Consider the following 92,021-nt stretch of genomic DNA (forward strand, 5'->3'; position numbering starts at 1 on the left):
CAGACATATTTGTCTTCCTAAGCCCGCTTGGCCTCCGACTTGGCGCCCGTCGGGCCGGCGGAGCCGCCAGGTGCGTCCCTCGGCGTCCACCAGCCGGCCGTCGTGACCGCCGGGGCCGGGCGCCGCGAGGCCCGCCATGGCCGCCTCGACGCCGTGCGCGGCGCCCAGCCCGGCCGGCGCGGGCGAGGTCGCGCTCGTCCACACCAGGGTGAGCGTGGCGGCGTCGGCCCGCACGAAGTTCGTGCCCGCGGCACCGTGGCGCGGCGGGAACACGGCCCAGAACGCCCCGTTCCACCACGGGCGTTCGGGGGAGAGCGCGGTCTCCGGCAGCCGACCCCGGTCGGCGAGCCCCAGGGCGCGTAACTCGGCGACGGTCGCCGCCGCAGGTGCCCGCAGCGCGCCCACGGCGCGGCCGGCCAGCGCGGCCACCCTAGCCCGGAGGGCGCCGGTCACCGCGCCGTCCAACACGGGGAACGCGGTCCGCACCCGGTCGCCGTCCCGCGCCAGGAGCCCGAAGGCCACCAACTCGTCGACCCCGTCGATCCCGTCGGCCGCGAGGCCCAGCCCCGCCCGGCGCAGCGCGGCGAGCGAGGCACCGGCGCGGGCGGCGTGCGGCAGCCGGCCGTTCTCGCCGCGGGCCACCAGCCCGTGCGAGGTCAGGAGCGCGGTCGGCGCGTAGCAGTGCGGCCCCCACCGCGCCAGGTCGACGGGGGCGGCGGTGGGCTCGGGCCGCCGGGCGGCGTCGGCGGTCATCCGGTGCACGGTAACCGACCGGCCCGCCGAGCGGTGCGTAGTAACCGGTATCTTTCCCGGCGCCAGCCGGGCCCGGCTTCTCCGCCCTGGGCATTGACGCCGGCGGATCCGGCGCCTAACGTGCCGATGCATCGGGGCGTAGTAAACGTTTTCTGGTAACCGATTTCTTTCCCCTCGACATCCCCACCCTTCCGACCACACGCATGACCCGGGAAGACTCGAAGGAGCGGAACATGAGCAGCGCGAAGAGGCGTTGGTTGCTCGGCGGCGCGGCGTTCGGCCTGGTGGCCACGCTCGCCGCCTGCGGCGGCGGAGACGGCGGGGACGACGGCGGCTCGGGCGCCGGCGCGGGCGGCGGCCCCGTCACGCTGCGGCTGTGGAGCGACAAGGGCGGCGCCGAGACCGCGGTCGCCGCCTTCAACGCGGCCCACGAGGACGTCCGGATCGAGCTGGTGAACGTGCCGGCGGCCGAGCTGGCCAACACCCTCAACAACGCGCACGCCGCCGGCGATCCGTCCGGCGCCCCCTGCCTGGCGCAGAGCGACAACCGGCAGGGCGGCATGCTGCTCGCCCAGGGTGTGATCGCCGACATCGGCGAGTATCTGGAGCCGCACGCCGACCGGTTCGCGGCCGGCGCGATCGACGCGCTGTCCATCGCCGACGTCGTCTACGGGGTGCCCAACCAGCGGCAGCCGATCTTCACCATGTTCCACGCCCCGACCTTCGAGGAGCGCGACCTGGCTTATCCCACCTCCTGGGAGGAGGCCATCGAGGTCGGCGAGCGGCTGAACGAGGACGGGATCCACATCTTCAACCTGGCCGGCGAGGACCCCTCGACCTGGATGAACATGGCCTGGCAGGCCGGCGCCCGCTGGTACTCGATCGAGGGCGACGCCTGGCGGATCGACTTCACCGACGAGGCGTCCCGCACCGCCTCCGGGATCATGCAGCGGCTGCTCGACGAGGACCTGGTCGAGCGGATCTCCTACGCCGAGTACCCGGCGATGATGCAGGAGTACGACAACGGCAGGATCGCCATGCGCCAGCTGTCCACCTGGCAGCTCAGCGGCCACCAGAGCAACGCCGACCAGACCCTGGGCGAGTGGGAGCCGGCCACCAACCTCACCGTCGGCGGCCAGTCGGCCCCGCTCTCCGCGGCCGACACCGCGGGCCTCTTCGTGCCCACCCTGTGCGAGGACCAGGAGGCCGCGGTGGAGGCCGCCGTCTGGCTGGCCACCGAGGCGGAGCCGGTCACCGCGATGGCCGATCCGGCCGAGGGCGCCGGCTGGTACCCGGCCGTGGCCGACCCCGAGCCGTTCCTCGACGCGCTGGTGCCGAACGAGCTGTTCGGCGAGTACGCGGCCGAGACCGTCCCGGTGGTCCAGGAGTCGGACGACTACGCGGAGGGCTGGATCTACGGCCCCAACTCCCGGGCCATGTACGAGGAGTTGGCCGACCAGTGGGGCAAGGCGATGAACGGTGAGATCACCGTCGAGTCGATCCTCGACCACATGCAGGAGTGGACGGTGAACGACCTCAGGCAGCAGGGCGTGAACGTCGTCGAGTAGCCGCCGGCTCAGCTCACCCCACCCCACGCAACGTCAGGAACCCTCCAGATGTCCCTCACCGCCACCAGGGCGGAGCCGACCGGGGCCGCGGCCACCCGCCGCGGCCCGGGCCGCGGCCTCCGCCGGACGTCACGCTGGCACACGCTCCGCGCGCTCAAGGGCGCCGCCTTCGCCGCCCCCTTCGTCGTCGGCTTCCTCTTCGTCTTCGTGGTCCCGGTCGGCTACGCGGTCTACGAGAGCCTGTTCAGCGAACGCAGCTCCGGCCTCGGCATCGGCGGCCAGGAACGGGTCTTCGTCGGCTTCGACAACTTCAGCCGGGGCCTCCAGGACGGCGCCTTCTGGGCCTCGGTCGGCCGGGTGCTGGTCTTCGCCTGCTTCCAGATCCCGCTGATGCTCTCCCTCGCCCTCGGCATGGCGCTGCTCCTCGACCAGATCGCCACCAGGACGGCGCACCGCTTCCGGCTGGCGTTCCTGGTGCCGTACATGATCCCCGGCATCGTGGCCGCGCTGATGTGGATGTATCTCTACAGCCCCCGGCTGGGACCGCTCACCGGCGCCCTCGAACTCGTCGGCGTCGACGCCGACTTCTACGCCTCCGAGATGCTCTGGGTCTCCATGGGCAATCTGCTGACCTGGCACGGCGTCGGCTACAACATGCTGATCATCTACGGCGCCCTGCGCGCCGTGCCCCGCGAGGTGTTCGACGCCGCCCGCGTCGACGGCGCGGGCGAGCTGCGCATCGCCTGGTCGATCAAGGTGCCCTTCGTGCGCGGCGCCCTGGTGCTCACCGGGATGCTCGCCATCATCGGCATGCTGCAGATCTTCAACGAGCCGCTGCTCTTCCGGCAGGTCGCCCCCGAGACGGTCACCAAGAGCTACACGCCGATCATGCTCATCTACTACCAGGCGTTCGACAGCAACGACTACGGCTACGCGGCCGCGCTCTCGGTGATCCTCGCGCTGATCGTCGGCGCGATCTCCTTCCTCTTCTACCGCTTCACGAACAGGCCTCCGTCATGACCGCGATCCGCCGCCGGCCCGAGCCGGGCGAAGAACTCCCCGTCGGCAGCCGGCAGTCCAGGCTCTCCCGGATCCTGGTGCTGGTCGGCCTCGGCGCCCTGGTGCTCTACTCGATCGCCCCCGTGTGGTGGCTGGTGGTCTCCGCCACCAAGGACCAGCGCGACCTGCTCTACACCAACGGCCTCTGGTTCGGGGACTTCAACCTGTTCCAGAACATCGAGCAGGTGCTGGAGTACAACGACGGCATCTACCTGCGCTGGCTGTTCAACTCGCTGCTGTACGCCACCGTCGGCGGCCTGGTGGGCACCCTGATCGCCCTGGCCGCCGGCTACGCGATCTCCCGCTTCCAGTTCCCCGGGCGCGGCCTGCTGCTCGGCGCGGTGATCGGCTCGTTCCTGATCCCGTACGCCATGCTGACCATGCCGCTCTACCTGCTCTTCTCGCGGATCGGCCTGGTCGACTCGGTCTGGGCGGTGCTGATCCCGTCGTTCATCAGCCCGTTCTCCGTCTACCTGGCCAAGGTCTACACGGACGGCGCGGTGCCGGAGGAGATCATCGAGGCGGCCCGCATCGACGGGGCCGGCGAGCTGCGGATCTTCTTCCAGATCGTGGTCCGGCTGATGTCGACCGGCGGCGCGACCGTGTTCCTGCTCTCCTTCGTGCAGAACTGGAACCAGTTCTTCCTGCCCCTCACCATGCTGCGCGGCGAGGACAAGTGGAGCCTCAACCTGGGCCTCTACTTCTGGAACAGCAAGCGCGTCGAGGCCGGCGTCGACCTCACCGCGCTGGTGCTGACCGGGGCCCTGCTCTCGGTGATCCCGCTGGTGATCTTCATGGTCGCGATGCAGCGCTACTGGCGCACCGGCGTCACCCTCGGCGCCCTCAAGTGACCGCCCGCCAGGCGGCCCAGGGGTCAGCGCGGCCCGGGCGACGGGGGAGCGGTGGAGCCGCGGACCACCACGTGGGTGCTCAGCCGCGTGCGGTCCTCGGCGCCGCCCACCCCGTCCCGCCGGTCGAGCACCAGCCGGGCCGCGGTGCGCCCGAGCTCCTGGTAGGGCACGTGCACCGTGGTCAGCCTCGGCGTCAGCTCGTTGGCCATCGGGATGTCGTCGTAGCCCACCAGGGACACGTCGTCCGGCACCCGGAGACCGGCCTCCCGCAGCGCCTCCAGCGCGCCGAACGCCACCATGTCGGTGGCCGCGAACACGGCGGTGAACGCCACCTGTTCGCGCAGCGCCTCGCGCACCGCGCGCAGCCCGGCGTCCCGCTGGAACAGGCCCTCGCGCTCCAGCGCGGGATCGGCCGCCACCCGGTAGTCGGCCAGCGCCCTGCGGTAGCCGGCGAGCCGGCCGTCCGCGGTGGACTGGCCGTCCTGGGCCCCGACGAAGAGGATCCGGCGGTGGCCGAGCGACAGCAGGTGCGCGGTGGCCCCGTAGGCGCCGCCCTCGTTGTCGTACTCGACGACGGTCGCCGGCAGGTCGTCGGCGAGCGGCGGCCGGCCGCAGAGCACGAGTCGCGAGCCGACGCTGTCCAGCGAGCGGGCGAACCGGCTCATCCGCTCGCGGTACTCGGCGGTGTACTGGATGCCGCCCACCAGGATGACGGCGGCCGCGTGCTGCTCCCGCATCAGGTTGACCACCGCGAGCTCCCGCTGCCGGTCGCCCTGCGTGGTGCACACCAGGCACAGCCGGCCCCGGCGCGCCGCCTCCTGCTCGACGCCGGCGCCGATCTGCGCGAAGGCGCTCCAGGTGATGTCGTCGAGCACCAGCGCGATGGTCTCCACGCCCGTGCCGGCCAGCGCCTTGGCGTGCGCGTTGGCCACGTAGTCGAGTTGCCGCACGGCGCGCAGCACCTTGGCCCGGGTCGTGTGCGTCACCGGGTAGTTGTCGGCGAGCACCCGGGAGACGGTCGCCACCGAGACCCCGGCCTGCCTGGCCACGTCCCGGATGGTGCTGCGGCGGGCGGGGGCGCCGGCGCCCGATCCGCCGTGTCCTTCGTGCACGCCGCGCGCGGTCGACGCAGAAACCGGCTTCCCCGGTCCAGTGGTTGCCACGCGCCCACGTTACCTTGACTTGCCCTTTCCCAGCCGCCGACGATGCGCAGGTCTTCAGTAAACGGTTACTGCCATTCCAACTCTCACCACGGAGGACTTGTGGAGCACCCACAGCCGAAGGCCGCCCTCGCCATGGCGGCCGACCTGCCGGGGCGCCTGTTCAGCCCCGCGCAGTGGGCCCGGCTGCGGAAGCTGGCCGAGCTGGGCGAGGGCACGGTGCTCACCGAGTTCCACTCGCCGGCCGCCCGCGCCGCGCTGGCCGAGACCGAGGTGCTGATCACCGGCTGGGGCAGCCCGGTGCTGGACGCGGCGGCGCTGGACGCGGCGCCCCGGCTGCGCGCCGTGCTGCACGCGGCGGGCTCGGTGAAGAGCCATGTGTCGCCCGAGTGCTGGCGGCGCGGGATTCCGGTCACCACGGCGGCCGGCGCCAACGCCGAGCCGGTGGCCGAGTACACCCTGGCCATGATCCTGCTGGCGCTCAAGCGGATCAGGGCGGCCACCGCCCGCTACCGCGAGCGGCGCCGCTACGTGGACGTGCTGCGGGAGTTCCCCGGCGTCGGCAACCACGGGCGGCGGGTCGGCCTGGTCGGCGCCTCCAGGATCGGCCGCCGGGTCGTGGAGCTGCTGCGCCCGTTCTCCCTGGACGTGGCGCTCGCCGACCCCTACCTGACGGAGGCCGAGGCGCGCGCGCTCGGCGTGCGGCTGCTGCCGCTCGACGCGCTGCTCGGTGAGTGCGACCTGGTGAGCCTGCACGCGCCGGCCATCCCGGAGACCCGGGAGATGATCGACCGGCGCCGGCTCGCCCTGCTCCGGGACGGCGCGGTCCTGGTGAACACGGCGCGCGGCTCGCTGGTCGAACAGGACGCGCTGGTGGCCGAGTTGGTCTCCGGGCGGATCGAGGCCGTGCTGGACGTCACGGAACCCGAGGTGCTGTCGCCCGACTCGCCGCTGTACACCCTGGAGAACGTCTGGCTCACTCCGCACCTCGCCGGGGCCCAGGGCGGTGAGGTGCACCGGCTCGCGGAGGTGGTGTTGGACGAACTGGCGCGGCTCAACGAGGGGGCGCCGCTGCTCAACGTGGTCCTGGCGGCCGATCTGGACCGGATGGCCTGACGGCGCCGCCACGCGCGCGGCGGACGCCACATGACGAAGGCAAGGAGTTCGCCACTCCTTGCCACTCTCAACGTATAGCGCACCGGGGGCCTTGCGGCAAGACCCCGTCCGTGCCGCAGAATCTCCGGCCGAAGCCACACCACGGCACCGAACGGGGGATTCCTGATGATCGACGTGATCGACGTGATCGTCGTAGGCGGCGGACCGACCGGCCTGATGCTGGCCGCCGAGTTGCGGCTGCACGGCGTGCGGGTGGTCGTGCTGGAGCGGGAGACGGAGCCGACCGGGTACGTCCGCTCGCTCGGCCTGCACGTGCGCAGCATCGAGGTGATGGACCAGCGAGGTCTGTTGGAGCGGTTCCTCGCGTACGGCGGGCGGTACCCGGCCGGCGGTTTCTTCGCCGGCATCGAGAAGCCCAGTCCCGTGCGGCTGGACACCGCCCATCCCTACGTCCTCGCGATCCGGCAGCCCGCCACGGACCGCCTGTTGGAGGAGCGCGCCGTCGAGCTGGGCGCCGAGATCCGGCGCGGCCACGAGCTGGTCGGGCTGAGCCAGGACGAGCACGGAGTGACCGTCGAACTGGCCAATGGGGGTCCCCCCGACAATGAGGGCGTAGCCGTCGGGGGAGGGGGCAGCCGGCTGCGCGCGCGGTACGTCGTCGGCTGTGACGGCGGCCGCAGCACGGTGCGCAGGCTGCTCGGCGTCGGCTTCCCCGGCGAGCCCACCAGGGTGGACACGCTGCTGGGCGAGATGGAGGTGGGCGTGGCGCCGGAGACGGTGGCCGCCGTGGTGGCCGAGGTCCGAAAGACCAACAAGCGGTTCGGCGTCGGCCCCTTCGGGGACGACGTGTACCGCGTCGTCGTGCCCGCCGAGGCGGTGGCCGAGGACCGTTCGGTCCCACCCACCATCGAGGAGTTCAGGCGGCAGCTGCGGGTCTTCGCCGGCACCGACTTCGGCGTGCACTCGCCGCGCTGGCTGTCCCGGTTCGGGGACGCCACCCGGCTGGCCGAGCGCTACCGGGTCGGGCGGGTGCTGCTCGCCGGCGACGCGGCGCACATCCACCCACCGACGGGTGGGCAGGGCCTCAACCTCGGCATCCAGGACGCGTTCAACCTCGGCTGGAAACTGGCCGCCGAGGTCGGCGGCTGGGCGCCGGCGGGGCTGCTGGACAGCTACCACACCGAACGGCACCCGGTGGCCGCAGACGTGCTGGACATCACCCGCGCGCAGCTCGAGCTGTTGTCCCCCGAGCCGGGGCCCCGGTCGGTGCGTCGGCTGCTGTCGGAGCTGATGGACTTCGAGGACGTCCACCGGTACCTGATCGAGAAGGTCACCGCGATCGGGGTCCGCTACGACTTCGGCGAGGGGCACGAGCTGCTCGGCCGGCGGATGCGGGACGTGCGGCTGGGGCGTGGGCGCCTCTACGAACTGACGTGCGGCGGCCGGGGGTTGCTGCTCGACCAGACCGGCCGGCTCTCCGTGGCGGGCTGGGCCGGCCGGGTCGACCACGTGGTGGACGTCGGCGAGGACCTGGACGTCCCCGCGGTACTGCTGCGGCCGGACGGGCACGTGGCGTGGGTCGGCGACGACCAACGGGAACTGCTCGACCGGCTGCCGAGATGGTTCGGCGCCCGCGACGCCGCCGGGCACCGTCAGCCGGCGAGCGGGTTCGGGAGGGCGAACCCGGCGTAGTTCGCGGCGAGTTCGGCCGCCGCGTGGCGCGAGTCGGCGATCCTGTGCAGCTGGGCGAGTTGCAGGCGAGTGGCGAACGGGTCCTGGTCCGGGGCCAGATGGAGCGTCGAGGTCATGAAGTTCGAGAAGTGCTGGGCCCGCCACACCGCCGCGAGCCGGGTGGCCGAGTAGGCGTCGAGCGGCTCGGTCGAGCCGTCGTCGTGCAACCGGCCGAAGGCCCTGGCGAGTTCGACGACGTCGGCGACGGCGAGGTTGAGGCCCTTGGCGCCGGTCGGGGGCACGATGTGCGCGGCGTCGCCGGCCAGGAAGAGCCGGCCGTGGCGCATCGGCTCGGTGACCGAACTCCGCATCGGCAGCACCGATCTGGCGGTGATCGGGCCGGTGCGCAGCCGCCAGTCGCCGACCGTCTCGAAGCGGCTGGCGAGCTCGGCCCAGATCTCCGCGTCCGACCAGTCGGCGGGGTCGGTCCCGTTGGGCACCTGGAGGTAGAGCCGACTAACGCGGGGGGAACGCATGCTGGCCAGCGCGAAGCCACGCGGCGAGTGGGCGTAGATCAGCTCGTCGGAGGACGGCGGCACGTCGGCCAGTATTCCGAACCACGAGTAGGGGTACCCGCGTTCGACGACGCGCCGGGCGTCGGGCGGCGGAACGGTCCTGGTGACGCCGTGGAAGCCGTCGCAGCCCACCACGTAGTCGCAGGCGAGCCGGGCGTCGACGCCGTCGTGCCGGTAGTGGACGACCGGCCGGGCGGTGTCGGCGCCCTCGACCGCGGTGACCGTGGCCTCGAACAACAGCGGTGGCCCCTCGGTGAGTTGCAGGGATATCAGGTCCCTGACGACCTCGGTCTGGGCGTAGACCGTCACCCGCCGACCGCCGGTGAGCGTCGGGAGGTCGACGCGGTACGCCCGGCCGTCGAAGCGCAGCTCTATCCCGTCGTGGACCAGGCCCTCGCGGTCCATCCGCTCGCCCGCCCCGCAGGCGCGCAGCACGTCGACCGTGCCCTGTTCCAGGATTCCGGCGCGCTGCCGCCGCTCCACATAGCCGCGGTCCCGGCTCTCCAGGACCACGCAGGCGACGCCCCGCGCGTGCAGCAGCCGCGCCAGCAGCAGCCCGGCGGGGCCGCCGCCCACGATGCCGACCGTCGTCTCCGTGGCTCTCACTCCTCGCCCCTTCCGACGTCCCGCAGCACCCGGTCGGCGACGGCGAACGCGGCGTTCGCCGCGGGCACTCCGCAGTAGATCGCCGACTGGAGCAGCACCTCCCCGATCTCCTCGGGGGTCAGCCCGTTGCGCAGTGCCGCGCGCACGTGCAGGGCCAGCTCCTCGAGGTGGCCGCCGGCCACCAGCGCGGTGAGCGTGACGCAGCTGCGGGTGTGGCGGCTGAGCCCGGGCCTGGTCCAGATCTCGCCCCACGCGTAGCGGGTGATCAGGTCCTGGAACGGGGCGGTCAGGGGCGTGGCGCGGGCCAGCGCCCGGTCGACGTGGGCGTCGCCGAGCACCGCGCGCCGCACGGCGAGCCCGGCGGCGTGCCGCCCGGCGTCGTCGGCGGCTCCCAGGTGGTCGAGGAGCGCGGCGAGCACGGCGGCCGGTCGTTCGAGGTGGGCGAGGTGGGCGGCGCCGGCGAGCTCGGTGAGGCTCGCGCCCGGGATGCCGTCGGCGAGTTCCCTGGCGTGCGCGGGCGGGGTGGCCGGGTCGTCGCGGCCGGCGATCACGAGGGTGGGCGCGGTGACGGAGGACAGCCGGTCGCGCAGGTCGAGGTCGGCGAGGGCGGCGCAGCAGGCCGCGTAGCCGGCGGGGTCGACCGCGCGCAGGTCGGTGAGGAGCGCGGCCAGGCGCGGCGGGTCGGCGGAGTCTGGCGAGAACCAGGTGTCCCGGCGGCTCGGCACCAGGGCCTCGGTGCCTGCGGCCCGCACCGTGGCCGCCCTGGCGTGCCAGGCGTCGGGCGGGCCGAAGTGGGCGGAGGTGCAGAGCAGCGTGAGCGAGGCGACGCGCTCGGGGTGGTCGGCGGCGAGCTGGAGGCCGATGGCGCCGCCGAGCGAGACGCCGGCGTAGCGGAAGGAGTCCCAGCCCTGGGCGTCGGCCAGCGCCAGCACCAGGTCGGCGAGGCCGGCGACGGTCTCCGGCGCCCGGCCGGGGTCGGCGGGCCGGCCGTGGCCAGGCAGGTCGAAGCGGAGCACCCGGTGGTCGCGGGCCAGCGCGGGGAGTTGGGGGGCCCAGACGGCGAGCGAGGTGCCGAGCGCGGGGCCCAGGATCAGCGGTCGGCCGTCGGGCGGCCCGTCAAGCCGGTGGTGGAGCGGCACTGTCGTCCTTCCGGTGGTCGCGCAGCGCGCGGTCGGTCAACGCGCCGGCCGAGCCGGTGTAGCGGGTGGGGTCGGTGAGTTCGTGCAGCCGCGCCTCGGTGAGGGGCGTGGTGGCGCGCAGCGCCTCGGCCAGCGTGGTGCCCTCCTCGGTGACCCGGCGGGTCGCGTCGCGCAGCAGCCGCCGCGCCGCGTCCCGGCCGAGCTCCGGGGTGAGCGCGAGGGCCAGCCGCTCGCTGACCAGCAGGCCGCCGGTCAGGCGGAGGTTCTCCCGCATCCGGTCGGGGCGCACGGTCAGCCGCTCGACGAGCTCGGCGGCGTTGGCCGCGGCGCCGCCGGCCAGCCGCAACAGCTCGCGCAGCGGCTGCCATTCGGCGTGCCAGGCGCCGGCCGGGCGTTCGTCCTCGGCGGCCAGCGCGCCGAGCAGCACGGCGGCGAGCGCCGGCGCCTGCCGGGCGGCGGCGGCGATCAGCGTGGCCAGCACGGGGTTGCTCTTGTGCGGCATGGCGGACGAGCCGCCCCCCGCCCTCTCGACCAGTTCGCCGATCTCGGTCCTGGCGAGGACCAGCACGTCGGCGGCGATCTTGCCGAGGGCGCCGGTCACCAGGGCGAGCGCGGCGCCGAGTTCGGCGACCGGGGCGCGCAACGCGTGCCAGGGCAGGGCGGGTTCGGCCAGGCCGAGCTCCCGGGCGTAGTCGTGGAGCAGCGGAAGGCCGGCGTCGGCCTCGGCCGGGGACAGCTCGGTGAAGGAGGCCAGCGTGCCGGCCGCGCCCCCGAGTTGGGCCGGCAGCGGGAGGCCGGCCAGCCGGCCGCGGGCGCCGGTCAGCTGGCCGAGCCAGCCGGCCGCCTTGAGCCCGAAGGTGGTCGGTACCGCGTGCTGGGTGAGGGTGCGTGCCGCCATCGGGGTGTCCCGGTGGGCGGCGGCCAGCGCGGCCAGGCCGGCGGCGGCCCGGTCCAGGTCGGCGAGGATCGACCGCCGGGCGCGCGCGGCGACCAGCATCGCCGCGGTGTCCAGGATGTCCTGGCTGGTCGCGCCCCGGTGCACGGCGTCGGTGCCGGCCCGCCTGGTCAGCTCGGCGACCAGCGGGATCACCGGGTTGCCGCTGGCGCGGGCGCGGAGCGCCAGCTCCCGGACGTCGAACGACCCGACGCGGGCCGCGGCCGTGATCGCCTCGGCCGCCTCGGCGGGGATCAGCCCGCGGGCGGCCTGTGCCCTGGCGAGCGCGGCCTCGGCGTCCAGCATGGCCGCCAGGAACGCCACGTCCCCGGTGGCCGCCTCGGCGGGCGAGCCGACGCTGCCGGGGGTGAGCAGGCCGAACTCGCCCACGAAACCGGGAAGTTCGGGGGATGCCGAGGCGGAGGGGGTGTCAGCGGAACTCAAGGAAGACCGTCTCCTCCTCGCCCTGCAACCGGATGTCGAGGCGGTACGTGGCGTGCGCCCCGGACGTCGCGATCAGCGTCCGCCGCCGCTCGGCGGGCAGCGCGGCCAGCAGCGGGTCGTCGGCGTGCGCCGCGGCGTCCTCCGGGAAGTAGAGGCGGGTGAACAGGTGGTGCGTCAGGCCGCGGGCGAAGACGCAGAGGCTGAGATAGGGCGCGTGTCGGGGCCGCGCGCCGGGGCGCAGGGTGCGCGCGGACCAGCGTCCTTCGGCGTCGGTCGGGACCCGGCCCCAGCCGGTGAAGTCGGCCGCGTGCCGGCCGAGGAAGCCGCCGGTGACCTCGTCCCGGCGCAACGACCCGGGGGTGGACGGCAGTTCGCCGCGCTCGTCGGGGCCCCACAGCTCCAGCAGGGCGTCCGGCACCGGCGCGCCCGCGCCGTCCAGCACCCGGCCGTGCACGGTGACGGCGGCCGGGTGGCCGGGCGGTGCGAGGTCGCCGCCGCCGGGGAACGGCAGGGCGTAGCCGAAGAACGGGCCGACGGTGTGCGAGGGGGTGCGGGAGGGGGAGTGCGACATCAGCGGCCCTCCTCGATCCAGGTGGCGGACGGCCCGTCGAGCACGACGTCCCAGCGGTAGCCGAGCGACCACTCGGGCTTGGACAGCTCGTGGTCGTAGGCGGCGACCAGGCGCTGCCGCGCCGACTCGTCGGTGACGGACCGCAGGATCGGGTCGTGCCGGAAGAGCGGGTCGCCTGGGAAGTACATCTGGGTGACCAGGCGTTGGGTGAACGCCGTGCCGAAGACGGAGAAGTGCAGGTGCGCCGGGCGCCAGGCGTTGTCGTGGTTGCGCCAGGGGTAGGCGCCTGGCTTGACGGTGGTGAAGTGGTAGCGGCCCTCGTCGTCGGTGAGGGTGCGGCCCACGCCGGTGAAGTGGGGGTCGAGCGGCGCCGGATGCTGGTCGCGCTGGTGGGCGTAGCGGCCGGAGGCGTTGGCCTGCCAGAGCTCGATCAGCTGGCCGCGCACCGGGTGCCCCGCGCCGTCGAGCAGCCGTCCCGAGACGGTGATCCGCTCGCCGAGCGGCTCGCCGCCGTGCTGCCTGGTCAGGTCGTTGTCGAGGTCGGTGACGTCGGTGTGCCCGAACACCGGGCCGTGCAGCTCGACCAGCTCCGGGTCGCCGCCCTCGACGGCGACCAGTGGCCTGGTGGGGTGCCGGAACGTGCTGCTGCGGTAGGGGCGGTAGTCGCGCGGCGGGTGGTCGGCGGCCGGGGCGCCGGCCGCCCTGGCCCGCAGGTAGGCCGCCTCCTGGTCGGCCATCTCGCGGTCGATGTCCCGTTGGGTGAGGACCATGCGAAGCTCCAGTGAGTGGGGGTCAGCGCTCCAGGACCAGGGCGAGGCCCTGGCCGACGCCCACACAGAGCGCGGCGACGCCGGTGCCGGAGCCGTGGGCGGCGAGCTGGTGGGCGACCGCGCCGGCGATGCGGGCGCCCGAGGCGCCCAGCGGGTGCCCGATGGCGAGGGCGCCGCCGCGCGGGTTGACGATGTCGGGGTCGAGGTCGGGGAGTTCGGCCAGGCAGCCGAGGGCCTGGGCGGCGAACGCCTCGTTCAGCTCGACGACGCGGAGGTCGGCGAGCCGCCGCTCGGCGCGCGCCAGGGCGCGGCCGATCGCGGCCACCGGGCCGAGGCCGTAGTACGGCGGGTCGATGCCGGTGACGGCGGAGGCGCGGATCCTGGCCAGCGGCTCCCGGCCGGTCGCGGCGAGGCCGGCCGCGTCGGCGATCAGCAGCGCCGCCGCGCCGTCGTTGAGCGGCGACGAGTTGGCCGCGGTCACCGTGCCGCCGTCCCGGAAGGCGGGCTTCAGCCGGGCCAGCGCCTCCGGCGTCGAACCGTCCCTGATCGACTCGTCCCTGGCGAGCTCGGCGCCCGGGTAGGGGACGGTCTCGGCGGCGTAGCCGCCGCCGCGCCACGCCGCGGCGGCCTTGGCGTGGCTGGCCAGCGCGAACGCGTCCTGCGCGGCCCTGCCGATGCCGTGCTTGTCGGCGATCAGCTCGGCGCCCTCGCCGAGCGGCACCGTCCACTCGGGCCGCATCCGGCTGTTGACCATCCGCCAGCCCAGCGTGGTGGAGTGGAGCTCCTGGTGGCCGGCCGGGAAGGGGCGGTCCGGCTTGGGCAGCACCCAGGGGGCGCGGCTCATCGACTCCACGCCGCCGGCGATCACCACCGAGGCGTCGCCCGCCGCGACCGCCCTGGCCGCCTGGATCACCGCCTCGAGACCCGAGCCGCAGAGCCGGTTGACCGTGGCCCCCGGCACGCTGGTGGGCAGCCCGGCGAGCAGCGCCGCCATCCGGCCGACGTTCCGGTTCTCCTCGCCGGCTCCGTTGGCGTTGCCCAGCACCACGTCGCCCACCAGCTCGGGGTCGAGCGCGGGGCTGCGGTCGAGCAGCGCCCGGACGACGTGCGCGGCCAGGTCGTCGGGGCGCACCGCGGCGTAGCCGCCGCCGTACCGGCCGACGGGGGTGCGGACGGCGTCCACCACGTAGACCTCGTGGCTGTTCAACGGGCCTCCTCGGGGCGGGACTTCAGGGCGCGCAGGGTGGCCAGCTCGGCGGCCGTGGGTGGCGCGGTGGTGGTGACGTGCGCGGCGCCGCGCAGCGGCCAGCCGGTGGCGGCGCGCACCCGCTCCTCGGTGACGCCCGGGTGCAGCTCGGCGAGCACCAGCTCGGCCGTCGCCGGGTCGGGCCGCAGCACGCCGAGGTCGGTGATGACGGCGACCGGGCCCCGGCCGGGCAGGCCGAGCCTGGCGCGGTCGCCGGGGCCAGAGCCGTGGCCGAGGGTGGTGACGAAGTCGAGGCGGTCCACCAGTTGGCGCGGCGAGTGGCGGACCACGAGCAGCACCCGGCCGCAGCTGGCGGCGATCTCGGGGGCGCCGCCCGCGCCGGGCAGCCGGCCGGCCGGGCGCCCGGAACCCCGGTCGATCAGCGTGGTGTTGACGTTGCCGAACCGGTCGAGCTGGGCGGCGCCGAGGAAGCCGACGTCGATCCGGCCGCCCTGGAGCCAGTAGTTGAACATCTCGGGCACCGACACCACCGCGTCGGCGGTGTCGGCCAGCTCGCCGTCCCCGATGGAGAGCGGCAGCCTGGTGGGCTTGGCGCCGATCGCCCCCGACTCGTAGATCAGCACCAGCCCCGGCTCGGTGGTGCGGCGGGCGAGGTTGGCGGCGGTGCTCGGCAGCCCGATGCCGACGAAGCAGGTGCGGGCCCCGGCCAGCGCCCGGGCGGCGTTGACCTCCATCAGCTCGTCGGGGGTGGCCTCGGCGGCCTGGGTGGCGGGGTCGGCGAGGCTCATCGGCGCACCGCCCCCGCCCGGCCGAGAACCTCCGCGTCGAGCCAGGCGGTGAACGCGGCTCGGTCCCGGGAGACGGCGTCCCAGGCGCGGTAGTACGCGTTGTCCCGGGTCGAGTAGCCGGCGGCGTAGGACGGGTGGGCCCCGCCTGGCACCTCGGCCACCGCGTCCACCACCCAGGTCGGCAGCGTCAACCCGCCGGGGACCGGGGTGAGTTCGTCCACGATCTCCTCGACGGTGACCAGCACCCGGCGGGCCGCGAGCGCGGCCTCCTTCTGCACCCCGGTGAGCCCCCAGAGCTGCACGTTGCCCTCCCGGTCGGCGCGTTGGGCGTGGATCACGGCGACGTCCGGGTTGAGCGCGGCGACCGCCGCCAGCTCCTCGCCGGTGAACGGGCAGCGCACGGTGGTGATGGTGTCGCTCCTGGACGGCATGTCGCTGCCCAGATAGCCGCGGAGCACCGCGAACGGCAGCCCGGCGGCCCCGGCGACGTAGCGGTTCGCCATCCCGGCGTGGCTGTGCTCGTCCAGCGCGAGGGGGCGGGGCCAGCCGTGCTCCACCGCGTCCCGGAAGCGGTGCAGCGAGCCGACGCCCGGGTTGCCGCCCCAGGAGAAGACCAGCTTCGCCACCAGGCCGGCGCCGATCAGCTGGTCGTAGATCACGTCCGGCGTCATCCGGGCGAGCGTCAGGTCGGTGATCCCCTGCCGGATCACCTCGTGTGCGGCGGCGAAGGGGATCAGATGGGTGAAGCCCTCCATCGCCACGGTGTCGCCGTCGTGGATCAACTCCCCGACGGCCTCCCGGAGGTCACGGATGTCAGCCATGTCGTTGACGGCCTCCCGGCTGCGCGCATACTGTGTTCGTGTAGTGAACTTAAGTTCATCGACGTCCTCGGTCCGAGTCTGCGTCCGGGCCCGACGCGCTGTCAATGGCCGGTACGAGTACGGTTTCGCCCGAACGTCCGCACATCGCGCGGCTCAGCGCACGCGCGTGGGAGAGCACATGACCCGTCCGGCCGCCCCGCCCGCCCCCGCCGCGCCCGTCCCCGGCGACCCACCGCCCGAGGCGGTGGCCCCGCTGATCCGCGGGCTCGCCGTCCTGCGCCGGCTGGCCGAGGCCCACGGCCGGCTGAGCGTCGGCGACCTGGTGCGCGCCACCGGTCTCGCCCGCTCCACGGTGGACCGCACCCTCAGCACCCTGGCCCGGCTCGGCCACGTGCGGCTCGAGGACCGGTCCGCGGTGCTCGCGCCCCCGCTGATGGAGCTGGGCAACGCCTACCTCGCCGCGATCCGGCTGCCAGGCGAACTCGGCCCGCTGGTCGACCGACTCGCGGACGAGCTCGACGAGTCGGTCTCGCTCGCCGTGCCCGACCGGGACGGGGTGCGCTTCGTCTACCAGGCCACCAGGCGGCGCACCATGTCCCTCGCCTTCCGCATCGGCGACCTGCTGCCCGCCGAGAGCGGCGCGCCCGGCGCGCTGTTCGCCGCCGACTGGGGCCAGGACGACTGGGCGCGCTGGCACGCCCGCCGCGAACGCGACCCGGCCGGCGACGGCTTCCCCGCCGTGCCGCCCGAGGCGGCGCGCGCCGCCGGCTCGTTCGAGCGGCGGATCGCCGAGGCCGGGCGGCGCGGCTGGTCGGAGGACGACCAGCTGATCGAGCCGGGGCTGATCGCCGTCGCGATCCCGGTGCGGGACGGCGCGGGCCGCACGGTGTGCGCGGCCAGCGTCGTCAGCCACACCAGCCGCCACGACATCGGTTCGCTCACCGGCGACCTGCTGCCCAGGCTGCGGGCGGCCGTCGCCGAGATGGAGGCGGCGCTCGCCGCCCCGCCCCCGACCCCGGCGCCCGCCCCCGAGCCGGCCGGCCGGCATTCCGAGCCGACCAGGGCCGCGAAGCTCGAACTCGGCCCGGAGTTCGTGGAGTCACTGGCCCGCGGCCTCGGCGTGCTGGCCGCCTTCGACCGCCCGGCCGACGGCGACGAGGGCGTCACGCTCTCCGCGCTCGCCGACGCCACCGGGCTCGCCAGGGCCACCGTCCGCCGCTCGCTGATCACGCTCGAACACCTGGGCTACGTCAGGAGCGACGGGCGCCGGTTCGCCCCCCGGCCGCGCGTCCTCGAACTCGGCTACGCCCACCTGTCCGGGCTGCCGCTCTCCCGGATCGCACAGCCCCACCTGGTGCGCCTGGTGGCCGCCGCGCACGACTCGGCCTCCCTCTCGGTGCTGGTCGGCGACGAGATCCAGTACGCGGCCCGGGTGCCGACCATCCGCATCATGAGCGTCGACATCACCGTCGGCACCCGGTTCCCGGCCCACGCCACCTCCATGGGCCGGGTGTTGCTCGCCGGGCTGCCGGCCGCCGAGCGCGCCGCCCGCCTCGACCGGCTCGAACTCACCCCGCTGACCCGGCACACCATCACCTCGCGGGACCTGCTGCGCGCCGAGCTCGACCGGGTGGCCGAGGCCGGACACGCGCTGGTCGACGAGGAGTTGGAGGAGGGGCTGCGGGCGCTCGCCGTCCCGGTGCGGGACCTGACGGGCCGGGTGGTGGCGGCCGTCAACGTCTCGATGCACGCCAGCCGCCGCACCACGGAGCGGGCCGTGGCCGAACTGCTGCCCGCGCTCCACGAGGCGGCGACCGGCATCGAGCACGACCTGCGCCTCGCCGGCCGGTTCACCCGGGTCCGGATCCCGTGACCGCTTCCGCCCCGCCGGCCGGCGCCCACCGCCGCCCCAACCTGGCGCCCACCGGCACCAGGGCGATCATCGCCGCGCCGGTCAGCCCGGCGGCCGCGAACATCAGGAAGCCCACGTCCTCCGCGCCGTTGGCGACCAGCGCCCCGCCGAGCCAGGGCCCGACCACCGCGCCGGTACGCCCGATCCCCGTCACCCAGCCGAGGCCGGTGGCCCGTTCGGACGCCTGGTACACGGAGTTGGTCGCCGCGTAGACCATCACCTGGGCGCTGAACAGGAAGACCCCGGTCACGAACACCACCACATAGGTGACGCCGAGCGCCAGGTGCTCGCGCAGCAGCAGCGCGCCGAGCGCCGTCAGCACGAACCACAGCGCCGAGACCCGGACCGCGCCGTAGCGGTCCGCCGTCCGGCCGGCGATCAGCATGCCGAGGATTCCGCCCGCGTTGATCACCATCAGGAAGCTGACCGAGGAGCTGAGCCCGTAGCCGGAGGCCCGCATCAGCTGGGGCAGCCAGGTCGAGACGCCGTAGACCAGCAGCAGCCCGCAGAAGGACGCCACCCACAACAGCGGGGTGGCGAGCCGCGACTCGGGACGGAACAGCGCGCGCACCGCCTCGACCCGACCCCGCGCGCCGCCAGGCGGCGCCTCGGCCGGCCGCGGCCTGGCCATGCCGTACCGGTCGGCGACCGCCTCGGCCTCGGCCCGCCTGCCGTGCGCCAGCAGCACCGCGGGGGACTCGGGGAACCAGCGCAGCAGCAGCGGCACCGCGATCACCGCGGGCAGCACTCCGGCCCAGAAGACCCAGCGCCAGCCGTGGTCGGGGGCCACCCAGAGCCCGAGCCCGGTGGCCGCCATGCCGCCGCCGTGGTACGAGGTCATCAGCAGCCCGGTGGCCAGCGCCACCCGCCGCGGCGGCGCGAACTCCATGACCACGGCGAGGCAGATCGGCATCAGGCCGCCGAGGCCGAGGCCGGCCAGGAAGCGCCCGGCGCCGAACGAACCGGTGCCGGCGGCCAGCGCGCAGACCGCCGAGCCGGCCGAGAACAGCGTGACGCTGGCGATGATCGTCGCCCGGCGGCCGATCCAGTCGGTGACGTTGCCGGCCACCAGGGCGCCGACCAGCATGCCGGAGGTGGTCCAGCTGCCGATGGTGCCGGCGATGGCCGGGGTCAGGCCCAGGCCCTCGTCGTCGAGCATGTGCGGCATCACGGCGCCGTAGATGTTGACGTCCATGCCGTCGAAGAAGACCGCGAGCCAGCAGAGGGCGAGCACCGGGGCCACGGAGCGGAAGCCGTGGGAGGGGGACGTGGGGGATGGCGAGGTCATGGCGGTCCTTGGGGAGTCGGGGAGTCGGGGACGGACCTCTGGATCTCGGGTGGTGCCTGGTCGGAACGGGCTGTGCTCGAAAAGGGCTGTGCTCAGAAAGGGCTGTGCTTAAAAAGGGAAGTGCGCGTGCCGGCCCGCCAGGGTGATCCAGCGGGTGGTGGTGAACGCCTCGACGCCCCACCGGCCGCCGAACCGGCCGTAGCCGCTCGCGCCCACACCGCCGAACGGCGCCTGCGGCTCGTCGGCCACCGTCTGGTCGTTGACGTGCACGATGCCGGTGCGCACCCGCCGGGCCACGGCGAGCCCGTGGCCCGCGTTCTCGGTGAGGATGCCGCAGGTCAGCCCGTGGGGCGTGTCGTTGGCCAGGGCCACGGCCGCGTCGTCGTCGGGGAACGACCGCAGCGCGCAGACCGGCCCGAACGCCTCGCCGTGGTGCAGCGCCATCTCCGGCGTGACCCCGGAGAGCACCGTCGCCCGGTGCAGCGCGCCCTCGGGCTCGCCGCCGCCGGTGAGCACCGTGGCACCGCGTTTCGCCGCGTCCGCCACCAGGGCCGCCACCCGGCGGGCGGCGTGCGCGCTGACCAGCGGGCCGATCACGGTGCCGGGGTCGGCCGGGTCGCCGTGGGGGAGGGCCGCGACCCGCGCCGTGAAGCGCTCGGTGAACTCGGCCGCCAGCGACTCGTGGACCAGCACCCGGTCGCCCGACATGCAGATCTGGCCCGCGTTGTTGAAGACGCCGAACACGGCGGCGTCCACCGCGTAGTCGAGATCGGCGTCGGCCAGCACCACGATCGCGTTCTTGCCGCCCAACTCCAGTACTGCCGGCTTGAGATGGCGGGCGGCGTGGGCGCCGATCAGCCGGCCGACGGGCGTGGAGCCGGTGAAGTTCACGGCCCGCACCGCCGGTTCCGCGATCAGCGCCTCGGCCACCTCGGCGGCGTCCGCCGGGTCGTTGCTGACGACGTTGAGCACGCCGTCAGGCAGGCCGGCCGCCCGCAGCACGTCGGCGATCAGGTAGCCGCAGGCGAGCGGCGCCTCCTCGCTCGGCTTCAACACCACCGTGTTGCCGGCCGCGAGCGCCGCGGCGACCGCGCGGACGCCGAGGATCACCGGCGCGTTCCAGGGCACGAACGCGGCCACCACGCCCACCGGTTCGCGCACCGCGAGCCCCAACGCGCCCGGCTCCTGCGCGGCCAGCACCTCGCCGCGCGGCGCGGCGACTGCGGCGGCCGCCTCGCGCAGGTTCTCGGCGCCCAGCCACACGTTGAACCCGGCCCAGCCGGCCGTGCCGCCGACCTCGTCGGCCATCAGCGCGACCACCTCGGCCTCCCGCTCTCGCAGCACGTCGGCTGCCCGCAGCAGCAGCGCCCGCCGCTCGGCCGGCGGGACCGCGGCCCAGGCGGGGAAGGCGGCGTCCGCCGCCGCGACGGCCCTGGCCACGTCCGCCGGCCCGCCGGCCGCCACGGTGGCGAAGAGCTCGCCGGTGAACGGGCTGACGTCCTCGGTGACGCGGCCACCTGCGGCCGGCACGTCCGCGCCGCCGATGAACAGCTCGCGATGTCTGGTCATGGAGAGCTCCCTTGCTCCGTGCGCCGGCGCACCCACGCGCCCCGCACCATCCGACCGTTCGCCTGGTGAACTTTTCTTCGTAGTTCGCGGCGGGGGGAGTGTGCGAGCGGGCGTCGGCCCTGTCAAGGCATCGCACGACCCCGTTCGACGGTGTTACCGTGGAGACGGCATGTGAGCGCGCCGCACTCGGCGCCCGTGCCCTCTCCCCTCAGCCGCACCCGTCGGCGCCCGCCCCTCAGGGCCGGCGAGACCCGCGGCCGATTCCTCCCGACGCGAAGAGCGCGCCGCGCCCCGCGTCCCGATCAGCCGTGTTCACGGCGCATCCCCGCATCCCGTACCGCGACGCTCTTCCGATCCCGAAGGACCCCGCATGACGACCACCATCCCCCGCACCCCGAGCCCAACCGAGCCCTCCGGCCGAGCGGATCAGGCCGCCGCCGAGGCCGTCACCGGCGTCGTCGACACGGCGAACGGCGGCCACCACCTCCGCGTCGACGGCTGGCTGCCCGGCCCCGCCGACGCCCGGATCCCCACCGCCCTGGCCCGCGGGCACGGGCTGCGCCCCGGCGACGCCGTCACCGGCGGCGCCACCGGACGCGACCGACAACGCCGACTGGTCAGGCTGGACACCGTCAACGGCCTGCCGCCCGAACTCCTCGCCGACCGCCCCGACTTCACCGACCTGGTGCCCGTGTTCCCCAACGAGCGGCTGCGTCTGGAGACCACCAGGGGCCAACTCGTCACCCGCGTCATGGACCTGCTCACCCCGATCGGCAAGGGGCAGCGCGGGCTGATCGTCGCCCCGCCCAAGGCCGGCAAGACCCTCGTGCTCAAGGCCATCGCCGACGGCATCGCCCGCAACCACCCCGAGTGCCGGCTGATGCTCCTGCTCCTCGACGAACGCCCCGAGGAGGTCACCGAGTTGAGCCGGTCCGTGGCCGCCGAGGTGATCTCCTCGCACTTCGACCGGCCGGCCCGCGACCACATCGCCGTGGCCGCCCTCGCCGTCGAACGCGCCAAGCGCCTGGTGGAACTCGGCGAGCACGTCGTCCTCCTCCTCGACTCCCTCACCCGGCTCTGCCGGGCCCACAACAACGGCGGCAAGGCCAGCGGACGCATCCTCACCGGCGGCGTCGACGCCGCCGCGCTGCACCAGCCCAAGCGGCTGTTCGGCGCCGCCCGCGCCATCGAGAACGGCGGCTCCCTGACCATCCTGGCCACCGCCCTGGTGGACACCGGCTCCCGCGGCGACGACTTCTACTTCGAGGAGCTCAAGAGCACCGGCAACATGGAGCTGCGCCTCGACCGCACCCTCGCCGAGCGCCGCGTCTTCCCCGCCCTCGACATCGAGCCCTCGGGCACCCGCCGCGAGGAGCTGCTGCTGCCGCCCACCGAGTTGGCCGTCGTCCGGCGGCTGCGCCGCGCCCTGGGCGAACGCGACCCGCGGCAGGCCGTGGAGCAACTGCTCGACCGGCTCCGCGACACCGCGGACAACGCCGAGTTCCTCGTCCGGGTCAGTCGGACGACTCCGGTCTAGCCGCCTCGGGCCCGGTCGCCTCGGGGCCGGCGGCCCGCCGCCGGTCCCGATCCCGGCTCGGCTGGACCCGCTTGGGCTCGCCCGCGACCTTCGGATGGTCCGGCGGATAGGGCAGGTCGCCGAGCCCGTGCTCGCGCTCGTCCCGCGCCGCGAGGTCGAGCACCGCCTCGAGGCGGAACGCCTGGTCGACCATGTCCGCGTGCACGTCCCCCAGTTCCGCGTACCGGTCAGGCATCGTCGCCAGGTCGAAGTCCGCCGGCCTGGCGTCTACCACCTCGTCCCAGCGCAGCGGCGCCGAGACCGTGGCCCGTGGCGTCGGCCGCACCGAGTAGGCGCTGGCGATGGTGCGGTCCCTGGCCATCTGGTTGTAGTCCACGAAGATCCGCGCCCCCCGCTCCTCCTTCCACCAGGCCGTGGTGATCCGGTCGGGGGCCCGCCGCTCCAACTCCCGCCCCACCGCGATCGCCGCCCGCCGCACCTGCGGGAACGTCCACTCCGGCACGATCGGCACGAACACGTGCAGACCCCGGCCGCCCGAGGTCTTGGGCCAGCCCCGCAGCCCGAGCTCGTCGAGCAGCTCCCGCAGCTCTCCGGCGGCCCTCACCGCGTCCTCGTACGAGGTGCCCGGCTGCGGGTCCAGATCGATCCGCAGCTCGTCCGGATGGTCCGTGTCGCCGCGCCGCACCGGCCACGGGTGGAACGTCAGCGAACCCAGGTTCGCCGCCCACACCACGGCGGCCGGCTCGGTGGGGCAGATCTCGTCCGCGTGCCGGCCGCTGGGGAAGGAGATCCGGCCGGTCGGGATCCACTCCGGCAGGTTCTTCGGCGCCCGCTTCTGGAAGAACGACTCGCCCGTCACCCCCTCCGGATACCGCTCCAGGGTGGTCGGCCGGTCCCGCAGCGCGCGCAGCGCCCCCTCGCCCACCGTGACGTAGTAGCGGATCACGTCCAGCTTGGTGAAGCCGCGCTCCGGGAAGTAGACCTTGCCGGGATTGGACACCCGGACCGTGCGGTCACCCACCGTGATTTCCGTCGCCTCGGCCATAACGTCACGGTAGGCGGCGCTACCCGGACGCGCCCGCCGGCGGGCGGGCGCCGCGCCCCGGCCGCAGAATCCGGACCATGGACCTTCCGGTGATGCCGCCCGTCAAACCCATGCTGGCCAGGAGCGCGGCCCGGATCCCGCCCGGCATGCACTACGAGGCCAAGTGGGACGGCTTCCGGGCCATCGTCTTCCGGGACGGCCCCGAGCTGGAGATCGGCTCCCGCACCACCAAGCCGCTCACCCGCTACTTCCCCGAGCTGGTGGAGGGGCTGCTCGCCCTGCTGCCCGAGCGCTGTGTCCTCGACGGCGAGATCGTCATCGTGCGCGGGCCCCAGCTGGACTTCGACGCGCTGCTCGAACGGATCCACCCCGCGGACTCCCGGGTGCGGATGCTCGCCGAGCGCACCCCGGCCAGCTTCGTCGCCTTCGACGTGCTGGCCCTCGACGACGCCTCGCTGCTCGACGCGCCGCTCACCGAGCGCCGCGCCGCCCTCACCGAGGCGCTGCGCGGCACCCACCAGCCGGTCTTCGTCATCCCCGCCACCGACGACCTCGCGACCGCCAAGCGGTGGTACGAGCAGTACGAGGGCGCCGGGCTCGACGGCATCGTCGCCAAGCCGCTCGACCTGACCTACCGCCCCGACGAGCGGGCCATGGTCAAGGTCAAGCACGAGCGCACCGCCGACTGCGTGGTGGCCGGCCTCCGCTACCACAAGAGCGGCCCCGTGGTCGGCTCGCTGCTGCTCGGCCTGCACGACGGGGCCGGCCGGCTCCAGCACGTCGGCGTCAGCGCGGCCTTCCCGATGAAGCGCCGCCAGGAGCTGATCGACGAGCTCACGCCGCTGATCATGGACTCCGCGGACGACCACCCCTGGGCCGAGTGGGCCCGCGCCGAGGCGCACGCCGGCCGCCGGATGCCCGGCGCGCCGAGCCGCTGGACCGGCGGCAAGGACCTCTCCTGGGTGCCGCTCCGTCCCGAGCGGGTGTGCGAGGTGGCCTACGACCACATGCAGGGCGACCGCTTCCGGCACACCGCGAGGTTCCGCCGCTGGCGCCCCGACCGCGACCCCGCGTCCTGCGGCTACGACCAGCTGGTCGAGCCGGTCCGCTACGACCTGGGCCAGGTTCTCACCCCGCACCGGCCGCACTGACCACCGTCCGGTCAGTCGCGGAGCGCGTCCCGCAGCAAGGCGGCGACGCGGGCCGCCTCCTCGGCGCTCTCGTAGCGGTGGCGCGGCCAGAAGAAGCCGCGGAGGCCGTCCCTGCGGCGGCGGGGGACCACGTGGACGTGGACGTGCGGGACGGACTGGCTGACGCGGTTGTTGGCCGCGACGAACGAGCCCTCGGCGTCCATCGTCCGCTCCACCGCGGCCGCCACCCGCCGCACCCGGGTGAAGAACGGCCCGGTCTCGGCGTCCGTGAGGTCGGTCAGCGTCGGCACGTGGCGCCGCGGCACCACCAGCGTGTGGCCGGGGAACAGCGGCCTGGCGTCCAGGAACGCCACCGCCGTCCCGTCGTCGAGGACGACGTGGGCGGCCGTCTCGCCGGCCACGATCGAGCAGAACGCGCACTCCACACCCTCAAGGAAACCGGTCGGGAAGCCTCCGCGCCGGTCGGCGGTTGAAGAGGACATGAACTCCGTGGACGTCGTGGTCATCGGGGCCGGCCAGGCCGGCCTCTCCGCCGCCTACCATCTGCGCAGGCTGGGCCTGGTGCCCGGCCGGGACCTCGTCGTCCTCGACCAGGCGCCGCGGCCCGGCGGCGCCTGGCAGTTCCGCTGGCCCACGCTGACCTACGGCAGGGTGCACGGCATGCACGCGCTCCCCGGGATGGAGCTGACCGGCGCCGATCCCGACCGGCCGTCGTCCGAGGTGATCGGCGACTACTTCGCCGCCTACGAGCACGCCTTCGACCTCGCGGTGCGCCGCCCGGTGCACGTCGAGGCGGTGCGGGAGGCGGGGGACGGCCGGCTGCTGGTCGTGACGTCGGCGGGGGAGTGGCACACCCGGGCGCTGGTCAACGCCACCGGCACCTGGGACCGGCCGTTCTGGCCGAGGGTGCGGGGCCAGGACGTCTTCCGCGGGCGCCAGTCGCACACCGTCCAGTACCCAGGGCCCGCCGCGTTCGCCGGGGAGAAGGTGATCGTGGTGGGCGGCGGCACCTCGGCCGTGCAGCACCTGCTGGAGATCGCCGAGGTGGCGGCCGCCACCACCTGGGTGACGCGGCGCCCGCCGGTGTTCCGCACCGACGGCTTCGGCGAGGTCGAGGGCCGGGCGGCGGTCGCCATGGTCGACGAGCGGGTGCGGCGCGGGCTGCCGCCGCGGAGCGTGGTCTCGGTGACGGGGCTGCCGATGACCGAGGCGATGCGGCGGGCCAGGGAGGACGGCGTCCTGGTGCGCCACCCCATGTTCGAGGCGCTGACGCCCGAGGGCGCCCGCTGGCCCGACGGCCACACCGTGCCGGCCGACACCGTGCTGTGGGCCACCGGCTTCCGGGCCGCGATCGAGCACCTCGCCCCGCTGCGGCTGCGCGAACCCGGCGGCGGCATCCGGCTCGACGGCACCAGGGTGGCGCGCGACCACCGCGTCCACCTGGTCGGCTATGGGCCGTCCGCCAGCACCATCGGCGCCAACCGGGCGGGGCGGGCGGCGGCGCGCGAGATCACGACGCTGCTCGAAGGACCGACACCGGTCTCCCCCGACGAGGCAGTCATTTTGTCGACTCGGCGATAGAGATCGAACTAGGATCCACGGCAGGCACGAGAAAGGCGGATCGACCCGTGGCCTACACCTACGGCCGAACCATCACCCACTGCCCCTACTGCGGCGGCGCCTATCTGGCCGGCGCCACGTGGCCGCGGGACTGTCCGGGCTGCGGTGAGACCAGCTGGGCCAACCCGGTTCCGGTGGCCGTGACGCTGCTGCCGGTGCGGGACGCCGGGCGGACCGGCCTCGTGGTGGTGCGGCGCGACATCGAGCCCTGCCGCGGCGAACTCGCCCTGCCCGGCGGCTACATGGAGGTCGGCGAGAGCTGGCAGCAGGCCGCCGTCCGCGAACTGCGCGAGGAGACCGGGCTGATCGCCGGGGCCGAGGACGTCACCCTGTTCGACGTGCTCGGTGCCGAGCGCACCCTCAACCTCTTCGCCCTCCTGCCGCCCAGGGACGTCGGCGTGCTGCCCACGCCCGTGGCCACCCCGGAGTCCAGCGAGTGGCTGGTCGTCCACGAGCCGGTGCCGCTCGCCTTCCCCACCCACACCGAGGTGGTCAAGGCGTTCTTCACCGGCGAGCACGCGCTTCGCTGACCCCCGCGGGGTGCCGCCCGATGGCCCGGGCGACACCCCGCTTCCATGGGCGGCGCGTCGTCAGGCGACGCCCGCCTCGGCCCGGCGGCCCTGGCCGCCGACGGTCCTCCGGGCCGTGGTCCACCTCCCCAGCGCGATCTCGGCCGTGATGCCGGGGCCGAAGCCGGCGATCACCCCGCGGGCCGACTCGGTCGCCCCGCCGTCCGCGAACAGCCGGTCCAGCGCGTCGAAGACCACGCAGCTCGCGATGTTGCCCCGCTCGGTGAGGGTGGCCCGGCTGTACCGGTACATGTCGGGCGCGACCCCCAGGTAGTGGCAGAGGTCGTCCAGGATGCGCGGGCCGCCGGCGTGCACGATGTGGAAGTCGAAGCCGGAGACCTCCCCCCAGTTGTGCAGCGTCGCCAGCTCGCGCAGCGCCGGGGCCAGCATCTGCATCGTCTTGGGCACCCGCTTGTCGAGCAGGAAGTGGAAGCCGGTGGCCTTGACCGCGTAGCTGATCCAGTCCTCGGTGTCCGGCACCAGGTGCGAGCCGTTGCGCTCGAGACGGACGCCGGTGCCGCCGCGGCCGCGGACCACGGCGGCGGCCACCGCGTCCCCGAACAGGCCGTTGGAGAGCAGGGATCCGACGCCCACGTCGACCGGCTGGTAGCAGAGCGAGCAGAACTCGCAGGCCACGATGAGGACGTTGGAGTTCGGGTAGGCCAGACAGAAGTCGTGGGCCCGGTTGATCGCCGACCCGCCGGCCGCGCAGCCGAGTTGGGCGATGGGCAGCTGCCGGGTGTCGCTCCTGAAGCCCAGCGCGTTGATCAGCCAGGCCGTCAACGAGGGCATCATGAACCCGGTGCAGGAGACGTAGACGATCAGGTCGATGTCCCGCGCGCCGACGCCGGCGTTGTCGAGCGCCTGGTAGACGACCTGCGGCACCCGCCGCTTGGCCTCCGCCTCGTAGATCTTGTTCCGGTGCTCGAAGCCCGGATGGTCGAGCGTCTCCTCGATCGGCTGCACGATGTGCCGCTTGCGCACCCCCGTGTTCTCGATCAGCCGCAACACCAGGGGGAGTTGCGGATGGTCGGGATGCAGGGTGCGGGCCAGTTCGAGGGTCTGCTCCTGGGTGAGCACGTGTTCAGGAACGGCGATGGACGGTCTGCACAGAGTAGCCATGATTCCCCTCCCCGAGCCGCGGTCGCGCGCCGGGCGCGTGCCGCGGGATCGCTTTCTTCTGTGGTGGTTGATCCGGTCACCAGGTGACCGGAAGCTCGTACGGGTAGCGCCAGATCGACTCGTCGTTCCAGCGCACCTCCTCGGCCGGCACGGCCAGCGCCAGCCGCGGGTAGCGGCTGAGCATGGTGCTGATGGCGAGCTCCAGCTCCATCAGCGCGAGCGGGGCGCCGATGCAGTGGTGCGCTCCCCAGCCGAAGGTCATGTGTGGCGCCGGCGACCTGTCGAGGTCGAGTTCGTCCGGGCATGTGAAGCGCGCCGGGTCCCGGTTGGCCGCCAGGTAGGAGACGTGCACCGTGTCGTTGGCCCTGATCAGCACGCCGCCGACCTCGACGTCCTCGGTGGCGATCCGCGGGATGCCGACGCCCTTGCGGAACGGGATGAACCGCAGCAGCTCCTCGAGCGCCTGCGGCATCCGCTCCGGCCGCGCCCGCAGCTTCGCCAGCTGCTCCGGGTTGCGCAGCAGGGTGTAGGTGATGTTGCTGAGCTGGTAGGTGCTGGTGTCGTGGCCGGTCATCAGCAGCACCATGGCCATCACCATGAGCTCGTCGGGCCCCAGGATGTCGTCGCCGTCCCGCGCGGTGGCCAGCGAGCTGATCAGGTCGTCCCCGGGGTCTGCCCGCCGGGCCTGGGTCAACTCGCGGAAGTAGGAACGCAGTTCGGCCTTCGCCTGGACCGCGTTCTCCTTGTTGGCCGCGGTGACGTTCATCATCGTCACGGCCCGGCGGCGCAGTTCCGGGCGGTCGTCGAGCGGGACGTCGAGGACCTCGCAGATGGTGGTGAGCGGCAGCTCCATCGAGACGTGCTTCACGAGGTCGGCCGGCGGCCCGTGCTCCTCCATCTCGTCGAGCAACCGGTCCACGATGGCCTGTGTCTTGGGCCGCATCGCGTCCACCTTGGGCGCGGTGAAAGCCTGGGCCACCAGCTTGCGCAGCCGGTTGCTCGCCGGCGGGTCGAGCAGGTTGATCGACTCGGACTGCACGATCGGCTCCGGCGTCATCCGCGGGAAGTCCCGGCCGGCGACGGCGGCCCGGCTGAACCTCCGGTCCGTGGTGACGATGCGTACATCCTCATAGCGGGTAACCAGCCACGCCTCACCCTCGCCGTAGGACATCTTGATCCGGGCGATGGGCGCCTCGGTCATCAGTTGCCGCAGCAACGGGTCGAACTCGAGGCCGTCGGCGAAGTCGAACGGACAAGACCATACGGTGTCGGAGGTATCCACTCCGGGGCTCCCATCGGGTTCACGGCGCCATTCGCGTCAGCCATTCGGCTGGACGACCGATGGTGTCCCCCCGTGCCAGCCCGGTCATGTGCCGAAGGGCGGAAATTAACCCTTGAGTGGGACGGATCCGGAGTAGATCCTTACGGAAATCCTACGCTGCGTAGTGTGCTCACCGGGGCTTGGCGGGGCCCGGGAACCAACCGGGGCCGTGGCGCGTGCAGTGGCGTGGAGCCCGTCCAGGGGCGCGAGTTGTGGGGAGCGCACAGTGCGAGTGATCGAATCCCGAGTCCGCCGGAGCGTCGCGGCCCTGGCCGGGGCGGCGCTGCTCGCGGCCTGCGGAGGGGGCGGCGGTGCGGGCAGCGGCGCGGGTGGCGGGCCGGCCGCCGAACGCTCGGCCGACTGGCTGGTCACGGTCTACTACACGGCCGTCGAGTCCTACCACGACGGCGAGTCGGTGCCGGTGACCGGCTGCCCGCGGCTCGACTGCGCGCACGGCACCGAGGATCTGGGCGATCACCCGACGGACTTCGTGGCGGCGGTCCGCGACGAGGGCACCGGCCGCCTCACCACCGGGCCGTACGCCGGCCGTTACCTCAACTGGTCGCACGACACCGGCTACTGGCTGGACGTGGCACCCAGGGACAGTTACGGCCGCCCGCTCGAGCCCTTCGTCTCGGCGGCGGCCGACGGGGAGGTCCTGCCGCGCGGCCGGACCCTGCGGGTCGCCGACTGCGGCACCGCCGAGGACGGTTCGGCGATCGAACCCGACGTCTGCGCCCGACTGACCGCGGCGACCTGGGAGATCCGCGACGAGTTCACGCCAGGTCTCGGCGGCGAACGCCACCTGGACGTCTACCTCGGGGAGGAGACGGGCCCGGGCTTCACCGCGGACCCGCTCTACACGACGCTGGCCGGCGCGACGCTCGACCTGCTCCCCTGACGGCGGCCACCGGCGCCGGCGGGGGAGGGCCGGGCGGCGGTCAGCGGGCGGCCGACACGCCGCCGGGCTCGGCGTCGGCCAGGTTGCCCGGCAGCCGCAACCCCTCGCGCAGCGGCACCAACTCGGCCTGGAGCACCAGCGCCGCGGCGCCGATCGCGGGCGCGGTCGCCGCCGAGCGGGACAGCCGCACCGTCACCGGGTGGGTGGCGCGGGAGAAGAACGCGCGGTCCAACTCGCGCTGCACCACCGGCAGGTAGATCGAGCCGGCGATGGCCAGGCTCGGCCCGGTGAGCACCATCTGCTCCAGGTCCATGATGTTCGCCAGGGTGCGGGCCGCCACCGCCAGATGGCCGGCCGAGCCGTCGAGCACCTCGCCGGCCGCCGCGTTGCCGCGCAGCGCGGCGCGGGTGGCCGCCGCGAAGTCGGCGAGACGCCGCGGGCGTTCCTCGGCGGCGTCGGCGGTGAGCCCCACCTCGGCGGCCATCGCGGCGACGGCGCGGGCCGCGGCGACCACCGCGCCGGGGCCGGCCAGCACCTCGGTGCAGCCGCGCGCGCCGCACCAGCACTCCGGGCCGTTCGCGTCGAGACAGATGTGGCCGATCTCGCCCGCGTTGCCCGAGGCACCGCGGAAGGTGATGCCGTTGACCATCAGGCCGGAGCCGATGCCGGTGCCCATGTAGATCGCCGCGAAGGTGGCGGTGCCGCCCACGTCACCCGACCAGTGCTCGCCGAGCGCGGCCGCCGTGGCGTCGTTGTCCAGCACCACGGGCAGCCGGGTGGCCGCCAACAGCTCGCGGTCCAACCGGAAGTGCTCCCAGTGTCGCATCGCGGGGGGCACGAGACGCATGCTGCTTGTCTGGTTCATGGGGCCGGGTGCGACGAGACCGAGTCCAAGTATCCTGCTGCGGTCGATGCCGGCTCCGTCGATCAGGGCGTCGACTTCCGTCGCCATTCTGGCCACCACGGCCGGCGGATCGTCGGTCCCGACTCCGGCGCGTGACATCCGGGCGACCACAGAGCCACCGAGGTTGGTGAGCACATAGGTGATCCCCGCGTGGTCCAGATGCACGCCGACGGCGAACCGGGAGGACTGGTTGAGCTGTAGCAGCACCCGACGCTTGCCGCCGGTCGACTCGGCCCGGCCGGTCTCCAGCACCAGGCCGTCGTCGATCAGGCGTCTGACCACGGTGGAGATGGTCGCGCCGGTGAAGCCGGTGGCCTTGACGAGACCGACTCTGCTGATCGTGCCGGCCGCGCGGATCACATCAAGGATGGCCGCACGGCTGCTGGCGTGGGGAGTGGCTCCCGCCGGTCCGCTCACTGAATCCTCCGCATCGTTCACGGGAGTTCACGACTTCACTACGCGTTGTGGGGGTAACGCTATGCGTTGCTTAGTTTATTTGCTTGACGAAGCCTTGCGCCAGTGGGTTCGCGCGAAAAGCTGGCGTGATGTCCAGTGTGGCGGCTTGTGCTTCGTTGGTGACGGATTGCGACCGCAAGTGTGCGCACGTCGTTGTCTGTTCGTGTCTTTGGAGGGTTGACTTTGTTAATTCGCTGGCTTAACAATCACATACCCCCGGGTGACTCCGCCCATGCCCCAACGGTGGGGCAGGCCATGAGAGGAACGAGAATGTCCCTGCACGTGAGATGGCGGCGCGCGCGTACCGCGGTCATCGGTGCCGTTTCGGTCGGGTTGCTGGCCGCCGGCTGCGGTGGCTCGAGCGACAACAACAGCGGTTCTGGCCCCGCCGACACCCTGGTCGTCTACAACGGACAGGCCGGCGACTATGTGGCGAACTTCAACCCCTACGCGGCATCCGGCATGATTGAGGGCCCGGGGACGATCTTCGAGCCGCTCTTCTTCTTCAACATCGCCCGCCAGGACGACCCCGCCCCGCGGCTCGGCACCGACTTCGCGTGGAACGAGGACGGCACCGAGCTGACGATCAACCTCCGCGAGGGCGTCACCTGGTCGGACGGCGAGGAGTTCACCGCCGACGACGTGAAGTTCACGTTCGACATGATCGCCGCCAACGAGGCGATGAACACCACGGGCTTCGCCGGCGAGACCGAGGTCGTCTCCCCGACCCAGGTGCGGGTCACCTACGAAGAGCCGGCCTTCATGGACGCCACGCAGATCCTCGGCAAGGCCTGGATCGTCCCCGAGCACATATGGAGCTCGGTGGCGGACCCGGCCACCGACCCGATGACCGAGCCCGTCGGCACCGGCCCGTTCACGGTCGGCGAGTTCCGCCCGCAGGCCTTCACGCTGACCGCCAACCCGGACTACTGGGACGGCGAGCCGTCGCTGCAGAACGTCCAGTACCGGTCGCTCTCCGGCAACCAGGCCGCCGCCGACTCGCTGGCCGCCGGCGACATCGACTTCAACACCGGCCCGGTTCCGGACATCGCCAACATCGAGCGGAACTACGAGGGTTACAAGGCCCTGACGGTCAACGTCTTCCCCGTCGTGCTCAGCACCTGCTCGAACGTCGACCTCGGCTGCGAGGGCCCGCAGACCGACCCGGCCGTGCGGCGCGCGATCTACTACGCCATGGACCGCACCCAGATCAACGAACTGGCCTTCCAGGGCCTGGCCGGCGAGATCTCCCCCGGTTTCGCCCTCCCCGAGCGTGACGCGGCCTACGTCTCCGCCGAGCTCACCGACCGCACCGCCCCGGCGAACGCGGACACGGCCCAGGTCGAGCAGATCCTCGAGGGCGCCGGCTGGAGCCGTGGCGGCGACGGCATCTACGAGAAGGACGGCCAGCGCCTCGAGATGTCCGTGACCGTGGTCACCGGCTGGAACGACTACGTCACCACGCTGAACACCATGGCCGAGCAGCTGTCCGGCGTCGGCATCCAGCTGAACGTCAACCAGGTCGCCTTCCAGGAGATGAGCGACTCGCGGGTCAACGGCACCTACCAGCTGATGATCGACAGCTTCTCGCCGGGCGCCACGCCCGACCCCTACTGGAACTACAACTACTTCTTCACCACCGGCAACACCGCCGAGGTGGGCCAGCCCGCCAACCCGAACTACGCCCGCTACTCCAACCCGGACGTGGACGAGGCCGTCGCGCAGCTCGGCCAGATCGACCCCGCCGACCTGGAGGCCCGCCAGCCGCTGTACGACCAGATCCAGGCGCAGATCGAGCAGGACATGCCCTACATCCCGGTCCTCGCCAACGCCACCGTCAGCGAGTACAACGCCGACAAGTTCAGCGGCTGGCCGACCGAGGTCGACCTCTACGCCTTCCCGGCCATCTGGCAGCGCCCCGACCAGGCCGAGATCTTCCGGAACCTCGAGCCCAACGGTGAGTGACGAGTAACCCATGAGGTACTACGCCCGGAAGCTGGGGTTCTACGCGGCCGCCCTGTGGGCGGCGCTGACTCTCAACTTCTTCATTCCACGAATGATGCCGGGCAACCCTGTCGACACGCTGCTGGCCAAGTTCCAGCAGCGTGGCGGCTCGGTTAGCCCCGAAACCCGTCGGGCCTACGAGTTGATGCTGGGCACCGACTCGGGTGAGCCCCTGTGGGACCAGTACTTCTCCTACCTGGGCAATCTCGTCCGCGGTGATCTCGGGGTCTCAGTAAGCGTGTACCCGGCCACCGTCTCCCAGGTCCTCTCGCAGTCGATGATGTGGACGATCCTGCTGGTGGGCATCGCCACCGTGCTGTCGTTCGTCATCGGAGTGGGCCTGGGGGCGCTGGTCGGCTGGCGGCGCGGCTCCTGGTTGGACAGCCTCATCCCTGCGACCACCGTGCTCGCGGCCGTGCCCTACTTCTGGCTGGCGTTGATCTTCGTGCTGATCTTCTCCACCACGCTCAACTGGTTCCCCCTCAACGGCGGCTACGACGTGTCGCTGGCCACCGGATGGAACTGGGAGTTCATCAGCTCCACCATCGAGCACGGCTTCCTCCCGGCCGTGACCATCATCGTCTCCTCGGTCGGCGGCTGGCTGCTCGGCATGCGGAACATGATGGTGTCGACCGGCTCCGAGGACTACATCCTCACCGCCCAGGCCAAGGGCCTGCGCGACCGCCGGATCCTGACCCGCTACGCGGCGCGGAACGCGGTGCTGCCCTCGCTGGCCGGCTTCGCCATCTCGCTGGGCTTCGTGGTCTCCGGCTCCATCATCACCGAACAGGTCTTCTCCTACCCGGGCATCGGCATGAAGCTGCTCCAGTCCGTGGAGAACAACGACTACGCCCTGATGCAGGGCATCTTCCTGGTCATCACGCTCGCGGTGCTCGGCGCCAACCTGATCGTGGACCTGCTCTACGGCTTCATCGACCCCCGTACCCGGGTCAGGAACTGAGCGGAAGGAGCAGGCAACCATGACTCAGACAACTCCGCTCACCGAGGCGCCGGACGCCGCCACCGCCAAGCCCGTCAGGCGCCGCGGCGGCCTGCGCGCCATGCTGCCGACCTGGTCCGCCAGGCTGGGCATCGGTCTCCTCCTCGTCGTCGGCATCGCCCTGTTCGGCATCTTCGGCCCCATGCTCGTGGGCGACCCGAACGCCATCAGCAGCATCGGCATGACCGAACCGAGTGGCGACTACCTGCTGGGCACCACCCAGACCGGGCAGGACGTCCTGGCACAACTCGCCTTCTCCACCCGGGGGTCGCTCCAGATCGGCCTCCTGGTCGGCGTGCTCGCCACCATCCTGTCGGCGATCTTCGGCATCATCGGCGCCTACACCGGCGGCTACCTCGACGAGGCGTTCTCGCTCTTCTCGAACGTGATGCTGGTGATCCCAGGGCTGCCCCTGGTGATCGTCATCGCCGGCTTCGTGCCCGCCGAGGACCGCGGCCTCTCGACCGTCATCCTGGTCCTCGCCATCACCGGCTGGGCCGCCGCGGCCCGGGTGCTGCACGCCCAGACCCTGTCGCTGCGCAACCGCGACTACGTGGCGGCCGCGCGGGTGGCCGGCGAGAAGCGCTGGCGCATCGTCACGGTGGAGATCCTGCCGAACCTGCTGCCGCTGCTCGCCTCGCAGTTCGTCTTCGCGATCATCGCGGCGATCCTCTCCGAGACCAGCCTCTCCTTCCTCGGCCTCGGCGCCAACGGCCAGCACACGCTGGGCACCATGCTCTACTACGCGCAGAACGGCTGGGCGCTCCAGCTGGAGGCGTGGTGGTGGTTCGTCCCGCCCGGCCTGCTGATCGCGCTCTTCGGCTGCGGCCTCTCGCTGATCAACTTCAGCATCGACGAGATCATCAACCCCAAGCTGCGCGTCGACGCCAAGACGGCGAAGGCCAAGGCCGGCGGCGTCACCCAGGCGGCGAAGGCCGCGGCCACCGCCGTGTCGCCCGCCGCCGCCGAGGCCGGCCGGGAGCTGGTGCTCACCGTCGAGGGGCTCAACGTCGTCTACCAGACCGAGAAGCCCGTGCACGCCGTCAAGGACGTGTCCATCACCCTGGCGCGCGGCGAGATCCTCGGCCTGGCCGGCGAGTCCGGCTGTGGCAAGACCACCCTGGCCTACGCCATCAACCGGCTGCACCGGCCGCCGGCCGAGGTCTCCTCCGGCACGGTCACCTTCCACGACCGGGGCGGCGCGGACATCGACCTGCTCAACCTCGCCGACGAGGAGCTGCGGGCGTTCCGCTGGTCCAAGCTCTCGATGGTCTTCCAGGGCGCGATGAACTCGCTCAACCCGGTGATCTCCATCCACGAGCAGCTGGACGACGTGCTCACCACGCACAAGCCCGACATGGGCAAGGCCGAACGGCGGGCCCGCTGCGAGGAGGTGCTGCGCCTGGTCGGGGTCGACCCGCGCCGGCTCGACTCCTTCCCGCACGAGCTCTCCGGCGGCATGCGGCAGCGCGTGATGATCGCCATGGCCATGCTGCTCGACCCGCAGGTCATGATCATGGACGAGCCCACCACGGCGCTCGACGTGGTCGTCCAGCGCGGCATCCTGCGCGAGATCATCCGGCTCCGCGACGAACTCGGCTTCGCCGTCGTGTTCATCACCCACGACCTGCCGCTGCTGCTCGAACTCAGCGACCGGATCGCGGTGATGAAGGCCGGCGAGATCGTCGAGTACGCGCCGTCCGCGCAGATCTACGAGCGGCCGAGCCACCCGTACACGCGGCAGCTGCTCGGCTCCTTCCCGAGCCTGACCGGCGAGCGCGGCGCGTTCGTGCGCGCCGGTGGCACCGCACCGAACGACGCGAACGAGGGGGCCGCGCGATGACCACGCTCGAAGTCCGCGACCTGGTGAAGAACTTCCGGATCAGGTCGGGCCTGCGCAGCTCCCGACTACGCGCCGTCGACCACGTCTCCTTCACCCTGCACCCGGGCCGCACCGTGGCCCTGGTGGGGGAGTCGGGCTCCGGCAAGTCCACCATCGCCAGGATGATCTCCCGCCTGGAGCAGCCGAGCGGCGGCACGATCGTGGCCACCGGGCCCGACGGCCGACGGGTGCCCGACCGGGCGTACCGGGACCACGTCCAGATGGTGTTCCAGGACCCGTTCGCCTCGCTCAACCCGTTCCACAGCATCGAGCACCACATCGCCAGGCCCCTGCAACTGCACCACAAGTCGAAGGGCAGGGCCGACACCAGGCGGCAGGTCGAGGAGCTGCTGGGGCGCGTCAACCTCACCCCACCCGAGGACTTCGCGCCCCGCCGGCCGCACGAGCTGTCAGGCGGCCAGCGGCAGCGGGTGGCGATCGCCCGCGCGCTGGCCCCCGGCGCCCAGGTGGTGATCGCCGACGAGCCGGTGTCCATGCTGGACGTCTCGATCCGGCTCGGCGTGCTCAACCTGCTGGCCAGGCTCCAGCGGGAGGACAACCTGGCGGTGCTCTACATCACCCACGACCTCGCCACCGCGCGGCACTTCTCGGACGACATCCTGGTGCTGTACCGCGGGCGGGTGGTCGAGCGCGGGCCGGCCGACGAGGTGATCCTCAACCCGCAGCACTCGTACACGAGGCTGCTGGCCGCCGCGGCGCCCAACCCGGAGAAGCGCGGGCGCTCGCTCGCCGAACTGCCGGGCGCCATCGACGAGCAGGACCTGGCCAGGTCCTACGACCACACCACCGGGTCCTGGGTGTCCTTCGAGAACGCCAGGCCGATCGCCGTGGCCGCCGCCAACCCGGCCGGCGGCGACCGGACACAGGTGTGAGCGGGGCCCGGCCCGGCCACCAGGCCGGGTCGGGCCCCGTCAGACGCGCCCGTTCGTCAGGCCGCCGTCGCGCGCAGCAGGACCAGCCGTTCCGGGAAGAGGACGGGGGCCTGCAGCCCGGCGGCGGCCAACGCGCGTCCCGGGAGGCGTACCCCCTCGGGCGTCCACCAGGGCAACGGGACGCCCCAGCGGCTCGCGTTGCCGTCCGGCACGTCGCCCGGCGGCAGCGGCCGCACGTGGTAGACGGCGCCGGGCAGCAGCCCCGGCAACCGCACCGGGCCCGGCGGGTAGAGCTCGGAGGTGGCGGCGGCCACGATCGCGAACACCGCGTCCGAGCCGTCCTCGGCGACCACGCCGTGCACCTGGTACGCCGGATCGGGATGGTCGGCGTGCACCGCGGTACCGGAGTGCAGCAGCCCGCGCAGCTCCTTGTAGAGCGCCACCCAGGCGGCGAGCCGGTCGAGCTCCGCCGGCTCGACCTCGCTGATGTCCCACTCGACGCCGAAGTGCCCGAACAGCGCGGTGCCGGCGCGGAAGTCGAGCGGGTGCCTGCGGTCCGTGGTGTGCGCCAGACCGGAGCCGACGTGGGTGCCCATGAGTTCCAGCGGCACCAGCGCGTTGGTCCAGCGCTGGATCCGCTGCCGCTCCAGCGCGTCGATGCAGTCCGAGACCCAGATCCGGTCGGTGCGCTCCAGGATCTCCAGGTCGACGCGGCCGCCGCCCGAGGAGCAGGACTCGATCTCGACGCCCGGATGGCGCCGGCGCAACTCGTCGAGCAGCCGGTAGACGGCGAGCGTCTGGTCGTGGACGCCGGCCCGGCCGCCCGGCTGGTGCCCGGCCTCCACCAGGTCGCGGTTGTGGTCCCACTTGAGGTAGCCGATCCGGTGCCGGTTCAGCAGGTCGTCGAGGCGCGCCAGGATGTGGGCGTACGCCTCCGGTCTGCCGAGGTCGAGCACCTGCTGGTTCCTGGCCCGGCCGGGGAGCCGGTCGCCGGTGGCCATGATCCAGTCCGGGTGGGCGCGGGCGAGGTCGGAGTCCTCGTTGATCATCTCGGGCTCCACCCAGATCCCGAACTCCATGCCGAGGCCGGTCACCTGGTCGATCAGCGGCGCCAGCCCGTCCGGCCACGCCTCGTCCGAGACGTACCAGTCGCCGAGCGCGCGGCGGGCGTCGCGGCGCGAGCCGAACCAGCCGTCGTCGAGCACGAAGCGCTCGGCGCCGACCCGGGCCGCGGCGTCGGCGAGGCCGCGCAGCCGGTCGAGGTCGTGGTCGAAGTAGACCGCCTCCCAGGTGTTGACCACCACGGGGCGCGGGGTGCGCGGATGTCCCGGCCTGGACCGCAGGTGCCGGTGGAAGCGCGCGGAGACGCCGTCGAGCCCGGTGCCGTGGGCGCCGTACTGCCAGGGCGTGGTGTAGGCGGCGCCCGGGTCGAGCGTGACCTCGCCGGAGAGCAGCAGTTCGCCGGAGCCGAGCAACGAGACGGAGTGGAAGGTGCGTTCGGCGAAGGTGCGGTGGTTGCCGGACCAGGCGGTGTGCACGGCCCACACCTCGCCGACCCGGTTGCCGAAGCCCGCGGTGCCGGCGGCCAGCAGGAACGCCGCGTCGTACCCGGTGCGCCCGGTGCGGTTCTCCCGCATCCGCAGCCCCTGGCTGAACGGGGTGCGCACGGGGGCCCGTTCGCGCAGGTGGTGGCCGGTGAAGTCGAGCAGCTCGGCCGCGTGCGGCGGCACCGGCAGGGTGAGGTGCACGGCGTCCAGGGCGAACGGCGTGGCGCCCTCGTTGGTGACCGTGGCGCGCTGCCTGACCAGGCCGGTCGGGGTCAGCTCGATGGTGAGGTCGAGGCCCAGCTCGGCCGTCGGGTCGGTGGCGCACACCGCGAGCCGGCCGGCCGCCTCGTCGAGGGTGGCCGTCAGCACCCGGAAGGCGGTGGAGAAGTGACCGCCGCCGCGGTTGCCCACCAGTCCCGGGGTGCCGAGCCAGCCGGCGGACTGCTCGGGCAGCACGGCGACCGGCACCTCGCCGTCCACCGAGAAGCCGATGGGCTGGGGGCGGCCGGCGAGCAGCAGGTCCCCGAGCTCGGTCGGGGAGAGCGGGCCGAGGTCGGCGCCCCAGTGCGCCACCCGGGGCAACCCGGCGCCGGCGAGGTCGAGCACCAGGCTCACCCCGGCGGCGCGCAGGTGATGGAGGTCGTGACCCGACGGGTCGGAGGGGGCGGAGGGAGGTGCCACGGGGGTAGATGTCCTTGACTGTGTTCGCTGATGCCCAAGGGTGTCCATATCTGTTGACTTACTTTATTCGCTTGCATAAGAATCTCTACCGGTCTGAGGCAGAGAAAGAGTCTTTGGGAGATTTCAACGATGATCCGCCACGCCCTGCACGACGGTTGGCATCTCACGGCGACCGCCGGACCGGTCCCCGCCGACATCGCGGGCCGCACCGTGCCGGCCCAGGTGCCCGGCAGCGCCCACCTCGACCTGCTGGCCGCGGGTCTCATCCCCGACCCCTACCTCGACCGCAACGAGGCCGAGCTGGTCTGGGCGCACCGCACCGACTGGCGCTACGCCACCACCGTCGAGGCCGCCCCCGCCGCCGACGACGAGCGCGTCGACCTGGTCTTCGAGGGCCTCGACACCGTCGCCACCGTGGAGCTGGCCGGCGCGGTGCTCGGCACCACCGCCAACATGCACCGCGCCTACCGTTTCGACGTCCGCGAGGCGCTGGACGGCACCCCCGCCGAACTGGTGGTCACCTTCCGCTCCGCGCTGGAGCATGCCGAGGAGGTCGAACGCGAGCTCGGCGCCCGCCCGCACGCCTACGACCACCCCTTCAACATGGTCCGCAAGATGGCCTGCAGCTTCGGCTGGGACTGGGGCCCCGACCTGCAGACCGCCGGCATCTGGAAGCCGGTCCGGCTGGAGCGCTGGCGCACCGCCCGCCTCGCCGAGGTCCGCCCGCTGGTCACCGTCGCCGAGGACGGCACGGGCCGCGCCGAGGTGCACGTGACCGTGGAGCGCGCCGGGCTGGGCGACGACCCCGAGCTCACCCTCACCGCCACCGTCGGGGAGCACACCGCGACCGCCACCATCCCGGCCGGCGCCACCACCGGCGTCGCCCTCGTCGAGGTGCCCGACGCCCCGCTGTGGTGGCCCGCCGGCTACGGCGACCAGCCGCTCCACGACCTGCACGTCGCGCTCACCGCGGGCGACACGGAACTCGACGGCGCGGAGCGGCGGATCGGCTTCCGCACCATCACCGTCGACACCACCCCCGACGAGACCGGCACCCCCTTCACCTTCGTCGTCAACGGCCGGCGGATCTTCGCCAAGGGCGCCAACTGGATCCCCGACGACCACTTCCTGACCCGGATCACCCGCGACCGCCTGGCCCGCCGGGTCGACCAGGCCGTCGCCGCCCACATGAACATGCTGCGCGTCTGGGGCGGCGGCATCTACGAGACCGAGGACTTCTACGACGTCTGCGACGAGCGCGGCGTCCTCGTCTGGCAGGACTTCCCGCTCGCCTGCTCCTCCTACGCCGAGGAGGCCCCGCTCTGGGACGAGTTCGAGGCCGAGGCCAGGGAGAACGTGGCCCGCCTCACCTCCCACGCCTCGCTCGCGCTGTGGAACGGCGGCAACGAGAACCTCTGGGGCTACATGGACTGGGGCTGGCAGGAGCGCCTGGCGGGGCGCACCTGGGGCCTCGGCTACTACACCGACCTCTTCCCCCGGATCGTCGCCGAGCTCGACCCCACCCGCGCCTACTCCGACGGCAGCCCCTACAGTCCCCGCTTCGCGCCCGAGGAGAAGCACCCCAACGACCAGGACCACGGTACCCGCCACGAGTGGGAGGTCTGGAACCGGATCGACTACACCAACTACCGCAACCACGTCCCGCGGTTCTGCTCCGAGTTCGGCTTCCAGGGCCCGCCCACCTGGGCCACCCTCACCGACTGGGTCCACGACGAGCCGCTGACCCCCACCTCGCCCGCCTTCCTGCTCCACCAGAAGGCCGAGGACGGCAACGGCAAGCTGGACCGCGGCATGGCCCCGCACCTGCCCGAGCCCGCCGACTTCACCGACTGGCACTGGGCCACCCAGCTCAACCAGTCCCGCGCCGTCGCCTTCGGCATCGAGCACTTCCGCTCCTGGTGGCCGCGGACCGCCGGCACCCTGGTCTGGCAGCTCAACGACTGCTGGCCGGTCACCTCCTGGGCCGCCGTCGACGGCGAGGAGCGCAGGAAGCCCCTCTGGTACGGCCTGCGGCACGCCTACGCCCCCCGGCTGCTCACCGTCCAGCCGCGCGGCGACCGCCCCGCCCTGGTGGCCGTCAACGACACCGACACGGCCTGGTCGGGCGACATCGTCGTCCGCCGGATCGCCTTCGGTGGCGAGGTACGCGACAGCGCTACCATCTCCCTCGAGGTGTCGGCGCGCTCGGTCGCCGAGCTCGAGTTGGCCGATTCGCTGGTGAAGCCGGTGGATCCGGCGGGGGAGGTGTTGGTGGCAGCCGTCGACGGGGTGCGGTCCTTCCATCTGTTCGGCGAGGACCGCGATCTCGCCTACGACCCGGCCGCGCTGAGCGCGCGCGCCACCGCCGTGGCCGGCGGCTACCGGGTCGAGGTGCGCGCCGAGTCCTTCGCCAGGGACGTCGCGATCCTCGCCGACCGGGTCGCCCCGGACGCCGAGGTCGACGAGATGCTCGTCACCCTGCTCCCCGGCGAGAGCCACACCTTCACCGTGCGCACCACGGCCACCGTCGACCCGGCCCGGTTCACCGAGGCGCCGGTGCTGCGGAGCGTCAACTCGCTGGCCGCGCCGCCGAGTCGGGTCTGAGGGTGGAGCGTTCCGGAGCGGTGGGCCTGGTCCTCGCCAGGCCCGCCAGGCTGTTGGGCGTCGAACCCTTCTTCATGGAGTTCATCGCCGGGATCGAGGAGACCCTCGCCGAACGCGGGCTCTCCGTGCTGCTGCACGTCGTTCCCGGCCACGAGGAGGAGATCGCCACCCACCGGCGCTGGGCGGAACGCGGGCTCGTGGACGCGGTCGTCCTGGTCAACCTGACCACGGACGACCGCCGTCCCGCGGTGCTGCGCGAGCTCGCCATGCCCACGGTGGTGGTCGGCTCCCGGCCGCCGGAGCCCGGCATCGCACCGGTGGCCACCGACGACGTCGAGCCGGTGCGGGAGGCGCTGACCAGCCTCCTCGACCTGGGGCACCGGCGGATCGCCCGGGTCACAGGACCCGCCCCGCTGCTGCACACCGTGGCCAGGACCAGGGCGCTGCTCGACACCTGCCGGGAGGCCGGCATCGAGCCGGTGATCGTGGAGGGCGACTACTCGGCGGAGAGCGGGGCCGCGCTGACGGCCCGGCTGCTGCGCGAGGAGGAGCGGCCGACGGCCATCCTCTACGACAACGACGTGATGGCCGTCGCCGGGCTCGGCGTGGCCAAGGAGCTGGGCTTCGCGGTGCCCGACGAGCTGTCGCTCGTCGCCTGGGACGACTCCACGATGTGCCAGCTCTCGACGCCCGCGCTGTCCACCATGCGCGGCGACGTGCACCAGTTCGGCGTCTCGGTCGGGCTCACGGCCCTGGAGCTGATCGACGGGGTGCCGGTCGTGCGGCGCTGGTCGCCCACGGTCAGGTTCGTGCCCCGGGGAACGACGGCGCCACCGCCCCCCGAGTGACCGACCGCCGGATGTCGGCGGCCCGCCGGTGGGCGGGCCGCTGCGGCGTGCCGCCGGCCGGGCGGCCCCGGTCAGCCGCCGGCCACGGCGAGGGCGCCGGCCGGGACCTCGGTGGCGGTCTCGGTCACCGCCACCCGGCCGCCGAGGCGCGGCGCCGGAAGGAACCCCGGATCGCCGCTGAGCAGCAGCCGGACGGCCGCCCAGGGCAGGTTCACCCCGGCGAAGGCCGTCTGGAAGATGCCGGCCGAGGGGCGGGGGTTGGCCTCCAGCAGCATCGGCCGCCCGTTCCGGTGGCGCAGCTGCACGTTGGAGAGGTACGCCAGCTCGAAGTGGTTCACCAACCGCTCCGCGATCTCCGGGTAGACGGGATCGTCCAACAGCACCCGGTAGCGGCCCTCCTTGGCGCGCGCTATGCCGGCCAGCAGCCGGCCGCCGGGCGTCGAGAGGCAGTCGACGCTGACCTCGGGCCCCTCGAGGTAGGGCATCACGAGGAAGGCGGGCACCTTCTCGTGCTCGTCGGCGGCCCGCTTCAGCGCGTCGGCCACCGCGTTCACGGAGACCAGCGGCCTGGCGGGTTCGAGCAGGTCCCGCATGCTGAGCGGGCTGTCGTCCAGGATGCGGAAGCCGAACGCCGAGTACTCGCCCGCCGGCTTGATGCAGACGGTCTCGCCGGCACCGGCCAGCTCCGCGACCGCCGCCCGCAGCCCCTCGGCGTCCCGCACCACCCGCCACTCGGGCACCGGCACGCCGATCGCCGAGGCCACCTCGTAGGTGCGGCTCTTGCTGGTGAGCACGTCGATCGCGGCCGGCGACGAGCACATCAGCCGGGTGCCGACCGCCGCGAAGTCGTCGGCCCGGCCCGCGAGGGCGTCGAGCCGCCGGGGCGGCACGAGCACGTCGATGCCGTGTCGCCGACAGAAGTCCAGGGCGAACTCGGCGTAGGTCTGGTTGTTCACGCGACGCGGCTCGACCTCCGCCACGTCACAGGCCGCCAGGGCGGCCGCGCCGCGGTCCACGTTGCTGCCGTAGATCCGGACCGGGGTCGCGTCGGGGTTGTCCCGCAACATCCGGATCACCTGCGTCGTGGCCGCTCCCGCGCTGCTGAGCCAAATCCGTAGTGCTATCGCGCACTCTCCCGTCATCACAGAAAGCGGGCCGACCATGATCGGATGTGAAACGGATCATAGCCCCGAACGATGACGCTCATGTTTCACCGTCGAACGTCTCTCCGTACGGTGTGGCCTGCGACGATGGCGCGACCGGCGAGGGTCAGCGGCGCGGCTCCCCGGCGCTCGGCTCGGCGGCGAACGAGGCCATCGCCCGCTCGGCCGTGGCCCTGGCCCGGCGGCCCGTCGTCAGCAGCCCGAACAGCAGCACCAGAGCCCCGCAGCCGGCGATCACCCACCACCCCGCGGTGCGTGAACCGTTGGCCAGGGTGGTGCCCACCACCGCCACGCCGAGCGCCGAACCCACCTGCCGACCCGTCGACGCGATCCCGGCCGCCACCCCGGCCTGGGCGCGCGGCATCCCGGTCACCGCCGTGTTGGTGATGGGCGCGTTGACCAGGCCGAAGCCGATCCCGAACAGGACGTAGGCGGTGAACAGCAGCCCGAGCGACGAGTGGGGCTCCAGCCTGGTCAGCAGCAGCCCGCTGGCCAGGATCGCCACCCCCGCCGGCAGCAGCGGAACCCGGGCGTTGAAATGACCCACCAGATAGCCGGAGAGCGGCGAGGCGAACAGCGTCACGGCGGCCATCGGCAGCAGGTGCAACCCGGCCTCGAACGGCGACAGATGGCGGTCGTTCTGCAGGTAGATCGTGTTCAGGAACAGGAAGCCGCCGAGCCCGGCGAACGCCAGCACCGCGATCCCGAACGCCCCGCTGAACGGCACGCTGCGGAAGAACCGCATCTCCAGCAGCGGCTCGGCGCGGCGCGGCTCGTACCGGAGCAGCCCACCGAGCGCCAGGACCGCGACCGCGAAGCTCCACAGCAGGATCGGGGACGACCAGCCCTCCTTGCCGCCCTCGATGATGCCGAAGGTGACCGAGCCGAGCAGCACGATGACCAGCAGCTGCCCGACCGGGTCGAGCCGGCGCGGACGCGGGGCGCGCGACTCGGGGACGTAGCGCATGGTGAGCACCAGCGCCGTCAGACCGATCGGCAGGTTGATCCAGAAGATGGCGCGCCAGTCGAAGACGCTGACCAGCGCGCCGCCGAGGATCGGCCCGACCGCCATCGAGATCCCCACCACCCCGCCCCAGACGCCGATCGCCCTGGCCAGCTCCCTGGGTTCCCGGAAGGTGTTGGTGATGATCGACATCGCCACCGGGTTCAGCATCGAGCCGCCGATCGCCTGACACGCCCGGAACGCCACCAGCCAGCCAAGACCGGGAGCCAGCGCGCACAGCAACGAGCCCGCGGTGAACACCGCGAGACCGATCTGGAAGACCCGGCGGCGGCCCACCCGGTCGGCCGTCGAACCCGACAGCATCAGGAAGGACGCCAGCACCACGGTGTAGATGTCCACCGTCCACTGCAGCCCGGAGACGCTGGCCCCCAGCTCCCGCTCGAGCGAGGGCAACGCGACGTTCAGCGCGGTGATGTCCAGGCTGACGATCAGCAGGCTCATGCAGCAGATCGCCAACACCAGGAGCCGGCGTCGACGGGGAAGCATCTCGGTCTCTGGCATGTCCATCCAGGCTAGTCGTCGGCAGGCCGACGGCGCGCGGCGGGTAGTCCTCCCGGGTGGCCGGGCATACCGCAGGGGAATACCGGTGGCCGGCGCGATGTTGCGCCGACGCCGGCATCCGTGCCGGAAGCACCGAAGTCCAGCTCGCGAGGAGGGGACGTGCCGAACACCTCACCGGAGACGAACGTCATCGCCTACCGGGCGGCCGAGCAGCTGCTCGACGCCCGCGACCCGCGTGGCGCCCTCAAGCTCCTCGACCCCGTGATCACCGCCCACCCCGAGAACACTGCCGCCCGCCTGCTGCGCGCCCGTGCCTTCTTCCTGGCCGCCCAGCTCCGCGCCGCCGAACAGGAGTTCATGCTGATCATCGAGCGCGAGCCGGACAACGCCTTCGCCCACTTCGCCCTCGCCCGCACCCTCCAACGGGCCAACCGGAACGCCGAGGCGCTCGGCCACTTCCGGCTCGCCGCCGCCCTCGACCCGCGCCCCGACTACCTGGCCGAGGCCCGCTTCGAACAGGCTCCCTGATCGGCCGCGGCCGATCCCCGGTACCTGGTAGACATCACCCCATGCGGGTGAGCGAGGCACGAGCGGCGGCGCGGGACTGGATCGGACGACACGGCAGCCGGACGCCCGGCTTCCGGGGGGCGTACCTCAGCGGATCGACCGTCGACCTGCCCGCCACCGCCGAGGTGCCGGCCGGCTCCGACACCGACGTCATGCTCGTCGTCGACGCCGCCGAACTCCCTGAGAAGCCGGGCAAGTTCCTCCACCACGGCGCCCTCCTCGAGGTCACCGTGGTGCCCTGGGAACAGCTGCGCTCGCCCGAGCACGTGCTCGCCAGCTACCACCTGGCCACCCCCTTCAGGACCGACACGGTCATCGCCGACCCCACCGGCGACCTGGGCCGCCTCCGCGAGCGGGTCGCCGCCGGCTTCGCCGAACCCCACTGGGTGGCGCGCCGCCGCGCGGAGGCCAGGGGCCGCGTCGAGCGCGGCCTGCGCGGCCTCGACCCCGACCGGCCCTGGCCCGCGCTCGTCATCGGCTGGCTCTTCCCCACCGGCGTCACCACGCACGTGCTCCTCGTCGCCGCGCTCCGCAACCCCACCGTGCGGCTGCGCTACGTCGCCACCCGCGACCTGCTCGCCGAGCACGGCACCCCGCACCGCCACGAGGAACTGCTGCGACTGCTCGGCAGCCACGCGCTCACCGCCGAGCGCGCCGAACACCACCTGCGGGCCCTCGCCGCCACCTTCGACGCGGCGGCCGCGGTGGCCGGGACGGCCAGGACACAGTTCCCGTTCCGCACCGACCTCACCCCGGCCGCCCGCCCCATCGCCATCGACGGCAGCCTCGCCGCGATCCGCGCCGGCCGGCACCGCGAGATCGCCTTCTGGCTCGCCGCCACCTTCGCCCGCTGCCACCTGGTGCTCGAGGCCGACGCGCCGGCCGCGCTCACCCGCGCGCACCGGCCCGCCTTCGCCGAACTCCTCGCCGACCTCGGCATCGTCACTCCCGACGACCTGCGCGCCAGGGCCGAAGCCGCACTCGCCTTCCTGCCCACCCTCGACGCCTGGGCCGACGAACTGCCCGCGCCGGCCGGCGCGGGCAGCCCGTCGGCCAGCCGCTAGACCGCCAGCGCCCGGTGCGCCGCCGCGGTGATCCCCGTGGCGTCGATACCGGCCTCCTTCAACTGCTCGTCACCGGTGGCCGAACCCGGCAGGGTGGTCACGGCGAGCCGCACCAGACGCGGCACCGGGCTCCCGTCGGTGAACGCGTCGAGCACCGCGTCGCCGAGCCCGCCCTCCGGATGGTGGTCCTCCACCGTGAGCAGACAGCCCGTCACCTCGGCCGCCGCCCGCAGCGTCGTCACGTCCACCGGCTTCAGCGAGTACAGGTCGATCACCCGCACCGGAATCCCCTCGGCCGCCAACTCGTCGGCCGCCGCCAGCGCCTCGTGCACCGTCACCCCGGCCGCCACCAGCGTCAGCCGGTCCTCGGCCGAGGAACGCAGCACCTTGCTGCCGCCGATCGGGAACTCCTCGTCAGGACCGTAGATCACCGGGCTGCCGCCCCGCGTGGTGCGCAGATACCGCACCCCGGACGCCTCGGCGGCCATCTCCGCGACCAGCCGCGTCGTCTGGTTGGCGTCGCACGGGTAGAGCACCGTGCTGCCGTGCACCGCACGGAACATCGCCAGGTCCTCGAGACCCATCTGCGAAGGACCGTCCTCACCGATCGCTACCCCGGAGTGCGAACCCGCCACATTGAGCTGGGCATGGCTGACCGCCGCCATCCGGACGAAGTCGTGCGCCCGGGTCAGGAACGCCGCGAACGTCGACACGAACGGCAGCCAGCCCCGCACCTGCATCCCCACCGCCGTCGCCATCAGCTCCTGCTCGGCGATATAGCACTCGAAGAACCGGTCGGGATGCTCCTTGGCGAAGAACTCGGACCGCGTCGAGTCGCTCACCTCGCCGTCGAGCGCCACGATGTCACCGCGATCGGTGCCCACCGCGGCCAGCGCCCGACCGTACGCGTCCCGGGTCGCCACCTTCTCGCCCACCGAGAAGACCGGCAGCTCGGCGTGGACCCCGTGCCGGGAGCGCGGCGCCGTCGCCGCCGCCGGCCGCGCCACGTCGACCTGGATGCGCCGCTCACCGCCCAGCTCCTCGATCGCCTCAGCCGGCTCGGGCAGCGGCTTCCCGTGCATCCCCTCCCGGTTCTCGACGGAGGCCACCCCCCGCCCCTTGAGCGTTCGCGCCAGCACCACCGAGGGCCGGTCGGAGACGCTCAACGCCTCCGCGTAGGCCGCGTCGATGGCCGCCGGGTCATGGCCGTCCACCTCGATCGCGTGCCAGCCGAACGCCTCGGCCCGCCGCGCGTAGGCGTCCAGATCCCACTCGTGCCGGGTCGGGCCACGCTGGCCGAGCCGGTTGACGTCCACGATCGCGGTCAGATTGCTCAGCCGCTCGTAGCCCGCGTGCTCGAACGCCTCCCAGATCGAGCCCTCGGCCAGCTCGCTGTCACCGCACAGCACCCACACCCGGTACGGCATCGGCTCGAGACGGCGCCCGGCCAGCGCGAGACCCACCCCCACCGGCAGCCCCTGCCCCAGCGAGCCCGTCGCCACGTCCACCCACGGCAGCTTCGGCGTCGGATGCCCCTCCAACCGGCTGCCGAGCTTGCGGAACGTCAGCAGCTCGTCGTCGCTCACCGCGCCCGCCGCCTTGTACACCGAGTACAGCAGCGGCGAAGCGTGGCCCTTGGAGAAGATCAGGTGGTCGTTGCCCGGGTGGTCAGGCCAGTCGAAGTCGTACCGCAGATAGCGGCCGAGCAGCACGGCCATCAGGTCCGCCGCCGACATGGACGAGGTGGCGTGCCCCGAGCCGGCGGCCGCGGTGGCCCGCACCGAGTCCACCCGCAACTGCTGGCCGAGCTCGGCCAGATCGAGGTCCGTGGTCGTCGTCATGCCTGCCTCCCGCGGCGCCACCGGCCGCTGCCGCGGCCGGCCCACCGTGTCGTCGCTTGCGTCACTTCGTCGCTGTGGTCGCTGTGGTCGTTGTCCCGTTCGCCTGCCTGTCCTTCACCTGTCACCTGTCACCTGTCGATGTTCGGGGGCGCGAGTACCCCGCCGCCCGCGGCCCCTAACGGGGCCCGCGCGCGGTCAGCCGCCGCTGACCGGACCCGTCCGGCTCCCGCCGCCCGGCACCGCGCCCTCGTAGGGCCAGCGCAGCAGCGCCCCGAGGCCGCCCACCGGAAGCGTCGCGGAGACGGCCGTGCCGTCGCCGAGCGCCACCACGTCGGCACCCGTCGCCGCCGCCGAGCGCAGCAGCGCGTCGTCCGCCCGCGCCTGGTGCGGCGCCGGATCGCCCAGATACCGCGTGTCGCCGCGGCGCACCGCCACCTGGTCGGGATCGTGCCCCACCCAGACGTCGCGCCGCAGATCGGGACCGCCAGAGCGCACCAGCAGCGAGGCGATCCGGTGCTCGCGCGCCGCGTCCACCAGGGCCGGCACCCCCTCGGCGGCGTCGATCCTGCCGTGCGCCGGCGACCGACCCTCCTCGAAGCTGTCCAGCGCCCGCTCCGCGTCCAGCCGCGCCCGCTCCGCGCGGGCGTCCGCCACCTCGGTGTCCAGGCGCCGGTTGTCGGAACCCCGCGCCCGGCCACCGCGGTCGGACTCCACGGCCACCGCCCGCAGCCACTCGGGCAGCCGGTCGAGCACCGCCCGCCGCTCCCGCACGTCACCGGCGAGCACCAGCACCTCGACGCCGGCCCGCTCCGCGTCGACGGCCAGCGCCTCCGCGATCCGCTCGGCGTTCTCGTCCCAGGTGTTCTCCACCGCGAGCTGGAAGTGCCACTCCGACCAGTCGGCCCGCCCGGTCCTGTGCAGCGGCCACTCCTGGCCCCGCACCTCGTCGATCGAGCGCGGCCGCCGGCCGTGGCCGAGCAGCTCGAAGTCGGCGCCCCTGCGGTCCACGAAGGCCACCAGGCACACCGGGTCCCGCGCCGCGTAGTCGAGCAGCGGGCCGAGCCTCGGCAGCACCGCCCAGTCGGCCAGCGATGTCGCGGGCGGCGCCACGGGCAGCGGCGTGTCCAGCACGACCCGGCCCTCGGTGGCGAAGACCGCGTGCCCCTCGGGATCGGGGTCGAGCCCGCTCAGCGTCGCGTGCAGGGCGCGCACCGTCGCGTCGTCCGCGCCCTGCTCGGCCAGCCGTTCGCAGGCGTCCCGCGCCTGGAGCGCGCGCTGCGCCGCGGCGTCCGCGGTGATGGCCGAGGTGTCGAAGTAGACCGAGGCCCACGGCCCCGGGTGGTGCAACAGGGGATCGAGGAAGTCGAGCTTCATCAGAACTCCTTGAGTGGAGACCCTCGGTTTCAACCGGGGGAGGATCGCATCCCTGGCTTGTACTTAGCGGAGCGTAGCGGTATGGCTGCGGAATGCTCTGGTAGAGTGATGGGGTCGTCGGGGCGAGAACCAAGCTTCGGCGGTCTACCGCTGGGCATGGGGGCACCTCCCGGACGAAGTCTGGGGGAGGGATGTGAGGTCTGTGGAGCGGGTGTAAGACCCTGGCTTGGGTGCGTCCCGGGGGCGATTCGCGGTGAATCAGAAAGGTCCTCCCGCGAGGGCAGGGATCGCCATCCACTCGTGGACGGGGAGGAAGTCAAGCCGTCACCTTCCCGAACTCGCGGAGGAGGGCGTCCTTGAAAGCCGGCAGATCGGCCGGCTTCCTGCTGGTCACGAGCGTGGTGCGCGCCGTGTCGTCCACGTGCACCCGCTCGTCGACCCACGTCGCTCCCGCGTTCCGCAGGTCGGTGCGGAGGCTGGGCCAGGACGTCAGGGTCCGGCCGGGCAGCACGCCGGCCTCCGCCAGCAGCCACGGCGCGTGGCAGATCGCGGCCACCGGCTTGCCGGCGTCGAAGAAGGACCGGACGAAGGCCACCGCGTCCTCGTCGAGGCGCAGCGCGTCCGGGTTGGCCACCCCGCCAGGCAGCACGAGCGCCTGGTAGGCGTCGGCCGAGGTCTCGGCGACCGTCTCGTCGACCGGGAAGGTGTCGCCCTTGTCCAGGTGGTGGAACGCCCGCACGTGCCCGGGCCGGGTGGAGACCAGGCGTGGGATCTCGCCGGTCTCGGCCAGCGCCTCCCAGGGCTCGGTCAACTCGACCTGCTCCACCCCCTCGGGCGCCGTCAGGAAGGCGATCAGCATGGTGTCTCACCGTCTCTCGTGCCGTCTCTCGTGCGCGATATCGCGCACGTCAGCCCGCCGAGTAACCGCCCGAGCGGCCGGGGAAACGCCCCACGCTCCCGGGCGGCGGCGCCACCCCACCCACGACTTCGAAATCGTTTACTGCCGGCCCGGGTTGAGGAGAGGCCCGTGCTGTCAGGGCCATTGACGGTCCGAGCGCCGGCCGTCTAGCGTGCGCAGCGATCTCGGAGGGAAACGGTTACTACGAACGGCCGGCCTCTGGGAAAACGGTTACTTCCCTCGCCGAGGAGGACGATCGGATGACCACTGGACCGCGTCGCCGCACCATGCTCGGGATCGCCGCCGCCGGAACCGCCACCGGCCTGCTCCCGCTCTCCCTCCCCACCACCGCCCTGGCCGCCGAGCCCACCACCGCCCGGGCCGCCGCGGGCGGCGCCAGACCCGGCGCCCTCGACGCCCTGGTCTTCGGCGACCCGGCGTCCGAGGCGGCCCACGGCCTGGTCGCCGACGGCACCGAGCTGGTCGCCGGGCCGACCGGTGGCCAGGCCAGGGTCGCCCTGCCGGCGGCCACGGCCACCGACCGCGGCGGCGACCTGCGGTTCACCATCGCCGTCGACCCGGCCGCGCAGAACCACCTCACCCTGCTCCTCTGGGGCGAGGACGACTCCGAGTACCGGACGGTCCTGCTGGTCGACGGGGAGCAGGCCAGCTACCGGGGCGCCGCCGACTACGAGCCGGTCAACGCCGGCACCCGGGCGGCCGCGCTGACCGGCCGCCACTTCCTCACCACCGCCCTGCTGCCGCTGGCCGCCACCCGCGGCCGGAGCCACGTCCAGATCACCCTGCGCACCATGGCCGCCTCGCTCACCGGCACGGTCACCGCGCGCTCCCGGCGCTACCTGGAGGCGTTCACCCATCCGGCGCCCTGGGTGCCGCCTTTCGACGGTGACGTAACCGGTTACCAGAAGACGGCCAGGGCCGCCCCCGCGCTGACCCCGGAGGCCGAGCGCGCCCTGGTGGAGCGCTACCGCGCCCGGCAGCTCGACACCTTCGACGCGCTCTCCCGGCGGGTCGACGCCGACCCGGCCGCCACCATGTCGATCGTCCGCTACCAGGACGAGCTGCGCTTCTACGCGGAGGCCCTGTCGACCGACTGGTGCCCCGCCGCCACCCCCGCCGCGAAGCGCGAGGCCCTGACCCGGATCTTCGCCTCCGTCGACGCCTACACCCGCCAGTACTACGGCAACGTGCGGAGCCTCGGCAACGGCGGCCACCAGTCCGACTGGGGCGGCTACCACTCGGCGCTCGGCGAGGCGCTCTACATCGTCGAGAACCTGATCGCCGACCCGGAGGTGTACGGCGCCGACCGCTTCGCCGCGCTGCTCGCCGAGCCGTTCGAGACCGGCTCCGCGGACGGCGACAACAGCATCGCGGGCGTCGGCTGGGACGGCGGGGAGCTGACCAGGTTCGGCGCCTGGGAACGGGTGCTCAAGGCCGCCTTCGACTTCGCCAGGTCCCGCCTCTCCTACATCCACAACCAGGTCATGTACACCTACGAGGGCGCCTGGAAGGCCCACGAGGGGCTGCGGGTCATCCGCTCCGGGTACTACGAGGGCCGGGCCAGGAGCCACCGCATCGCGCTGGAGGCGCTGGGCGCCGCCCCGTTCCTCGGCGAGGAGGTGCTCGTCGGCCCGGAGGGCCGCGAACTCGACCTCTACCACAGCCTGTTCCAGCACGACAGGAACGCCCAGTACACCCAGGACTACCTGCGCGTCGTGATGCGCGGACTGGCCACCAGCAAGCTCGACGGCTCGGGCCTGGTGGTACGCCGGCTGCCCTACGGCCGCCACCACACCGGGCTCACGGCAGCCGGCCTCACCCGGGAGAACGGCTACGTCGGCAACTACGGCGAGGCGACCAACTACCTGCCGTCCTGGTTCCACCGCACCTTCGGCCACGCCGGCGACGAGGAGCTGAACGACGAGATCCTGCGGCTCGCGCTCCGCAGCGTGCACGCCCGCGGCCAGACCCGCTACCAGTCGGAGGACGCCGCCGGCCGCCGGCTGATGCGGATGCAGCAGGTGGTGGACGACCGGAACTCCGCCTACCCGGGCCGCGTCGCCTACGCGACCGACGACCAGAGCCCCGCCCAGGCCATGGGCTTCGCCTCCCTGGAACACCACATGGCCCGCCACCCCGAGCGCTACCGGGGCCGCGAGTGGGCGCCCTACTGGGAGTACGCCGCCGAGGCGGTCGGCTTCCTCCAGCAACAGCTCGCGGACAACCAGTACTTCAACCTCTTCGAGTCCCGGATCCTGCCCAACCACCGCTACACGCTCGGCTTCCGGGAGACCTGGGAGTACGTCGCGGCGGGGCGCGCCGACTTCCCGCGGTTCGGCGGCCGGACGGCGGCCGGCGTGGTGCTGCCGCACACCGACCTCGACCGGTACACGGACGCCGAACTCGACCGGCTCGGCGTCACCCGCGACCAACTGCCGGCCCGCTTCGCCTGGGTGGACGTCGACAACCTGCTGTTCTGCGCGCGGGACGGCGAGACGCACCTCTTCGCCTCGCTCATCATGCGCAACAAGGGCGGGTTCCAGGCCAACGGCCGGCTGCACGCCCAGTACGGCGGACACGACCAGCTGGCGCAGTTCGCCACCTCGGGCGTGCTGCGGTACCAGGAGTACACGCTGCGCGCCCCCTCGGTCGAGGAAGCCATCCTCCACGACCGCTACAGCCCGCCGGGCGCGCCGCCGCTGGCCCAGGCCGGCGAGCTGACCCCGGTCGCGTTCCAGCCGGGCGTCGGCCGCACCGACCGCGACAACTTCCGCGAGGACACCCCCTACGCCGGCTACCCGGAGCTGGCCTTCGCCCGCTACGGCCGCTACCTCTTCGCCGCCAACACCACCCGCGCCGCCCACCGCAACCAGCGCGACCACACGGTGCCGCTACCGCCCGAGCACCGCGGCGACCGGGTGCTCGACCTGGTCTCCGGCGAACGCCTGCGGGTAGTGGATGGCGGGCTGCCGCTCGCGCCGGGCGAGGCCGTGGTGCTGCGCCTCGCCACCACGGAGGCCGGCGCGGACGTGCCGGCCGCGGTGGACGTCGTCGTCACCACGCCGGGCTCCGGCGCGGTCGGCCTCAGCTGGAAGCCGGCCGCCGGCGCCGACTCGTACACCGTCAGCCGCGCCGACCGGGCCGGCGGCCGCTACGTGGAGGTGGCGCGCGGGCTCACCGACGCGAGCCACCTCGACCGGGTGTCGTCGGCGTCGTCGGCGTCGTCGGGGGAGGCCGTGCACCACTACCGGGTTCGGGCCGTGAACGCGCGGGGCGGCGGCCGTCCCTCGTCACCGGTCACGGCCGTCGTGACGCCCGCGCACAGCCGGGGCCTGCGCGGCGGATCCTGGCGCGACGACGCGGTGGGGGAGGGGGCGGCCGGCTCGGCCGCGGTGCGCGGCGGCACCGTCACGGTCTCGGGCGTGGCGGGCGCCGGCTTCGCCGCCGGCGACGACGACCACGTCTACGACCGCGACCACCACGACTCGCTCCACCTGGTGAGCCGGCTCGCCAGGGGCGGCGTCGCCGTCACCGCCCGGCTGGCCGGCGCCGCGGGCACGGTCAACGGCGTGATGCTGCGGGACGCCACCGGCGGCCTGGCCCGCTACGTCTACCTGGGCGCGGACGCCGACGGCCGACTCGAACTGCGGACCAGGAGCCTGGACTCCCGGGAGGACATCGGCCAGGGCAACGCCGGCCAGAACGCGGCGGGCGGTATCACCCGCAGCCCGATGCTGGTCGACCTCGGCGAGGACGTCGAACACCGGCTGGCCGACACGCCGTTCGTCCGCCTCGTCAGGCACGCGGACTCCCACCTGGTGACGGCGCTGGTCTCCGCCGACGGCCGCGCCTGGGAACGGATCGGCGCCTCCGTCACCCCGATGGTCGACGTGCTGCACGCCGGCGTGGCCGCCACCGCCGACACCGTGTTCCGCGGCGTCTCCGTGGACGCGGTGCGGGACGGCGTCGCCCTGCCGTCGGTCGCCAGGGCGACCGACGGCGTCACCGTCCACTGGAACAAGCCGAAGGGCGCCGTCGCCTTCTCACTCCACCGCACCACGGGCGACGCCGGCTGGACCCGCCTCACGGACCAGCAACGCGGCTTCTCCCACCGGGACGACACCCCCTTCGGCACGGCCGACTACCGCGTCACCACCCACTTCACGGACGGCTCGACGACAACCAGCTGACGGTCTGCCGGGCCGCGGGGCCGCTGGCCGCGGCGGGCTGAACTGGGAGCGGCGGCCGGCCGGCCCGGGCCGGCTCCGCCGGCCTGGCGCCGGTTCGCCGTGGCCCGGCAGGCGGTGCCGGCCGTCCCGCTAGCCGCCGGACCGCTGGCTGCGGCAGCCCCCCGGGCCGGTGCCGGTTCGACGGCGTTCGGTAGGTGCTGCTGCGGCCGCCGGGCCCGATCGGCCGGCCCTGCCGTGCCGGCAGTCGCCGGCCCCCGGCCGGAGAACGGCTACCGCCGTTGAGGGGCGCCGGGGCGGCGCGTGGCACGACCGGCGCTCGCTCGCCCGTTCACCGCCCGGCGGCGGGACTCGCCCCCACCGGCTGGACGGCCCCCCGGGCGAGGGGGCCGGTCCAGTGGGCGGAGCCGCAGCCTCCGACACCCACCGCGCGGCGTCTGCTTCCTACTGGGTTCGGCTCCGCCCGGCGGCCGTCCGCCGGGTCGGGTCCGGCAGCCGTCGACAACCACCGCGCGGGGCGCGGGCGGACGCCCGCCGGCCCCGGCGCCAGCCGCTGGGCGGAGAGGGCGGGTGGGTGGGGGAGAACCCCCACCCACCGCGCGCGTGGCGTTCAGGCCGTCACGCGGGGTGTTCCGTGCGGTCGGCGCCCCAGAGGGTGTGGAAGGAGCCCTCGCGGTCGACGCGCTGGTAGGTGTGCGCGCCGAAGAAGTCCCGCTGGCCCTGGACCAGCGACGCCGGGAGGCGGTCGGAGCGCAGCGCGTCGTAGTAGGCGAGCGCGGCCGAGAAGCCGGGCGCCGGCACGCCGAGCGCGGTGGCCTGGGAGACCACGTGGCGCCAGCCCACCTGCGCGTCCCGCAGCGCCTCGGTGAACGTCGCGTCGGCCAGCAGCGTCACCGGGGCCTCGTCACCCCGGTGGTACGCCTCGCGGATCCGGTTGAGGAAGCGGGCCCTGATGATGCAGCCGCCCCGCCAGATGGTGGCCATCGTGCCGAGGTCGAGGTCCCAGCCGTACTCCGCGCTGCCCGCCTGCATCAGGTGCCAGCCCTGGGCGTAGGCGACGATCTTCGAGGCGTAGAGCGCCTGCTCCACGCTGTCCGCGAACCGCGCCGCGTCGTCCGGGTGGAGCTCGGGCAGCTGCGGCCCGGGGAGTGCCGCGGACGCCGCGCGCAGGTCGGCGTGGCCGGAGATCGCGCGGGCGAACACCGCCTCGGAGATGCCGGACACCGGGACGCCCAGGTCGAGCGCCGTCTGCACCGTCCAGCGGCCGGTGCCCTTCTGCTCGGCGCGGTCGGCCACGATGTCGACGAACGGGCGGCCGGTGTCCGCGTCCTGGTGCGCCAGCACCTCGGCGGTGATCTCGATCAGGTACGAGTCGAGCCGGCCGGTGTTCCACTTGCGGAAGATCTCGGCGATGTGCGCCGGGTCGTAGCCGGCGACCTTCCGCAGCAGGTCGTAGGACTCCGCGATCAGCTGCATGTCGGCGTACTCGATGCCGTTGTGCACCATCTTCACGAAGTGGCCGGCGCCGTCCGGGCCGATGTGCGCGCAGCAGGGTTCGCCGTCGACCTGCGCGGCGATGCTCTCCAGCAGCGGGCCGAGCGCCTGGTACGACTCGGGGGAGCCGCCCGGCATGATGCTCGGACCGTTGAGCGCGCCCTCCTCGCCACCCGAGATGCCGCAACCGACGAAGTGCAGCCCGCGCTCGCGCAGCGCCGCCTCCCGCCGCCTGGTGTCCAGATAGTGGGCGTTTCCGCCGTCCACGATCATGTCGCCGGGTTCCAGGAGTGGCGCGAACTCGTCGATCACGGCGTCCGTCGGCGCGCCGGCCTTCACCATCACCACGAGCCGCCTGGGCCGCTCCAACGCGGCGACGAACTCCTCGGCCGACTCCGCCGGCACGAAGTCACCCTCGTGGCCGTAGGTGGCCACCAGGTCCCTGGTCTTGGCCGCGGTGCGGTTGTGCACGGCGACGGTGTGACCGTGCCTGGCGAAGTTTCGGGCCAGGTTCCGGCCCATCACCGCCAGTCCGGTGACGCCGATCTGGGCCTGCCGCGCCATGTCATCAACTCCTGTAGTCAGGTTGATCCCACCCGTGCCCCCATGCAACCAGTGTCACGGGTGATCGCAACACGGGAGTGAGAAAAAAGTCTCAGGCAGCTTGGTGCGGATCCGGCCGCACGGCGGGTGACCGGCGTGGCGGGACGATCTCGGGGTCGAGCTCGTCGAGCCCCAGCCGTGCCCTGCGGTGCCGCAACTCGCCCTCCGCGCTGGCCAGGGTCCGGTCGAAGGTGCCGGGCCAGGCGGCGCGGAGGCGGCGGTAGCGGCTCACCTGTTCCTCGGCGGCGGTCAGCGCCTCGGCGTGCCGGTCGAAGTGGGCCAGGCTCTCCGCCAGGTTGCCGAGGGCGCGGGCGAGCTCGGGCTCGTGGGCCGAGCTGGCGCGGTGGGCCGCGCGGAACAGCTCGACGGCCTCCAGGTCGGCGGCGAGCGAGTCGTCCCAGCGGCGCAGCCGGTAGGCGCGCACGCCGAAGCCGATCAGCGACCTGGCGAGCTGGGGGCCGTGCGTCTCGGGGGCACGCGCCACCAGCCGGCGGCCGATCGCCACGGCCTCCTCGTCGCGGACGATCGCCTCCGCGTCCCGGTCAAGACGCGACAGGTCGGTGCCCAGGCAGGACAGGGTGTGGGCCAGATCCGGCTCCAGGCGCGCCAGGTCATCGGCGGACTCGCCGACCAGGCGCCTGAGCGAGCGCAGCGCCTCCTCGTCGACGGCGAGCGCCTCGTGCAGCCGGCCGACCTCGGTCAGCGTGGACCCCAGCTTGACGAGCATCCGCGGCAGTTCCGCCTCGTGGGCCGCCGGGTTCTCCGCGGCCAGCCGGCGGAGGGCCGCCGTCGACTCGGTGAAGACGGCGAACGCCTCGTCGTACCTGGCGAGCCGGTGCAGGTCCGTGCCCAGCTGCCCCAACGCCTGGGCCAGCTGGGCCTCGTGCCGGTCCGGGTCGCCGGCCACCAGCTCGCGCAGGATCGCCACCGCCTCCTCGTCGACGGCCAGCGCCTCGTCCCACCGCCCCTGGTGGGTCAGGTCGACCCCGGTGCACTCCAACGCCCCGGCCAGATAGGGCAGATAGCTCTCGGACCACTCCTCGACCAGGCGCCTGGCCAGGACCACGGCCTCCTGGTCGACCGTCAGCGCCTCGTCCCAGTGACCCTCGCGGGACAGCTCGACGCCCAGGTTCCGCAGGGCGTCGACCAGGTGGTAGCCGTGCCTGGCGAAGTCCTCGGTGGCCAGGTCGCGGACGAGGTCGAGCGCCTCCCTGGTGATGGCGAAGCCCTCCTCGTACCGGCCGAGTCGGTTCAGGTCGACGCCGAGGTTGCTCAGCCCCCTGGCCAACTCGGCGGCGTGGTCGGCCGGGCCGTCGGCGAACAGCCGGCGGAGCAGCGCCACCGCCGTCTCGTCGACGGCGAGGGCGGCCGGCCAGTCGCCGAGCGCGGACAGCCGCACGCCGTGGTCGCCGAGGCGCCTGGCCCGCGACAGGTCGTCGTCGGCCGGCAGCGCGAGCACTCGGCCGGTCACGGCGGCCGCGGTGTGCACGAGCGCGTGCGTCGGGTACGGGATCAGCGCCGCGAGGGCCTTCAGCTCCTCGTCGGGGAGCGGGTTCTCCCGCACCGCGTCCGCTATCGCCCGGTCGATCGGGCCGGCGCCCGAGTGGGCCACGGCGACGGCCACCGGCAGCAGCCGGCTCGGCGCCTCCCCGATGACGGCGGTCACGGTGGCCAGCGCGCTCGGCGTGTGGTGCGCGGCCCTGGCCAGCAGGGTGAGCAATCGAGTCGGCCGGTCGGGACCGGCCTGGGACGTTCGCATCGCGGCCTCCTCGGGGCCAAGCGGCCTGACGGCCTGACGAAACAACGAATGACGACTGACAGGTGGCAACTGACGGCTGACGGATGACAGCTGACAAATGACGGAGAATGTCATCTGCCGGATGTCGCCTGGCAGATGAACGCTGACGGCTGACCGGTGACGCGCGACGCCGACGTTCAGGGGGTGGGCGCCAGCGCGGCGGCGACCACCGCGGCCCGCAGCGGCGGGCTCGCGGCCAGCTGGTCGGCGACGTACCGCTCGACGAGCCGGGCCGGCAGATGCGGGTCGAGCCAGGTGTCGGCGCGCTGTGGATAGACCTCTCGCAGCCACTCCGCCAGCCGCCGCATCGCGTCCGGATTGCGGCGCGGCAGCCCGGGGAAGTGGCCGAGCAGCGCCACCGCCTCGTCCAGGCCGCGCGCGCCGAGCACCGTGGCAGCCACGATCGCCGACCGCAGCCCGGCCCGCGACAGCGTGAGCCCGGCCGCCGCGGCGCTCCGCTCCCACCAGGACTCCTCGTCGGCGAACAACTGCCGCACGCCGGCGTCCACCGTGACCGGACCCGGCTGGCCGCCCAGGGTGGCGACCGCCGCGGCCGCGTGCAGCATCAGCAGCTGCGCCGGCTGGTGCGGCGGGGCCAGCGTGGCGGCCGGTGGCGCCGTGCCGAACCGGCGGGCGAAGTACCGCCCGGCCTGCGCGAACAGCTGTTCCTGGTCAGGACCCGTGGTGACCAACGGGCCGAGCACGACGCCGTCCGCCGGCGGCAGCGCCCTGGCCGTCTCACGTGGCAGCCCGGCCCGGAGCCGCGCCCACCACTCGCCGAACTCCCTGGCCGCCAGCACCACTCGCACGTCGGCGTCGCCGGCCGTCAGCGCGAGCAGCAGCGCGGGCAGGTCGGGACGGGTCTCCGCGTCGTCCACGAACAGCACCACGGGACGACCCCAGGCCGCCGCGGCCGCCACGGCCGCCGCCCCGCGGTCGCGCCGCACCCAGCCGCACACCACGCCGCCGGCCGCCAACCGGTCGGCGCACTCCACCAGCAGCCGCGTCTTGCCCGAGCCGGGCGCGCCGGACACCAGCCTGACCGGCCGCTCGTCGGACAGCGTGCCGCGCGACCAGCCGAGCAGCCCGCGCAGCTCGCCGTCCCGCAGCCGGTTGAAGCCGACCACCCGCTGCTCCGGGTTGAGCGCGGCCAGCACGCTGTTGCCGTGCGCCGCCTCGTCGGGACCCGGACCCACGGCCACCGCCGCCGCCCACGCCTCCCGGCGGGCGACGCCCGCCGCGTGCCGCTCCCACAGCGCGGTGCCGACCGTCGTCGCGACGCCGGAGAGCAGGCCGAGCAGCATGGCCAGCCACCAGGGCAGGAACCCGGCCACCGCGCTGCCCGCCCCCGCGGCCATCAGCACGCCGCTCATCGCGGCGAGCGCCCACGGCGACCGCCGCCACCACCGCCGACCGTTCGTCATCGTCGTCGCCTCCCCACCACCCGCCGGGACCCGCCCGGGCGCCGGGCCCACCACCCTGGCATTCACGCTACTCGCGGAATTGTCCTGAAAGGCCCCGTGGTTGGCTGCGAAACCGTCACACACGGCGTACGCCGGCGTGCCGGGTGACGAACGGTCAGCTTCGGCTCAGCGAGGTCACCACCAGGTCGGCGTGGTCCCTGGAGAGCTCGACCAGCTCCGCGTTGGGCCGGTCGTTGCCGTCGATCCAGGCCCGGGCCGCCGCCTCGTCCCGGCCGAAGCCCGTGTGCCGGCTCATCAGGCGCGCGTCGCGCAGGTCGGCCGCCGCGTCCACGTACCAGAGCTCGGCCATCAGGGACCGCGCCTCCCGCCAGCCCGGCAGGTCGCAGGCGAGGTAGTTCCCCTCGGTGACCAGCAGCGCGGCCCCCGCCGGCACCAGGTGGCGGGCCGCCACCGGCTCGTCGAGCGTCCGGTCGAAGTCCGGCACGTACGCGTCCCGGAACGGCTCGGCGACCAGCCGGCGCAGCAGCGCCTCGTATCCCCACACGTCGAAGCTCGGCTCAGAGCCCTTGCGGGAGCGCAGCCCGAGACGGTCGAGCTGCGCGTTGGACAGGTGGAAGCCGTCAAGCGGCACATAGGCCGCCGCGTCGCCGAGCGCCTCCCGCAGCGCCTGGGCCAGCGTCGACTTGCCGGCGCCCGGGGGCCCGGCCAGACCCAGCGCGGTTCGCGCCGCGCCCCCGCCGGCCAGCGACGCGGCCCTGTCCACCAGTGCGTCCAGTTCCATGCCCCGACCCTAGAGACCCCGGGCCCGGTCGGGCGACCCCCGGTCCTGCGGATGCGGGGCACGGGACCCGCGCCGACAATGGTGATCTCTGGCCCGCGAGACCCGGAGGCACAGCGCATGCCGGTCATCGAGACGCGGGGGGTGACCAAGAGCTTCGGCGTCACCCGGGCGCTGGACGGCGTCGACATCTCGGTGGAGCGCGGCCGGGTGCTCGGCCTGCTCGGCCCCAACGGCGCCGGCAAGACGACGCTGGTGCAAGTTCTCGCCACGCTGCTGCGCCCCGACGAGGGCCGGGCCACCGTCGCCGACTGCGACGTCGTCAGGGACGCGGCCCTGCTCCGCACCAGGATCGGCCTCGCCGGCCAGTACGCGGCCGTCGACGAGTTGCTGACCGGCCGCGAGAACCTGGACCTCGTCGGGCTGCTCTACCACGTCGGCCGCGCCGAGCGCCGCCGGCGGACCCAGGAGGTGCTGGAGTCCTTCGCCCTCGAGGAGGCCGCCGACCGCCCGGTGCGCACCTACTCGGGCGGCATGCGCCGCCGCCTCGACCTCGGCGCCTGCCTGGTCGGCCGGCCGCCCGTGCTCTTCCTCGACGAGCCCACCACGGGGCTCGACCTGCGCACCCGCAACCAGCTGTGGCAGTTCATCAGGGAACTGGTCGCCGGTGACACCACCGTGCTGCTCACCACCCAGTACATGGAGGAGGCCGAGTCGCTGGCCCACCACATCGCGGTGCTCGACTACGGCCGGGTGATCGCCCAGGGCACCGCGGACGAGCTGAAGTCCCAGGTCGGCGGCGACGTCCTGGACGCCAGGGTCAGCCACCGCGAGGACCTGGGCCGGGCCGCCGAGGTGCTGTCCAGGGTCGGCGGCACGGCCGCCACGACCGAGCCCGACGCGCTACGGGTCACCGTGCCCACCGCCGGCGGCACGGACGCGCTGATCACCGCCGGGCAGGAACTCGGCAGGGCCGGCATCCCGCTGCGGGACCTGGCGCTGCGCCACCCCTCGCTCGACGACGTGTTCCTCACCTTCACCGGCGCCTCGGTTGAGGAGCCGCCTGACGACGCGGAGCCGCCCGACGACGCGGAGCGGCGGACCCGGGGAGACGACGGCTGATGGCCACCACCAACCCGGCGCTGGTCGCCAGCGACATCCTGGGCATCGCGGGGCGCAACCTCCGGCGCCTCGTCCGCACCCCCCGGCTGGTCGTCACCACCGCCATCCAGCCGGCGATCCTGCTCCTGCTGTTCCGCTACGCCATCGGCGGGGCCATCCACATCCCGGGCGGCAAGTACGTGGACTTCGTGGTGCCCGCCATCTTTCTGGAGGCCGTGCTGATCGGCGGGATGGCCACCGCCATCGGCCTCGCCCAGGACCTGCAGAGCGGCATCATCGACCGCTTCCGCAGCCTTCCCATGGCCCGCTCGGCCGTGCTGGCCGGCCGCACCGTGGCCGACCTGTGCCGCAGCATGTTCTCGCTGGCCCTCATGGTCGGCCTCGGCTCGGCCGTCGGCTTCCGCTTCCACGCGCCGTTCGCGTCGATCGTCTGCGGACTGCTGCTGGCGATCGTCTTCGGCTACGCCTTCTCCTGGATCTACGCCACCCTCGGCCTGCTCACCAAGGACCCGGAGACCGCCCAGGTGGCCGGCATCCTCCCGTTCTTCGTCCTGGTGTTCGCCAGCTCGGCGTTCGTGCCGGTCGAGACGATGCCGAGCTGGCTGCAGCACTTCGCCCGCAACCAGCCCGTCAGCGTCACCATCGACGCCCTGCGCGCCCTGTTCGAGGGCGGCGAGGCCTTCCACTACGTGTGGCTCTCCCTCGCCTGGGCGGCCGGGATCTTCCTGGTCTTCTTCCTGACCGCGGTCCGGCTCTACCACAACCTCACGAAGTGACCACCGGGCGCGGCGTCCGGCGGTCGGCCGCCGGTCGGCCGGCGTTCAGAAGTCGAACTCGTCAATGTTCCCCGCGTCGAACACCGTGGGCGGGCCGAGCACCACCACCCCGTCGGCGCCCACCTCGTACTCGCCGAGCTCGCCCGCCGTGAACGTCTCGCCCTCGGCCCCGGTGATCTGCCCCGAGGCCAGCGCGGCGCCCGCGTAGGCCGCCAGATACCCCAGGTCCGCCGGGTCCCACAGGGCGAACGACTCGACGGTGCCGTCGGCCACGAACTCCCGCATCTGGTTGGGCGTGCCGAGCCCGGTCAGCGCCACCTCGCCGCGGTACTCGGACCCGGACAGGTAGCGGGCCGCGGCGGCCAGGCCCACCGTGGTCGGCGAGACGATCCCGGCCAGCTCGGGGTACGAACGCAGCAGACCCTGGGTCTCCTGGAACGACTTCTCGTCCTCGTCGTTGCCGTAGGCCACGGTCACCAACTCGATGTCGGCGTACTCGGGCTTCTCCAGCTCCTCCTCCATCAGCCCGATCCAGGTGTTCTGGTTGGTGGCGTTCGGGGTCGCGGACAGGATCGCGATCTGGCCGGCGCCGCCGATCTGTTCGGCGATCAGCTGGACCTGGATCTCGGCGATCCCCTCGGCCGTCGCCTGGTTGACGAACAGGTCCCGGCACTCCGGGCTCGCGTCCGAGTCGAAGGTCACCACGCTCGCGCCGGCCGAGCGGGCGCCGTTGAGCGCCCCGCAGACCGCGTTGGGGTCGTTGGCCGCCGTCACGATCACGTCGGTGCCCTGCTGCGACAGGGTGTTGACGTAGCTCACCTGGGAGGAGGCGCTGGCCTCCGAGGGGCCGACCTCCTTGTACTCGCCGGCGAACTCCTCGACCGCCGCCGTGCCGCCCGCGTCCGCCACCGTGAAGTAGGGGTTGTTGACCTGCTTCGGCAGGAAGGCGACGGACAGCCCCTCCGCCAGCGGCGCGTCCGGATCGGCCTCGGCCGTGGCCCGGTCGCCCTCGCCCCCCGCCGGGTCGTCGCCGCGCGTCGTGCCCGAGCAGGCGGCGGTGGCGAGCAGGGCGGCGAGCGCGAGAACGGCGGCTCCGGTGCGGAACGGGATGGGGGTCGGTCGGCTCTGCGGGGACATCGGACCACTTCCTTCCGTGCGGGAACAGTGCGGGGCGCCCCGGGACGCGGGGCCTGGCGCGGGTGGTTCCGCCGCGCGGCGCTTCGCGGCCGCGGTCAGGCCGGCCGGCGGCGACGAAGCCGGGCGCGGGCCAGCGCCACGACGTTGGGCACCACGACCGAGGCGATCAGCAGCGCGCCGGTGACGATGTCGAGCGTGTCCGCCCGGACGTCGGCGAGTTGGAGGGCGTTCCTGAGCGTCGCCAGCAGCAGCACCCCGGCGAGCACCCCGAGCAGCGTGCCGCGGCCGCCGAAGATGGACACGCCGCCGAGCAACACCGCGGCCACCACCGAGAGTTCGAGCCCCTCGCCGCTGTCGGCCCGCGCGTTGGCGTAGCGCAGCGTCCAGTACACGCCGGCCAGTCCGGCGACCGCGCCCGAGGCGACGAACAGCCAGAACTTGGCCCTGGCCACCGGGATCCCGGCGAACGCGGCGGCCTGCGCGTTGTTGCCGATGGCGTACAACCGCCGGCCGAACGGCGTCAGATGGAGCGTCACCCCGAAGCCCACGGCCAGTACCAGCGCGATCACCATCGCCCAGGGCAGCGCACCGCCGGCCACCGTGTCGGCCGCCGCCTCCGTCCAGTCGGTCGGGAAGTCGGCCACCGCCTGGTCGCCCAACACCACGAACGCCAGCCCCCGGTAGGCCGCCAGCGTGCCGATGGTCACGGCCAGCGACGGCAGCCCGAAGCCCGTCACGAACAGCCCGTTGACCGCGCCGAGCACCGCGCCGAGGGCGATCACCGCCACCACGACCAGCTCGAGTGGCCACCCGGAGAGCCACAACTGGCCCATCACCGCGCTGCACAGGCCCAGCGTGCTGGCCACCGACAGGTCGATCTCGCCGGTGATCACCACCAGCGTCACCGGTAGCGCGATCAGCAGCACCGCCACCGCGTCGAGCAGCAGGAACTTCGCGTTCCGCGCCTCCGCGAACCCGTCGACCCCCAGGCTCGCGCCCAGCACCACGAGCAGCAGCGCCAGCACGACGGCGGTCTCCCAACGGACCAGCGCCGCCAGCCGGTTGGACCGCCCGGTTCCCCGATCCGTCGGCGCGTCCTGGGACCGCGCGTAGAGCGTGTCATGCGCCATGGAGCACCCTCCTCCTGCCCGGCCGGCCGGCCACCCGGGCCGCCAGCAGCCGATCGAGGCCGATCGCCGCGAGGATCAGGCCGCCGACGACGGCCTGCTGCCAGAACGGATCCACCCGCAGCACGGCGAGCGAGCTGCCGATCGTGGTGAGCAGCAGCGCGCCGAGGGCCGCGCCGTACGCCGAGCCGCTGCCGCCGAAGATCGCCACGCCGCCCACCACGGCGGCGGCCACCACCTGGAGTTCGATCCCGGTGCCCACCGTGGCGTCCACGGTGCCGAACCTGGCCGCGTGCAGCACCCCGGCGAGCCCGGCCAGCGCCCCGCTCACCACGAAGGCGCCGAACACCCGCCGCCCGACCGGGATCCCGGAGAGCCGGGCCGCGGTCGGCTCCGAGCCGATCGCGTACAGCTCGCGGCCGCCACGGTAGGACCGCAGATAGGTGGCCACCACCGCGAGCACCACCACGGCGAGCAGCGCGAGCACCGGCACGCCGAGCAGCGTGGCGGTGCCGAAGTCGAGGAAGCCGCGCGGCATGTCGGCGGCGTTGATCTGCTCGCCCGCGGCCCAGCTGTGGTCGACGCCGCGGAAGACGTAGAGCGTGCCGAGCGTGATCACCAGGGCCGGCACCCGGGCCGCGGCGATCAGCGCGCCGTTGACCACGCCGCAGAGCGCGCCGAGCCCGAGACCGAAGAGCAGCGCGAGCGGGATCGGGGTGCCGGGTGCCGAGGACAGCAACTCGCCGGTGCCGAAGGCGGCGAGGCCGAGCACCGAGCCGACCGACAGGTCGATGTTGCGGGTCACGATGACCAGCGTCTGGCCGACCGCGAGCACCACCAGGATCGCGGCGCTCAGCAGCACGTCCTGGATCGACTGCGATGACAGGAAACGGGAGTTGGACGCCGCCGTCACCGCCACGAGTACGGCGAGCGCGAGCAGCACGCCGAGCTCCCTGGCGGCGCCGAGCCGGCCGAGGCCGCCCCGGCCGGGCCGCGGCCGCGCCCGCCCCCGCCGGGCCGGGGACGCGGTGTCGGTCGCGCTCACGGTGCCTCCTTGTTCGCTTCTCCGCCCGCGCGGCGAAGGCGGCGGGAGATGGGGACGTGGCGGCGTGTGGCCGCGCTGGGGGTACCTCCCGCTTGCGGGGGAGCGTCGCTCACGAAGCCACCCCCCGCTGGCCGGTGGCCGCGAACATCACCGACTCCTCGGTGGCCTCGCGCCGCGACAGCTCGGCGGTGATCCGCCCCTCCCGCATCACCAGCACCCGGTCGGCCATGCCGAGCACCTCGGGCAGCTCCGACGACACCATCAGCACGGCCAGGCCCTCGCCGGCCAGCCGTGACATGGTGCGGTGCACCTCGGCCTTGGTGCCGACGTCGATGCCGCGCGTCGGCTCGTCCACGATCAGCACCCGCGGCCCGGTGGCCAGCCACTTGGCCAGCACCACCTTCTGCTGGTTGCCGCCCGACAGCGTGGCCACCGGGTCGGCGAGCCGGCCGTAGCGGACCTGGAGCCGGTCGGCCCACTCGGCCGCTGAGCGCCGCTCGCCGCCGCCGGTCAGCAGGCCGAACCTGGTCAGCCGGCGCAGCCGGGTGAGGGTCGCGTTGCGCTCGATGGACAGCTCCATCACCAGGCCCTGCTGGCGGCGGTCCTCGGGCACCAGCGCGATCCCCGCGGCCATCGCGCGGGCCGGCGAGCCGGGCGGCAGCCGGCGGCCGGCGACCCTGACCTCGCCCGCGTCGTAGCGGTCGACACCGAAGACGGCCCGCACCACCTCGCTGCGGCCCGCGCCCACCAGGCCGGCGAGCGCCACGATCTCGCCGGCGCGGACCGAGAAGCCGACGTCCGCGAAGACGCCGGCCCGGCCGAGGCCGCGCACCTCCAGCAGGGTCTCGCCGGGCTCGGTGTCCTCCTTGGGGAACAGCGCCGCGACGTCCCGCCCGACCATCCGGCGCACCACGGTGTCGGGTGTCACGTCGGCGGTGGGATCGGTCGAGACCCAACCGCCGTCGCGCAGCACGGTGATGTGGTCGCAGAGCGAGAAGACCTCGTCGAAGCGGTGCGAGATGAACAGCACGGCGGCGCCCCGCTGGCAGAGCCCGCGGACCACGGCGAACAGCCGCTCCACCTCGACGCCGGAGAGCGCGGCGGTGGGCTCGTCCATCACGAAGACCCGCGCGTCGACGGACAACGCCTTGGCGATCTCGACGAGTTGCTGGTCGGCGATGGACAACCCACGGGCCTGCCGCTCGGGATCGACCTCGACCCCGAGCCGCTCGAAGAGCCGGGTGGTGGCGGCGCGCAGCGCGGCGCGGTCGACGCGGCCGAAGCGGGTGGTGGGCTGGCGGCCCATGAAGATGTTCTCGGCGACCGAGAGATCGGGGAAGAGGGTGGGTTCCTGGTAGATCACGGCGATCCCGGCGTCCCGCGCCGCGGCCGGTCCGCCGAGGCGGAGCGGCCGCCCGTCGAGCTCGATCCCGCCGGTGTCGGGCTGGTGCACGCCGGCCAGCATCTTGACGATGGTCGACTTGCCGGCACCGTTCTCGCCGACGAGGGCGTGCACCCGGCCGGCCTGGAGTGAGAAGGACACGCCGCGCACCGCGGCGACGGGCCCGAAGGACTTGGTGACCTCGCGTAACTGGAGCAACGGCACGGCACTCCTCTTCCGCGGTGAAACGATTCAATATCGCCCGTTCGACCGTAGGGGTGAGGGTGAGTCCATGTCAATACTCGTGCGACGTCCTCGGGCCGGACGGGCCTCGGCGGCGGTGGGTGGTGGGTGCGCGCGGCGGGTCGGGTGGGTGCGGTGCGGGATTCCGCCCACCCGCCCCCATGGTGCTGCCGCAGCATCCCGGCGGTCCTACGGCGGGCCGGGACGGGGCGTCGAGGGTGGCAAGGCGGGCTCGGCGCTGGTGGTCGCCTCGGTGAACTGCGCGTCGTCCAGGACGATCCAGTAGTCCGCCGTGAACAGCTTGGCCAGCCTCGTCAGCCGCGGAAACGCATGGGCTGATGGGTGGAGCGCTGTCCGCAGGGGGTGGGCAGGTCAGGGGTTGATGAGGCAGCTGGTGAAGCCGTCGCGGATGAGGGATCCGTACGCCGCATGCACGTCCTGAGGGACGTGTTGCGGGATGGCGAACCCGAGTGCCGGGTAGTCGATCACCCTTTGCAGGTCGCCGACCATCATGTCGATCACGGCTGCCTCGTCGCCCATGACCTTGAGGTAGGCGTCGAACGACAACGGGTCGGACGCGCAGATCACTTCGGCCTCCGGCCACTGCTTGCGGAACGTGGCGAAGGCTCGTCGTTCCATATACGGCATGGTGATCAGGAGGACGGAGCGTGGTCGGACATCAGCGGCGGTGAGGGCATCGCGTGCGTAGGCGATGTTCTGCCCGGTGTTGGCGGCGTTCGGCTCCAGCAGCATCACGTGGTCGGGAACGCCGAGCGCGAGAGCGTGCTCACGGAAGTGCACCGCCTCGCCGCGCGGGAACAGGCCGCGTGTGGCTGAACTGTTGCCACCTGTGAAAACGAGGGTGGGGAAGTGCCCCGTCCTGTACAGGCTGGCGGCGTAGGTGCTGACGCCGAGGTCGTTGCACCCCAGCGCGATGGCCGCCTCACATGGGCGGGGTTCGTGCCCCATGTGGTGGTAGTCCCAGATCTGCTGGGCAGCCTGCCGCTGGTCCTCGGTGATTCCCCGCGGTGGTGCGTCGGCCACTCGTTACTCCTTGGTTGGCGGTGTACGGGGTCTGAAGGCTCCCTCGCAGGTCCGTCTGATGGCCTCGATGCTACGCAGTTGATGTCCGAGGCCGGACTGTGCGGCGACGTGTGCGGCTTCGTCGAGAAGACGTAGCCCGTCGTCGTGGGTGGCGGGGTCGGTGCGCAGGATGTGGGCTTGAGCGGTGGTCAACTGCACCCGCTCCATCGGGGACTCCGTGGTGCCCGTGTCACAGGCGATGCCCAGGAACCGGAACGCGGCCGTGAGGTCTCCGGCCCCACGGCGGGCGAGGGCGAGTTTCTGGTGGGCCACCGACCAGTCGTCCGGTTCGGCAAGGTCCTCGAAATCACGGGTCGCGGCGGTCATGACGCGGGTCGCGTAGTCGTGCTGGCCGTCCTTGCTCAGCGCGGTACCCACCCACAATCGGGCCCTCGCACGGTCACGGGGGGAGAGCCGGTCGTCGACGGCCAGGGTTTCGTAGGCGCGGGCGGCGGCTTCCAGTTTGCCGGACATCTCCGTGACGACCGCGAGGGACAGGTCGAGCTGGGCAACCCGGCGAGGGATGCCGAGCTGGGTGAAGACAGCGCGAGCTCCGGCATAGGAGCGGTGGGCCGACAGTAATCCGACGACGGTTCCCTGGTAGCGCTTGAGGTCGCCGCGCAGGGCGGTCGAGCGGGCGAACAGCTACAGGCCCCTCTCGTCCAGCTCGGGGGCCTTGAAGCGGTCCAGCCACCGGCTGAGCAGGCTGTCGGCGAAGGCGAAGTTCTGTCGTGACAGGGCCACCACAACCCGGTCCAGGTCGTCGGCCCAGGATTCGTACTCCCACACCCGGGGGCCAGTGGCGGTGAAGCGCCGCCGGCCGATGTGCTGCCCGGCGCTGGTCATCTCCGAGAGCAGCGTCTCGAAGCGCAAGTGGGCCGAGGCGTCCGCCCGGCCGAGGGCGGTGTCAAGGATGGCCTGGGTGTCGGGCCTTGGCTCCGTCTCGGCGAGCTTGCTCTCCCACTTGGAGACGGTCGCGACAGCCAGACCGAGGTGCTCGGCGAAGGCCCGCACGCTCAACCGCAGCGCGAGCCGCAGGGCCTTGGCCTCCAGGCCGGTCCAGCGATGCACGGTCGTCACTCGTCACTCCCTTCCACCGGTCATCGAAGCAGATGCGTGCGGGCGGCGGGACGGAAGTGGAACGGAAGTAGAACGGTCGGTGATTGGCCGCACGTTGGCGGGCGGTCACGCTGATGAGGGTCACCGTTGTCGAGCCTCTTGGACGGTACCCACCATGGAACTCCTCACTGAGCATCGCCAGGTCAGCGGCCCCGTCGTTTACGGCTTCCTGCGGCTGGTGCGGGTCTCCGCCGCCCGGCAGGCGGCGTTGACCGCGTCGCTGGTGGACTACTGCCGCAGCCACGAGCTGCGGCTGTCCGGCGTCTTCACCGACCGAGACATGAGCTCCGAGCCCGCCTCCGCGGCGTTCACCGGGCTGTTGGACGTGCTCGCGCTGCCGGACGTCTATGGCGTGGTCGCCCCGGCCATGTCACACCTGGGGCCGAAGGCCATAGGCGCCGAACGCGGGCGTCGGATCGAAACGGCCGGCTCGCGGCTGCTGCTGGTCCGCAAGCCCCGCACCGCCCACCACTCCGTCTCCCGCAGCGGCCCCGTCCGCCGCCGCCACCCCGGCACCACCCGCGTCCTGGACGCCGAGTCATGAGGAGCGTGATGACCAAGACGACCCAGCGGTTCTTCGAGGCCCGGCCCGAGTCGGTCAGCCAGGCACGGTCCTTCACCTCCAAGGCCCTGGCCGACTGGGGCCTGCCGGACCGCGCCGAGGACATCCGGCTCTGCGTCTCCGAGCTCGCCACCAACGCTCTGCACGCCGCGCCTCCCGGCCGCGGTCTCCTCGTGCGTCTCGGCCTGGACGACGAACGGCTGCACATCGAGGTGCACGACAGCGGTGACGGCCTACCGAGTATCCGGAACGCCACCGACACCGACGACGGGGGCCGCGGCCTCCTCTTGGTCTCGCGGTTCGCCGACGACTGGGGCGTCACGGCCCGAGAAGGTCCCGGCAAGGTCGTGTGGGCCGAGTTCAAGCTCGACACCTTCGGCGCGCGGGTTGTGGAGGGCACGGCGTGAGCGACGAGGTGTCAGTGCATCCTCGAGAGGCCGACATGGAGGTCCTGCGGGCGGCGTGGCTCCAACACGTCACGGAATGTGACGTCTGTCTGACCGGTTGCCCGTGCGATCTCCGGAGTCGGCTCGATACGGCGATCGGCGCCAACGACATGGCCAGGGCCGATGGCGAGCCGGCCGCCTCATGACCGCCGGGCGGACGGCAGACCACGGAGCTTCTGCGGCCGGTGCGTCGGGCATCGAGAGATCTGGTGCTCTACCTGCTACGGGTTCGCGGGTTGCGATGCCTGCCGTGGATCCGGCCGCGTCCCCTGCCCGGACCGTACGGGCGGAACCGTGGCGCCCATCACCGCATACCGCTGATAGCCGGCCGGCCGAGCTGCCCGATATCGAGAGCTTGGGACCACGTCGGCTCAGCGGCCTGGCGTGTGCGCTCCGCAGTGCCCGCCACGCCCAGTACCCGGCAACTCCCTCGGTCTCCAGGTCACCGCAGACCACGGCACCGTCGCCCCGACCCGACTCTGGCCCGCTCATGATCCACCGACCGGCTACTCGTCCGAGCCCGTAGTCGTCGGCGGTACCTCGACGACGAAGAACAGGAAGCAGGTTTTGGTCGACAGGTCGTGGAAGTCGTCGGGGAAGTGATGCACCGACGCGATCAGTCGGCCGCCGGGCCTGAGCACTCGCCGCATCTCGGCCAGCGTCGGCCCCCAGTCCTCCAGGTAGTGCAGCACCAGCGACGCGACCACGTCGTCGAACGCGCCGTCGGCGAACGGCAGGGGGTCGCTCAGGTCGACCGCGTGCAGGTCCGCGTCGTCACCGAGCCGCCGTCTGGCCAACGCCAGCATCCCGGCGCTGGCGTCGACACCGGTGACGACCGCACCACGGTCGCGTAATGCGGCGGACAGGGGGCCTGAGCCGCAGCCGGCGTCCAGGATCCGCCGGCCGGCCACGTCTCCGGCGAGGGCCAACATCGCGGGCCGCTCGTAGTACGCGGTCACGAGGCTGTTCTCGTTCTCCGCCGCGTACGCCTCGGCGAAGCCGTCGTAGTCATTCGCCCGGGCCGGATCCGCAGGCTGGGCGAGACTCTCGGGCACGTCGGCTACACGTTCCATCGCCGCAGCCTGGTGCTCACATGATCCGCCGGGCAGGCCCCAGCGCGACTCCCTGCTCCGCAGGGCGAGATCCCAGATCCACCGCAGAACGTTCCTTACGTGCCTGAGACGCGGAGCTGTCCGCGGCCGTCCTGCGAGGCATGGCGTCCAGGCCATCGACACGGCCACCGGGGCGCCCTCCGATCGACCGCGGTCTGACCGGCTGGTGCGCGTTCCGCCCCGACAACGTCTCGCAGGTCGCCGCGACCGTCAGGCGCGCCGCCGCCGCGGCATCGCGTTCGCCCTTCGCGTAATGGCGGGGGCGCGGAGGCGCCGTGAAGCCGCAACGGCCCCGGCACAACCGGTGGTTGGCGGTGGACCGAGCCCCGGCCGGGCGGAAGCGGCTGGACTGGGGGGAGGGGAGGACGGAAGCTAGTCCGGGGCACTCGGGAATCTTCGAGGGCCGGCGCGCACTGAGATAAGCACGGAACACTGACAGCAGGAGACGAGATGTCCAAGACCGACGCACTCAAGCGGCTCTCCGACGAGGGGGTGGCGATCTGGCTGGACGACCTGTCGCGCCGGCGGATCGCGTCGGGGGATCTGGCTGGGCTGATCGAGAGCCGGCACGTGGTCGGGGTGACCACCAACCCGTCGATCTTCCAGAAGGCGATCTCAGGTGATGGGGGCACCTCCCAGACGGAGTCTGGGGGAGGCTATGAAGGGCAGTTGGCGGACCTGGCCGCGCGGAAGGTCACGGTCGACGAGGCGATCCGGATGATCACCACGGCCGACGTCCGGGACGCGGCCGACGTGCTGCGCCCGGTGTTCGAGGCGAGCGGCGGCGCCGACGGGCGGGTGTCCATCGAGGTCGACCCGCGCTTCGCGCACGACACGGCCGCGACCATAGCCGAGGCCGAGCAGCTGGCCTGGCTGGTGGACCGCCCCAACGCCCTGATCAAGATTCCCGCGACCCGGGCCGGGCTGCCCGCCATCACCGAGGTCATCGCCAAGGGCATCAGCGTCAACGTCACGCTGATCTTCTCCCTGGAGCGCTACCGCGAGGTGATGGACGCCTACCAGGCCGGTCTGGAGAAGGCCAGGGCCAACGGGCACGACCTGGCCACGATCCACTCGGTGGCGTCGTTCTTCGTCTCCCGGGTGGACACCGAGATCGACAAGCGCCTCGACGCGCTGGGCACCGACGCCGCCAAGGCGCTCAAGGGCCGGGCCGCGCTGGCCAACGCCCGCCTCGCGTACCAGGCGTACGAGGAGGTCGTGGCCGGCGAGCGGTGGTCCGCGCTCGCGGCGGCCGGCGCCAACCCGCAGCGGCCGCTGTGGGCCTCCACCGGCGTCAAGGACCCGGCCTACCCCGACACCCTCTACGTCACCGAGCTGGTGGCGCCCGGCACCGTCAACACGATGCCCGAGCCGACGCTGTTGGCCACCGAGGACCACGGCGTGGTCAGCGGTGACACCATCACCGGCGGCTACGAGCAGGCCGCCGCCGACCTGGCCGCGCTGGCCGGCCTTGGCGTCTCCTACGACGAGGTGGTGCAGCTGCTCGAGGACGAGGGCGTCGCCAAGTTCGAGCAGGCGTGGCAGGAGTTGCTCGACTCCACCGAGGCGGCGCTCGGCCGCCTCGCCGCCAAGGGGGCCTGACGGCGATGACCGACCACGACAGCTGGGTCAATCCGCTGCACGACCCGGCCACCGACCGGCGACTGCCGCGGATCGCCGGCCCTTCCGGCCTGGTGATCTTCGGCGTCACCGGCGACCTGTCGCGCAAGAAGCTGATGCCGGCCGTCTACGACCTCGCCAACCGGGGCCTGTTGCCGCCGGGTTTCTCGCTGGTGGGCTTCGCCCGCCGGGACTGGGAGCACGAGGACTTCGCGCAGGAGGTGCACGACGCCGTCAAGGCGCACGCCCGCACCCCCTTCCGTGAGGAGGTCTGGGAGGAGCTGAGCCAGGGGATGCGGTTCGTCCCCGGCGTGTTCGACGACGACGAGGCGTTCAAGCGGCTCCGCGAGACCGTGGAGGAGCTGAACGAGGCGCGCGGCACCAGTGGGAACTTCGCGTTCTACCTGTCGGTGCCGCCGAAGTTCTTCCCGCAGGTGGTGCGGCAGCTCAAGCGGCACGGCCTGTCCGAGGCGCCGGAGGGCTCCTGGCGGCGGGCGGTGATCGAGAAGCCGTTCGGCCACGACCTGGCCAGCGCGCGGGAGCTGAACGCGGTGGTGCACGAGGTGTTCGCGCCGCACGAGGTGTTCAGGATCGACCACTACCTCGGCAAGGAGACGGTCCAGAACATCCTGGCGCTGCGGTTCGCCAACACCATGTTCGAACCGATCTGGAACCGCAGCTTCGTCGACCACGTGCAGATCACGATGGCCGAGGACATCGGGATCGGCGGCCGCGCCGGATACTACGACGGCATCGGCTCGGCGCGGGACGTCATCCAGAACCACCTGCTCCAACTGCTGGCGCTCACCGCCATGGAGGAGCCGTCGGGCTTCGACGCGGACGCGCTGGTCGAGGAGAAGCTGAAGGTCCTGCGGGCCGTCAAGCTGCCCACCGACCTGGGCCGGCACACGGTGCGCGGCCAGTACGCCGGTGGCTGGCAGGGCGGCGAGAAGGTCCTCGGCTACCTGGAGGAGGCGGGCATCAGCCCGCAGTCCAAGACCGACACCTACGCGGCCGTCAAGCTGGAGATCGACAACCGCAGGTGGGCCGGCGTGCCGTTCTACCTGCGCACCGGGAAGCGGCTCGGCCGCCGGGTCACGGAGATCGCGGTGGTCTTCCAGCGCGCCCCGCACTCGCCGTTCGACACCACCGACACCCAGGAGCTGGGGCAGAACGCCCTGGTGATCCGGGTCCAGCCGGACGAGGGCATCACGGTCAGGTTCGGCTCCAAGGTGCCTGGCACCCAGATGGAGATCCGCGACGTGACCATGGACTTCGCCTACGGCGAGTCCTTCACCGAGTCCAGCCCCGAGGCGTACGAGCGACTGCTGCTCGACGTGCTCCTCGGCGACGCCAACCTCTTCCCCCGCCACCAGGAGGTCGAGGAGTCCTGGCGGATCCTGGACCCGGTCGAGGACTACTGGGACCGGCACGGGAGGCCCGCGCCCTACGCGGCGGGCACCTGGGGCCCGGCCGAGGCGGACCGGATGCTCGCACAAGAAGGAAGGAGCTGGCGGCGGCCATGAGTGTCGAACTGACCGGCACCACATCGAGCAGGATCAACGCGGCGCTCGTCGAGGCCAGGCGGGCGGCCGGCAGCCCGGCGGTCGGGATGGTGCTGACCCTGGTCATCGTCACCGACGAGGAGAACGCGCACGACTCCCTCAAGGCGGCCAGGGACGCGGCCCGGGAACACCCGAGCCGGATCCTGGTGATCATCCGCCGTCCAGCGCGGGCCGCCGCCCGGCGCACCGAGTCCCGCCTCGACGCCGAGGTGCGGGTCGGCGGCGACGCGGGCAACGGCGAGACGGTGCTGCTCCGGCTCCGCGGCGAACTGGCCGAGCACCCCGACTCGGTGGTGCTGCCGCTGCTGCTGCCGGACGCCCCGGTCGTGGTCTGGTGGCCGGTGGAGGCGCCCGCCGACCCGGCGGGTGACCGGCTCGGCGCGCTCGCGCAGCGCCGGATCACCGACTCGTACGCCGTCGAGCAGCCGCTGCGGGAGCTGGCAGCGCGCGCCGCCTCCTACGCGCCTGGCGACACCGACCTGGCGTGGACCCGGCTCACCCCGTGGCGCTCCATGCTGGCGGCCGCGCTCGACCAGGCCCGTATCGAGGTCACCTCGGCCGTGGTGGAGAGCGAGGCGGACAACCCGAGCGCCGAACTGCTGGCCCGCTGGTTCACCGCGCGGCTCGGGGTGCCGGTGGAGCAGGCGGTCTCGGAAGGACCGGTGGTCACCGGCGTGCGGCTGCGCACCGCCGGCGGCGAGATCCACATCGACCGGCCGGAGGGCGCGGTGGCCAGGCTCGCCATCCCCGGCCAGCCCACCCGCACCGTCGCGCTCAAGGTGCGGAGCACCGCCGACCTGATCGCCGAGGAACTGCGCCGGCTCGACCCGGACGACGCCTACGCGGCGGCCCTGCGGTCGACCGTCCGCGCCCCCGTGGCGGCGCCGGCCTCCCCGGTGGCCGTCGAGCAGGAGGTGGCGGCGGAGCCCGCCGGCTAGGGCCTGGGCGGTCAGTCCCACAGGTCCGTGGGCACCGCCCGCACGCTGTGACCGCGCCGATCGAGCACGCGCCCCACATGTTTGTAGGTGCGCAGCACGACGGCGCGGTCCGTGATCCGCACCCGCAGGTGGCCGAGTTCGCGGGCGAGGTGGGCTTCGAGGCCGTGCACGTCGTGCAGGGTGCGGAGCCACACGTCGAGGATCATGTTCTGCGGGCCGGCCGTCATGGTGCACAGCCGCAGTTCCGGCAGGGTGCGCAGCGCGGCGGCCGTGGCGTCGAGGTGTTCCGCCGGCACCGAGGCGAAGTAGACGGCGGACACCGGCCACCCGGTGAGCGGCCTGGCCAGGTTGCAGCGCAGCGACAGCAGGCCGTCGCGCAGCAGCCGGCCGAGGCCGCGCCTGGTGGTCGCCACGCTGCTCCCCACCACCCTGGCCAGCTCGGCGAGCGGCATCCGGCCGTCCGAGCCGAGCGCCACCCCGATCCGCCGCTCCAGCGGGCGCAGCGGCTCGTCGGGTGAGGAACCGGCCCTGGCCCGCGGCTCGGCCGGCCGCAGCCGTTCCACCTGCGCGGAGCTGAGCGCCCGCAGCCGCCACTGGCTGCCCTCGAACGGCGCCGCCGTGATCACGTGCAGCCGGGTGGTGCGGACCCCCGGCACCCGGGAGACCCGCTCCGTCACGTACTCCGCGAGCCAGTCCAGGTCCGGCGCCCAGACGATGGCCAGCAGGTCCCTGGTGCCCGAGGTCTGCTTGAGGCTCAGCACCGGCGGGTCGTTGCTCAGCGTGGTGGCCACGTCGGCGATCCGCGAGCCGTCCGCCGTGACCTCCAACTGGGCCCGCACCAGCGTGTCGTGGGCTGGCGAGAGATAGCCGTCGACCCAGGCCGCCCCCGAGTCCCGCAGCCTCGTCCAGCGCCGCGCCGCCGTGACCGGATCGATCTCCAGCACCTCGCCGACCAGCGTCCACGGGGCCCGTGGCTGGATCTGGAGCGCGTGCACGATGGCCAGATCCAGCTCGTCGAGGCCCGCGCGGGTGGCCGATCTCTGCGCCCCCGAAGGGGGGACGAATCCTGCGCTCACCGTGCCCTCCTGACCGAATCCGGCGATTTTACCGTCGAGAAATCCAGGGTACGGACGATATCCGCCGGACAGACCCCTACCGGCAAGGAGCCGCTGTGCCGACCACCCCGCTGACGATCACCGGCGCCCGGATCATCGACGGGACGGGCGTCGAGCCCGTTTCCGACGGCGAGATCCGGACAGACGGGAACGGCGACCTGACCTATGTCGGGCCGGCCGCCGGCGCCCCGGAGCCGACCCCGGGCGCCCGGGTGATCGACGTGGCAGGACGCACCGTGCTGCCCGGCTTCATCGACTGCCACGTGCACTTCGGCGTGGGCTCGATGTCCGAGCTCTCCACCCAGTTCGCCGCCGACCCGACGGTGGGCGTGCTGCGCACCGCCGAGCGGATGCGCCGCACCCTGCACGCCGGCATCACCACCGCCCGCGACCTCGGCGGCACCCCGGCCGGCTTCCGCACCGCCGTGACCGAGGGCCTGATCGAGGGCCCCCGGCTGCACACCGCCGTCCGGATCATGGGACACACCGGCGGGCACGCCGACTTCACCACCGCCTCCGGCATCGACACCAGCGGCGGCATGGGCGAGATAGCCGACACCGTCGACCAGGTGCGGATCGCGGTCCGCCGGCTGCTGCGGGACGGCGCCGACGTCATCAAGCTGTGCGCCACCGGCGGCATGGGCAGCCCGCACGACCAGCCGGAGGACGAGGGCCTCACCGAGGACGAGATCCGCGCGGTGGTCTCGGAGGTGGCCCGCCACGGCGGCCGCCCGGTGGCCGCCCACGCCCAGGGCACCGCCGGCATCCTCAACGCGATCCGCGGCGGCGTCACCAGCGTCGAGCACGGCTACGGCCTGGACGACGAGGCCTGCGACCTGGCGGGGGAGCGCGGCGTGTTCGTCGTGCCCACGCTGTCCACCGTCTTCGACGGCATCGACAAGTCGAAGATGGCGCCCTACCACTACGAGAAGAAGGTCCGCTGGTCCGGGATCACCCGGGAGAACATCGCCCGCGCCATCGATCGCGGGCTGCGGATCGCGCTCGGCACCGACGCCGGGGTCTGCCCGCACGCGCAGAACCTCCGCGAGCTGATGCACCTGGTGGCGCTCGGCATGACGCCGATGAACGCCATCCTCGCCGGTACAAGCACCGCCGCCGAACTGCTCGGCCTCGCCGACCGGATCGGCACCCTCGAGGCCGGCAAGGCCGCCGACCTCGTCGTCTGCGACGGCGACCCGCTCTCCGACATCGCCGTCCTCGCCGCACCGGACAACGTCCGGTACGTCGTCCAGCAGGGCGTCGTCCGCAAGGCTCCCAAGACCGCGAGCTGACGCCAGGCCCGTTCGAAAGGTACCCCGTCATGCAGGACACCCTCGCCCCGGCCGCGCCGGGATCCGGCCCAGGATCCGGCTCCGGAGGCCGACTCCTGGACCGCGTGCTCGGCGGCATCGAGCGCGCCGGCAACCGGCTGCCGCACCCCTTCTACCTGTTCGCCATCCTCTTCGTGGTGCTGGCCGTGGTCTCCACGGCGCTGGCGGCGTTCGACGCCCGCGTCACCGTGCCGGGCAGCGAGGAGGAGCTCCAGGTCAAGGGGCTGCTGACGGGCGAGGGCCTGCGGTGGCTGCTGGAGAACCTGATCCCCAACTTCACCGGCTTCCCGTCGCTCGGCACCGTGCTGCTGATGATGATGGCGGTGGGCATCGCCGAGAAGACCGGGCTGCTCGAGACGGTGGTGCGGGCCACCATCGCCCGGGCGCCGGCCCGGGTGCTGCCCTACGTGATGGCGTTCGTCGCCTGCCAGGGCCACGTGATGAGCGACATCGCCGTCCTGGTGATCCCGCCGCTGGCCGCGCTGGCCTTCCGCAGCGCCGGCCGCAACCCGATGGCCGGGCTCATCGGCGCCTTCGCCTGCGTCTGCGCCGGCTACGCGGCCGGCTTCATCATCGGCTCGCTCGACGCGCTCTACACCGGCATCACCCAGACCGCCGTCACCGTGCTGCCGAACGGGGCCGAGGCGCCCACCCACATCCTGGTCAACTACTTCTTCACCGCGGCGGCCAGCGCGGTGCTGGCGCTGATGGGCGGCTTCCTGACCGCCCGGGTGCTGGAGCCCAGGCTGCCCCAGCCCGAGCTCGACCCGAGCGGCGAACTCGGCGCTGACGGCGTCACCACCGAGGTCACCGCGGTCGAGAAGCGCGGGATGCGCAACGCGGGGCTCGCCTTCCTCGGCTACGCCGCCGTGGTCGTCACCGGCTGGCTGCTGCCGGACTCACCGCTGCGCGGCGAGGGCGGCGCGCTGGTGCCGTCCCCGGTGCTCAGCGGCGTCGTCCCGCTGCTGTTCGTCGCCTTCCTGCTGGCCGGCGTCGTCTACGGGGTGACCGTCCGCACCCTCAGCAAGGCGGACGACGTGCCGCGGCTGATGGCCGACTCGGTCACCAACATGTCCGGCTACATCGTGCTGATCTTCGCGATCTCCCAGGTGATCGCCGTCTTCAACTGGTCGGGCGTCGGCACCCTGCTGGCGGTGAAGTGCGCCTCGCTGCTCGAGTCCGCCGGCCTCACCGGCTTCCTCGGCATCGCGCTGTTCGTGCTGCTGGTGTGCGTGCTCAACCTCTTCATCACCTCGGGCTCGGCGCTCTGGTCGCTGATGGCGCCGGTGTTCGTGCCCACCTTCATGCTGCTCGGGATGGAACCCGCGTTCACCCAGGCCGCGTTCCGCATCGGCGACTCGGCCACCCAGATGATCACGCCGATGAACCCGTACCTGTTCCTGGTACTCGCGCTGCTGCGCCGCTACGAACCCAGCGCCCAACTCGGCACGCTGCTCTCCCGGTTGGCGATCTTCGTGGTGCCGTTCCTGATCGCCTGGCTCGCGGTGCTCGGCATCTTCTACGGCTTCGACCTGCCGCTCGGCCCGGGGGCATCCATCCATTCCGAATAAGGCACCGCTCAGGCGGGTTCGGGGAGTTCGGCACCGCACCTGGCGCAGAACCGGGCGTCGGACTCGCCGGCCAGCCGGCCGCACTCGGCGCAGACCCGGTGCAGCCGGCAGGCCGGCTCCCCGCCCGCCGGCTCGGCCCTGGCGGTGCGGATGGTCGCGCCCGGCCGGCGGCCGTGCACCGTGACGTAGACCAGGCCGTCGGGGCCGGCGGCCAACGCCCGGCCGGTGCCGCGCGGAAGCCAGGCGAGGCTGCCGGGCGACAGCGGCCGCGGCTCCCCGCCGACCCGCAGCTGCCCGCCGCCCTCGGTCACATAGAGCAGCACGTCGAGCTCCGGCTCGACGTGCTCGCCCACTCCGGTGTCCGGCCGCAACCGGACGACGTTGGCATCCAGTTGGCGGCCCGACTCGGCGAGCCGCCACAGGATGTTGCCCGGCTCCTCAGGGGCGCCGCGCAGCAGGTCGGTCATCTCGGTGAGCACCCGGGGTGCGGGGTCGGTGGCCACGTTCTTCCTCTCCGGGCGGGTTCCTCGACGTTACCCCTACCCGGCCTCGCCGTTCTGGACGGCCTGCCGCAACGGGTAGTCGGCCAGCGGCTCGTAGCGCGGCCGCTCGCCGGGGACGCCCTCGGCCGGGAGGTGGCTGCGCAGCAGGGTGAACCCGGTGACCGCCCAGGGGCCGCCGGCGACGTCGGTGAGGGCGGAGGCGTAGGGCGCCAGATCCACCCGGTCCCGGCCGCGGGCGAGCGTCAGATGCGGGTGGTAGGGGCGGCGGTCGTCGAGCGCGATCCCCGAGTGACGCCCGGCGGCCGTGGTCGCCGCCGCGAGACCGCGCAGGGCGCCCACCTCGCCGGCCACCCCCGCCCACAGCACCCGCTGCGCGAACCGCCCGCCGCCGGTCAGCGAAAGCCGGTGCCGGTCGTGCCGACCGGCCACCCGGCCGAGCCGCTCGCGCAGTTCCGGCACCCGCTCGGGCGGCACGTCGCCGAAGAACGCCAACACCAGGTGCCAGCCGCCCGGATCGGTCCAGCGCAGCCGCCCGGCGCCCGGTAGCTGGTGCAACTCCCTTACGGCCGTGGCGAGTTCGTCAAGCACCGGCTCGGGCGGCAACACCGCGGCGAACAGTCTCATCCCCGTCATGCCGGCAGTGTCCCGCGTCACCTCGGGGCGGCACACGCCCCCACGCGGGAGCGGCTGGCCCCGGGTTGATCGGTGTCCGAAATCTGGCGGGGGCCTTCGACTGTCGGCGTCGGCGGATAACATCGGGGGCACGGACCGTTAAAGGAACTGCAAAGAGGTTCCTCGGTTCGGAGGGCCTCACGAGGGCGGGGAGTGATCGCCATGCTCCGACAGGACGCGAGTGGTCTGGCCAGCGGGCCGGCGAACGGCGCCGCCGTGCTCGATCTGCGCGGGCCGGAGGCCGGTTCCCGGGCTCCGCTGCCGCCGTGGGAGCCGGGAGCCAGAGTCGTGGTGTCCGGGCTGCCCGGCAGCGGCAAGTCCACCCTGATGGGCCGGGTCGCGGCGGCGGCCGGCGGCGGGCTCGTGCTCGTCGACTCCCAGGAGAAGCGGGAGCGTTGGGAGGCGCGGCTGCCCCGCTGGCTGCCCTACGCCGTCTACCGACCCGCCGTCAGGACCGCCCACTACGCCCGGTTATGGCGTGCGCTGCGCTCGCCGGCCGGCGTCCTGGTGCACGACTGCGGGCGGAACGCGTTCGTGCGCCGCTGGCTCGGCAGGGACGCCGTCCGCCGACGGCGCGGCTTCCACCTGCTGCTGCTCGACGTGGAGCCGGAGGCCGCGCTCGCCGGCCAGCTGGCGCGCGGCCGGGCGGTCTCCCGCCCGGCCTTCGGCCGGCACCGGCGGGCGGTGGCCCGGCTGATAGCCGAGGTCGAGGCGGGCGTGCTGCCGCCCGGCTGCGCCTCGGCCACCCTGCTCGACCGGGCGGCGGTCAGCCGGCTCGTGCCGCGCTGGTCGGCCCGGCTGCCCAGTCCGGCGTCACCCGAACGTAGGTGATGGTCTGCCGCCAGTAGGTGAACGCGATGTGCAGCGCGCCGTCCGGCGTCTGCGCGATCGTCGGGTAGGACAGCTCCCGGTTGAGCCGGTCCCGGGAGTTGTTCGTCAGGCAGTGGCCGTCGCCGGTCGCCACGTCCCGGCGTAGCGGCCAGCTCAGCCCGCCGTCCGCCGAGATCGCCAGCGTCAGCGGCGCCCGGGGCGCGCCCCAGAAGGCCCGGCCGGCCGGCTCGGCCGCCGGCGGGCGGGCCTCCCCGGCCTGGCCCGCCTCGTCGATCTCGTCGTACAGCGACACCCGGCGGGCCGAGGCGTCGGCCCGGCTGCTGTGGTTGTACACCAGCGCGAGCCGGCCGTCGGCCAGCACCAGGCACTGCAACGAGGAGTTGTTGTTGGGCAGCTCGGTCGGCTCGGGTGCCGTCCAGTTCTCCCCGCCGTCCCGGGAGACGGAGCGGTGCACCCGGTCCGCCCACCGGCTGCGGAACAGCGCGACCAGCGTGCCGTCCGCCAGCGGCTGGATGTTCATGTGCACCTGCCCGGTGCTCTCCGGCACCGGCCGCTCCCGCCAGCTGTGCCCCGCGTCGTCGCTGATCAGCACGGAGCTGGTGTCCTGCTCGCCGGTCCACCTGGCGCCTGGCACCGGCACGCAGCGGAAGATCGGCAGCAGCCAGCGCCCCGATTCGAGGACCACCGGTGGCTGGCGGACGAACACCCCGCCCTCGGGTCCCGCGGGGAACAGGGTGCGCGGCGCGTCCCAGCTCCGGCCGCCGTCCGCCGAGACCCGCAGCCTGACCTCGGCGGTGTCCTGGTCACCTGCCCGCTGGGCGGTGTGGAGCAGCCACAGCTCGCCGGCGGGCGTCGGGAACAGCAGCGGGTTCTGCTCCGAGCGGTGCTGGTCGTCGGAGAGCCGGACCGGTGGTTCCCAGGCGGTGCCGCCCGGCGCGAGCCGGGAGAACCAGATCGAGATGTCCGGCACGCCCTCCTGGGTGCCGCCGAACCAGACGCAGCCCAGGGCGCCGTCCGGCAGCACCGTCAGGCTGGCGGCGTGGTTCTGCACGGCGGGCGCCGGCAGGAACGCCTGGACCACGCCGGGGTCGGCGGCACGCGGCCGCAGCACCCCGTCGGGGTGTTCTGGCGGCGCCTCGCCCCACGCTGGCGTCTCGCTCATGGCTCTCCTCAACTCCGTTCCCTGGACCCGCTGTCGTCCCGATGTGCGATTGCCGTGCGGTCAGGACCTGGCGGTCCTCAGGTGGTCGCGGGCGACCTGCTCCAGGTGGATCAGCTCGGACGAGACGGTGGCGAAGGTGTAGCCCTCGGCCAGCCGCCTGGCGGCCGAGGCGCCGTCCGAGGTGTGGATGCCGGCGGCGATCCCGGCGGCCGCCGCGGCCTCCCTCACCCGGACCAGCGCGGCCTCGAACTCCGTATCGAGCGCCGGGTCGGTCGACGTCGCGCCGCCCAGCGCGATCCGCAGGTCGGAGGGGCCGACGTAGACGCCGTCCAGGCCGGGGGTGGCGCAGATGTCGGTCAGGTTGGCGAGGCCGTCCGCCGTCTCGATCATCGCCAGCACCACCGTCTCCTCGTGGGCCACGGACGGCTTGGGGCCGATCCGCAGCTGGGCGCGCATCGGCCCGTAGGAGCGCCGGCCGACCGGCGGGTAACGGCAGGCGGAGACGGCCGCCGCGGCCTGCTCCGCGGTGTCGATCAGCGGCACGATCACGCCCGTGGCGCCGGCGTCCAGCGCCCGGCCGATGGGCGCCGGGTCGTTGGCGACCACCCGGACCATGCCGACCGAGGCGCCGCCGGCGTCGATGGCGGTCAGCGACTGGAGCATCTCCTGGTAGCCGAAGAGCCCGTGCTGGGCGTCCAGGCAGACGTAGTCGTAGCCGAGCCTGGCGAGCCGTTCGTTGATCACGGGGGAGCCGACGATCGACCAGTAGCCGACGAGCTTCTCGCGGGAGCGCAGTGCGGCGGCGAAACGGGCGGAATCCATACCGGGGTTGGCCTCACTCTCGGGGTGGGGATGGGGGTGGTGGGGGATGGTCGTGGGTTCGGCGGTGTCAGCGGTTGTAGGCGGGCATCGGGCCGCGCAGCTCGGCGCCCACCTCGTCGCAGGCGTCCCGCACGTCGGCCGGCAGCGGGCCGGCCTGCGCGGCGGCGATGTTGGCCTTCAGGTGTTCGATCCTGGAGCCGCCGAGCAGCGTCGCGGTCACGCCGTCGCGGCCGAGCAGCCAGCGGACCGAGAGCTCGGCGAGCCCGACGCCGGCCTGCTCCGCGATGTCGGCCAGCCGCTCCACGGCCTCGAAGAGCCGCGGGTTCCAGTAGCGCTGCCGGTACATCGGGGCCAGCCTGGAGTCGCCGAAGCGGCCCGACTCCGGCGCGCTCCCGAAGTGGTGGCGGCCGGTCAGCAGCCCGCCGGCCAGCGGGTTGTAGACCATGGTGGCGAGCCCCGTGGTGGCCGCGAACTCCAGGTACTCCTCCTCGACCCGGCGGGCCAGCAGGTTGTAGAGCTGCTGGGCGATCACCGGGCGCGGCGCGCCCACCTGGTCGGCGACCCGGCCGACCTCGGCGATCCCCCAGGCCGCGTAGTTGGAGACGCCGAGCGCCCTGATCCTGCCCTCGGCGACGAACTCGGCGACCGTGCCGAGCGTCTCGGCCAGCGGCACGCTCCGGTCCGGCTGGTGCAGGTAGAAGAGGTCGACATGGTCGGTCCGCAGCCGCCGCAGGCTGCCCTCGAGCGCGGCCCGCATGCCGGCCGGCGACAGCGGGCTGTGCTCGCCGATGTCCGGGTGCGGCATGCCGGCCTTGGTGGCGAGCTGGATCCGCTCGCGGCGGGCCGGCGTCAGCAGGTCGGCCAACATGGTCTCGGTGTCACCGCCGGCGTACGCGTTGGCGGTGTCGACCGCGGTGATCCCGGAGTCCAGGGCCAGGTCGAGCATCGCCTCGGCGCCCGCCCGGTCGACGGTGTCCCCGAAGGTCATGGTGCCGAGCACCAACGGCGACAGCGGGACGGGGATGTCCGGGAGCAGGGTCACGCGGCTTCTCCTTTCGACGGCCCGCGGTCACGGGCGCTGACTGTGCTGACCAGGGAGCGGGGCTTGCGGCCCCGCATGGCCGCCGGATCCAGGGCGGCGCGCCGCAGCGCCCTGGTGTAGGGGTCGGCGGGGGCGGCGAGCACCCGCTCGGTCGGTCCCGACTCCACGAGGCGGCCGTCCCGCATCACGATGATCTCCGAGCTGATCTCGCGGACCACGCCCAGGTTGTGGGAGATCACGATGAAGGTCAGGTCCGACTCCTCGCGCAGTTCGCGCAACAGCCGCAGCACCTGCGCCTGTACCGAGACGTCGAGCGCCGAGGTCGCCTCGTCGCAGATCAACAGCTCGGGGCTGCTCGCCAGGGCGCGGGCGATGCCGATCCGCTGCCGCTGGCCGCCGGAGAACTCGGCCGGCCTGCGGTGCAGCGCGCTGGTCGGGAGGCCGACCCGGTCGAGCAGTTCGGCCGCGCGTTTCGCGCGCTCCGCCTTGTCGCGGACGCCCGCCACGCGCAGCGGCTCGGCGACGATCTCCTGCGCGGTGGAGTGCGGGTCGAGGGAGCCGTACGGGTCCTGGAAGACCATCTGCACCCGGTGCCGCAGTGGGCGCAGCCGGCGCTCCGAGAGCGGCGCCAGGTCGACGCCGTCCAGCTCGATCCGGCCGGCGGTGGGCTTCAGCAGCCGCACCAGGCTGCGCGCCACGGTCGACTTGCCGCAGCCCGACTCGCCGACGATGGCCAGCGAGCCGCCCCGCTCGACGGTGAAGCTGAGGTCGTCCACGGCTCGGTGGACGCCACCCGGGATCGGGTAGTCGACCCGCAGGTCGGTCACGGACAGGAAGGGGGTGGCGCTCATCGTCCGGCCTCCTCGGTGACGGTGTCGGTCGCGGTGTCGGTGGGGGAGCTCTCGTCCCAGGGCCCGAGGTCGGGCACGGCGGCGAGCAGCTTCCTGGTGTACTCCTCGGTCGGCGCGTCGACGACCTGCTCGACCGGGCCCGACTCGACGAAGCGGCCGTCGCGCATCACATGGATGCGGTCCGAGACCAGCCGCGCCACACCCAGGTCGTGGGTGATCATCAGGATGCCGATGCCGGTGCGCTCCTGGAGTTCGAGCAGCAGGTCGAGGATGCCGGCCTGCACGGTGACGTCGAGCGCCGAGGTGGGCTCGTCGGCCACCAGCAGCACGGGCTCGGCCGCCAGCGCGATGGCGATCAGCACCCGCTGGAGCATGCCGCCGGAGAGCTGGTGCGGGTAGGAGTCCCAGCGGCTCTCCGGCTTGGTGATCCGCACCCGCTCCAGCAGCTCGACGCCGCGGGCGCGGGCCTCGGCCTTGGAGAGCTCCGGGTGGCGCAGCCTGATGGCCTCGCCGAGCTGCCGCCCGACGGTGTGCACGGGGCTGAGCGCCGTCATCGGGTCCTGCGGGATGAGCGAGACCTTGCGGCCGAGGATCTTCGGCATGGCGCTCGGGTTGGCGACGGTGTCGACGCCGGAGATGCGGGCGGTGCCGGAGATCACGGCGAGGCCGTCGGGCAGCAGGCGCAGGATGCCCATCGCCGTGGTCGACTTGCCGGAGCCCGACTCGCCGATGATGGTGACGGTCTCGCCGCTGTCGATGGCGAAGCTGACGCCGTCCACCGCCCGGACCACGCCGTGCTCGGTGATCAGCTCGATCTGCAGGTCGCGCACGTCGAGCAGTGGCTCGTCCCGGCTCGCCTGCGGGGTGTCGATGGTGGCCATCAGTTGCCCTCCGTCGCGGTCCTGCGCACCCGGCTACGGTCGCGCAGCCCGTCGCCGATGAGGTTGACGCCGACGACCAGCAGCACGATCACCAGGCCAGGCAGGGTGACCAGCCACCAGGACGTCGTGATGTAGTCCTGGCCGTCGGAGATGATCCGTCCCCAGGTGGCGAACGGCCGCTGGGGGCCGGCGCCCAGGTAGCTGAGCGCGCTCTCCAGCAGCACCGCCTGGGCGAGCAGAAGGAGGACGACGAGGGTGGCCTGGCGGATGATGTTGGGCAGGATGTGCCGGACCAGGATCTGGATCCGGTGCAGTCCCAGCATCCGGGCCGCCGCCACGTACGGCTTCTCGCGTTCCACCAGCACCAGGGAGCGGGTCAGCCTGGCCACCTCGGGCCACTGGGCCACCGCGATCACGCTGGTGATCACCGGCACCGAGGGGTCGAACAGGGCGACGACGAGCAGCAGCATCATCAGCAGCGGCAGCGACATCTGCGCCTCGAGCAACCGGGAGACCACCGAGTCGACCCAGCCGCCGAAGTAGCCGGCGGCGGCGCCGGCGACGATGCCGATGACGCCGGAGACCACCACGGCGAGTACGCCGATGGTCAGCGAGACCTGGCCGCCGTGCAGGATCCGGGAGAGCACGTCGCGGCCGAGCTGGTCGGTGCCGAACAGGTGCCCCTCGGTGAGCGGCGCGAGGCGACGCTTGCCGAGGTCCTGGTCGTTGGGCCCGGCCAGCGGCAGCAGCCGGGCCAAGGCGATCGGCACCACCACGAGCAGCGTGCAGACCGTGCCGATCCAGAGCTTGAGCCTGGCGGCCCGGGCACGTCGGGTGGCGGTGGCGGCGGCCAGCTGCCCGGCGGTGACGGCGCTCGGCCGGGGGGCGGGGGTAGCGGTTTTGTCCAGGGCGGTGCTCATGGCTCAGGCCGCCTTTCCGAGGCGCACCCGCGGGTCGAGCAGCGGGTAGGCCAGGTCGATGAGGAGTTGGACCAGGATCGCGAGGGCGGCGGTGACCAGCACCGTGGCCTGGATCAGCGGGTAGTCGCGGGTCTCCAGGGCCCGCACCACCAGGGAGCCCACGCCGGGCCAACCGAAGACGACCTCGACCACGACCACGCCGTTGAGCAGCGCGGCGAACCGGGTGCCGAGCGCGGTCAGCACCGGGATGGCCGAGTTGCGCAGCCCGTAACGCCAGGTCAGGGCGCGCTCCGAGACGCCGCGGGAGCGGGCCACGGTGATGTAGGGGGAGGCGAGCGCGCCGGCCATCTCGCGCCGTACCAGGCGGGAGATCAGCGCCATCTGGAGGATGGCCACGGTGACGGTCGGCAGCACCAGACCACCCCAGGTGGTGAAGCCCGAGGAGGGGAGCACCGGGATCAGCACGGCGAACGCGGTCAGCAGCATCACGCCGCTCCAGAAGTCCGGCATGGACTGTCCGGCGATGGTGACGATGTTGGCGCCGATCTCGCGGTTGGTGTCGGCGCGCCTGGCCATCCAGACGCCGAGCGGCACGGCGACCACGGTGGTCAGCGCGATCGCGGAGATGGCCAGCGTGGTGGTGTACGGCAGCCGGTCCATGACCACGTCGAACGCGGGGGCGTGGAAGGAGTAGCTGGTGCCGAGGTCGCCGGTGAACAGGTCGCGCAGGAAGATCAGGTACTGCGAGAACACCGAGTCGTCGAGGCCGAACTGCTCGCGGATCCTGGCCAGGTCCTCGGTGGTGGCGTTGGGGCCCGCGTAGGAGGTGGCCGGGTCGCCGGGGGCGAGGCGGACCAGGACGAAGACGGTGGAGACGGTGAGGAAGATGGTCAGCAGGCTCTGACCGAGCCGGCGCGCGAGATAACGGGCCATGGCTCAGCCCTCCAGCGCCACGGAGGCGAGGTCGTAGGAGTTGATGGGCTTGAGCACCGGGTCGGTCATCCGGGTGCGGTGGGCGAGCACCGCGTCGGGCACGAAGGCCCACAGACAGGGCCACAGGTCCCAGATCCGCTGCTGCACGTCGGCCAGCAGCAGGTTGCGGGCGTCCCGGTCGGGCTCGGCGGTGGCGTCGGCTATCAGCCCGGCGACCTCGGGGTAGACGAAGCCCTGGTAGGTGTCCCTGGTCGCCTCGCGCTCCGGGGTGCCGGCGTACATGCCCTGGAGGCTGGTGAGCGCGAGCCCCGTCGGGTTGCCGAAGCCGTTGCCCAGCACGTCCCAGTCGCCGCGCCTGCCCTGCCGCCACTGGAGGATGTCGCCGCCGGGCTCGAACTGCTGGAGCGTGGAACGGACCCCGACGTCGCTCAGCATCTCCTGGACGGCCTCCATGATGAAGGTGTCGGCGGCGAACTCGCCGGTCTCCCAGATGATCTTGACCTCCAGGTCGCGCACCCCGAGCGCGTCGAGGCGCTGCCGCGCCTGCCGCGGGTCGTAGGTGAAGGCGCCGGTGCGGGCCGCGCCCTCCAGCGCGACCGGCACCACGCCCTCGGCCTGCTGGGCGGAGCCGGTGAGCACGTTGTCGATCAGGGCGCGGCCGTCGATCGCGTAGGTCAGCGCCTGTCGCACGGCCGGGTCGGCCAGCGGATGGCCGCGCGGTTTGCGGAAGTTGAAGAACAGCTGGTTGATCCGGGTGCCGGGGGAGCGCTGGATCCGCACGCCCCGCATCCCGTCGAGCTGGTCGGCCGAGTCGGGGCTGATCGAGTCGATCACGTCGATCTCGCCGCTGCGCAGACCGACCACCCGGCTCGACTCCTCGGGGACGAACCGCACCCGGACGTTCCGCAGCGAGGGCGCGGGCCCCCAGTAGCGGTCGTTGCGGGCCAGCTCGTACTCGCCGGTGCCACCGTTGGCGCGGGTGACGACATAGGGGCCCGAGCCGACTCCGCCGCTGAGCTCGACGGGCTCGTTGGCGGCGGCCGGGGTGATGTGGATGTTGGCCATCAGGTAGTCGAGGACCGCCACAGGACGTGAGGTGTGCAGCCGGAAGGTGCGGTCGTCGACCGCCTCCACGGTGGGCATCTCGGGGAAGAGGCCGACGATGAAGGAGCCGTTGACCTCGCCGTAGTAGCGGAGGGCGGTGGCCACGTCCTCGACGGTCACCGGGGTGCCGTCGGAGTAGTGGATGCCGTCGCGCAGCCTGACCGTCCAGCTGCCCGACGCCTCGTCGAGCTCGAAGCTGTCCGCGAGCACCAGCTGGGGCTTGAGGTCCTGGTCGATGCTGGTCAGCGCCTGGCGTACGGCGCGCTGCACGGTGACGGCGGCCTCGAACTGGTTCAGCTTGTTGTCCAGGCTGATGAGCGAGCGGTTGAGGCCCAGGCTGATGGTGCCGGGTCCCGCGGCCCCGGTCGGCCCGGCGCAGGCGGTCAACTGGCTCAGGGCGAGCCCGGCTCCCAGGCCCGCACCCACGGTGAGAAAGGTGCGGCGGCCGAGGATCGGAGGGGTGAAACGGGTCATCGTTGACCTCTTGACGCTTGAAGGAGAGACCGGCGGGTTCGGGTCCCTTGTTCGAGGGGTTCGACTCAGTGGCCCCGACAGGGCGGCCTCACATGCGCCTCTTCGCACGGGTGGCCGGGCTGTCGTGTCGGCCACAGTCGCATGAGTGCGCGTTGTGCGCAAGACCCCTCGCGTAAATCACGCGCCGTATGTCATCATCAAGCGCAGCACGCCGGCCCACGTCGTCCGCGGAGGCACGTCGGCCGGCGCGCCGCATCCCGATCTCACCAGCGCGATCCCCGCGCATGAGGAGGCCACGTGCCACCCGCACCCAGCCGGCGACTGCTCGCCATCGCGGACGATCTGTCCGGGGCGGCCGAGACCGCTGCCGGACTGCTTTCGCGCACAACACGCAGCCGGGTGCTTCTCGTTGACCCGATGACGCTCCGTCAGGATCTGGCCGAACCTGCCCGCCTGCCGGGCGAGGCCACCGTGCTCGACCTCGACTCCCGCTACCTGGCACCCGCCCCGGCGGCCGGCCGGGTCCGCACCGCGCTGGCCGCCACCACCCCGGGCACCCCGGTGCTCGTCAAGATCGACTCGCTGCTGCGCGGCAACACCGCCGCCACCGCGACCGCCCTGGCCGAGGACGGCGCCCCGGTGGTGGTCGCCACCGCGCTGCCGGCCGCCGGCCGCACCGTCCGCGCCGGGGTCGTCCACCTCGGCGACACCCCCCTGCACCTGACCGACGCCTGGCGGGCCGAACCCGTCGCGCCGCCCCGCTCACTCGCCGAGTCCTTCGCGCCGCTGCCCGTCGAACTCGTCGACCTGGCCACGGTGCGCGCCCCGCGCGCCCGCCTGGCCGCGGCGCTCGCCACCGCCGCCGCAGCCGGCCGGCTCGCGGTCTGCGACGCCGAGACCGACGCCGAC

Annotated in this window: 74 protein-coding genes and 2 pseudogenes; 31 read left to right on the top strand and 45 right to left on the bottom strand. The window is 73.2% G+C overall.

Annotated features, from left to right (window positions below; genetic code table 11):
* Positions 1-753 (bottom strand): annotated as a pseudogene (locus ACYVPE_RS13235) (hypothetical protein); the annotation flags it as partial.
* 233 nt (positions 754-986) lie between these two features.
* Between ACYVPE_RS13235 and ACYVPE_RS13240 the strand changes: the two are divergent.
* The 3 genes from ACYVPE_RS13240 to ACYVPE_RS13250 are packed head-to-tail and all read left to right on the top strand — an operon-like array spanning position 987 to position 4,231.
* The gene (locus tag ACYVPE_RS13240; protein WP_461033727.1) at positions 987-2,321 is read left to right on the top strand and encodes an ABC transporter substrate-binding protein; all 1,335 of its coding nucleotides are present in this window, start codon (positions 987-989) and stop codon (positions 2,319-2,321) included.
* A gap of 48 nt (positions 2,322-2,369) precedes the next feature.
* A complete protein-coding gene (locus ACYVPE_RS13245) occupies positions 2,370-3,341 on the top strand; it encodes a carbohydrate ABC transporter permease (RefSeq protein WP_461033728.1) in 972 nt (323 codons plus the stop codon).
* Positions 3,338-4,231 (top strand): carbohydrate ABC transporter permease, encoded by an 894-nt coding sequence (locus ACYVPE_RS13250; RefSeq protein WP_461033729.1) that lies wholly within the window; start codon positions 3,338-3,340, stop codon positions 4,229-4,231. Before ACYVPE_RS13245 ends, ACYVPE_RS13250 begins: the two co-directional genes overlap by 4 nt.
* 23 nt (positions 4,232-4,254) lie before the next feature.
* Here ACYVPE_RS13250 and ACYVPE_RS13255 read toward each other — a convergent pair whose 3' ends face one another.
* A complete protein-coding gene (locus ACYVPE_RS13255) occupies positions 4,255-5,343 on the bottom strand; it encodes a LacI family DNA-binding transcriptional regulator (RefSeq protein WP_461033797.1) in 1,089 nt (362 codons plus the stop codon).
* A 183-nt stretch (positions 5,344-5,526) separates the two neighbouring features.
* On the opposite strand from ACYVPE_RS13255, the gene ACYVPE_RS13260 reads away from it, so the two are divergent.
* Both ACYVPE_RS13260 and rox read left to right on the top strand, forming a co-directional pair.
* Complete coding sequence (locus tag ACYVPE_RS13260; RefSeq protein WP_461033798.1) at positions 5,527-6,507, top strand: hydroxyacid dehydrogenase; 981 nt, start codon at positions 5,527-5,529, stop codon at positions 6,505-6,507.
* Positions 6,508-6,681: 174 nt separating this feature from the next.
* Entirely contained in the window at positions 6,682-8,199 is a 1,518-nt protein-coding gene (rox, locus tag ACYVPE_RS13265; protein ID WP_461033799.1) for a rifampin monooxygenase, read from the top strand.
* Here the strand turns inward: rox and ACYVPE_RS13270 are convergent.
* The 8 genes from ACYVPE_RS13270 to ACYVPE_RS13305 are packed head-to-tail and all read right to left on the bottom strand — an operon-like array spanning position 8,160 to position 16,033.
* On the bottom strand, positions 8,160-9,359 hold the full coding sequence (locus ACYVPE_RS13270) for a 4-hydroxybenzoate 3-monooxygenase (RefSeq protein ID WP_461033730.1): 1,200 nt from the start codon (positions 9,357-9,359) through the stop codon (positions 8,160-8,162). The two genes, rox and ACYVPE_RS13270, sit on opposite strands and share 40 nt — an antisense overlap.
* On the bottom strand, positions 9,356-10,498 hold the full coding sequence (gene pcaDC, locus ACYVPE_RS13275) for a bifunctional 3-oxoadipate enol-lactonase/4-carboxymuconolactone decarboxylase PcaDC (protein ID WP_461033731.1): 1,143 nt from the start codon (positions 10,496-10,498) through the stop codon (positions 9,356-9,358). The genes ACYVPE_RS13270 and pcaDC overlap by 4 nt, the downstream gene beginning before the upstream one ends.
* Complete coding sequence (gene pcaB / locus ACYVPE_RS13280) at positions 10,476-11,822, bottom strand: 3-carboxy-cis,cis-muconate cycloisomerase (RefSeq protein WP_461033800.1); 1,347 nt, start codon at positions 11,820-11,822, stop codon at positions 10,476-10,478. Before pcaB ends, pcaDC begins: the two co-directional genes overlap by 23 nt.
* Positions 11,823-11,862: 40 nt before the next feature.
* The gene (gene pcaG, locus ACYVPE_RS13285; protein WP_461033732.1) at positions 11,863-12,447 is read right to left on the bottom strand and encodes a protocatechuate 3,4-dioxygenase subunit alpha; all 585 of its coding nucleotides are present in this window, start codon (positions 12,445-12,447) and stop codon (positions 11,863-11,865) included.
* Positions 12,447-13,217, bottom strand: coding sequence for a protocatechuate 3,4-dioxygenase subunit beta (gene pcaH, locus ACYVPE_RS13290; protein WP_461033733.1), 771 nt, complete (start codon positions 13,215-13,217; stop codon positions 12,447-12,449). Before pcaH ends, pcaG begins: the two co-directional genes overlap by 1 nt.
* A 22-nt stretch (positions 13,218-13,239) precedes the next feature.
* Positions 13,240-14,424, bottom strand: coding sequence for a thiolase family protein (locus ACYVPE_RS13295; RefSeq protein ID WP_461033734.1), 1,185 nt, complete (start codon positions 14,422-14,424; stop codon positions 13,240-13,242).
* Entirely contained in the window at positions 14,421-15,212 is a 792-nt protein-coding gene (locus tag ACYVPE_RS13300) for a CoA-transferase subunit beta (protein ID WP_461033735.1), read from the bottom strand. The genes ACYVPE_RS13295 and ACYVPE_RS13300 overlap by 4 nt, the downstream gene beginning before the upstream one ends.
* Positions 15,209-16,033, bottom strand: coding sequence for a CoA transferase subunit A (locus ACYVPE_RS13305; RefSeq protein ID WP_461033736.1), 825 nt, complete (start codon positions 16,031-16,033; stop codon positions 15,209-15,211). Before ACYVPE_RS13305 ends, ACYVPE_RS13300 begins: the two co-directional genes overlap by 4 nt.
* Positions 16,034-16,211: 178 nt before the next feature.
* Between ACYVPE_RS13305 and ACYVPE_RS13310 the strand changes: the two genes are divergently transcribed.
* The gene (locus tag ACYVPE_RS13310; RefSeq protein ID WP_461033737.1) at positions 16,212-17,906 is read left to right on the top strand and encodes an IclR family transcriptional regulator domain-containing protein; all 1,695 of its coding nucleotides are present in this window, start codon (positions 16,212-16,214) and stop codon (positions 17,904-17,906) included.
* Here the strand turns inward: ACYVPE_RS13310 and ACYVPE_RS13315 are convergent.
* On the bottom strand, positions 17,884-19,233 hold the full coding sequence (locus tag ACYVPE_RS13315) for an MFS transporter (protein ID WP_461033738.1): 1,350 nt from the start codon (positions 19,231-19,233) through the stop codon (positions 17,884-17,886). The two genes, ACYVPE_RS13310 and ACYVPE_RS13315, sit on opposite strands and share 23 nt — an antisense overlap.
* Before the next feature lie 108 nt (positions 19,234-19,341).
* Entirely contained in the window at positions 19,342-20,802 is a 1,461-nt protein-coding gene (locus ACYVPE_RS13320; RefSeq protein ID WP_461033739.1) for an aldehyde dehydrogenase family protein, read from the bottom strand.
* Positions 20,803-21,172: 370 nt separating this feature from the next.
* On the opposite strand from ACYVPE_RS13320, the gene rho reads away from it, so the two are divergent.
* The gene (gene rho, locus ACYVPE_RS13325) at positions 21,173-22,339 is read left to right on the top strand and encodes a transcription termination factor Rho (protein ID WP_461033740.1); all 1,167 of its coding nucleotides are present in this window, start codon (positions 21,173-21,175) and stop codon (positions 22,337-22,339) included.
* Here rho and ligD read toward each other — a convergent pair.
* Positions 22,317-23,384: a non-homologous end-joining DNA ligase gene (ligD, locus tag ACYVPE_RS13330; protein ID WP_461033741.1), complete on the bottom strand. Its 1,068-nt coding sequence runs from the start codon at positions 23,382-23,384 to the stop codon at positions 22,317-22,319. The two genes, rho and ligD, sit on opposite strands and share 23 nt — an antisense overlap.
* Before the next feature lie 77 nt (positions 23,385-23,461).
* Here ligD and ACYVPE_RS13335 point away from each other — a divergent pair, with 77 nt between their 5' ends.
* Positions 23,462-24,535: an ATP-dependent DNA ligase gene (locus tag ACYVPE_RS13335; protein ID WP_461033742.1), complete on the top strand. Its 1,074-nt coding sequence runs from the start codon at positions 23,462-23,464 to the stop codon at positions 24,533-24,535.
* Positions 24,536-24,546: 11 nt separating this feature from the next.
* Here the strand turns inward: ACYVPE_RS13335 and ACYVPE_RS13340 are convergent, their stop codons facing one another.
* Positions 24,547-25,017 (bottom strand): HIT family protein, encoded by a 471-nt coding sequence (locus ACYVPE_RS13340; RefSeq protein WP_461033743.1) that lies wholly within the window; start codon positions 25,015-25,017, stop codon positions 24,547-24,549.
* Between ACYVPE_RS13340 and ACYVPE_RS13345 the strand changes: the two genes are divergently transcribed.
* Positions 25,016-26,116 (top strand): FAD-dependent oxidoreductase, encoded by a 1,101-nt coding sequence (locus tag ACYVPE_RS13345; protein WP_461033744.1) that lies wholly within the window; start codon positions 25,016-25,018, stop codon positions 26,114-26,116. The genes ACYVPE_RS13340 and ACYVPE_RS13345 overlap by 2 nt on opposite strands.
* A gap of 47 nt (positions 26,117-26,163) precedes the next feature.
* Complete coding sequence (locus tag ACYVPE_RS13350) at positions 26,164-26,685, top strand: NUDIX domain-containing protein (protein ID WP_461033745.1); 522 nt, start codon at positions 26,164-26,166, stop codon at positions 26,683-26,685.
* A 60-nt stretch (positions 26,686-26,745) separates the two neighbouring features.
* Here the strand turns inward: ACYVPE_RS13350 and ACYVPE_RS13355 are convergent, their stop codons facing one another.
* Positions 26,746-27,846, bottom strand: a complete 1,101-nt coding sequence (locus tag ACYVPE_RS13355; protein ID WP_461033746.1) for a type III polyketide synthase — start codon at positions 27,844-27,846, stop codon at positions 26,746-26,748.
* A gap of 76 nt (positions 27,847-27,922) precedes the next feature.
* Positions 27,923-29,128, bottom strand: coding sequence for a cytochrome P450 (locus ACYVPE_RS13360; RefSeq protein WP_461033747.1), 1,206 nt, complete (start codon positions 29,126-29,128; stop codon positions 27,923-27,925).
* A gap of 271 nt (positions 29,129-29,399) precedes the next feature.
* Between ACYVPE_RS13360 and ACYVPE_RS13365 the strand changes: the two genes are divergently transcribed.
* The gene (locus ACYVPE_RS13365) at positions 29,400-30,068 is read left to right on the top strand and encodes an RlpA-like double-psi beta-barrel domain-containing protein (RefSeq protein ID WP_461033748.1); all 669 of its coding nucleotides are present in this window, start codon (positions 29,400-29,402) and stop codon (positions 30,066-30,068) included.
* 40 nt (positions 30,069-30,108) lie between these two features.
* On the opposite strand, the gene ACYVPE_RS13370 is transcribed toward ACYVPE_RS13365, so the two are convergent.
* A complete protein-coding gene (locus ACYVPE_RS13370) occupies positions 30,109-31,389 on the bottom strand; it encodes an ROK family transcriptional regulator (RefSeq protein ID WP_461033749.1) in 1,281 nt (426 codons plus the stop codon).
* 309 nt (positions 31,390-31,698) lie between these two features.
* On the opposite strand from ACYVPE_RS13370, the gene ACYVPE_RS13375 reads away from it, so the two are divergent.
* From ACYVPE_RS13375 to ACYVPE_RS13390, 4 genes are read left to right on the top strand one after another with little or no spacing between them, the layout of a single operon-like run.
* Positions 31,699-33,393 carry an ABC transporter substrate-binding protein gene (locus tag ACYVPE_RS13375; RefSeq protein WP_461033750.1) on the top strand — a complete coding sequence of 565 codons (1,695 nt, stop codon included), beginning with the start codon at positions 31,699-31,701 and terminating at the stop codon, positions 33,391-33,393.
* 10 nt (positions 33,394-33,403) lie between these two features.
* Positions 33,404-34,393 carry an ABC transporter permease gene (locus ACYVPE_RS13380; RefSeq protein ID WP_461033751.1) on the top strand — a complete coding sequence of 330 codons (990 nt, stop codon included), beginning with the start codon at positions 33,404-33,406 and terminating at the stop codon, positions 34,391-34,393.
* Between the two features lie 19 nt (positions 34,394-34,412).
* Positions 34,413-36,275, top strand: coding sequence for a dipeptide/oligopeptide/nickel ABC transporter permease/ATP-binding protein (locus ACYVPE_RS13385; protein ID WP_461033752.1), 1,863 nt, complete (start codon positions 34,413-34,415; stop codon positions 36,273-36,275).
* The gene (locus ACYVPE_RS13390; RefSeq protein ID WP_461033753.1) at positions 36,272-37,207 is read left to right on the top strand and encodes an ABC transporter ATP-binding protein; all 936 of its coding nucleotides are present in this window, start codon (positions 36,272-36,274) and stop codon (positions 37,205-37,207) included. The genes ACYVPE_RS13385 and ACYVPE_RS13390 overlap by 4 nt, the downstream gene beginning before the upstream one ends.
* Positions 37,208-37,263: 56 nt before the next feature.
* Here ACYVPE_RS13390 and ACYVPE_RS13395 read toward each other — a convergent pair whose 3' ends face one another.
* Positions 37,264-39,435: an alpha-galactosidase gene (locus ACYVPE_RS13395; protein WP_461033754.1), complete on the bottom strand. Its 2,172-nt coding sequence runs from the start codon at positions 39,433-39,435 to the stop codon at positions 37,264-37,266.
* Between the two features lie 129 nt (positions 39,436-39,564).
* Between ACYVPE_RS13395 and ACYVPE_RS13400 the strand changes: the two genes are divergently transcribed.
* Complete coding sequence (locus tag ACYVPE_RS13400) at positions 39,565-42,039, top strand: glycoside hydrolase family 2 protein (RefSeq protein ID WP_461033755.1); 2,475 nt, start codon at positions 39,565-39,567, stop codon at positions 42,037-42,039.
* Positions 42,040-42,041: 2 nt separating this feature from the next.
* On the top strand, positions 42,042-42,887 hold the full coding sequence (locus ACYVPE_RS13405) for a LacI family DNA-binding transcriptional regulator (protein ID WP_461033756.1): 846 nt from the start codon (positions 42,042-42,044) through the stop codon (positions 42,885-42,887).
* A gap of 71 nt (positions 42,888-42,958) precedes the next feature.
* Here the strand turns inward: ACYVPE_RS13405 and ACYVPE_RS13410 are convergent, their stop codons facing one another.
* Entirely contained in the window at positions 42,959-43,954 is a 996-nt protein-coding gene (locus tag ACYVPE_RS13410; protein WP_461033757.1) for an ATP-grasp domain-containing protein, read from the bottom strand.
* 202 nt (positions 43,955-44,156) lie between these two features.
* Positions 44,157-45,575, bottom strand: a complete 1,419-nt coding sequence (locus ACYVPE_RS13415; protein ID WP_461033758.1) for an MFS transporter — start codon at positions 45,573-45,575, stop codon at positions 44,157-44,159.
* A 159-nt stretch (positions 45,576-45,734) separates the two neighbouring features.
* On the opposite strand from ACYVPE_RS13415, the gene ACYVPE_RS13420 reads away from it, so the two are divergent.
* A complete protein-coding gene (locus ACYVPE_RS13420; protein ID WP_461033759.1) occupies positions 45,735-46,103 on the top strand; it encodes a tetratricopeptide repeat protein in 369 nt (122 codons plus the stop codon).
* A gap of 41 nt (positions 46,104-46,144) precedes the next feature.
* Entirely contained in the window at positions 46,145-47,206 is a 1,062-nt protein-coding gene (locus ACYVPE_RS13425; protein WP_461033760.1) for a hypothetical protein, read from the top strand.
* Here ACYVPE_RS13425 and ACYVPE_RS13430 read toward each other — a convergent pair.
* From ACYVPE_RS13430 to ACYVPE_RS13440, 3 genes are all read right to left on the bottom strand, one after another.
* On the bottom strand, positions 47,203-49,047 hold the full coding sequence (locus ACYVPE_RS13430) for a transketolase (protein WP_461033761.1): 1,845 nt from the start codon (positions 49,045-49,047) through the stop codon (positions 47,203-47,205). The genes ACYVPE_RS13425 and ACYVPE_RS13430 overlap by 4 nt on opposite strands.
* A 195-nt stretch (positions 49,048-49,242) precedes the next feature.
* Positions 49,243-50,421, bottom strand: a complete 1,179-nt coding sequence (locus ACYVPE_RS13435; protein WP_461033762.1) for a baeRF2 domain-containing protein — start codon at positions 50,419-50,421, stop codon at positions 49,243-49,245.
* Between the two features lie 316 nt (positions 50,422-50,737).
* The gene (locus ACYVPE_RS13440) at positions 50,738-51,280 is read right to left on the bottom strand and encodes a type 1 glutamine amidotransferase domain-containing protein (protein WP_461033763.1); all 543 of its coding nucleotides are present in this window, start codon (positions 51,278-51,280) and stop codon (positions 50,738-50,740) included.
* 299 nt (positions 51,281-51,579) lie between these two features.
* Here ACYVPE_RS13440 and ACYVPE_RS13445 point away from each other — a divergent pair, with 299 nt between their 5' ends.
* Positions 51,580-55,530 carry a Tat pathway signal protein gene (locus ACYVPE_RS13445; protein ID WP_461033764.1) on the top strand — a complete coding sequence of 1,317 codons (3,951 nt, stop codon included), beginning with the start codon at positions 51,580-51,582 and terminating at the stop codon, positions 55,528-55,530.
* 615 nt (positions 55,531-56,145) lie between these two features.
* Here ACYVPE_RS13445 and gndA read toward each other — a convergent pair.
* From gndA to ACYVPE_RS13465, 4 genes are all read right to left on the bottom strand, one after another.
* The gene (gene gndA / locus ACYVPE_RS13450; protein WP_461033765.1) at positions 56,146-57,585 is read right to left on the bottom strand and encodes an NADP-dependent phosphogluconate dehydrogenase; all 1,440 of its coding nucleotides are present in this window, start codon (positions 57,583-57,585) and stop codon (positions 56,146-56,148) included.
* A gap of 91 nt (positions 57,586-57,676) precedes the next feature.
* Complete coding sequence (locus ACYVPE_RS13455; protein ID WP_461033766.1) at positions 57,677-59,383, bottom strand: tetratricopeptide repeat protein; 1,707 nt, start codon at positions 59,381-59,383, stop codon at positions 57,677-57,679.
* Between the two features lie 176 nt (positions 59,384-59,559).
* A complete protein-coding gene (locus ACYVPE_RS13460) occupies positions 59,560-60,846 on the bottom strand; it encodes a P-loop NTPase (RefSeq protein WP_461033767.1) in 1,287 nt (428 codons plus the stop codon).
* A gap of 154 nt (positions 60,847-61,000) precedes the next feature.
* On the bottom strand, positions 61,001-61,627 hold the full coding sequence (locus ACYVPE_RS13465) for a nucleoside/nucleotide kinase family protein (protein ID WP_461033768.1): 627 nt from the start codon (positions 61,625-61,627) through the stop codon (positions 61,001-61,003).
* A 117-nt stretch (positions 61,628-61,744) separates the two neighbouring features.
* On the opposite strand from ACYVPE_RS13465, the gene ACYVPE_RS13470 reads away from it, so the two are divergent.
* Together ACYVPE_RS13470 and ACYVPE_RS13475 are read left to right on the top strand one after the other, a co-directional pair.
* Positions 61,745-62,746, top strand: a complete 1,002-nt coding sequence (locus ACYVPE_RS13470; protein WP_461033769.1) for an ATP-binding cassette domain-containing protein — start codon at positions 61,745-61,747, stop codon at positions 62,744-62,746.
* Positions 62,746-63,522 carry an ABC transporter permease gene (locus ACYVPE_RS13475; protein ID WP_461033770.1) on the top strand — a complete coding sequence of 259 codons (777 nt, stop codon included), beginning with the start codon at positions 62,746-62,748 and terminating at the stop codon, positions 63,520-63,522. Before ACYVPE_RS13470 ends, ACYVPE_RS13475 begins: the two co-directional genes overlap by 1 nt.
* A gap of 45 nt (positions 63,523-63,567) precedes the next feature.
* Here the strand turns inward: ACYVPE_RS13475 and rhaS are convergent, their stop codons facing one another.
* From rhaS to ACYVPE_RS13505, 6 genes and pseudogenes are all read right to left on the bottom strand, one after another.
* Positions 63,568-64,659 (bottom strand): rhamnose ABC transporter substrate-binding protein, encoded by a 1,092-nt coding sequence (gene rhaS / locus ACYVPE_RS13480; protein ID WP_461033771.1) that lies wholly within the window; start codon positions 64,657-64,659, stop codon positions 63,568-63,570.
* Positions 64,660-64,754: 95 nt separating this feature from the next.
* Positions 64,755-65,789 carry an ABC transporter permease gene (locus tag ACYVPE_RS13485; protein WP_461033772.1) on the bottom strand — a complete coding sequence of 345 codons (1,035 nt, stop codon included), beginning with the start codon at positions 65,787-65,789 and terminating at the stop codon, positions 64,755-64,757.
* Positions 65,779-66,831 (bottom strand): ABC transporter permease, encoded by a 1,053-nt coding sequence (locus tag ACYVPE_RS13490; RefSeq protein ID WP_461033773.1) that lies wholly within the window; start codon positions 66,829-66,831, stop codon positions 65,779-65,781. The genes ACYVPE_RS13485 and ACYVPE_RS13490 overlap by 11 nt, the downstream gene beginning before the upstream one ends.
* 109 nt (positions 66,832-66,940) lie before the next feature.
* Positions 66,941-68,437 (bottom strand): sugar ABC transporter ATP-binding protein, encoded by a 1,497-nt coding sequence (locus tag ACYVPE_RS13495; RefSeq protein WP_461033774.1) that lies wholly within the window; start codon positions 68,435-68,437, stop codon positions 66,941-66,943.
* A 390-nt stretch (positions 68,438-68,827) separates the two neighbouring features.
* Positions 68,828-69,499, bottom strand: a complete 672-nt coding sequence (locus ACYVPE_RS13500) for a YdcF family protein (RefSeq protein ID WP_461033775.1) — start codon at positions 69,497-69,499, stop codon at positions 68,828-68,830.
* A gap of 3 nt (positions 69,500-69,502) precedes the next feature.
* A pseudogene (locus tag ACYVPE_RS13505) lies at positions 69,503-70,618 on the bottom strand (helix-turn-helix domain-containing protein).
* A gap of 154 nt (positions 70,619-70,772) precedes the next feature.
* On the opposite strand from ACYVPE_RS13505, the gene ACYVPE_RS13510 reads away from it, so the two are divergent.
* Together ACYVPE_RS13510 and ACYVPE_RS13515 are read left to right on the top strand one after the other, a co-directional pair.
* On the top strand, positions 70,773-71,201 hold the full coding sequence (locus tag ACYVPE_RS13510) for a hypothetical protein (protein WP_461033776.1): 429 nt from the start codon (positions 70,773-70,775) through the stop codon (positions 71,199-71,201).
* An 8-nt stretch (positions 71,202-71,209) separates the two neighbouring features.
* Complete coding sequence (locus ACYVPE_RS13515; protein ID WP_461033777.1) at positions 71,210-71,626, top strand: ATP-binding protein; 417 nt, start codon at positions 71,210-71,212, stop codon at positions 71,624-71,626.
* 545 nt (positions 71,627-72,171) lie between these two features.
* On the opposite strand, the gene ACYVPE_RS13520 is transcribed toward ACYVPE_RS13515, so the two are convergent.
* Positions 72,172-72,738 carry a class I SAM-dependent methyltransferase gene (locus tag ACYVPE_RS13520; protein WP_461033778.1) on the bottom strand — a complete coding sequence of 189 codons (567 nt, stop codon included), beginning with the start codon at positions 72,736-72,738 and terminating at the stop codon, positions 72,172-72,174.
* A 489-nt stretch (positions 72,739-73,227) separates the two neighbouring features.
* On the opposite strand from ACYVPE_RS13520, the gene tal reads away from it, so the two are divergent.
* Genes tal through opcA form a run of 3 tightly spaced genes read left to right on the top strand, consistent with a single transcriptional unit; the run spans position 73,228 to position 76,900 of the window.
* Positions 73,228-74,379, top strand: a complete 1,152-nt coding sequence (gene tal, locus ACYVPE_RS13525) for a transaldolase (protein WP_461033779.1) — start codon at positions 73,228-73,230, stop codon at positions 74,377-74,379.
* 5 nt (positions 74,380-74,384) lie between these two features.
* Positions 74,385-75,923 (top strand): glucose-6-phosphate dehydrogenase, encoded by a 1,539-nt coding sequence (gene zwf, locus ACYVPE_RS13530; RefSeq protein WP_461033780.1) that lies wholly within the window; start codon positions 74,385-74,387, stop codon positions 75,921-75,923.
* Positions 75,920-76,900: a glucose-6-phosphate dehydrogenase assembly protein OpcA gene (gene opcA, locus ACYVPE_RS13535; RefSeq protein WP_461033781.1), complete on the top strand. Its 981-nt coding sequence runs from the start codon at positions 75,920-75,922 to the stop codon at positions 76,898-76,900. The genes zwf and opcA overlap by 4 nt, the downstream gene beginning before the upstream one ends.
* 11 nt (positions 76,901-76,911) lie before the next feature.
* Here opcA and ACYVPE_RS13540 read toward each other — a convergent pair whose 3' ends face one another.
* Positions 76,912-77,976, bottom strand: coding sequence for an Lrp/AsnC family transcriptional regulator (locus ACYVPE_RS13540; protein WP_461033782.1), 1,065 nt, complete (start codon positions 77,974-77,976; stop codon positions 76,912-76,914).
* 95 nt (positions 77,977-78,071) lie between these two features.
* On the opposite strand from ACYVPE_RS13540, the gene ACYVPE_RS13545 reads away from it, so the two are divergent.
* Together ACYVPE_RS13545 and ACYVPE_RS13550 are read left to right on the top strand one after the other, a co-directional pair.
* Positions 78,072-79,307, top strand: a complete 1,236-nt coding sequence (locus ACYVPE_RS13545; protein ID WP_461033783.1) for a metal-dependent hydrolase family protein — start codon at positions 78,072-78,074, stop codon at positions 79,305-79,307.
* Between the two features lie 29 nt (positions 79,308-79,336).
* Positions 79,337-80,917, top strand: a complete 1,581-nt coding sequence (locus ACYVPE_RS13550; RefSeq protein WP_461033784.1) for an AbgT family transporter — start codon at positions 79,337-79,339, stop codon at positions 80,915-80,917.
* Between the two features lie 8 nt (positions 80,918-80,925).
* Here ACYVPE_RS13550 and ACYVPE_RS13555 read toward each other — a convergent pair whose 3' ends face one another.
* Entirely contained in the window at positions 80,926-81,420 is a 495-nt protein-coding gene (locus ACYVPE_RS13555) for a cupin domain-containing protein (protein ID WP_461033785.1), read from the bottom strand.
* Between the two features lie 36 nt (positions 81,421-81,456).
* Positions 81,457-82,053 carry an RNA 2',3'-cyclic phosphodiesterase gene (gene thpR, locus ACYVPE_RS13560; protein ID WP_461033786.1) on the bottom strand — a complete coding sequence of 199 codons (597 nt, stop codon included), beginning with the start codon at positions 82,051-82,053 and terminating at the stop codon, positions 81,457-81,459.
* Between the two features lie 201 nt (positions 82,054-82,254).
* Between thpR and ACYVPE_RS13565 the strand changes: the two genes are divergently transcribed.
* The gene (locus tag ACYVPE_RS13565; RefSeq protein WP_461033787.1) at positions 82,255-82,923 is read left to right on the top strand and encodes an AAA family ATPase; all 669 of its coding nucleotides are present in this window, start codon (positions 82,255-82,257) and stop codon (positions 82,921-82,923) included.
* On the opposite strand, the gene ACYVPE_RS13570 is transcribed toward ACYVPE_RS13565, so the two are convergent.
* The 8 genes from ACYVPE_RS13570 to ACYVPE_RS13605 all read right to left on the bottom strand — a co-directional run bounded on the left by ACYVPE_RS13570 (position 82,859) and on the right by ACYVPE_RS13605 (position 91,112).
* On the bottom strand, positions 82,859-84,085 hold the full coding sequence (locus ACYVPE_RS13570) for a sialidase family protein (RefSeq protein WP_461033788.1): 1,227 nt from the start codon (positions 84,083-84,085) through the stop codon (positions 82,859-82,861). The two genes, ACYVPE_RS13565 and ACYVPE_RS13570, sit on opposite strands and share 65 nt — an antisense overlap.
* Before the next feature lie 60 nt (positions 84,086-84,145).
* Entirely contained in the window at positions 84,146-84,907 is a 762-nt protein-coding gene (locus tag ACYVPE_RS13575) for an HpcH/HpaI aldolase family protein (RefSeq protein WP_461033789.1), read from the bottom strand.
* A 67-nt stretch (positions 84,908-84,974) separates the two neighbouring features.
* Positions 84,975-85,949 (bottom strand): aldo/keto reductase, encoded by a 975-nt coding sequence (locus tag ACYVPE_RS13580; RefSeq protein WP_461033790.1) that lies wholly within the window; start codon positions 85,947-85,949, stop codon positions 84,975-84,977.
* Entirely contained in the window at positions 85,946-86,800 is an 855-nt protein-coding gene (locus ACYVPE_RS13585; protein WP_461033791.1) for an ATP-binding cassette domain-containing protein, read from the bottom strand. The genes ACYVPE_RS13580 and ACYVPE_RS13585 overlap by 4 nt, the downstream gene beginning before the upstream one ends.
* On the bottom strand, positions 86,797-87,681 hold the full coding sequence (locus tag ACYVPE_RS13590) for an ABC transporter ATP-binding protein (protein WP_461033792.1): 885 nt from the start codon (positions 87,679-87,681) through the stop codon (positions 86,797-86,799). Before ACYVPE_RS13590 ends, ACYVPE_RS13585 begins: the two co-directional genes overlap by 4 nt.
* On the bottom strand, positions 87,681-88,601 hold the full coding sequence (locus ACYVPE_RS13595; protein WP_461033793.1) for an ABC transporter permease: 921 nt from the start codon (positions 88,599-88,601) through the stop codon (positions 87,681-87,683). The genes ACYVPE_RS13590 and ACYVPE_RS13595 overlap by 1 nt, the downstream gene beginning before the upstream one ends.
* 3 nt (positions 88,602-88,604) lie before the next feature.
* The gene (locus tag ACYVPE_RS13600; RefSeq protein ID WP_461033794.1) at positions 88,605-89,534 is read right to left on the bottom strand and encodes an ABC transporter permease; all 930 of its coding nucleotides are present in this window, start codon (positions 89,532-89,534) and stop codon (positions 88,605-88,607) included.
* A 3-nt stretch (positions 89,535-89,537) separates the two neighbouring features.
* Complete coding sequence (locus ACYVPE_RS13605) at positions 89,538-91,112, bottom strand: ABC transporter substrate-binding protein (RefSeq protein WP_461033795.1); 1,575 nt, start codon at positions 91,110-91,112, stop codon at positions 89,538-89,540.
* Between the two features lie 297 nt (positions 91,113-91,409).
* Here ACYVPE_RS13605 and ACYVPE_RS13610 point away from each other — a divergent pair.
* Positions 91,410-92,021 (top strand): four-carbon acid sugar kinase family protein (locus ACYVPE_RS13610; RefSeq protein ID WP_461033796.1); only part of this gene is annotated, 612 nt, incomplete at its 3' end.

The organism is Streptomyces mayteni (genome assembly GCF_054783955.1).

What these genes read in the sequence shown, in the direction of transcription:
- ACYVPE_RS13240 (WP_461033727.1), top strand. Translation starts at nt 987, where the DNA reads ATGAGCAGCGCGAAGAGGCGTTGGTTGCTCGGCGGCGCGGCGTTCGGC.
- ACYVPE_RS13245 (WP_461033728.1), top strand. Translation starts at nt 2,370, where the DNA reads ATGTCCCTCACCGCCACCAGGGCGGAGCCGACCGGGGCCGCGGCCACC.
- ACYVPE_RS13250 (WP_461033729.1), top strand. Translation starts at nt 3,338, where the DNA reads ATGACCGCGATCCGCCGCCGGCCCGAGCCGGGCGAAGAACTCCCCGTC.
- ACYVPE_RS13260 (WP_461033798.1), top strand. Translation starts at nt 5,527, where the DNA reads ATGGCGGCCGACCTGCCGGGGCGCCTGTTCAGCCCCGCGCAGTGGGCC.
- pcaG (WP_461033732.1), bottom strand. Translation starts at nt 12,447, where the DNA reads ATGTCGCACTCCCCCTCCCGCACCCCCTCGCACACCGTCGGCCCGTTC.
- pcaH (WP_461033733.1), bottom strand. Translation starts at nt 13,217, where the DNA reads ATGGTCCTCACCCAACGGGACATCGACCGCGAGATGGCCGACCAGGAG.
- ACYVPE_RS13300 (WP_461033735.1), bottom strand. Translation starts at nt 15,212, where the DNA reads ATGAGCCTCGCCGACCCCGCCACCCAGGCCGCCGAGGCCACCCCCGAC.
- ACYVPE_RS13305 (WP_461033736.1), bottom strand. Translation starts at nt 16,033, where the DNA reads ATGGCTGACATCCGTGACCTCCGGGAGGCCGTCGGGGAGTTGATCCAC.
- ACYVPE_RS13310 (WP_461033737.1), top strand. Translation starts at nt 16,212, where the DNA reads ATGACCCGTCCGGCCGCCCCGCCCGCCCCCGCCGCGCCCGTCCCCGGC.
- ACYVPE_RS13315 (WP_461033738.1), bottom strand. Translation starts at nt 19,233, where the DNA reads ATGACCTCGCCATCCCCCACGTCCCCCTCCCACGGCTTCCGCTCCGTG.
- ACYVPE_RS13320 (WP_461033739.1), bottom strand. Translation starts at nt 20,802, where the DNA reads ATGACCAGACATCGCGAGCTGTTCATCGGCGGCGCGGACGTGCCGGCC.
- rho (WP_461033740.1), top strand. Translation starts at nt 21,173, where the DNA reads ATGACGACCACCATCCCCCGCACCCCGAGCCCAACCGAGCCCTCCGGC.
- ligD (WP_461033741.1), bottom strand. Translation starts at nt 23,384, where the DNA reads ATGGCCGAGGCGACGGAAATCACGGTGGGTGACCGCACGGTCCGGGTG.
- ACYVPE_RS13335 (WP_461033742.1), top strand. Translation starts at nt 23,462, where the DNA reads ATGGACCTTCCGGTGATGCCGCCCGTCAAACCCATGCTGGCCAGGAGC.
- ACYVPE_RS13345 (WP_461033744.1), top strand. Translation starts at nt 25,016, where the DNA reads ATGAACTCCGTGGACGTCGTGGTCATCGGGGCCGGCCAGGCCGGCCTC.
- ACYVPE_RS13340 (WP_461033743.1), bottom strand. Translation starts at nt 25,017, where the DNA reads ATGTCCTCTTCAACCGCCGACCGGCGCGGAGGCTTCCCGACCGGTTTC.
- ACYVPE_RS13355 (WP_461033746.1), bottom strand. Translation starts at nt 27,846, where the DNA reads ATGGCTACTCTGTGCAGACCGTCCATCGCCGTTCCTGAACACGTGCTC.
- ACYVPE_RS13375 (WP_461033750.1), top strand. Translation starts at nt 31,699, where the DNA reads ATGTCCCTGCACGTGAGATGGCGGCGCGCGCGTACCGCGGTCATCGGT.
- ACYVPE_RS13380 (WP_461033751.1), top strand. Translation starts at nt 33,404, where the DNA reads ATGAGGTACTACGCCCGGAAGCTGGGGTTCTACGCGGCCGCCCTGTGG.
- ACYVPE_RS13385 (WP_461033752.1), top strand. Translation starts at nt 34,413, where the DNA reads ATGACTCAGACAACTCCGCTCACCGAGGCGCCGGACGCCGCCACCGCC.
- ACYVPE_RS13390 (WP_461033753.1), top strand. Translation starts at nt 36,272, where the DNA reads ATGACCACGCTCGAAGTCCGCGACCTGGTGAAGAACTTCCGGATCAGG.
- ACYVPE_RS13400 (WP_461033755.1), top strand. Translation starts at nt 39,565, where the DNA reads ATGATCCGCCACGCCCTGCACGACGGTTGGCATCTCACGGCGACCGCC.
- ACYVPE_RS13410 (WP_461033757.1), bottom strand. Translation starts at nt 43,954, where the DNA reads ATGTTGCGGGACAACCCCGACGCGACCCCGGTCCGGATCTACGGCAGC.
- ACYVPE_RS13415 (WP_461033758.1), bottom strand. Translation starts at nt 45,575, where the DNA reads ATGCCAGAGACCGAGATGCTTCCCCGTCGACGCCGGCTCCTGGTGTTG.
- ACYVPE_RS13425 (WP_461033760.1), top strand. Translation starts at nt 46,145, where the DNA reads ATGCGGGTGAGCGAGGCACGAGCGGCGGCGCGGGACTGGATCGGACGA.
- ACYVPE_RS13430 (WP_461033761.1), bottom strand. Translation starts at nt 49,047, where the DNA reads ATGACGACGACCACGGACCTCGATCTGGCCGAGCTCGGCCAGCAGTTG.
- ACYVPE_RS13435 (WP_461033762.1), bottom strand. Translation starts at nt 50,421, where the DNA reads ATGAAGCTCGACTTCCTCGATCCCCTGTTGCACCACCCGGGGCCGTGG.
- ACYVPE_RS13440 (WP_461033763.1), bottom strand. Translation starts at nt 51,280, where the DNA reads ATGCTGATCGCCTTCCTGACGGCGCCCGAGGGGGTGGAGCAGGTCGAG.
- ACYVPE_RS13445 (WP_461033764.1), top strand. Translation starts at nt 51,580, where the DNA reads ATGACCACTGGACCGCGTCGCCGCACCATGCTCGGGATCGCCGCCGCC.
- gndA (WP_461033765.1), bottom strand. Translation starts at nt 57,585, where the DNA reads ATGGCGCGGCAGGCCCAGATCGGCGTCACCGGACTGGCGGTGATGGGC.
- ACYVPE_RS13455 (WP_461033766.1), bottom strand. Translation starts at nt 59,383, where the DNA reads ATGCGAACGTCCCAGGCCGGTCCCGACCGGCCGACTCGATTGCTCACC.
- ACYVPE_RS13460 (WP_461033767.1), bottom strand. Translation starts at nt 60,846, where the DNA reads ATGACGAACGGTCGGCGGTGGTGGCGGCGGTCGCCGTGGGCGCTCGCC.
- ACYVPE_RS13465 (WP_461033768.1), bottom strand. Translation starts at nt 61,627, where the DNA reads ATGGAACTGGACGCACTGGTGGACAGGGCCGCGTCGCTGGCCGGCGGG.
- ACYVPE_RS13470 (WP_461033769.1), top strand. Translation starts at nt 61,745, where the DNA reads ATGCCGGTCATCGAGACGCGGGGGGTGACCAAGAGCTTCGGCGTCACC.
- ACYVPE_RS13475 (WP_461033770.1), top strand. Translation starts at nt 62,746, where the DNA reads ATGGCCACCACCAACCCGGCGCTGGTCGCCAGCGACATCCTGGGCATC.
- rhaS (WP_461033771.1), bottom strand. Translation starts at nt 64,659, where the DNA reads ATGTCCCCGCAGAGCCGACCGACCCCCATCCCGTTCCGCACCGGAGCC.
- ACYVPE_RS13485 (WP_461033772.1), bottom strand. Translation starts at nt 65,789, where the DNA reads ATGGCGCATGACACGCTCTACGCGCGGTCCCAGGACGCGCCGACGGAT.
- ACYVPE_RS13510 (WP_461033776.1), top strand. Translation starts at nt 70,773, where the DNA reads ATGGAACTCCTCACTGAGCATCGCCAGGTCAGCGGCCCCGTCGTTTAC.
- ACYVPE_RS13515 (WP_461033777.1), top strand. Translation starts at nt 71,210, where the DNA reads ATGACCAAGACGACCCAGCGGTTCTTCGAGGCCCGGCCCGAGTCGGTC.
- ACYVPE_RS13520 (WP_461033778.1), bottom strand. Translation starts at nt 72,738, where the DNA reads ATGGAACGTGTAGCCGACGTGCCCGAGAGTCTCGCCCAGCCTGCGGAT.
- tal (WP_461033779.1), top strand. Translation starts at nt 73,228, where the DNA reads ATGTCCAAGACCGACGCACTCAAGCGGCTCTCCGACGAGGGGGTGGCG.
- zwf (WP_461033780.1), top strand. Translation starts at nt 74,385, where the DNA reads ATGACCGACCACGACAGCTGGGTCAATCCGCTGCACGACCCGGCCACC.
- opcA (WP_461033781.1), top strand. Translation starts at nt 75,920, where the DNA reads ATGAGTGTCGAACTGACCGGCACCACATCGAGCAGGATCAACGCGGCG.
- ACYVPE_RS13550 (WP_461033784.1), top strand. Translation starts at nt 79,337, where the DNA reads ATGCAGGACACCCTCGCCCCGGCCGCGCCGGGATCCGGCCCAGGATCC.
- thpR (WP_461033786.1), bottom strand. Translation starts at nt 82,053, where the DNA reads ATGACGGGGATGAGACTGTTCGCCGCGGTGTTGCCGCCCGAGCCGGTG.
- ACYVPE_RS13565 (WP_461033787.1), top strand. Translation starts at nt 82,255, where the DNA reads ATGCTCCGACAGGACGCGAGTGGTCTGGCCAGCGGGCCGGCGAACGGC.
- ACYVPE_RS13570 (WP_461033788.1), bottom strand. Translation starts at nt 84,085, where the DNA reads ATGAGCGAGACGCCAGCGTGGGGCGAGGCGCCGCCAGAACACCCCGAC.
- ACYVPE_RS13575 (WP_461033789.1), bottom strand. Translation starts at nt 84,907, where the DNA reads ATGGATTCCGCCCGTTTCGCCGCCGCACTGCGCTCCCGCGAGAAGCTC.
- ACYVPE_RS13585 (WP_461033791.1), bottom strand. Translation starts at nt 86,800, where the DNA reads ATGAGCGCCACCCCCTTCCTGTCCGTGACCGACCTGCGGGTCGACTAC.
- ACYVPE_RS13590 (WP_461033792.1), bottom strand. Translation starts at nt 87,681, where the DNA reads ATGGCCACCATCGACACCCCGCAGGCGAGCCGGGACGAGCCACTGCTC.
- ACYVPE_RS13595 (WP_461033793.1), bottom strand. Translation starts at nt 88,601, where the DNA reads ATGAGCACCGCCCTGGACAAAACCGCTACCCCCGCCCCCCGGCCGAGC.
- ACYVPE_RS13600 (WP_461033794.1), bottom strand. Translation starts at nt 89,534, where the DNA reads ATGGCCCGTTATCTCGCGCGCCGGCTCGGTCAGAGCCTGCTGACCATC.
- ACYVPE_RS13605 (WP_461033795.1), bottom strand. Translation starts at nt 91,112, where the DNA reads ATGACCCGTTTCACCCCTCCGATCCTCGGCCGCCGCACCTTTCTCACC.